Below are 114,009 nucleotides of genomic sequence, written 5' to 3'. Positions count from 1 at the left end.
TGTGAATAGCGGGACTGACTGCCACTGAGTAATAGCGAGCGGTACAGATAACAGCGCGGAAATACTGAAGTAGTAGAACAGAATTCTATTGGTCGGTTCTGTTTTGGTTAACACCCGGGTCGTGACAATAGAAGCTGCCAATGCGATAGCAGAGGTAAAGGCTATCAGGTGTCCGAGGCTAAGGCTGCTTCCGTCAGGCTTCAGCACCAGCGCAATCCCTATAAAACCCAACAGAACCGGCAACCAATTACGCCAGGGCATGCGGTATTTTAACCATATCAGTACAACGACCGGCACCACTAGAGGTGCTGAATTTCGCAGTAGAGATGCCTCAACCATAGGTATCTCATTCAGCGCCAGATAATAGCTATAGAAACAGAGCCAGCCTGCAGTGCCACGGAGCAGGTGGAGTAGGGGCCTTTCAGTTTTAAGTTGTTTCAGACCTTTAGCTGCCAGCCAGGGCAGCATAACAGCCACACAGATAAGATACTGGACCAGTACTATGAGCTCGACAGAGACAAATTCCGACGTGTATTTGATTACCGCTGCAGTCAGGCTCATCACTAGCGTTGTCGCTAATGCAAGTCCAGCACCGAGCAAAAGATCTGAAGAACGGCTTACCAAGATTGTCTATCCTGTCTCTTATTAAAGAATATAGTTAAAACTGAATTTCTTTATTGAAGGGGGAGATAATACAGCCTGTGTTGGTTGATGTAACTGTGATGCTACAAGTAATAGATAAGAGCGTAGGTTTTGAAAGAAGTTAACCTGATCAACAGGTAACCCCTGGGTTTATCTGTTGCCGCTTAATCTGGTTTTTTTCGACGGTGAGTATTTATGGAGCCATTTTCCTAGACCTTTATTGAATTATTTACTTAATGATAAGTAGCCCATTTGATCTGTCTGATAGCTCTACAAGCCTTGACCTTAAAAGCTCTGAGAATTCCAGCGCCAGCCTGGATATGGAGCGTGTGGCCGGATAGATGATGTTGTAATTAAACCGTATCGAAGGGGTAAAAGGCTTTATGATTAAACCTCTTTCGATATAGTTAATTGCGGTAACAGCGTCAACCAGTGAGACTCCGGAGCCCGCCAAAACGTATGAACAAGCCACATGGGAAACCTGGGTGTCGAACAGCATCTGCCTTTTAACATCCGCTTGCTCAAATACTTCATCAACTTTGTACCTGATGCTTTGTTCTGTGCCCAGTGAAACAAATAACTCACCTTCAAGATCTTTGGGAACAATTTCACTTTTATCCTGCAGAGGGTGGCCGGGAGGCAGGATACAAACGAGCTGAGTCTGGGCAAGCGACTCAACTTTAATGGCAGGGTCAGACACTTTTATTGCGGACAATCCGATATCGAAGTGTTGGGTCGCAATCCAGTCGGCTACCTGCTGCGAGCTTCTGACCTGAAGGGTCATCGAAACCCCTTTATTTTGTTGCTGAAAGTCATGGGCTACTTTAGGAAGAAATTCCTGAGCCATCGTTGGCATGCATGCTATCCGAAGTGTTCCCCGATGAAACTCTCTGAGTTCCTCCGCCGTTCTTGCCAGCTGTTCAACGCCAACGAATGATCTTTCAACCTCCTCGAAAAGTATTAAGGCTTCAGGTGTGGGTAGCAGGCGTTTCTTATGGCGCTCAAACAGAGTTACCTTCACTGATGCTTCGAAGTCACTTAACAGACGGCTTACAGCAGGTTGTGAAATAAATAACATTTCAGCCGCGCCGGTTGTGGTGCCTGCAATCATCACCGCACGAAATGCTTCTACCTGTCTAAAGCTCAATTTGGCCATATTAGATCTCCTTCAAGACAAAACTATATAACACTATGTTATCAAGTGCCAAAGATAAACGATTTGATGTTATTTGCTCGTTTTGTGACCATGGCATGACCTGCTGAGATGAACTTTATCTCAGCACTATCAACTTTTAATAGGCTCCAGCAAAGAGATAATAATTATGGAGAGGTTGTTCAGATACACTCTGGCGATATTAATCAGCACCGTGGCTGGTATGCAATTCGTTCAGGTTATTACGCGTTACGTCTTTGAAACTCCGATTATGGGATTAGAGGAAGTAGCCGTTATCCCGACCCTGTGGCTTTACATCCTTGGAGCAGTTAATGCTTCCCGTGAGGATACTCAAATCAGGGCTAACGTCCTTGAGATTTTTCTCGATACGGAAAGAGCCCGTCATATTCTGTTAGTGATATCAGAGTTCTTAAGTTTGATCATCTCTGCCTGGCTAACCTGGTGGGCATGGGACTACTTCAAATATGCCATGCGCGTTGGCAAAGAGACTCCGACCCTCTACCTGCCAACCATTATTTACGAATCGGCTCTGTTTATTGGTCTCCTGCTGATGAGCTGTTATGTCGCCTGGCATCTGTATAAGCATGTTCGCTTCCTGATCAAGGGAGGTCCTGAAGCAGATAAGCCGATAGATCATGAGCACCCTCACACCAGTGAACTCGATGAATTTCAGATGTTAGAACAGAAAGAGGTACGTGCAGATGATTGAAATCGCACTATTAGCGTTTGCTGTGCTCGTTATTTTGCTCAGCTTAGGGGTACCCCTGCCGTACTGTTTTGGTGCCGGTTTGATGGTAATGGCCTTAATCGGTGAAGCGACCTTTAAGGGGATGATGCTATGGGGATTCAGCCAGTTAACTAACCCCGTGCTTCTGGCTATTCCTTTATTTGTATTTGCCGGCACCATCATGAGTGTCAGCGGTATTGCAGCAAGTCTGTTGAAGTTTGTTAACGTCTTTGTCGGCCGTATTCGTGGCGGTCTGGGTGTTGTGGCTTCAATCAGCTGTGCAATTATCGGTGCAATTTCTGGTAGTGGCCTGACCGGTATTGCGGCCATTGGCCCGTTGCTGATTCCTGAGATGGAGCGTAAAGGTTATCCGCGTGCTTACGCCACAGCTCTGATCGCCAACTCTTCAATTCTGGGTCTGTTGATTCCACCCAGTGTCACCATGATCGTTTATGGCTGGGTCACCGAGACATCAATTCTGGCAAGTTTTCTGGCAACGCTGGGGCCTGGGCTTCTGATCATGCTGAATTTTGCCATCGTGAATCTGGTGATGGCGCGGAAGTTTCCACTGGTGTTGGATGAGCAAGTCTCAATGGGTGAAATGGTCAAACAGGCCGGCTCAAATACTGTACTTGCTACTCCCGCTTTGTTAATGCCGGTGATTATCCTGGGCGGTATCTATGGCGGCATTATGACGCCAACAGAGGCGGCTGCTGTTGCTGTGATTTATGCTCTGCCGGTAGGTTTCATGATCTATAAAGGGCTTACCTGGAAAGGTTTCCTTGAAGCGGGAAAAGAGTCTGCGACCGCCGTTGGCGCGATCCTGATCATGATCCTGTTTAGTCTGATGCTGAGTCAGATGTTTGTGATGGAAGATATTCCACAAGCGCTGGTGGAGTCCATTTTTGAGATTACTCAGGACAAAACGACGCTGCTGATTCTGGTCACACTGTTTCTGTTCGCTATCGGCATGGTTGTTAATGATATTACCGCGATCATTCTGACTGCACCACTGCTGATGCCTTTGATGGGCGCGCTTGGCGTAAGCCCAATCCAGTTTGCCGCCATTATGGGTGTTACCACTGCGATGGGCGGGGTGACACCTCCGTATGCCAGCATCCTCTATCTGGGTGCTCGAATAGGTAACGTTAAATTCACTGAAGTGATTAAACCGGCAATGATCCTGTTGCTGTTTGGTTATCTGCCAGTAGTGGTGCTGGTTCTGATCTGGCCCGAACTCTCTGAGTATATCCCGGCAATGTTGGGTTACTGAAAACGCTAAAGCATCGACCTAATAGATTGTCTTAAAAAATAGTCCAATGAAAACAAAAAGAGGAAAACCATGTTTACATCAATTACTAAAAAATTAGTTCTGGCGATGTCTTTGTCGCTGGCCACCGTTGGAATTGCCGAAGCGGCAACGCTTAAACTGTCCCATGTTCGTCCACAAGGGGCCGCTATTGATATAGATGCCAAGCAGTTCGCTGAAGACGTTTCTGCGGCAACAGAGGGTAAGTTGCGGGTTAAACTTTACGCGGCAAATGCACTGGGCGATTACACGGTGGTACAGGAACGTGTTGGTCTTGGTGCTGTCGATATGGCAGTGCAACCAATCGCCTCCAGCGTTGATAAGCGTTTTCAGATTGTATCGCTGCCATACATGGTTCAGGGATGGGAGGATGCCAAGGGTAAGTTTGGCCCCGGTTCTGTAATGCGTGACACGGTATCTTCTTTGTACCAGCAGCAGGGCATCAAAGTCTTAGGTGCGTGGCCAGTTTATTTCGGCGGTATTGCGCTGAATAAACAAGTTGATGGTGCTGCTGATTCAGCTATTAGCAAGTCTGCTAAAGTACGTGTTCCGCCGATTAAGGTGTTCCAGTTGTTGGCAGATAATGTTGGTTTTATCGGTTCACCGTTGCCATTCTCAGAAGCATTTACAGCTGTTCAGACCGGCGTGGTTGACGGCGTTATAGGCTCGGGTGCTGAGGGGTACTTCGCTTCATTCCGCGATGTTACAAAATACTATGTGCCACTGAATACACACTTTGAAGTGTGGTATCTGCTGATCAATGAAGAGCGCTTCAATGATCTGAAACCTGAGCAGCAAGCTGCCGTATCTAAGGCGGCTCTGAACTTTGAAAACCGTCGTTGGGCAACGGCTGAGAAAGATCAGGCGGCAAATGAGCAGCGCCTGGCTGATGCCGGTGCAACTATTGTTGAGGTAACCCCTGAGCAGATTGCAGCGACTGCTGAAAAAGTTAAACAGAATGTATGGCCTGAAATTGTCGATGATATCGGCAAGGAATGGGCTGAGAAAATTCTTAACGCCGCTCTGGCTCAATAAGTTCGATCCGCCGGTCAGGCTACATGCCTGGCCGGACCTACCTGATCAAGCTTTAACGTTTACCAGAATAAGATTTACCAAAACTATTGGAGAGAAGCAGATGGCGGCGGGTATCCGAACAAGCCGTAATGGTTCTGATGTGGCTGTTGTTGGCGGTGGCTTAGTTGGTTTGGCTGTCGCTTTGGGCATCCAGGAGAAGGGGCAGCAAGTCACCATCTATGATGAGGGTGATATCGCATTCCGGGCATCGCGGGGCAATTTTGGTCTGGTATGGGTGCAGGGAAAGGGCGATAGCTACCCGGCATATGCCAATCTATCCCGCTTATCCGCCCGATTGTGGGGGGATATGGCAGCCAGTCTTGAAGAGAGTACTGGCATAGATCTTCAACTGTCGCAGAAGGGCGGATTGTTTGTCTGCTTATCTGAAAGTGAACTATCACAACGGGCGAATATGCTCGATCAGATGGCAGCGAACCATAGCGAAGGCTACCCGTTTGAGGTGTTGGATCATCAGCAGCTTAAAGAGATGGTGCCTGAAATAGGCCCTGAAGTGGCTGGTGCTACCTGGGGGCCGGAAGATGGTCATGTTAATCCGTTGTATCTGATGCGCGCACTGTTGAAGAGGTTTACAAGTTTGGGCGGAAAGCTAATTAATTCCGCTGCAATCAACAGTGTTCAACCGATAAATGGTCAGTTTCATCTGCACAGTGCCGATGGCCGCTACGTCAGTGACAAAGTTGTTTTAGCGGCGGGTTTAGGGAATAAGAAGCTGGCTTCCATGGTCGGCATTGAAGCGCCCATTTTTCCTAATCGTGGGCAAGTGCTGATAGCTGAGCGAGTGAAGCATTTCCTGGATTATCCAACCGGACATGTAAGACAAACTGCTGAAGGTACGATTCAGTGCGGCGATTCCAAGGAGGATGTTGGCTTTGACAGTGGCACTACCACCGATGTCATTGCGGATATTGCTCGCCGGGCAGTGACTATGTTTCCACTTTTGAAAGATGTCAGGCTAATTCGTTCCTGGGGGGCTTTACGCATAATGACTCCGGACGGGCACCCTATTTACCAGCAGTCAGAAGAATTCCCGGGGGCATTTCTGGTGACCTGCCATAGTGGTGTCACTCTGGCAGCAGCGCATGCTGGCCCAATCGCTGATTGGATTGCCGAGGGTAATCCTGATCCGGTACTTAATTTGGAGAAATTTCATGCCAACCGATTCCAGGTTTAATCGTCTGCCTGTTAGTGAAAAAGGGCTGGTTTCTATCTGTATTGAAGGCCAGACGATAACTGCGTTAGAAGGTGAAAGTGTGGCTGCTGCAGTATTACAAGCAGGAGTCAGACCTTCTCGCACAACACCGGTTACTGATAGTGGGCGGGCTCCCTTCTGCATGATGGGCGTCTGTTTCGATTGCCTGATGGAGATAGACGGCAAGCCAAATACGCAGGCCTGTATGACTGAGGTCCGTGATGGAATGGTCGTGAATATTCAGCGTGGGGCGCGTCAGGTATTGGGAGATGATTTATGAACTCCAACCAGTTTGACTTAGCGATTATCGGGGCAGGCCCTGCTGGTATGTCGGCAGCCAGCACTGCAGCGAAGCAGGGGCTTAAGGTCTTGTTGCTTGATGAGCAGCCACGCCCGGGTGGGCAGATCTATCGCAATATTGGTAGCCCCGCATTAAAAGATAGACAGATACTTGGGCCAGACTATTACTATGGTGAAAAGCTATTAACGGCTTTTTCTGGTGCTGGTGTTACCTATCTGCATGGGGCAACTGTCTGGGAAGTGACTACCGATAATATCCTCTATGTATCGGTTAAGGGTGAAAGTCGGCGCTTTGAATTTAATAAGCTGCTTATTGCGACCGGCGCACAGGAAAGACCCTCTCCATTCCCAGGATGGACTTTGCCTGGAGTAATGACCTGTGGAGCTGCTCAGATATTGTTAAAGACATCCGGGCTTACGCCGCCGGGGCCAATTGTCATTGCTGGCAGTGGTCCGCTGCTGTTGCTGATTTCATGTCAGTTAATCAGGGCCGGTATTAAGATTGATGCGATTCTGGATACGACCCCCGGTAAAAATTATAGATCAGCTTTGCCTGAATTCCTGGGTGCTTTAAAGGGCTGGCGCTTTGTGCTGAAAGGCATGCGGATGCTGTCTGAAATAAGAAAAGCCGGGATACAGCAGTTGAGTGGTGTTACCGGTCTTAGTGCGGATCAGGACGAGTCAGGTAACCTTTCGGCGGTTACTTATTATGATAATAAAGGTCATCAGCAAACGCTTTCCTGTAGCAGTCTGTTAGTTCATCAGGGCGTTATACCTAATAGCCAGCTGACCCGATCGCTTGGTCTTGCCCATGTTTGGGATGAGGTTCAGAAGTGTTGGAAACCTGAGCTTAATAAATGGGGACAGAGTAGTCATCCGGATATCCTGGTCGCGGGTGACTCCGCCGGAATTGGTGGTGCACTAGCTGCTGAGCTGCAGGGGAAGCTGGCCGTATTTGAGATCGTCCGCCAAAGAGATGCGGGATCGGCTACTTCTGGGAATAATGAGATTGAACAGGAAAAGGCGATACAGGAATTGCAGCAGCAGTTAGTCATCAGGCCGTTTCTGGACCGTTTATATAGCCCTGCTGAAGAGTTTATGTCACCGCCGGATGAAACCATTGTCTGTCGCTGTGAAGAGGTGACTGCCGGGGAAATTCGTAGCCTGGCAAATGATGGATGTCGCGGCCCTAATCAGACCAAAGCTTTTTGTCGTGCAGGTATGGGGCCATGCCAGGGGCGCCAATGCGGAACAACCGTTTCATCATTATTGGCCAGTGAGCTGAAAGCATCGCCTGCACAGGTTGGTTATTACAACATTCGCGCACCTATTAAACCGTTAACACTGGGCGAACTGGCTACGATCGGTAATGCCGATTCAAACTGTTAGGGAAGATGCGAATAAGTCCAATATATTCTCTGCGGACTATAGAACGGCCAAATGCGCGAAAGGCAGTGCAGTGAAATGTCGGGACCTTTTCAAGCTGCCTGACAAAGCAGATGGTCGTTCTAGAGCCCGCCCTTCGGGGCCTTCAGAGAGACCGAATCTCGGCGTTAACAATTTTCGACGTACAACCAGTATGTCTGTAATTGTTGCCTTGATCTTCATTCTCTCTGAAAACCAGAGGCGTATGGGACTTGTTCGCAGCTTCCTTTAATTAAGAGAATTATTTGATATGACAATTGAACGTTATCAGACAGCAGCCCGCATGAGTAAGGTTGTTGTACATGAAAATACAATATATCTGTGTGGTCAGGTAGCTGAAGATCGCTCCGCCAATATTATGGATCAAACCCGCACGATGCTTGAGAAAGTTTCTGATCTTTTGTTTTCTGTTGGAAGCAGTCCGGAAAAAATGCTTTCAGCGACTATTTATCTTAAAAACATGGATCATTTTAAAGATATGAATACTGTTTGGGATAGCTGGGTACCCGAAGGTCATGCTCCAGCAAGGGCCTGTGTTCAAGCCGCGATGGCAAGTCCTGATCTGTTGGTAGAAATATCGGTAATTGCTGCTAAATAAAGTACTTCGATTTATCATTGTCGTAGTGATAAAACCTTGCCTTCATTCTTCGGAATGAGGGCTTTTTTGTTTATATATTGGTGAGTTAAATCAATGCTCAGTATTTTTGAATACTCTCTATACGGTTCGTGCACTGTTGGGTCATCGTTTTAGTTACTTTAAGTATCAAGAGTGCCCACATATGAGAGGTTTGAGCGAACCATGGTTGTCTGCCTGAGTTATTTAATTACAATGGCTTAACTAAGTTCAATAGCGGGAAAAACAATGCAGCAACTAACCGACTTTATAATGACCAACTGGATCAATCTGTTGGCAATGTTCTGGTTTCTCGCTTGCTTTAAGGGCTATAACGCATATACCCGCAAGCGGGCTAAAGATACTTACTGTCTGGCCAGCTTGATGCATCAGTACCGGTTACAATGGATGACCAACATGCTCAGTCGGGAGGTCCGAATTGCTGATACAACCGCGATAGCCAATCTGGAGCGTAGCGTATCATTTTTTGCCTCATCTACCATGCTTATTTTGGCGGGCCTGATGACTGTATTGGGTTCTACTGAAAAAGTGATTGATGTCATCGATGATATCCCTTTTGCCGGTCAGGCGACGAAAACAGAATGGGAGTTGAAGTTATTACTGTTAATCGGTTTGTTTGTGTATGCCTTCTTTAAATTTACCTGGAGCCTGCGTCAGTATGGTTTTACTTCGGTAATGATCGGCGGAGCGCCGATGCCTGATCAGGTCAATGGTGCTGAGTGTAAGGCGCATGCAAATAGACTGGCTGTCATGAGCTCGATGGCGGCGAATAATTTTAATCTGGGCTTGCGTACCTACTATTTCAGTTTAGCGGTACTGGGCTGGTTCGTTAATCCCTGGGTGTTTATGGGATTGACCGCAGGGGTAGTGTTTATTCTTTACCGACGGGAGTTCAAGTCGTCTACTTTACGTCAGTTGGTGATCAGTAATACCGACTAAATACTCTTTGACTATTACTCAGGCAAGCTCATTTTTTTTATCCGGCCCCTTGAAATGGAAGGGGCTGGCCCCATCTCTTTTGCAGGAAATAATTTGTATTTAGTTAGTTTGGGAATTGATAAATGAGCGCAGAAACTCAGCAAGAAACTCTTGGCTTTCAAACCGAAGTGAAGCAACTGCTTCACCTGATGATCCATTCTCTTTACTCCAATAAAGAGATCTTCCTGCGGGAACTGATCTCGAATGCCTCCGATGCCGCCGATAAGCTTCGTTTTGAAGCACTGGCCAATAATGACCTGTATGAAGGCAATGGCGAGCTTAATATCCGTATCGATTTTAATGCGGCGGCTAAAACCATCACTATCGCCGATAACGGTATCGGCATGGGTCGCCAGGATGTGATCGATCACCTGGGTACTATCGCTAAGTCTGGTACTTCACAATTTTTGTCTGAACTGAGCGGCGATCAGAAGAAAGATTCACAGCTGATTGGTCAGTTTGGTGTTGGTTTTTACTCAGCCTTTATTGTTGCTGATAAAGTTGAAGTCTTTACCCGTCGTGCGGGCGAGTCGGCTGCTGAAGGTGTGCACTGGACTTCTCAGGGCGAAGGCGAATTTACTATCGCTACCGTTGATAAACCACAACGTGGTACCACGATTGTTCTGCACCTGAAAGAGGGTGAGGAAGAGTTCGCTGATGGTTTCCGTCTGCGTAACCTGGTACGTAAGTACTCTGATCATATCTCGCTGCCAGTAATCATGCAGTCCGAGCCTGCACCGGCAGAAGAGGGTGAAGAGCCGGCTGCACCGGAAGATGAAACAGTCAACTCTGCTACTGCGTTATGGACCCGTTCCAAGAGCGAGTTGAGCGAAGATGATTACAAAGAGTTCTATAAGCATGTTTCCCACGACTTCCAGGAACCGATGAAATGGAGCCATAACCGGGTCGAAGGTAAACTGGAATACACCAGTCTGCTGTATACCCCGGCTCATGCTCCATACGATCTGTGGAATCGTGACACGCCGCGCGGCCTTAAGCTTTATGTACAGCGCGTATTCATTATGGACGAAGCTGATCAGTTCCTGCCGATGTACCTGCGCTTCATCAAGGGTGTAGTTGATACTAATGATCTGTCTCTGAACGTATCCCGTGAAATTCTGCAGAAAGACCCTGTGGTCGATAAGCTACGTGCACAGCTGACCAAGCGTGCCCTGGATATGTTAGGCAAGCTGGCTAAGAATGATCCGGAGCAGTACGCAAAATTCTGGACTGAATTCGGTGAAGTTCTGAAGGAAGGACCGGCGGAAGATCAGGCTAACCGTGAAACGGTTCTGAAGCTGCTACGATTTGCATCGACTCAGAATGATTCTGCTGAGCAGTCTGTATCACTGGAAGACTATGTTTCCCGTATGCAGGAAGGTCAGGAAAAGATCTACTATACCGTTGCTGAGAACTACAACACCGCTAAGCACAGCCCGCACCTGGAAATCTTCCGTAAGAAAGGTATCGAAGTGCTGCTGATGTCTGATCGCGTAGACGAGTGGATGATGAGTCAGCTGTTCGACTTTGACGGTAAGTCGTTCCAGGATGTCAGCAAAGGTGATCTGGACCTGGGCGAGACTGAAAACGAAGATGAGAAGAAAGCTCAGGAAGAGACTGCCAAAGAGATGGAAGGTCTGACTGAGCGTCTGAAGGCAAGCCTGGACGCGCAGGTTAGTGAGGTACGAGTAACTCACCGGCTGACTGACTCTCCGGCTTGTGTTGTGCTGGGTGCCTATGACATGGGTATGCAGATGCGCAAGATTATGGAAGCTGCGGGTCAGGCTGTACCTGATACTAAGCCGATCTTCGAAATTAATCCTGAGCACGCGCTGGTCAGCAAACTGGATCAGGAAGCTGATGAAGACCGCTTCAACGAATTAGCGCTGGTCGTGTTTGAACAGGCACAACTTGCAGCTGGTGGTCAGCTGGATGATCCTGCCGCTTATGTTAATCGTTTGAATAAGCTGCTGGTTAATCTGATCAGCTAATAAAGCTATAAGCTGATGACTACTAAGTATTAATACTTATTACTAAAGGCGACCACGGGTCGCCTTTTTTGTGTCAGCTACACTGTTATAATCCATCAATAGCATTGAATTAGTGTGCCAGAATAACAATAAAAAGGGTAAGGAAACCCGGAGCGGAAATCTGAATGAGTGATGAAATCGCGAATCTGCGAAAGTTTGTGTCCCCGGAAATCGTGTTTGGTGCCGGAGCCCGGAATACGGTGGGTAATTTTGCCCGGTCATTTGGTGCCAGAAAAATTCTGTTGGTATCAGATCCGGGAGTGGTGGCCGCCGGTTGGGTAGATGATGTTGCTCAGAGTCTGCGGATAGCGGGCTTTGACTATGTCACTTTTACGGATGTATCGCCTAACCCCCGTGCCGAAGAGGTGATGAAAGGGGCAGAAATTTATACCGCTGAAGGCTGCAACCTGATTGTCGCGGTGGGCGGTGGTAGTCCAATGGACTGTGCAAAAGGTATAGGCATAGTGGCGACCCATAATCGCCACATTCTTGAGTTTGAAGGGGTAGATACTATTGATGTAGCTATTCCGCCCCTGATTTTTATTCCGACTACGGCAGGCACCTCTGCCGATGTTTCTCAGTTTGCCATCATCTCTGATCAACAGGAGAAGATGAAAATATCCATCGTGAGTAAAGCGGTGGTTCCCGATGTATCGCTGATCGATCCTGAAACGACGGTGACAATGGATAGCTTTCTTACCGCCTGTACCGGTGTTGATGCTCTGGTACATGCTATTGAAGCTTTTGTCTCTACCGGCTCGGGTCCTTTGACCGATATGCATGCTCTGGATGCTATCAGGCTAGTTAACGATAATCTGGTCGCGTTGGTGAAGAATCCACTGGATCTCAAGCTGCGTGAACAGGTGATGCTTGGCAGCATGAAAGCCGGCCTGGCATTTTCAAATGCAATTCTCGGCGCTGTACATGCAATGTCACATAGCCTGGGAGGCTTTTTGGATCTGCCCCATGGTATGTGTAACGCGATGCTGCTTGAACATGTTATCGGATTTAACTTTAAATCCGCTGAAGATAAGTTCCGGGTTGTCGCTGAGACGATGGGCATTGATACCCGTGGTCTGAATAATCAGCAGGTACATAGAAAACTTCAGGATAGGGTGATTCAGCTGAAGCGGGAAGTAGGGCTGATCGAAGGCCTGGCAGCCAGTGGTGTGAATATCAGTGATATTCCTGTTTTGTCAGATAAGGCGATAAAGGACCCCTGTATCCTGACTAACCCGCGTAAGTCCAGTAAGCGGGATGTCGAGGTTGTCTATGAAGAAGCGCTCTGATTGGTCTGTTGAACAGTCTTCTGAGCAGTCTAAAGAGCAATCTTCTGGGCGCAATGACGAGCTGACCGTTGAAAGCCTGATGGGGTTGGGCGGGCAGTCTGCTCGCAAAAGCCACTATCCTGAGCTAACCGGCAAGATCGAAGAGTTAGAGCAGGAACGAAACCGTTATAAATCAATCTTTGAACATGCTCAGCATGGTATCTTTCAGGCGCGTATCGATAATGGTTTGATCGCGGTAAACCCTGCTATGGCCAGTATCTGCGGCTACAGTAACCCTGAACAGCTTTGTCAGCAGGTACACTCTTTCGATACTGACCTGCTGTTTGATACAGCCGAATATACTTTGTTGCTGGATAAACTCCGTTTATATGGCAAGCTGTTTGGTTATGAAACCCGCTTATTGCGTTCGGATAGCAGTGCGGTTGATATCTCGATGAATGTACTGTTAAAGAGTGATGAGCAGGGTGAGATAATTGAGGCGTTTGTGCAAGATATTACTGAGCGAAAAAAAGCTCAGGATAAGCTTAAAAAACTCAATGAGGAACTAGAGTCCCGGGTTAATGTGCGTACCCGTGAGCTGGTATCCCTGAATCAACAACTGGTACAGGAGATCACCGAGCGAAGCAGTATTGAAAAAGAGCTGAAAGTCGCCCGGGATGCGGCTCAGCAAGCTAACCGCAGTAAAGACAAATACCTGGCGGCGGCGAGTCATGATCTGTTACAGCCGCTTAATGCCGCCCGATTGTTGGTATCAACGCTACGAGAGCGGGAGCTGGAAGCGGATAATAATCATCTGGTTGATCGGGTGCATCTGGCGCTGGAAGGGGCGGAAGAGCTACTTAGCGATCTGCTTGATATATCACGGTTGGATCAGAATGCAGTAAAACCTGATCTGACCTGCATTCCACTGTCCTACATCTTTACAGCCTTGCAGGTTGAGTTTCAGCCGGTGGCTGAGCAGACGGATGTTGAGCTAAGACTGGTTGATTGTCAGTTAAATGTTGAAAGTGATACCCGGTTATTGATGCGTTTACTACGTAATTTTTTAAGTAATGCGTTTCGCTACACCCCGCAAGGTCGTGTGTTACTGGGTGCCCGTCGGCAGAAGAATAAAGTCTCCTTGCAGGTATGGGATACCGGGCCTGGTATTCCGGAAGATCGCTTGTCAGATATATTTCGGGAATTTCAGCAGCTTGATCATCGGCATCAGAGCGGCCGAAAGGGGGTAGGGCTAGGCTTAGCGATCGTTGAACGTATAGCAGGCATGCTGGATCATCCCATCGATGTGTTTTCTGTACCGGGTAAAGGGACGATGTTCAGTGTCACAGTGCCTCTTGCCAGTACTGCTGTGACGCCGGTTCTTGCGCCTCAGCTGGCGGTTCCGCAGCAAGACCTGAGTGGTCGGCGGATTCTGGTGATCGATAACGAAGAGAGTATTCTGGTCAGCATGAAAGCGCTGTTAGAGCAGTGGGACTGTAAAGTGTGCCTGGCTCAGAGTGCGGATCAGGCGATAGAGAACTGGCTTGCCAGTGGTGAAGCCCCTGAGTTAATTCTGGCCGATTATCATCTGGACCAGGGAACGACCGGTGTTGAAGCGATCGAGCAATTAAGGGCCTTCAGCGATACTGATATTCCGGCCGCCATCATTACCGCGGAACGTTCACAAGAGAGTAGAAACCAGTTTCGGGAGTTACAGCTGCCGGTACTGAATAAACCAGTGAAACCGGGTAAGTTACGGGCGCTGATTAGCCATCTGTTGCAGGCTTAATATTCTATTGGCTAAGCTCTGATAAAAAGCTCTTGTAAGAAGCCTTTACAATAAGCCCTCAAGAAAAGCTCTTAAGATAATCCTAAGACTGGAGATCTGATGAAAGCTGACCAGTTACAAATCTGCCATCAGGCGCTGCAGACGCTAAAGCGTGAATTAGTTCAGGAGATTGAGGACCTGCAAGAGAGCGCTCAGCCGGTTCAGCTAGATCAGCAAACCTTTGGTCGGGTTTCCCGTGGCGAAGCGTTACAACAGCAGGAGATGGCTCAGGCTGCGTTAGAGTTATGCCGTGCCCGACTAAGCGAAGTGCTACATGCGGAGCAGAAGTTTTCTGAAGACGAATACGGTTATTGTGAAAGCTGCGATGAACTGATTGCTCAACCGAGAATAGAGGCGCGTCCCGATAGCCGTTTCTGCCTTAAATGTCAGGCCGCGACAGAGTTGCGGGATTGATTTCAGTAAGCTGTTTTTTGCACTTCAGGGTGCTGCAGAGTAATCTAAGCAGATCAGTCAGTTAGTTTCTACAGCCCATGCCCGAAAAGAAGTTTACCGATCATAGTGAAGCCGATGCCATAGCCGATGAGGCCTGGGTTAGTGTTATCCAGAAAATGGATGAAACTTACGCCGATCTGGTGCATTACCAGGTTGAAATTGAGCAAAAAAACCTTGAGTTGGAACAGACTCAGGGGTTTCTCGACAGTGTTCAGAGTTCCATGAGCGATGTCTTGATCGTCTGTGATAAGCAGGGGCTCATACAGCAGGTTAATACTGCTTTGGAACAGCTGACCGGTAAAGCCTCAGAACAACTCCTGGATCAGCCTTTTGTAGAGCTGATTGCGCAGCCTTATCGCCAGAAAATAGCCGACTTTCAGAATCAGTTGCGTGTGCAGCCGGTCAGAGATTGTGAAGTTGAACTGGTCGGTCAGGACGGCCTGGTGCCATTGGCCATGAACTGTAGTCCGCGTAAAGATCAACGGGGACGAATGGCCGGAATGGTGATGATAGGCCGGCCTTTAGGTGAGCTTCAACGTGCTTATAAAGAGCTGAATCAGGCCCATGCGGAACTGAAACTGGCCCAGGAACGTCTGATCCAATCGGAAAAAATGGCATCTTTGGGGCGGCTGGTGGCTGGTGTCGCACACGAACTGAATAATCCGATCAGCTTTGTCTATGGCAACATGCATGCATTGCAGCGTTATACCGAAAAACTGGTGACTTACTTCAATGCGGTAAGTGAAAATCGGCCACGTTCTGAGCTGCGCGAGCTGAGAGAAGATCTGCGTTTGGATAAAGCGATTCGGGACCTTAATTCGCTGGTGGATGGCACTATGGAAGGAGCGGATCGGGTCAAAGACATCGTCCGTGATCTGCGCCAGTTCTCATCTTGTCAGGAAGCTGAAAAAACCCGTTTTGATTTTAATCATGTCGTCACTACGGCACTGCACTGGATCATCAAAGAGAGCAATCAGCCGATCGAAATCGATCTTCATCTGCCAAATAAACTTGAAGCGCTTGGCCATTCTGGTCAGATCCATCAGGTGATAGTCAATCTGATTCAGAATGCGGTTGATGCGATGCGTGATCAGCCTGCTGCCAAGCTGGATATTGGTGCCGGGGAGACCGCGAAGCTGGTGTGGTTTACATTGCGAGACAATGGTCCTGGTTTGCCTGACGAACATCTTTCCCGGGTGTTTGATCCGTTTTTTACTACTAAGCCGGTGGGTGAAGGTACCGGCTTAGGGTTATCAATAAGCTACGGTATTGTCACTGAACATGGAGGTAAATTGTCTATTCATAACCATCCTAACGGTGGTGTTGTGGTGACCTTAGAGCTGCCGAAACAGGATCCGGATAAAGTTGGAGAAGGCCGTTCAGGAGAAGAGAATGCTTAATCTGCTCTGGCTACAGTCCGGTGGTTGCGGTGGTTGTACTATGTCGCTATTGAATGCCGAGTCCCCGGATCTGATTACTACCCTGGAGGCTGCCGGTATTAACCTGTTGTGGCATCCTTCATTGAGTGAGGAGAGTGGTTCAGAGGTGATTGAGTTGCTACAGCAGGCTATTGACGGTCAGATTCCACTGGATATTCTCTGCATTGAAGGCTCAATGTTAATGGGGCCGTTAGGTAGCGGCCGGTTCCATTTGATGGGCGGTACCGGCATACCGATGATCGAGTGGGTGCGTAAATTAGCCCAGCAAGCTCGCTATACCGTTGCTGTAGGTAGCTGTGCCGCTTACGGAGGTATCAGCGCCGCAGGTGAAAATGTTACCGAAGCGACCGGATTACAGTATGACGGTGAATTAAGTGGAGGTTTACTGGGGGCAAATTATCGCTCGGCCAGTGGCCAGCAGGTAGTGAATATTGCCGGCTGTCCTACTCATCCCAACTGGATTACCGAAACCTTGTTACAAATTGCCCTGGGTGAGTTTGATGAGACTCAGGTGGATAACCTGGGGCGCCCCAGAACCTATGCAGATCATCTGGTACATCATGGTTGTGCCCGTAACGAATACTATGAATATAAAGCCAGTGCCGAACTGCCGGGGCAGCTGGGTTGCATGATGGAAAATATGGGATGTTTGGGTACCCAGGCTCACGCCGATTGTAATATCAGGCCCTGGAACGGGGAGGGCTCATGTACCCGGGGTGGTTATGCCTGTATCAATTGTACCGCTCCGGAGTTTGAAGAGCCTGCCTTTGCGTTTATGCAAACCCGCAAGATAGCCGGTATTCCGGTAGGGCTACCCACGGATATGCCGAAAGCCTGGTTTGTCGCTTTGGCATCACTATCCAAAGCCGCAACGCCTGAGCGACTGAAAAATAATGCGGTGTCTGAACGTATCATCTATCCGCCGAGTAAGCAGAAAGCTGATTCAAAATAGCCAAAGCTATTCAATCGAAGCTAATAAAAAGTGTAAGCAGAGACTATGAGCCGAATTCTGGTAGGCCCCTTTAACCGGGTAGAGGGTGATCTGGAGGTTACTCTGGATATCAATGAGAACCGGGTACAGAGTGCCAGTGTTAATTCGACGCTGTACCGTGGTTTTGAACAGATACTTCAGGGTAAGAAGCCTTACGATGCACTGGTTTATACCCCTCGCATTTGTGGTATCTGTTCGGTGAGTCAGTCGGTTGCCTGTGCCTATGCGTTGGCGGACAGTATGCAATTGGCGATGCCCAGAAATGGTGAGCTCTGTACCAACCTGGTGCTGGCTAATGAAAATATGGCCGATCTGCTAACACACTTCTATCTGTTTTTTATGCCGGATTTTGCGCGCCCGATCTATAAAGCGCAGCCCTGGTTTGACACCGTTCAACAGCGTTTTCAGTCGGTGAAAGGCGATGCCAGTCGGGAGATGCTGCCAGCCCGGGCTGAGTTTCTGCATCTGATGGGATTACTGGCGGGCAAGTGGCCCCATAGCCTGAGTATACAGCCGGGGGGAAGTGCGAAACCGGTAGAGTCTCAGGAACGGCTGAGAATCCTGACGATCCTGAGTGGCTTTCGGCGTTTTTTGGAAACACGATTGTTTGGTGATTCGCTGGAACAGATCGCTCAGCTAAAATCAGAGCTGGAGCTGCAACAGTGGGCAGCACAGCAGCCCTGGCAGAGTTCTGATCTGCGAATGTTTTTACATCTTTCAGAACGCTTGCAACTGGATACTTATGGTCGATCGGTCGATCAGTTTATGAGTTATGGTAATTATCTATTAGAGGGCGATCGATTCTTCAGTTCGGGTGTATCCGATAGTCAGGGGCAGAAACGGGCGCTGAACAGCGCATTGATTACCGAAGACATCTCCCATGGTTGGTTAACGGGTCAGGACCAGCCACGCCACCCTGCGCTGGGTGTTACTCAGCCATCGTTGGATAACAAAGAAGGCTATAGCTGGTGTAAAGCCCCCCGGTTAGATGGTCAGGTTATGGAAACCGGCGCACTGGCACGGCAACTGGTTAATGGTCATCCACTGATTCTGGACCTTGTCGCCCGTAGTGGTGGCAATGTTCGTAACCGGATGTTGGCGAGGTTGCTGGAGCTGGCAATCGTTATCCCTCAAATGGAGCGATGGGCACGACAGATCGATCCAAAAGAGCCGTTCTGTCTGCATGGGAAACTGCCCGACTCTGCCGATGGCGTAGGAATGGTCGAAGCAGCGCGGGGTAGTCTGGGCCACTGGCTAAGCATTCGTGATGGCAAAATAGCTAATTATCAGATCATAGCCCCGACCACCTGGAATTTTTCGCCACGTGATCAACAGGGGGTGCCAGGCGCTTTGGAACAGGCTTTAGTGAATGCCCCTGTACAGGACGGAGAGAAAGATCCGGTTGCCGTGCAACATATTGTGCGGTCTTTTGATCCCTGCATGGTTTGTACGGTGCATTAAGTGTAAATGGTTGATTTTTAGGGTGTAAAACCTTTCCCCCAAACTCCCGTTAATAAATTATGTATCAGTAGAGCGAAACTCCGTACTACTGTCCCGCCCCTGCACTGATTCCACTTCCGGTTGAGATGTAATGTTGACTGATCTAAAGGCTCTCAACAGGACGCTATCCATTGTGATCTGAAAACTGAGCGTCATCAGAGTTACTATTCTCGATAAATTAAGGGTAAACCCTTAGTTTTTGTTGATCTCCATTGATAGATACGACAGACTAACCCCAATCTTTTGCGGGCTATCCGGGATGAAACTGATGTTCGCCCGCCTGTAATTTTTCTATTTATTGCTCTACCTGCCCTGGCTCTTGATGCTGGAGGCTAGCTAAGAAAGGAAAGAGGAATTGTATGTTTATCAATGGTGAATGGATTAAAGCGGATAACAGCTTCGCTGTGTACAACCCGGCAACCGGTGAGGAGATCGCCCAGGTTGCGGATGGCACACGGGACGATACAAGGCAGGCGATTAATGCAGCGTCCGCGGCACTGCCGGGCTGGTCCGCGCTCACCAATTATCAGCGTTCTGATTACCTGCGTCGTGCCTACGAACTGATGATTGAACGAAAGAAAGCGTTAGCGTCTTTGATGACCAAAGAGCAAGGCAAGCCGTTCAAGGCGGCGATGGCCGAAGTGCAGTATGGTGCGGATTATCTGTTATGGTTCGCTGAAGAGGTGAAGCGTACCTATGGCGAAACAATTCCCTCTGCGCGTCCTGATCAGCGCTTTATCGTACAACAAATGCCAATCGGCGTGGTTGGTGCAGTCACGCCCTGGAATTATCCTGTCTCCATGATCACCCGTAAAGTGGCTCCGGCCATCGCCGCGGGTTGTACCATCGTGTTGAAACCGGCTGAAGCGACGCCGTTAAGTGCCATTGCGATCTTTGAAATTCTGGAAGAGGCGGGTATTCCGGCGGGAGTCATCAATCTGGTAACCACAAAGGATCCGGTTCCGGTTGGTGAAGAGCTTTGTACCAATCCTGTCGTACGTAAATTGACATTTACCGGCTCTACTGCGGTGGGAAAAAAGCTGGCGCAGGATGCCGCGCCGCAGCTTAAACGGGTTTCTATGGAGCTGGGTGGTCATGCGCCATTTATTGTGTTTGATGATGCGGATCCGGTACATGCGGCTAAAGGGGCATCGCTGGTGAAATTCCTTAATACCGGCCAGGCTTGTATCAGTCCGAACCGTATCTTTGTACAGCGTTCGATTCTGGAGCCGTTCCTGGCGGAGTTTGAAAACCGCGTGAACAGGATGAAAGCGGGTAACGGAATGGAACCGGGGGTCAATATCGGGCCACTGGTGAATGAAGCGGCAATAAACAAAGTGAACAATCAGGTTGTCGATGCTGTAGGCAAAGGCGCAAAGCTGCACACCGGTGGTGAGGTGCTACGTGATGACGGGTTGGCCCAGGGTAACTTCTATGCACCCACTCTGTTAAGCGGAGTTACAGAAGAGATGCTGATCTACCGTGAAGAAACCTTTGGTCCGGTGGCTGCGGTGATTCCGTTTGATACACAGGAGGAGGTGTTAGCGATGGCAAACGATACTAACTATGGGCTGGCAGCTTATATCTACACCCAGAATCTCTCCCGTGCGATGCGAGTTTTTGAAGGGTTACAGTTCGGTATGGTGGGGATCAACGATATTAACCCGACCAGTGCGGCGGCGCCGTTTGGTGGTATGAAGGAGAGTGGGCTGGGGCGTGAAGGTGCCCGTGAGGGGCTAATGGAGTACTACGAAACCAAACTGGCGGGTATCTCAATCTGAGTTTGAATCCTTTACTTTATAGCCACTTCTGAAAATCCGCTAGCCCGTTTCCGTAACATAACGGATACAGGCTAGCGGGTTTGTGCCTGATATCCCCTCTGTGCAATAGAGCACAAAAGCATCGTGCATGTCGGTGTGAAAACAGTCAACCGGCGTGCTGATGCTGGTATCCGATGCAGCGATCTGAAGCTGACCTTCCGTTGATAAAATAGTTAATAGCTCTCTAAACGAAAGCTCATCTCTTGCAGCCTGTTACCTTTCTGAGAACGAAATAGCACTGATGTTGATATGGTTTCCTGTTGGGGTTTTGAAACTACAGGAATCATTTCTACATAGTTCGTTGTTTGCCTGTTTTGGTCTTCAGGGTTTACTGAGAAACCTGTTCTTATTGCATTCTTTAACTACCATAAATGTTAAGGCTATAGCGGTATTGAAGGAGTAAGCTAGATTGCTCAAAATAAAAATTGAAATCATAGCCTTGGTTTTGACAATGTTGATTGGCTTGTTTGTCACTAACCTGGCTATCGCACAAGAGGACTCACATACAAAAAGGATTGAGATGACACCCTGGGATGAAGGCTGGGCTATTGGCGCTCATTGGGGTAAAGCCTTTGAACCGTCCAGTACCTGGGTAGAGTTTTTTACTCCGGCTGATTGGGAACTGATTGATTACCATATAATCAGTGTTGGCCTGAGAAAAAAGATTCTGGATTATGATAAATACTTTTCGATAAATTCTGAACTGAGTTTCGCCCATATCTATGGTGAGGAAAGCTATCAGGAAGTTTCAGTTACACCGACCATCAGTTGGAACCTGTTACCCTGGGATGATTATCTTGATACTTCAGTATCTTTAGGTTTTGGCTTGTCTTACAGCTCTATGGTAACTGAGCTTGATGAGACTGATACAAAGACATTGATCTCGATGATATTTGAGTTGGAATTTAAGCTACCTGAGAAAGATACCTGGTCAGTCTATACCCGTGTACATCACCGTAGCTCAGGAGCTGATTATATAGGGGATGTTATTTCGGATGGCGGAGGCAGTAATTTCCCATCGATAGGTTTGCGTTATCATTTTTAGATTGAAAATCCTTTGAGCCTTTTTGAGGTAACAGAATAAGGGCGTTAGCTAACGCCCAGTCCTTCCATAATAAATAGCACTGCGCTGCCGATGATCAACATTACCAAATTAAAAGGTAACTGATTACGTATGATTTCGCGGTCTTGGCCATTAAAGCGAGACTTCATAATGAAGTTAAGGCCGCTAAAGGTACTGCCAGACATGGCTAACGCTGTACCCAGCACATAACCGATCGCCATCAGGTTGGGTGTGGTGGTTATATCCGCCAGCAGGCCGGCAAATATGGCGACCAGGGCCAATTGATGAATACCCAGATAAGCCAGTGTGACTATGAGCACCATCACCAGTGAGGCGATGGCGGCATTGGTTTCGGTAAATGGCAGGCTGATCAGTCCAGCACTGATGCAGGCTTTAACGCCAGCTGCTAACACGCCTGCACTCAGGAACAGACTGATCTCAGCGCGGCTTTCCGCCAGCTTTTGTGTAATGTGACCAGCAACACTCCGTCCAGCATCAGGTAAACCTGACCGGAACATCATCAGAGCAACCGGCACGATAACCGCCAACAGGGAAACCAGAAAGATGGTCGGTAATTGCGGCTGCAGCCAACTCAGTGACAAAATCATACAGATCAAACTAATTGGCAATGCCAGAGTAGTTTGTTTAAGAGGATAGCCCGTATAGGCAGCCAGTTGAGAGGGGGTGCGAAAACGACTTTCAAGAATAGTCAGTAGCAGGCCGATGACTGCCAGCGTGATAGAAAAAGGGTAGATCTGCTGTAATTCGGTGCCGGGCACTTGTTCCAGTACCAGTGGCAGAATACTCAGGAAAGGTGACCAGAGCACCGCCATGCCAAAGCCCCGACTCAGAATAAACTGAGATAGCTGATCGATCCGCCCGTCACGTTTAACTTGTTCTCCAACGACAATCACAGCCGAAAAGTTGGCGACCGATGAAAACAGGTGCATACCGGTCAGGGTAGTAACAAAGCTACCAAGTCCCGCTTTGCTTTGATTACAGGACACTTTAATAGCCAGGCCAATAAAGCTGATAGCTGTTAGTAGCATGGCAAGTTTAAGGTGTTCAGCAAACAGTTGTTGCAAGCTGATATTGGCGCCTTGTGACCAGGCAAGCAGAGCTGCCGCAATGCCAATGCTAAACAGAACCAGAATCTGTTTGCGCTGCTTCGGCTTGAGACGGGGTAGCTCGATGGCAACATAGCCCCAGGCGAGTAGGGTGGCTATAGCGGTGACGTCACTGGAGACGAGCATCGGTACAGCTGTGTAAATCAGTGTCAGTAGCCACATCACAAATAGAAGCGGGCCTGATACGGCAGCGCCGGGCCAGTGTTCGCTGCGGTTTTGAATAAAACTTCTGATCGCCATCTACCTTACCCTGAGAACAAATTTGAAAAAAACAGTGGAAATTAGTTAATATATTAATTATATTGTGCTTAACATGTTAGCTATTTAGCTGCCTGGGGTAAATGGCAAGGTAAATAACAAGATAAATAGCCTGGCAGAACAGACAGTGTAATCAATGATTGCAACCGTAAAATGATGGAAGGACAGATATGTTAACTCCGGAACAGATTCAGAACGCAGCAGACCGTCTGTATAAGGCAGAGAAAGAGCGTCAGCAGATCCCTGCGATCACCCTGGAACATAGCGATATGACTATGGACGATGCTTACAAGATCCAGAAGAGCTGGGTTGACCGTAAGATCGAAAATGGCGCTAAGGTACGTGGCTACAAGATCGGCCTGACCTCTCGTGCGATGCAGATGGCGGTTAATATTGATCAGCCGGATTACGGTGTATTGCTGGATGATATGTTCTTTGCTGATGGTGCTGAGATTAAAGCATCTGATTTTCTGGATCCGCGGATTGAAGTTGAGTTGGCTTTTGTCCTGAAGGATCGTCTGGAAGGTGAAAACATCACAATCTTTGACGTACTGAATGCGACTGACTATGTTATTCCTTCATTAGAACTGATCGCTGCCCGTTGTCACCGTACAGATCCTGAAACCGGTTATCAGCGCAAAGTACTGGATACTATCTCTGATAACGCGGCGAATGCCGGTATCATATTGGGTGGTCGTCCTATTAAACCGATGGATATTGATCTGCGTTGGGCGGGTGCTTTGTTGTATCTTAACGGTCAGATTGAAGAAACCGGTGTTGCGGCTGGCGTACTGGGTCATCCGGCTAACGGTATCTGCTGGGTTTGTAAGCGATTCGCACCTCACGGTGTAGCGCTGGAGCCGGGTCAGGTTATTCTGGCGGGTTCTTTCACCCGTCCGGTGCCGGTAAAAGCAGGTGATACCATTCATGCGGATTACGGCCCACTGGGCGGTATCTCAGTTAAGTTCGTATAAGGCGGATTTAGTATGGAACTTCCTATCAATAAATTTAAGCAGGGCCTGCAGGGCGATAAGCCTATGTGGGGGCTGTGGCTGGGTCTGCCGGATTCAAGTTGTGCCGAGATTGTTGCCGGTTCCGGTTTCGACTGGTTGCTGATCGACAGTGAGCACGCGCCGTTCGAGCTGGACTCAACGATGCGCCATCTGCAGGCAATTGCGCCTTACGGTGTGCCAGCAATTGTACGTCCTGAAGAGGGGCGTACCGCACTACTGAAGCGTTTACTGGATATCGGTGCCCAGACCGTACTGGTGCCTATGTGCGATACAGCAGAGCAGGCTAAAGAGTTGGTTAAAGCAGTTAAGTATCCACCGCAGGGTGTACGTGGGCTGGGCAGCTCCCTGGCACGTGCGGCTAACTGGAATCGGATTCCGGGTTATCTGCAGAAAGCGAATGATGAGATCTGTCTTATTGTTCAGGCTGAAACAGTGACTGCAATGGCAAATCTGGAAGAGATTGCTGCGGTTGACGGGGTTGATGCGGTATTTATCGGCCCTTCTGATCTGTCCGCTTCGATGGGACACATTGGCAACCCGGACCATCCGGAAGTCGTTGCCGCGATCGAAAACGGTCTGAAGATTATTAATGATGCAGGTAAGGCCGGTGGTCTGCTCTGTATTAATCCGGCTAAAGCTCACGATTACGTGGCTAAAGGCGCTAAGTTTGTAGGTATTGGTGTTGATACCCTGCTGCTGAGTAATGCAGCGAAGCAACTGGCGGAAAGCTTTAAGTCTGGCGAGAACAAAACTGAGTCCACTGGCTCCAGCGGATATTAATTTTAGGTAGAGATAAATGACTAACAATCCAATCGTTAAAGGTAAATTGGTTTGTGTTGCGCTGAACGATTCTGATCAGTTCGAAGCGATGCAGGCAGAATTCAGTGAAGCACCTTACAAAAGTGCTCCAACTCAGCCAGTGCTGTACTTCAAGCCACATAATACCTGGAGTACTGAAGGTGCTGAAGTTGAGTGGGCTGTTACAGAAGGTCAGCCAGCTGAGGAAATGGTTGTCGGAGCATCTCTGGCGGTTGTCTTTGGTAAAGAGTGCTGCCGTGTAAGCCCGGAAGAAGCGCTGGATTACGTTGGTGGCTACACTCTGGTTCACGATTTCTCCCTGCCTGAGAAGAGCTACTACCGCCCAGATATCAAAGGTAAGTGCCTGGACGGTTCTGCACCAATCGGTGGTTCTGTCGTTCCGGCATCTGATATTGCTGATCCACAGGCGCTGACTGTAGTAACCAAAGTTAATGGTGAAGTGGTTAACGAAATGCCGATGACACGCTCAGTACGTGGTGTTGCTGAGTTAATTAGCACTATTTCCTACATTATGACTCTGCAGCCGGGCGAAGTGATTGCGGTTGCATTCCCGGGGCAGCGCGCAAGCGTAAGCAAAGGTGACAAGGTTACCTCTGAAATCGCCGGTGTCGTATCTCTGAACAACCAGTTGGGTCAATAACAGGAGCTTAAAGCATGAAACACGCACGCGTACTTTTTAACGGCTCCGAACTGGACGTTACTGTAGAAGAAAATGGCCAGCTGAAGTCTAAAACAGATGGTCAGCTGATCAACGAAGCCGAGGTAACCTGGCTGTCTCCGGTCAAAGAGCCGGGCACTATTTTTGCTCTGGGTCTGAACTATGCTGATCACGCCCGTGAGCTGGCATTTGAACCACCAAAAGAGCCATTGGTATTTTTGAAAGGTACCAACACTCTGACCGGTAACAAGCAGAATGCTTACCGTCCGGATAATATCGAATTCCAACACTACGAGTGTGAGCTGGTAGCGGTTATCGGTAAAGAAGGTAAAAATATCTCCCGTGAAGATGCGATGGATTACATTGCGGGTTATACCGTATGTAACGATTTTGCTATTCGTGATTATCTGGAAAATTACTACCGTCCTAACCTTCGGGTTAAGAGCCGTGATTCTCTGCTACCTATCGGCCCATGGTTGATCGATAAGGAAGATGTGGGTGATATCTCTGACCTGAAAGTGACCACCCATGTAAATGGTGAGCTGACTCAGGATGGTACGACTGCCGACATCATTTTCGATGTGCCTTTCCTGGTTGAATACCTGAGTAATATCATGACCCTGAAACCGGGCGATATGATTGCAACCGGTACCCCTGAAGGCCTGAAAGATATGCAGCCTGGTGATACCGTGGTTTGCGAAATCGAAAAGATCGGTGCCCTGACAACTTACATCGTGTCTGAACAAGAGTTCTACGGCGACAAGTATTGAGCACTTTGAGTAATCAGAGTACGAGGAGAATAGTAGATATGAGCGAACAACTGAAACAGAATCTTGAGAAAGCTGAAGGCTATCTGGCACGCTTTAAAGAAAATCCACAGGGCCTGTATATTAATGGCGAGTGGACTCAGGGTACCGAAGCTAACACTTTCGACAATACTTCACCGACCGACCAGAGCTACCTGGGTAAAGTTGTCGCTGCGACGACTGAAGATGTTAACGCTGCCTGTGAAGCTGCCGCTGCTGCAGCCGCTGATTGGGCTGCTACGCCGGGTGCTGAGCGTAAAAAGATTTTGCACCGTCTGGGTGACGAGCTGGAAAAGCGTGCTGAAGAGATCGCGATGGTTGAATCTATGGACTGTGGTCAGCCGCTGCGCTTTATGCGTCAGGCTGCTGTGCGCGGTGCTGCGAACTTCCGTTTCTTTGCTGATCAGGCTCCGGAAGCACGTAATGGTCTGTCTCTGCACCAGGCTGAGCACACTAACTACACCGTACGTAATCCAATCGGACCGGTAGCTGTTATCACACCATGGAATACGCCTTTCATGCTGTCGACCTGGAAGATAGCGCCAGCGCTGGCTGCAGGTTGTACTGTTGTTCATAAGCCTGCTGAACTGAGCCCACTGACCGGTGCTATTCTGGCTGAGTGTGCGGAAGCTGCTGGCCTGCCAAAGGGTGTTTGGAACATGGTTAACGGTTTCGGTACAGTGGCTGGTAAAGCACTGACTGAACATCCTGCGATTAAAGCGGTAGCGCTGGTTGGCGACTCTGCGACAGGCAAATTGATTCAGGCTCAGACTGCGCCGACATTGAAGCGTTTGCACCTGGAACTGGGCGGTAAGAATCCGGTTATCGTATTTGACGATGCCGATTTTGATCGCGCACTGGATGCTGTTGTATTCATGATATACAGCCTGAACGGCCAGCGTTGCACCAGTTCTAGTCGTCTGCTGGTTCAGAGTGGAATCAAGGATAAGTTCCTGGCCGCACTGAAAGAGCGTGTTGCTAACCTGAAGGTTGGTCACTCTCTGGATCCGGAAACGGAAGTAGGTCCTCTGGTACATACCGGTCACTACGATAAGGTTACCAGCTACTTTGATATCGCAAAGCAGGATGGTGCGACCATCGCTGTGGGTGGCAAGTCCCTGCGTGACGAGATGGGTCCGGGTAACTACGTAACCCCAACCTTGTTTGTTGAAGCGAAAAATCAGATGCGAATCGCTCAGGAAGAGATCTTTGGTCCGGTTCTGACTGCTATCGAATTCGATACTGAAGAGCAGGCGATCGAGCTGGCTAACGATACTATCTACGGCCTGGCGGGTTACATCTGGACTAGCAACACCGGTCGTGCGATGCGTATGGCGGATAAAGTTGAAGCCGGTATGCTGTGGGTTAACTCCGAGAACAACCGTAACCTTCCTTCACCTTTCGGTGGTGTGAAAATGTCAGGTATCGGTCGTGACGGCGGTGACTGGAGCTTTGACTTCTACATGGAAACGAAGAACGTGTGTATTGCACACGATCTGCACAAAGTTCCTGTACTGGGTCGCTAAACCCGGTAACTAAGTTCTGAGTTTGCTATCAAGCAAGATAGCTTTTTTAACCACAACAGGTACCTGTAATCCTGTTGTGGTTTTTTTATATATAACCTTTATGTGATTGTATTAATAACCGTTGTTACTAATATTGTCTGTTATTTTTATTTTAAAAACGTCCTCACATTAAATCAGCTACATTGTTTACCTCTGATGTAGACAAGTTCCTCAATAGATTACTTAGTTAACAATATCATTTGTTATTATTTTGATGCCTGTTGGTGAGATGAGTTGAGTCGTCGTCTGGGGCGGCGCTGCCTAAGAAGTGAATCCTGATACTCTGAAAAAATCACTTAATAACAGATAGTTAAATAAAATATTTCTGTGTCATGTTGGGTTGTCCTGACAGTATGTAAGGTTTGTATCCTGCTATGGTTAGCCCCTCTGATAGGGGGATTGAATGATATTTTCTATTTACTTAATATGTTAACTGTATATAATAACTATATCTTGCGGGGCGCTGTACTTGCCCCAGTATTGATGAAATGTAGTTAAGATTAAGTTCGATTGTTGTGTCAGGTAAAGCGACTAAATCAAAAATTAATGACTTTACCGGGGAAAGCTTAGCTTTCATTTCTACTACAAACGCCATTACTTAGCATATTAAGTATGAGCTGTTTGGTTTTTGAATTTGTTTTAGAGGGAAACAGATGTCTAATCTTACAAAAATTGCGTGCGCTGGTTTACTGATCGGTCTAAGCGGTCAGGCTTATTCTGAAACAACACTGCGTGTTGGCAGCTGGTTGCCACCAACCCATCCACAAAATGTTGATGTATGGCCGACCTGGGGAAAGTGGGTTGAAGAAGCCACCGAAGGTCGTGTGAAAGTTGTCGTTGAGTATGGTCTGGGTCACCCTAAAACTATGTTTGAGCTGGTTGAAGACGGTGTTATTGATGCATCTTTCAGCTACCACGGCTATGTACCAGGTCGCTTTAAGCTGACTCAGGCGGTTGAACAGCCTCTGCTGGGTGTTAGTGCTGAAGCTGCATCTGTTGCGCACTGGCGTGTATTCAACAAATACTTTGCTGAAGCAAATGAACACGATGGTCTGGAAGTTATTGGCCTGTTTACCCATGGTCCGGGTCAGGTTCAGATGGCTAAACCTGTATCTTCACTGGCTGATCTGAACGGTAAGAAAATCCGTTTGGGCGGTGGTGTTCAGGCTGAAATCGGTCATCGTATGGGCGTAACAGCGGTTGGTGCTCCTGCACCAAAAGTATACGAGATGATGCAGCAGGGTGTTATTGACGGTGTATTTATTCCAATGGTTGATCAGAAATCATTGCGTCTGAAAGAAGTAGCCAGAAACGTTATTGCGTTCCCTGGTGGTATGTATCTGGGTAGCTTTGGTATCTTTATGAACCAGGACTTCCTGGCAGATCTGGATGCTAAAGATCGCGATGCTATTCTGGCGGTTTCTGGTGAGAAACTGTCTGCAATGGCCGGTGCTGCATGGGATGCCGGTGATGCAGTAGGCCTGAAAGCGGCTCAGGAAGCTGGCGTAAATATCACTATGGTTCAAGAGGGCGATGCCTTGTCTGCGGAGTTTAAAGAGCTGACAAAAGGTATGGATGAAGCTTTCCTTGAGTCTGTTGCAGAGCGTGGCGTTGATGCCAAAGCTGCACTGGCTGAACTGCGTGAAATAGCACGTAGCTATAAGTAAGTTCTAAGTAAGCGCATTTAGAAAGTTTATTTAGAAAGCTTGTTTACTAAGGAGTCTTCTATGACTTTGAGTGCCTGGATTACAGCGCACTACGAAGAAAAAGGGTCAGTCGCATGGCTGGCCTTCTTCCTCGAGTTGATCGCTGCTATAACACTTTTCTTCCTGATGTTACTGACCTGTGCGGATGTATTTGGTCGTTACTTTCTGGATAACGCTGTCGACGGAACTACCGAGTTGACCGAGATGGGAATAGCAATTCTTGTGTTTGCTGAAATGCCGGTCATTACCTGGCGTGGCGGTCACGTTGTTGTTGATATTCTCGACAAAATGATGGGCAGTACGCTGATTAAAGTACTCGGACTGCTGTCAGCATTGCTGATGTCTACATCGTTGTATTTTCTTGCCGTGCGAATCTACGAGCTGGCAAGCCGCTCCTTAAGGCGTGGAGAAGTGACTGAATATTTGCAGATGCCGGTTGGTTACATTGTTGAATACATTGCGATCATGAGCTGGGCAACCGCTGCATTAATGATCAGCTACGGTATTTACCGTCTGCTGTTTCTGTCACGGGACTGATTCCTGAGTTGAATCAGGAACCGCTTAATTCCAATACGTAGATTAGGTTATAGGTATTTCATCATGATTACTGCATTAACCGGCTTTGCAATACTATTGCTGATTATCGTGGTTGTTCGCGTTCCTATCGCTTTTGCGATGGGTCTGGTGGGCTTCTTCGGTTTCGCATATATGCAGGGGCTGAACTTTGAAAACATAATGGACTTCCGCTGGACCGGCGCGTTGTCGATGGCGTCTAAGCGCGTAATCGATACGGCTCAGGAATACAGCCTGTCCGTCATTCCTCTGTTTATTCTGATGGGTAACCTGGTTACCAAATCAGGTTTGTCTCATGAACTCTATCGCGCTTCTAATGCCTTTTTGGGACATAAGAAGGGCGGTCTGTCGATGGCCACTGTTGTAGCCTGTGGCGGTTTCTCCGCTATCTGTGGTTCCAGTCTGGCAACTTCAGCGACTATGGCTAAAGTGGCTATGCCACCGATGCGTAAATATGGCTATGCTGATTCACTGGCAACCGCATCGATCGCCGCTGGTGGTACTTTGGGTATCCTGATCCCACCTTCAGTTATTCTGGTTATCTATGGTCTGTTGACTGAAACCAGTATTCGCGAACTTTTTGCGGCGGGCTTTATACCCGGCTTTATGGGTATTCTGTTATACCTGTTAGCGGTACGTTATGTGGTTTGGCGTGATCCTTCTGCCGGGCCTTGTGGTGAAAAACTGGGCTGGCCTGAGCGGTTTCAAGCGTTAAACGGTGTTTGGGGTGTATTGATCCTGTTTACCGTGGTGATGGGCGGTATCTACGGTGGTATCTTTACCCCGACAGAAGCGGCAGGTATTGGTGCCGGTGGTGCCTTTATTATTGCACTTAGCCGTCGCTCTCTGACCTGGGGTGGTCTGTTCGATATCCTTACCGACACAGCGCGTACCTCTGCGATGCTGTTTGCGGTATTGATCGGTGCACTGATCTTCTCCAACTTTATCAACCGTGCGGGTTTGCCTGCTGACTTGCTAGAGCTGGTTAATAATCTGGATGTCGCGCCGATGGTGGTGATTCTGGTTATTCTGGCAATCTACATCGTATTGGGTATGGTGTTTGAAAGCCTGTCCATGTTGTTACTAACAGTGCCGATCTTCTTCCCGTTAGTACAGAGCCTGGGCTTTGATCTTGTGTGGTTTGGTATTGTGGTGGTTGTGGTAACTGAGATCAGTCTGATAACACCGCCGGTGGGTATGAACGTGTTCGTACTGGCCGCGGTATTACGTGATGTTAAAGCCGGCACCATCTTTAAAGGTGTTACTCCATTCTGGTGTGCGGATATCGTTCGACTGGCGCTGGTTACGCTGTTTTCTTCGATCGCACTGTTCCTGCCGGAACTGTTGTATCGCTAAAAACATCGATACTTAAAGAGCCCGCCGGGCTCTTTTTTGTTTCTGTATCTGCAGAGACTATTCAGTAACTGAATTTATAGAGGTAAAACAATGCTGCCTGAAGTTAAAAAGATTCTGTACGCTTCTGATATCGATAAAGGTTCACGTCCGGCTTTCAGAACGGCGATGAGCTTATGTGCGCATTACAATTCTGAAGTTACCTATCTGCACGTTCTCGAGTCACAAAATGCATCGACTGATAATATTATGAAGTCGTTGTTAAAAGATGAGTCGATGCAGGCGCTGTATGATAAAGGTATTGAGAATCTTCGGGTTAAGCTGAGCGACCGTATTGATCGTTTCTGCGAAGCTGAGTTGGAAGCTGAAGATGGCGTCGAAGTCTCAAATATTTCTTCCCGAATTGAGGAAGGTACTGCCTGGAAAGTGATCCTTGAGGTAGCTGAGGATATGGATGCCGATCTGATTATCATGGGTACCCGCAGCCATACAGCTGTTGGTAGCTTTCTGATGGGCTCAACAGCGAATAAGGTAATGCAAAAGTCTACCCGTCCGGTTTTGGTCGTTCCTCTATTTAATGATGCTAAGTAACTGATAGTCGCTTCTTGGCGAAAGATTGTTTACGGTTTACAGGGCGGGGTGAAAGCCCTGTCCCGTTTTTTAGCATCTGTCCCAGATTTCAGTTAATAAGTAGATATGTTTTTTAATGTCATATTTAGCTGCATTCTTATAGCCATTTAGTCGCATCTCTTCCGGAACGGGTTTCTTAACAATATCAACTAACTCTTCTATTGAGTCATACAGTATTGCTCCTCCTCCCAGATAGTCTTTTAAATCTGGCCGAATATTACGCATACAAACACCAACTCCTGCAGCCTGAGCCTCAAGCAGCGTTAATGGCCATCCTACTGTCGCTGTAACAGGGTCTGCGGTGTAGACCATCCATTTATAATTTGTAATTCTCTTGGCAAAATCTTTATGTTCTATAGGGTCTATAACTGTCAGAGGGGTTCCTGCATCTATATTCATCTGCTTATATTTATTAGAGAGAAAACCTATGCTATATAGATGGAAATCTCTTTCAGGGACTTTTGTTGCAAGCTCAATAAAATCCTCAAATCGTTTCTTAGGAATAGAGGCACCGACATTGACAATTTTGTCGCCATTATTTGTCTGTTGATCAAAAAGATGGTGAGCAAAAACTGGACCGCAGGGGATTAATTTTTGCTCAGGTATACCAGCTTTTTTCATTTGTTCTACTAAAAAAGGAAATATCAGCATTCCTTTGCATAGTGGATGGTTAATTATCTTTATGAGTTTTCTCTTATTGGGTGGGATCCAGTGGTTGGTAAATTTTTTATACCAAGGGGCTTTTGGCCAGAGTAGGTCGAACGAGTGAGACCTTACAGTAAAAGGGGTATTCAGCTTTTTTGAGACCCGGAACACTTTTTTTAAATGATGATTCAGCCAGTGTGTGTGGATGACATCAGGATTGAACTCGCTGGCAATCGAAAGCAGTTCCTCAAATGTTTTAGCTGTTTTAAATGGGAAGTGGTCTTTGTAGAATGTCGATGGTTGTTTAAGAGAAATGATCTCTACCTCGTAATCTTCATAAATGGCATCTAGTTCCACTTTTATATAAGTTTGAGAAAGCTGTGGATACGAATTAACAATGTAAAGAACTTTTCTCTTTTGCATTTATAACGCCTGTTCGATCTAAATGTTTGATTTAGTAAAGCATTCTTTGATGATAGCTTTAAAAATATACAAGAGTGCCTGAATTGATGGGATTAAGCGAGTTTAATATTTCTAGTAACTACAGGTCTACTATTCTAGTTATAAACATGCCCGTCGGGAAGCTTCTTATAGGGACGGGATGTTTACGAAATGCTGGTTGATTCAGTAAGTAAGTACTGTTGATGCGGTTAAGTGTTGTGAGGGGGGGGATTGGTCCGTAATGTACTTTGGCGAGAGGCATATTCAGCCGTGACGAGTTATGGGTAGGGGTAAATTAATTAGGGTATTAAACTAGTGTGTTATTTTATCGAATTGTAACTAATTGTTATAGCATGTGCTCTATCGGCCCTAAGAGCAGAGACTCGATCATCAGAGAATATAGCAGGATAGGTAGCTTGCTTTAGATGCCCAGCCCAGGCCTTCGGGCCTGGACCGGCGTTAATATTAAAAAATAGTTGTTCTGTTAATTTTAAGGTTGTTCCACTTAATTGGTTTGCATGGCCTCACGAAGAAGTTTTTAGTATTAATTGTATAATTCTGCTCACTTATCGATCTCAGTAAAGCCCTGTTTCAATGCAGCTACTATCTTATCTACTTCTTCAGTACCGATAGTCAGCGGTGGAGACAAGATGATTTTAGTGCCTACCGGACGCACGATAACGCCTTCACGCAATGCGACTGCAGCCACCTGGTTGGCAAAACCGCTCATAGGATCGATAGGCTCACGGCTATTCTTATCGACTACCAAATCGATAGCAACCATCAGGCCTTTACCACGTAACTCGCCTACTGATGGGAAGTCCAGTAGGGCATCCTGTAGTTTAGCCAACAGATCCGCACCCTGGATTCCTGCGTTACCAGGTAGATCTTCATCCTGAACGATTTTGAGGGAAGCGAGGGCAGAGGCGCAGGCAACAGGATGGCCTGAGTAGGTGTAGCCGTGCATTACCGCTCCGCTGAAGTTTTCACAGGTTTCTATGCCTTGTGCCACACGCTGATTGACAACGGTAGCACCCAGAGGGATGTAACCCGAGTTAATACCTTTTGCGAAGCACTGAATATCTGCAGCTACGCCCCAGCCACGTACACCAAACATACTGCCTGAACGGCCGAAACCGGTTACCACTTCATCGGCGATCAGTAGTACTCCGTATTTGTCGCAGACTTCACGAATCAGAGGCCAGTAGTTAGCCGGTGGTACAATTACACCGCCAGCACCCTGGACTGGTTCAGCGATAAATGCAGCGACGGTATCAGGACCCTGGAACAGAATCTCAGCTTCAAGTTGTTTCGCACATAGCTGACCCAGCTCTTCAGGGTCCTCGCAGTTCCATGGATTACGGTATAGCCAGGGTGTATCAATATGGATGCAGCCCGGTAGCATCGGCTCATAGTTGGTACGGAAAACGGTATTACCGTTAACCGAAGCACCACCAAAATGAACACCGTGGTAACCCTGTTTTAGGGAGATGAATTTATAGCGCTGAGACTGGCCTACTGCTTTCCAATACTGACGAGCAATTTTCAGCGCAGTTTCTACAGCATCAGAGCCGCCTGAGCTGTACATCACTTTAGCCATGCCTTCGGGCTTGGTCATTTCGATGATCAGATCAGATAGTTCATGTACCTTCGGGTGTGCCAGACCGTCGAAGATCTGAAAGTATTCAAGTTCATCCAGTTGGTCTGTTATCGCTTGTTTTACTTCGGTACGGTTGTGGCCAACGTTTACATTCCACAGGCCGCCAACGCCATCAACTAACCAGTTACCTTCGCCATCCTGTACATAGTTGCCATCACCCTTAACTATCTCAATACGGTTACGGGAAGTTGGATCGCCAGGATGAACCATCGGATTCCAGAAGGTTTGCGTGTTATCACTCATTACTAACTCCGGATCTTTGTTGTTATTGAATCCGTAGCGATACTCAATATAAGACAAGGCAAAGAACTGTCGGTAAAGCTACGGTCATAGCTCCAGTATGAATCGATCAGTTTTTACCGGTATCAACCGGATGGTTGATATAGAGTTTGTTAAGAAGAAAAAATTCTTCTTTAGGGGGGCAGTGAGGTGTGAGCAATATGGACGATTTAATACGACAGACAAATAGCCTGTAAGCGCTCTATTTACCACAGAGGTCACAGAGGTGAGGGTAAGGAACGTAAAAGAGTTATCAGTCTTTACAGTAAATTATTTTTTTCTGTGCCCTCCGTGCTCTCCGTGGTGTAATCTTTTCTTCATCGGATAACTTTTCATACATTTGTCGTCCGTCATGGACTCATTTTATCTGTCTAGTGGGTCTGATATAGCAGGGAGGCGACTTCGGTTTTACTGTTTACTTCCAGTTTGGCGAAGATATGTTGTAGATGGGTTTTGATAGTTGCCAGACTGCAGTTCAGGTCGGTAGCAATGGTCTTATTAGGTAAGCCCTGCGCAACCAGTTGTACCACCATGCGTTCTTTTGGTGTGAGCTGAAATGCCGTACAGAAATGATCAAACTGGGCCTGCTTCGGTGATGAGTAGCTTTGCTCAAGGGAAAACTGCATAAAGCGGTGAATCTGCTCCGCTTTATTAATATCAGCGCTGCGTAGTTCAGATTGTTGCTTGGAGATAAACAAGGCGAAACCAGCCACGAGGCGATTATCAACCCGTAAGAACAGCTCAACAATGTCTTGTACGCCCCAGGGGGAGATAAAGTTGGTGTAATAGGGGTGATTGTAGCGGTTCTGGGTGGATACCAGATCATTCATCTTGACCACCGTAGCATCCTGTTCTGAGAACTGGGTTGGGTGGAGGGGATCAAGCTTATGATAGGTTTCCATATACTCGCGATGCATAGACGATTGCATATGGTAGGTTTTATAGCAGATTGGTCGGGCCTGCTCATCAACGATATAAGATACCGCCTTAGATACGCCCAATACGCTTGTCAGAAGGTTGAGTGATTCATTCTGGAATTCATACAATCCTGCGGGATTAATAACCTGATTTGTTTTCATATCCTGTTACTCACCTTGCATCTGTTGAACTGATTAAAAACCAGCCTACGATAACTTTTTATCCAAAACAAGTTAATGTATTAAGTAATTTTCATGTAGCTAGACGAATTAGTGAGTCTGGATAATACAGTTACACAGACTTACCGGGCGTTACACTTAGTTACAAATAATCACCCGGTAGGGTTCTGGGGTGATAGTTGTTAGCTATGTTTTTTATGTCTAAAAGTACTCCACAGATAGATCGCAATTGAAAGAATGATAAGCGATAGCAGGGTAAGGCTGATAGGGCGGCTGACAAAGATGCTCAGATCACCACTGGCAACCCCCATCGCTTGTTTAAAGCGGGTTAAGAATACCGGCCCTAAAACCAGCCCCAGAATGATGGGTACTGCCGGTATATCATTACGTCGCAGGATGTAGCCGAATACCGCAAAACCCAGAGCGATCAATGCATCTGAGAACTGGTAGTTCTGGCTGTAGCTACCGATAAAGCCGAGTACCAGAATAAAGGCACCGATGAAGCGCCCCCGGATACGGGTAAGATTAACGATCCACTTGGTGGCTACGCTGAGGTAGAGGAACACGACAATGTTCATCAGGAACAACGAAATATACAGGCCCGAGATAAATTCTGGACGCTCTGCAAACAGAGTTGGGCCTGGAATATAGTTGTGCACCATAAATACTGCTAACAGCATCGCCATCAGCGCATCGGCAGGAATACCGAATGCCAGTAGCGGAATCATTACCGAGGCGGTCACCGCGTTATTTGATGTTTCAGATGCGATCAGTCCTTCCGGGGCGCCATCTCCGAATTTTTCCGGTGTTTTAGAGAATTTTTGCGCCAGTGTGTACGAGAAAAACTGCGATCCGAATTCACCTACACCGGGTAATAGTCCCATCAGGACTCCTAGGGTAGCCGACCGAGCGACGGTCATTTTGTGTTTCAGCAGAATGAATAATCCGCTGAACATTCCATCGCCTTTTAGTTCGGTGCGTTTAGAGTCGTTACCTTTCATCGAGAGCAGCACAAATGCCTGTGACATAGCGAACAGGCCGATAACTGCGGGTACTAGAGGAATACCGTTGAGCAGCCATTCCTGACCAAATGTGAATACCTGGGTACTGAATGAGCGATCGATGCCGATAGTCCCTAAAAAGATACCCAGGCCCAGCATCATGGCAGCTTCAACCACATGCTTGCGGTGCGCCAGTACCACAAAGATCATTCCCAGTGCCGCCAGCATGGCGAATTCTGCCGAACCAAACAGGCGGGCAACTTGCGATAGCATCGGCGCCAATAATACCAGCGAGGAGACACTGATAATGCCGCCGACAAAGGATGAGGTGTAGGCGATTGAGAGTGCTTTTTTACCATCACCACGTTGCGTCATTGGATAGCCGTCATAAGTGGTGAGGACGGCTACCGGTGTTCCGGGTGTGTTCATTAAAATAGCGGGTATCGCACCGCCATACCAGGCACCACCGTATACGCCAAGTAGCAGTGATACTCCAGCTAAGGGTTCCATGGAGAAGCTGAGTGGGAGCAGTATGGCGATAACACCAGCAGGCTCAAGCCCGGGAATTGAACCGATAGTGACGCCGATAAGCGCACCAATAATAATGGCCAATAAGACGTTAAAGGTACCGACTTCGTTAAGACCTAAGAGCAAAGTTTCCATTGTCAGTTCACCTGCTTAAAGATATTGATTTGCAAAGTCTGCCCACTGATCAGGCAGCAGGCCGTAAAGCCAGACGTCCGGTAGCCAAACGCTGACTGCGACCCGGAAAATCAGCACCATAGCCAGCAGGGTAAAGACGCTTGCCAGTATCCAGGTACGGTTAAATAGCCGGCTAAGCCAGAGGAGAGTAAATACAAACATCAGGGTAGAGAGGATAAAACCAAGCACGGACAGCGTATTGATGTAGAGAAAAAACAGAGACGCAGAAAACAGTGCAGTACGGTAATTACTCAGGGCGCCTGACAGCTCTTCGATAAGGCTAAATTGTTTCAGGTAACCCTGCTGCAGCGATTGGATAACCCGAATTGCCGCAAAGGCCGCGACAATACTTATTCCCAGCCCGGCACCGAACATAGGTTGAATAAACCAGCCCCGTTTAGTATTAACCAATGAGGCTTCAGAGGGTAGCAAGACAAGTAATGTGCAGGCTCCCAGCAAAATGATCCAGTAGATACCGTAATGGCGTTCTTCTACTTTAATTTCGATTTCAGTACTGAGGGTATCTGCAGCAGATGATTTTGTATTCATAGCAATTCAAAACCGGTTTGTAGTTATAGTTATTATCAAAGCTCGTCTTAAAGGCGACTCTGAAAAGCTCTCTATGATCAGTTAAAAGCGCTTCAGGGCGGTCTCAGAGACTGCGGCCGAGCCCGACCGCAGTAACAGGTTGCTTGCTTACTTATTCTTTCATGAATGCCAGCAGCCCTTTGGCAGCGTCGTAGTCGTCAGCGACGACCTTTTCAGCAGCTGGGCCAGATACCCAGAAGATACCGGCACCGGTGGTTGCACCGATCTCTTTCGCGCGATCTGTAGCCAGGGCTTTCTGAGCAATCTCAGAAATGCGATCTTTTATCTCCTGAGAAGTGCCTTTCTTAACGAACAGGCCGTTCCAGGTAGTCTGGCTAATGCCGGTTTGCTCATTCAGGGTCGCGACATCAGGAGCAATGCTCAGACGGTCACGGGTCAGAGAGGCCAGCAGCTTAACTTCGCCGGAGTTGATGCATGCCAGGATCAGTTGAGTGGTGGTGTTGATCACGTCAGCATCGCCATTCGCCAGGGTGGAGCAATCGTTGGCATCAAAGGCGGCATCTGAGGAAAAGTTAATGTTTTCCTGTGCAGCAGCTTTAAAGGTGATAGCTGTAGGCAGCGCCTGATAGCCAAAGTGTCCCAGGCTTACTTTGTTGTTCTGCGAGTATTCAGCCAGCTCTTTAACGTTGTTGTATGGCGCATCGGCTTTCGCAGCAAGAACAAAAGGGTAGTCCAGGAAGATACCAACCGGTTCAAAGGTATCTTTCTCGTAAGGCGCGTTGCCTGCTAATAGGTGGGTAGTCAGGATATCGGCAACAAATGAGCCGATGGTCAGGCCATCAGCACGGGCGCGGGAAACATCAGCTGCACCGATAATGCCACCGCCGCCAGGTTTATTTACTACGGAAGCCGGCTTGCCTGTTTCATTCGCCATATCTTCTGCGATCATGCGGGTCAGGATATCTTCAAGGTCACCGGGAGGCCAGGGCACTACAAATTTAACCGGACGGTTAGGATAGTCTGCAGCAGCACTGACTGAGCTTACTAAAGGAGCAGCTACCAGAGCAGCAACAGCACATAATTTTATTATTTTTTTCATATTTTCCTCTCAGGGTTTTACATTAATATCTTAAGTATTATTCGGTCATTTTTTGAGCGGCACTATCAATACCGGTACGCTACTTTGATGGATAACTTTTTGAGCAGTAGAGCCGAGAAATACCCTTGAAATTGCAGAGCTCTCCCGGTCTCCCATTACGATCATGCTGGCTCTGAGGCCTATGGCTGCACGAAGGATTACCTTGTCCGGTTTGCCGGTGATAACTTTAACGACCGGAGGGTGGGGCAGTTGGCTGCCTACTTCCAGTTCACTTTCCAGAAAGCCCTGAATTCGGGATTCGATGCGGGCTTTATAGTTCGCCATCAATTGCGCTGTATGCTTACGGTTGGCATTGGCTGGCAGATAATCTTCCACCCGTTCAGCAGACATAGGTTCTATCGCATGAAGAAATATGATCCGGGCATTATTTTTTAATGCCTGCTTCACGGCCATACGGAATGCCGGACGGCTGCCTTCGCTTATATCTGAGGCATAAAGAATGGTGTCGATTTCAGGTAGCATAAACAGCTCTTCAGGCAGTTATTTATTATTAATCTTTATTACAGATGAATCGGGTCGATCTGAATATCAACCGTATGGTTGACGTTCGGTATTTCTTTAGTCGTAGCTTTCTGTCCTGTTGTGGTAGAAAAAACGGGCCTGTAGCCAGGCCCGAAACGTGCTCCGCCATGACAGAGGAGGGTGCACAACCAGCCTTCAACAACAGGCTAGAGGGGCCTGAAGTTGAAGAGATGAAATATCTGCCCAGATAGGTTCGCAGCAGATTTATCAATTAAATAGTGAACGGAGAATGTTATGTATCGACCAAAGGGTTGATCTTTATCTGTTTGTGGCAAGGCTTCTTTTGAATAGTGATTGGGAAGTAAGAAGCAGAGGTGAGGCTTCAGATATCGAAAAAAGAGCTCGCCGAAGCGAGCTATAAAAATCTTCAATGGAAGAAGTGTGAACTCAACCCAACCGATGAAGCTGAGTGCGGTACTCAGAAACCGGGTTGAAAACGATCTGCTGAGCCAGGAGTAGCAGACCTGATCATTAAACGTTGTTAGCACGGTTATGATAATCAGCCAAAAGGTTGATTAGTTGCTTATCAGGAACAGGTGGTAGTTTTTTCGCCCGCGACGCAGAAGCTGATAACGTTGCCAGATGGCATTCTCCGGGGTTAGTTGCTGCTCAGGATCGGAAGCAGGCTGATCGTTTAGTTGTACCGCGCCACTGCTGATAAATTCTCGGGCCTGACGTCGGGAGCGAGCCAGACCTGATTCAACCAGAGCATCTGTCAGACTGAATTCGGTACTGATGTTGGATGAGGGGATGCCATCCAATGCTAACTGACTGAATTCAGCTTCATTGAGTGTAGTGGTATGACCTCCGAACAGGGCTTCCGAGATGCTTCTTGCCTGCTGTAAAGCTGTTTCGCCATGCACCAGAAGGGTCATCTGTTCAGCCAGTATCTGCTGCGCCTTAGGTTTTTCTCCGCTGACTTTATCCTGCGCTTCGATGGATTCGATCTCAGTCAGGGGCAGAAAACTGTAGTAACGCAGAAAGCGATAAACATCGCTATCCGCAGTATTTATCCAGAACTGGTAAAAACTGTAGGGAGAGGTCTTCGCCGGATCAAGCCAGACGGCGCCGGATTCGGTTTTACCGAACTTAGTACCATCGGCTTTAGTGATAAGTGGCAGGGTAAGACCAAATACCTGATTGCTATTGAGTCGCCGGGTCAGGTCTATGCCAGCAGTAATATTACCCCACTGATCGTTACCGCCGATCTGAATAGAGCAGTTATGATCACGATTCAAGACTGCGAAGTCGTATGATTGAAGCAGACTGTATGAGAATTCAGTGAAAGAGATGCCCTGATCGGGGCGTTCGATACGCTGGCGCACCGACTCTTTGCCGATCATCGCGTTAACCGAAAAGTGCTTACCGATATCCCGCAGGAAGGACATGATATCCATCTGTCCCATCCAGTCCAGATTATTGGTAATTTGTGCGCTGTTATCAGAGCATTCAAAGTCGATAAATTTGGCTAGCTGCTTACCGATTTTTTCAATCCACTGATCAACCAGGTCAACAGAGTTTAACGAGCGCTCTGTTGCTTTGAAGCTGGGATCGCCGATCATACCGGTGGCACCGCCGATCAGTGCGACCGGGTTGTGGCCCGCCATTTGAAAGCGTTTCAGCATCAGTAGCGGTACCAGGTGGCCTATATGCAGACTATCGGCGGTGGGATCGAATCCGCAATACAGAGTGCGGGGCTCGCTTAGGTGTTTGTTAAGTGCATTGGCTTCACCGCTCTGTTGAGCGATAAGGCCTCGACCTTTTAGATCATCTATCAGGTTGTTATCTGTCATGGCATTATTTCTTTACTTATAGGTATAAAAAAGGGGCTTTAATGCCCCCTGTTTAAGCTGCGATGGGGCTACTTATTGATATTAAGTACCTGCATCAAGGTATATTCCAACATCCCCTCTTCACCGAATTCGACGCCGAAGCCGGACATTTTGCAACCGCCAAACGGCGCATGGGGCAGAACTTCAGCATGGCCATTGATCCAGGCGGTACCGCACTCCAGCTTACTGGCGATCTTTTGTGCCTGTTTGATATCAGCAGACCATACAGAACCACCTAAGCCAACACTGGCAGAGTTTGCCCGCGCCACAGCATCTTCAACATCGGTGAAACGGATCACCGGTAGTACCGGGCCAAACTGTTCCTCATCAACCAGGCGGGTTCCATCGCTGATATTGGTAACTATTGTGGGGGGGTAGAAGAAACCGTTGCCCGCCAGAGCTTCGCCACCGCAGAGAATGATGGCTCTCTGTTGTTTCGCGTCTTCCACCAGTTCGCTGACGATACGGAACTGGTTAGCATTCTGAACAGGGCCAAAGGTAGTACCTGCCAGCATGCCGTCACCTACCACCTGCGCCTGAGCAATCTCAGCAAGCTTAGTGGTCAACTGATCATAAATATCATCATGCACATACAATCGTTTCAGGCAGGCACAGGTCTGTCCCATATTTAGAAATGATGTTTGGAAAATGCCTTCTGCAATGGCGTCTACGTTAACGTCGGGCATAATGATTGCTGCATCGTTGCCGCCCAACTCAAGGGTTAAACGCTTCAGATTGCCGGCAGCGCTGCTCATAATGCGCTGACCGGTGGGAGTTGAACCGGTGAAAACGATCTTACTGATTCCTTCGTGTGCACTCATCGCACCACCGATTTCTCCATGGCCTGTTACTACGTTTACGACACCTGCCGGGAGTTCTTCATTGATGATTTCAACTAAGCGCAGGGTGTTCAGCGGAGTGTATTCGGAGGGCTTGCACACCACCGTGTTGCCGGTACGCAGGGCTGGCATAATATGCCAGATCGCAATCATCAATGGCCAGTTCCATGGGGTGATAGAACCAACTACACCTAAAGGCTTGTGATGTGCTTCGATGCGTTTGTGTTCACTGTCTTCAATGATTTTAACCGGGATTTCCAGGTCGGCATTGTAGCGGGTCCAGGCCACAGCACCGCCTACCTCTGCCTGTGCCAGGAACATAGGTTTGCCTTGTTCCATTACAATAATTTCTGCCAGCTCGTCAGCGTTTGCTTCTATGCGATCGGCAATACGGTGCATCGCTGTACTGCGTTCTTCATCGCTGCTGTGCTGCCAGGTTTTGAAGGCGGTGTTAGCTGAATCAACCGCGTTATCCAGTTGTTCAACTGATGCCAAAGGAGCGGTTGTAACGACTGCCTCTGTAGCAGGATTGATTACATCAAAACTACCAGCACTGCCGGCCACTTTTTCGCCATTAATAATCAGAGAAAATTCATTATTCATTATTCAACTCCTCGGACAATAGGGCCCTTTACAAGGGCCCTGTTTCGTTATTATTTATCTATGTTTTAGAACGGTACGATGGCCAGAACCTGAGCGTAAACATTGTCAGAGTTACTGCTGGTTTGAGCTGTGTTGTCGCTATCCGGAGAGTAGATACCGATCAATGGGCTGATAATCAGATGATCGTTGACTACCCACTCAGCGTAGATATCCAGTTCCTGACCTTCGGAGTTAGCGCCAAAAGTGGTGGAGTCGTTGAAATCAAACCACAGGGCGCCTACTGCCAGGGTTTCGCTCGGGAAAGCTTTCAGACTAACATGATGGATGTTGGCAGAAGAGCCAAATGGACCGCCGTAGTTGGCTGCAACTTCACCCTGGAACCAGGTGCCGTAGCCGCGGTTAAAGCCAAAGAACAGTGAGTCAAAGCCTTCATCGTAGTTGGTATAGCGGTAGGTCAGCTGCGGTGCCCAGGTTACATCGGCAAAGGTCCAGCCCGCTTCTGTGTACCAGGCGTTGGCATCGGCAGAGCTATCCCCCTGAGACTGATCAACATACTCTGCAGACAGGAACAGATTTTCGACACCGGCGCTGCCTTGATAACGAACGCTAACCGTTTTCTGGCCATTGCGGGCTGCGTTTCCGGTTGCATCAAGTCCCTTGATATAGGTACCTCCGAAGGTACCCTTATCGGTGACATACTCAATATTCAGGCCACCCAGTTCCATCTCTGCCTGAGCGGTATTGTCTGAATCGAGCCAGAACAGGTCTCCACGAAGGCCTTCTTCACCACCAATACGGACGATTGCCGTTTTATCGAATGCTTTACGGGCAGCCAGCCAATAAGCGCCACCACGGTCAGAGCCTGGAAATACTCCTTCACCCAGGTTAAGGGAGTCGCCATTAATCAGGAAACCATCACCGATGGTAAAGTTCTGGCTACCGAAAGAGATATCGATCATATCGGTACGATAACCAACATAAGCATCTTCAAGCGCTGTGCGGCGCTCGCTGCCATCGGTATTGCCACCAGCATCGCCGTCACCCCAGGTACCGGAGGAGACGAAGTTAATTCCACCGTAGATGGCGTTGTTATCAGTTACGGCTTTGCTGCCGCTGAAACCTGCTTTGAGATAAGCTTCCTGCCAGGTTGAACCCTTACCTGTTTTACCAAAGTAGTTCTCTTCAGAGCTGAACGTACCGACAATCGCTTCGATATCCAGGTTCAGTTCTGAGCCGTTTTCACTATACAGGTTATAGGCAGATGCTGAGCCAGAAGCCAGAGCTACGGCTGCGCCAAGGGTTACAGCAGAGAGCTTGCGTTTAAAGTTAAGTCGCATCGACTTGATCCTCCGGGGAATATGATTTTTTTTGTTATTGCATTAGTAAAGATCGAAGGGGCTGATCCCTACTTAGATGCATCAGGCATATTGCAGCGGGAATCAGTGAAAAAAGTAATCAACCATATGGTTGATCTGCAGCTGCGCGCTGTTGCAAAACTTTGTCGCCGGGGCTTGAATAGAAAAAAATAATTAGAGAATTGAAACTATGATCGCCGATAACAAGCTTCCAAATGAGTTTCAGCGTAAAGCGCTGGAATTGGTAAACAGCCTGTTGCAGTTGAGTGAGTCAGTATTCTTTCTGGTTGAACCGGATATGCAACATCGGGGTGCTGTTGTGTTCAACAGAAGGTCTAACATTGAGAAAGAGTACTCTGCGTCCTACGGCAAAATGGATCCGCTCAATCCAGAACGATTTCATAGCAGTGAGGAGCGGGTAGTAACACTGGACTCACAGATGGCGCCACATCTTCTTAAGCAGACGATCTATTTTCAGGAGTTTATGGTGCCCAATAATCATCGTTATGTGGCAGATATGTTTTTTCGTCATCAAGGTCAGATCATTGCAGTACTGACTATGTTGCGGAAGGAAGAGTTAGGTGATTTTTCAACAACTGAATTGACGTTACTAAATAACCTGCAACCTTTTCTCGAATATAGCCTGCAATCGGTCTATCTGCCTCAGCGGGGGCAGGAGCGTCAATCAGTATCAGATAAATATGGGCTGACTGAACGTGAAATTGATGTAGTCGAATTATTGCTTAGTGGCGTAACTAATAAAGAGATAGCTATTGAACTTAGTCTGGGCCTGGCAACTGTGAAAACACATCTGCATCATATATTTCAAAAAACTGAGGTGCAGTCCCGCAGTGAGTTGGTGGCAAAAGTATTGCGGGATCTGCAGGACTAACCCAAAACTATCTCCCCGAGCCCAAAGCCGGACGACAGGGAGATCGGTCAGTCAATCAAGAGGATGAACTGTCTCGTTCAGAATGGTTGCATAGGCACCAACAGGGAAGTTATTCAGGCTGTTGAAGTCAGTGCCGTCATATCCAAGAATATTACCGGTGGTTTTCATTCGCTCCAGATCGATCATGATAACTCCAAGAGTAGGAATTACTTTTTCGCGCCAGACAAAGAAATACAGGTTTTCAGCAATTTTGTAGTAGTGACAGAGGTCGGTTTCAGCCAGACCTTTTTCGACCCCTTGCAGGCACTGCCAGGTGTAATAATTATTGTTCAGATAAATATGCTCGTAACATTCGTGGGGGCTGTATCTGTATTGTACCCGCTTGCCTATCAGTTCATCGGTAGTTTGGTGGCCATCACCTGCTGAGTAGGGGGCATTAATCTTGGCTTGTATAAAGTCAGCATTGACCGGTGTTAGCAGATCACCTGCATTGACCCGTTGATATACCGGACGCATGGTGTCCTGTTCGTCTGGTAGCTTGCCAATCAACACCGTGGCATTAGCTGTTTCAAGATTCAGCACAATACTAATGCTGGTCGCATTTTCTTTAGATTTAATGAAATTAACCAGATAGATATCTTTACGCAGTGAAGTGGCTGTATATATCTCATTAGTTGGCGCAGTGTCAGGCTTATCTTTATATTGCCAGTTCAGAGAGCTTCCGCAGAGGAACCTGTGGCTGATCACAGAGCCATCTTCAAAGTGCAGATCTATGATTTTTCCTGCCAGGTCATCGGTGTATTCAAGGGTGTTAGCATCAGAGGCGAAACCCTCAGCCAGTTCGCCAACCTGAACCCACTCGGTAATGTTATTCATTCTATCTCCTATTATTGCTCTGTCTGGATGTTGGTTTATAGAGCTATGCTGGCATGTGACTCATAACAGGCATATCAATCAGAAGATTGAGTTGTAGAAATGTCTGGCTCAGATAGTACGGTTAAGTCTGAAGATCATTATGATGGCTCAGTAGATTAAACCGGTTATGGTGTCCGGCGAGTGATAAAATCGACCTACATCAATTACCTCTGGCTCGCCCTTCAAATGTCTGATGAGTGTGGGTACACCCTGAACACCCCTCTGTTTTGATATTGCTGAGGCTTTTTTTGCCATGACTGCAGTCAAAGTGATAGTCGTATCAGCATTCAGTTTTTGTAGTAACTGAATTTCGGTCCACCCGGGATAAAAATCTTGTAGTGCGGTCACTACCGGTTGCGGATCACTGGCCGAAATACCTTCAATAAAGCGTGCAACCTGGAGCCTGTATGCCAGAGACATTTCCGCCTTAGCTCCAAGCGGTCGCACCAGAGCCGCTGCCCGCGCAGTCATGCCGGAATCCAGTATCTCATCATCGTTCTGCAAGATGTTTTGCTTATAAGTTGGGCTGAACGGCATTCCGCTCAGTTTGGCGATACGCTGATCATATTGCTGGGCTGTCTGGCCAAAACCATCGCCCATTCGATGTGCATGTGGGCCCTGAAACAGGTTTCGATGCAGCGTCTGAACGGGTACGCCTGTGGCGCACAGTACTTCCACTATTTTCGATGCACCATAACACCAGCCGCAGCAAGTATCGTAAATCAGGGTTAATTCAGAGGCAGAGCGAATGTCTTAGTTCATATTGCATCTCTTGGTTTGAGCCGATGGGCAGGATAATGCCCATCGGATTATTAGCTGTTTAAAAGCGTACTGGCCGGGCTTATGGCCACTGCATCTCGCCTTTAATTACTTTTGCACTCAACTCCAGCGTGGCATTTTTAGCAAACTCTGGAAATTTTTTGTTCATCTCCTCAGCCAGCTCCATTGAGCTTTTAGCAGCAATGGCTGAATCCTCAAAAGTCCGGATATATTGTTGCGTGAATTCGATTGCTTCAGTGTTCATAGAACTGGTACCGGAATAATGGCCGGGAACGATTTTTTCTGGTTCTAAACTGAGCATTCTATCCAGACTATGCAGCCATTTATCGCGGGATTCAGCGGTCTGATTATCGGCCATCCAGACATGCATTTTTTCATAAACGATAACCCCTCCGGTAACCGTTTTTATGGATGGTATCCAGACGAAGGTATGCTTAGGGTCCTGACCGTTCAAGCCAATAATATTAAGTTCTTCACCATCAACGGTTAGTGTGTTGCTCTTCAGTAGTGAAGGAATGATGGTTTTCTGGGGTGCGTTTTTACCCAGGATTGGTCCCCAGTAGCCGATTTTACGATCGATGGTTGCGCGGATATGCTTCAAGGTTTCTGGCGATGAGACGATCGATGCATTGGGGTAGGCATCGGAAATCACATCAAGGCCGAAGTAAAAGTCCGGATCGCCATGGCTGATATAGATAGTTTTAAGCTCTTTACCGCTTTCCTGAATCATTTTCAGTACTGACTGGGCATCATCACGCTGGAACTGAGCATCGATTAGTACTGCCTCAGTAGGGCCTGTAATAAGTGTTGAAGTTACCGGGAACAGGCTTTTATCACCTGGATTAAATACCTTCAGTGTCAGATCAGCAGCCTGCACCGTTGATAGGACCGAGCAGGCAGTCAGTATTGCTGTCGCGCTAAGTTGTTTCAGTGAGAGAGTCATAAGGTTTACCTCATCGATGTTAAGTTGTTGAGCAAACTATATGTTGCAAAATTCGACCGATAAACCGACTATTAAGCAAAACACTGTTGCGTATATCGAGCATATTATGGATCGAATCACAGCCGCTAACGTCTATGTGGCTATAGTTGAGCGGGGTAGTCTGACTGCGGCAGCAGAGAGTCTGGATATGTCACGCTCGATGGTTACCCGCTATCTGGCTGAAATTGAAGACTGGGCCGGGGCCCGTTTATTACACCGCTCGACCCGTCGTTTGAGCTTAACCCCGGCCGGGGAGCAGGTGCAGAAATATTGTCGGCAATTACTGAGTATCGCTGAGCAACTGAGTAACAGTTTCGATATAGAAGAGGCCCCGCTACAAGGGCGCTTACGAATTAGTTGTCCACCCAGTCTGGGTCAGGATATCCTGATTCCGGTATTTAAGACTTATCTTGAGCGTTACCCCGGTGTTGATATCGACCTGCATGTAAGCAACCAGGCGGTCAATCTGATCGAAGAACGTATAGATCTTGCTATCCGAATTACCAATGAACTGGACCCGAATCTGATCGCACGTAAATTGGGTGAATGTGCTTCGGTTGTCTGTACTGCACCCGACTATCTGGACAGAGTCGGGACGCCTTCTCAGTTAGAGGATCTGACAGAACTGAACTGCATGACCTATTCCCGGTTTGGTAAGAGCCTGTGGTTGTTTGATCATCAAGAAGGGGTAAGCTCAATACCGGTCAGTGGTAACCTGACGGCTAATGACCCATCAGCTTTGTTACAGGCAGCACTGGACGGTATCGGTATTTCAATGCAGCCAGAGTACTCCGTTTTGGCGCATATCGAAGCCGGCAGGCTGGTAAGATTATTACCGGATTATCAGCCTCAGGTACTAGGGATTTACGGGCTCTATAGTTCCAGGCAGCATATGTCTAAAGCCCTGCGGGCGATGATTGATATGTTGGTTGAGTCACTGGCTTAGCATTATCAACTTATTGTATTTCACTATCTGTACGTTACCTTTTCATGATCAGGCTACTGTATTTGGTACCAGACACAAATAACAGGGTAGTCCAATGAAAGAAAGTACTTAACTTATTAACTAAATTCGATTATTGTATATAGCATAACTTTCACAGGGTCGGTATTGCCCGATAACGTTAGAAGAGATTGCTATGACATTTGAACTGAAAGATTCCTCTTTGTTAAAAGCTCAGGCTTTTATTAATGGCGAGTGGGTAGACGGTGATAAGGGTGAGACTTTTGCTGTAACAAATCCAGCGACCGGTGAGAAACTGGCGGATGTGGCAAGTGTTGGTGCTGCTGAAACTAAGCGTGCTATTGAAGCGGCTGATAAAGCCCAGGTTCTCTGGCAGGCGTTGGCACCAAAACAGCGCAGCGAGATTCTGGAAGAGTGGCATCGTCTGATCATTGTTAATACCGAAGATCTGGCTGTGATTATGACTGCAGAGCAGGGTAAGACAGTTGCTGAATCCCGCGGTGAGGTGGCTTACGGCGCCTCTTATATTAAGTGGTTTGCAGAAGAAGGTAAGCGGGTTTACGGTGATATGATCCCTTCAACTCCGGATCGTCGTGGCGTTGTAATTAAGCAGCCTGTAGGGGTTGTGGCGGCCATCACACCATGGAACTTTCCTAATGCGATGATTACCCGTAAAGCGGCGCCTGCATTGGCGGTTGGTTGTGCCATGGTGCTTAAACCTGCGGCAGAAACACCTCTTTCTGCACTGGCGCTGGCTGAGCTGGCTAAGCGCGCGGGCCTGCCTGCGGGTCTGCTGAGCGTACTTCCAGGTATGGATGCACCGGCTATTGGTGGTGAAATGACCTCCAATACAACGGTTAAGAAGTTAACGTTTACCGGTTCAACGCCAGTAGGCAAACTGCTGATGAAGCAATGTGCTGATACGGTTAAGCGTACATCAATGGAGCTGGGCGGTAATGCGCCGTTAATTATCTTTGATGATGCTGATCTGGATATGGCTGTTACCGGAGCACTGGCTGCTAAGTACCGTAACTCCGGTCAGACCTGTATCTGTGCTAACCGTTTGTTGGTTCAGGAAGGTATTTACGATGTCTTTGTTGAAAAATTAGCAGCGGCGGTCAGTGGCTTCCGTATCGGTAATGGCTTTGAAAGTGATACCACCCATGGTCCGGTTATTACTGAAAAAGCGGCTAAAGATATCCATGCCAAAGTTCAGCAAGCAGTAGAAGAAGGTGCCAATGTCGTGATCGGCGGTCAGCCTGGTGCGCAGGGTGCATGTTTCTACGAGCCGACCATCCTGACCAATGTAAATGATCAGATGCGGGTGTTCAGCGAAGAGATCTTTGGGCCTGTTGCTCCGGTATTTAAGTTCTCTTCTGAAGAAGAGGCGATCAGCATGGCCAATGATACTGAGTTTGGTCTGGCTGCTTATGTTTATACTGAGAATATGGGCCGTATCTGGCGCGTGTCAGAAGGTATCGACTACGGTATGGTTGGGGTTAACGAAACCGCAATCAGCTCAGAACTGATTCCGTTTGGTGGTGTAAAAGAGTCGGGTCAGGGACGCGAAGGTTCTAAGTATGGCCTGGATGATTACCTTGAGACTAAGTATATCTGTATCGGTGGCCTTAACCGATAAGCATATAATTCAGTGATTAAGCGCGTCGTTGCCTGAAAGGGTTGCGGCGCTTTTTTCGTATTTGTAAGTTAAGATTTTACATCTGTTATTAGGTGTACAGGAGTTAAAATGCCGCATTTTATTATGGAATATTCAGCCAACCTCGATGAAGATCTGGATATCCCGGCACTGTTTGAAAAACTGAATGAAACAGCGATAGGCACCGGAGTATTCCCAATTGGCGGAATTCGTACCCGCGCTGTACGTTGTGAGCACTTTCGCGTAGGTGAAGGTGATCCGGAAAATACTTTTGTACATCTGACCGCGAAAGTAGGCTCCGGGCGGGAACCTGAAGTACTGAAGGCCGCGTGTGATAAGATATTTGAAACATTTACGGAATGTCTGAAGCCCGCCTTTGAAAAGCGCTGGATGAGTATTGGTTTTGAGATGATCGAGTTGCACCCGGAGCGTAACTACCGGTTGAACAATATCCATAAGAAGCTGGCCGACAAGAAGTAAGTTCTATCATCGCTTTATTCAAGCAGGACCGGGCTTAGCGCTTCGTCCTGCTTTTTTATGTATCGGTGTTATGCCGATAAATTGCTAATATAAACAGTATTGAAGTGTTGATTGCTGCATGTAAAAGCCATCGTTGGATACTGTTTTATGCCTGAAATTACCTTAAATCATACTATCGTGTATTGCCGTGATAACCTGGCAGCGGCGCAGTTTTATGTTCGGGTATTCGGGTTTGAATTTGTTAAGGAGTGGGGGCACTTTGCTGTTGTTAAAGTGAACTCTAGTTTGACGCTGGACTTTATGGCCCGTCAGCATTTCACGCCTCAGCATTACGCATTTAAGGTCAGCGATACCGAGTTTGATACTATCATCGCTCATCTGCAGGCAAAGAGTGTTCCTTACGGTAGTAGCCCCTCAGACCTGAACAGCGGTGTTCATAATAATTTATATGGCGGTCGGGGGGCTTATTTTGCAGATCCGGATGGCCATGTGCTTGAGATTATTACCCACGACTACGAGTTAGACTGATCATTCAGTAGATAACCTGTCAGATAGTTGCTTTGAGCCACCTTTGACCATCAAATAGAACTACTAACTAGGTTGCTCAAGAGGCTTCCAGTGAGCTCTGTGCGCCCTTGTGATAGAAGTAGGCAGCCAGTACAACCATAGCGATCAGTACCAGCGGCAATACGGTAAGTCCCATCAGCATCAGTAGCGGGGTTAACTGAGCCATCATTGAACCTATCATCAGTTGAAAGAATCCCTGCATACCGGTCGCTGTTGCTTTTGCTCCGCTGGTGGAGGATATCGCAGCGGCCTGAGCATTCGGCTGACTTAATCCCCGGCCAAAAGTAAACAGCGCCATAGGAAGAAACAGGCTCAGATAGGCGGGTGGTGCGGTCATGAACATAATCAGCATGGCCAGGCTCGCTACGCCTGAAATACTGTTGCCCAGTTTGATCATCTGGTCGGTGCCAGTACGGGCTGATATTTTCCCCGCGGTAAGACTGCCTAGCCAGAATCCACCGGCAACTAGCAGGAACCAGTTACCGTAATCGACAGCGCTGCCTTGTAAGTGCTTAGCGACGACAAAAGGTGCGCTGGTAATAAAGATAAAGAAGCCACTGGCAATCATCGTGCTGGACAGGGCGTACCAGATATAGCTGGGTGACGACAGAACAGTGTTATAGCGCTTAAAACTATTCAGAAAGCCAGTGGCTGCAGAATGATTGTCTGATTCGGGCAGGCGAAATAGTGCGCCCAGCCATACCACAGAGCCTAGCGCCATCGACAGCCAGAAGACCGTCTGCCAGCCGCCAGCCAGGTTAAGATAGCCGCCAAGCGTAGGGGCTATCGCTTGTGCTGTGGCGATTCCCAGGGTGATATAGCCAAGCATACCTGCGGCCCGGTCTTTACCGTGTTGATCGAGAATGATGCTGCGTGCAAGCAACATTCCGGTGCAGCCACCAGCTGCCTGCAGCACCCTGGCAAGCAACAGTTGCCAGACTTCAGCGGCCATTATTCCCAGTACACAACCTGCTATATGCAGGGCAAAGCCCCATAGAAGTACCGGGCGGCGGCCATAGCGATCAGCCAGCGGTCCGCTAATCAACTGACCAACAGCCAGGGTAAAAAGGTAAAGCGTAAATCCCAGCTGAATAGTGAAGGGGCTGGTATTAAATCGGACAGCCAGTTCCGGCATGATCGGGGCGAATATGTTTAGAGCAACGGGACTGGCGATCGCCATACCGGCAAGTAATGAAACCGGTGTTGTTTTGTTTTTGCCAGTAATACCGTTCGCGGTCATCGGTTGTTTATCCTGTTCCCTCTGCCCTACAGATGAGGAGGGTTAAGGGGAATTGTTTTGTCTGGGTGGAAAACGCAGATAATCAGCTCAGAACTATAGTGTTCAGGGCGTGCTGTGCGCAATCCACATCCTGCTGCTCAGAAGCACCGGACACACCTATAGCACCGATAAGCTGATCGTTATGGAAGATCGGAAAACCACCACCAAACATGGCGATACCATCCTGGTTCATCAGATTATTTAGTAGGTGCGGCTGCTTTTTTAATCGTTGTTCCCATTGATCTGTTGGGATTTTAAAGCTGACCGCCGTCCATGCTTTTTTTCGAGCGATCTCAGTGGAAGCCAGGGCTGCCTGATTATGGCGCTGCATTGCTAGTGGATTACCATGGGGATCTAATACCCAGCAGCAGATTCTGAGATTATGATCAGAGGCGTACTGGTTAGCTGTTTTGCAAAGCGTTGCGGCATGCTCTGAATCTAGACTGTATTGTTCAATAATCATATATAAAAAAAGGAGCTCTTTTGGAGCTCCTTTACCTGTTCAGTTAATCAGTTACAGACTGAAAACAACGTTAACCTGGCCAGTACCAGAGCTTGGGAAGTATTCGCCGATCACTTCACCTTTACCTTCGTACTTGTCCCAACCCAGAGCGCCGAACAGCATCGCTGTATCGTGCATACCGCCTTCGCCACTGCACAGAGACGCATATTCTGGCAGCATCTTCAGGAAAGTAGCGTTTTCACCCTGTTGCCACAGGTCCAGCACGCGCAGGTCAACCTGACGGTTAAACTCTTTCGAAATAGTGAAAGTACCGTTATTGGCTTCGTAATCATCGTTAGCCCAGATAGCGTGGGACAGAGAGCCAGAAGCGATCAGCATAACTTTGCTGTCACTGGCTTCAATCGCTTCACGAATTGCTTCACCCAGAATGCGGGAAGATTCGATGCTATGAACAGTACACCAGCCAGCAACGGAAACTACTTTCAGGTCGCCTTCAGGGTTCATATAGCGCATTGGTACCAGAGTACCGTATTCCAGATCCAGAGATTCAACCTGGTGAGATAAAGTGTAAACACCTTTCTCAGTCGCTTTCTCAGCAATCAGATCACCCAGAGCGGTGTTGCCCTGGTATTCATATTCCATATTCTGGATGAAATGTGGGAATTCGTTACTGGTGTAAACCCCTTTGAAGTGATCACGGGAATTAACGTGGTAGCCGTTGTTTACCAGCCAGTGGGTATCCAGAACAACAACAGTATCAGCTCCTGCTTCACGGGCACGGCGGGCGATCTCTTTATGACCGTCAATTGCTTGCTGACGACAACCTTCAAGGCGGCCAGGCTGCTCGGACAGTAGCATGGTTGGTACGTGCGTAACTTTCGCAGCTAGTACAATCTCACCCATTGTGTAACCTCATCTCAATTTTTATCAGTAATTGTCAATCTGGTAGGGGGACGTATTGATCTACCAGGCTGACACCAGAATTTAATACTTAACATATTAATTATGTACCTGAGATTAGATAACATATTAAGTAATGTCAAGTATCTTTTTTACCTGTTGCCTCGGTGTTTGATCTGAAACTTAGGTTCGATGAATAGTCTGTATTTTAGAAGTAAGGGTAGCGTATGAATGCTGTTAACTGAAGCAGCTTGTAATCAGGGATATGTCACGCAGTCTCTGGCTTTAATCTGTGATTAAAGCCAGTTGTGAATCTGAGCCTGCAATAAACGGAACTTATGGCTTTAGTTCGGTCAGATCATGCAGCAACTCAGCCAGTTGTAGTAATTTCTCTTCGCCAAACTGGTCGGTAAACGCTTTGTAACGGGCATCTACGTCCGGGCTGATCCGTTCAAACAAGTCTAATGCTTGCTCTGTCAGGCTGATCAGGGTGCGACGCTGGTCTTCTTCAGACTTGCGGCGCTTGATATAGCCCTGTTGTTCCAGACGCTTAATAATTCCGGTCAGGCTAGGACTAAGAATGCAGCAGTGTTCTGCCAGCTGTTTGGATTCAAGTTCACCATAGGCTTTCAGAGCACGCAGTACACGCCATTGCTGCTCAGTGATACTGTTTTCCTGTAGCAGGGGACGGAAAAACTGCATTGAAGCTTCGCGGGCTTTTAGCAGTTGCAGGGGCAGGGAGTCATTAAATTTGCGCATTAGTTCTTTTCTCAGGTCAGATATGCCAATTGTTAACAGATTAAGAACATTCTGCAAGTACTGATATAAAACAAGGGGATATAGATTGTCTCCCATAATGGTTAATTGACCCAGGATTGATTGAGGTCAGCCTGCGGTTTGACTGACATAATGGGGGGGCTGAGTACTGTTGTTTTGTCATTTTTGTGTGAATTATCTGGTAGGTTTATGGCCCAGAATATAGTTAAAGACGGACGGAAAACCGAAGGTGTTTCCACCATTAATCGAACAGAGTCTTTGTTTCGAACCTTATTTGACGCATCTCCAGACGGTATTTTTATCGTCGATTCTCAGGGGTTCGTCGATTGTAATCCAGCCGTTTTAACCATGTTTCGTGTCGCCAATAAATCTGAGCTATTGGGCTTGATGCCCGATGCTATTTCACCAGAGTTTCAGCCCGACGGATCTTCTTCAAAATTAGTAGCAATGCAGAAAGTGCAGATGGCTTTAATGGAGGGAGAGTGCCCTACGTTTCTGTGGTGGCATCAGACTTTAGATGGTCGTTATGTTTTTCCTACTGAAGTAGTGTTACGCCGAATTGAATTTGATGATCAGGTTCTGTTACAGGGGATTGTGCGGGACATATCTGATCGTTATCGGGCTGAAAAACATCTGCAAAACTTCTTCTCTCAATCACTGCATCTGCATCTTATTGCTTCAATAGAAGGGGTAATGCTACAGCTCAACCCGGGTTGGCAGACATTATTGGGTTACTCGCCTGAAGAGTTGCAGGGACAAAGTTTTTTTAACCTTGTTCATTCTGACGATTTAACTGCAACCCTGACAGAAATGAAGCGTTTAGATCAGGGTTACAAAACTTTGTATTTTGTTAACCGTTATCGCCACAAAAACGGCAGTTATCGAACTATTGCCTGGTCAGCAACGGCGGACATAGATGATCACTCAATATTTGCTATTGGGACAGATATCACTGAGCAGAAAAAAATAGAAGAAGACCTGCGTAATAGTGAGGCAGAGTTTCATCAGATTTTTGATAATGTAACAGAAGCTATCTTTGTTCATGATGCCGCGACCGGGGATATTATCAAAACCAATAACGTGGTTGAGGAAATGTATGGCTATACCCCGGAAGAGGTCCGCTCTCTGGCGGTATCTGAGCTTAGCTCAAACGTGCCGCCTTATACTCAGGAGGAGGCCAATGCATTACTAGGCAGGGCGTTAGCCGGTGAAGAGGTAAAGTTTCAGTGGCACGCTAAACACAAAGATGGTCATCTGCTATGGACTGAGGCTCAGATGCGCTGTGCAGAAATTGCAGGGCGGGACTGTATCCTTGTTATCGCCCGGGATATCACTGCCCGTAAAGCGACTGAGAAGCAGATGAAAATATTACTACAGGCCGTTGAACAAAGCCCTGTCTCAGTTGTAATCACGGACCTTCATGCCCGCATTGAATATGTAAATAGCAATTTTGAGGAAATATCAGGTTATAGCGCTGATCAGGTTGTTGGCCGAAATGCCAGTCTCCTGAAATCCGGTCTGACGCCTGTTAGCTATTATCAGCAGCTGTGGCAACTCTTGTTATCCGGGCAAGCCTGGAAAGGTGAATTTCAGAACCGCAGACAAGACGGGAGTTTGTACTGGGAGCGGGTTCAAATAGCCCCGGTACAGGATGATCAGGGACAGGTTCATCACTATCTTGCCGTTAAAGAAGATATCACTGAACTGAAAGCCCAGCAGGATAAAATTCTCCATCAGGCGCACTATGATAGCTTAACTCAGCTGCCTAATCGCTTTCTCTGTCTGGACCGTTTAGGCCAGCAGATTAAAGAGGCTGAAAGAAATGACCATAGTATCGCGGTTCTTTTTTTAGACCTTGATGATTTTAAGCGGGTAAATGATTCTCTTGGCCATGATGCCGGCGATAGTCTGCTGATTAGCGCAGCAGCCCGATTGCAATCGGTGGTACGGGGAACCGATACCGTGGGCCGTTTAGGGGGTGATGAGTTTATTGTGCTATTGAGTGATCTGAGTGACATCAATATAGCCGCCCAGATTGCCGAACAGATCCTGTTGCTTTTTCAACAACCATTTACCATGGATAAACGTGAAATAGTTACAACAACCAGTATTGGGATTGCCTGCTTTCCGTCAGACGGTAAAGATTCAGCTGAACTGTTACGTAATGCTGATACCGCAATGTATGCGGCTAAGCAGGAAGGGCGCAATGTGTTTCAGTTTTACACTGAGGCGATGAATTTACAGGTTGCTCGCCAGTTGCAGCTTGAAGAGCTTTTATACAATGCGCTTGAACGCGATGAGTTCGAAGTACATTACCAACCGGTATTACATATTGGTAGCCGGGAAATTACTTCTGCCGAAGCCCTGCTGAGATGGCACCCTAGCGGTATTGGTCCGGTTTATCCTGATGAGTTTATACCGATACTCGAGAAAACGGGCGGTATTATTCAGGTCGGCAATTTTGTATTAGAGCAGTCACTTAAAATGGCCGCATCAATCAAGGCTGAATCGCTTCCGGGGTTTCATATAGCCGTTAATATATCGCCCAGGCAGTTACGCAATGCCGACTTTCCTGAATATCTGTTTAAATTACTTAAGCAATATAAATTTCCAGCCACTTCACTGACTCTGGAAATTACCGAAGGCGTGTTGATGACCGGTTATTCCATTATTGAGGCAGCGATTAAACAACTGATCAGTAAAGGTGTACATATCGCCATGGATGATTTTGGTACCGGTTATTCATCTCTCAGCTACCTACGAAATTATCCTTTTCATGCATTGAAAATTGATCGGAGCTTTATCAGGGATATTACCCACGACAAAGCTGATCTTGAATTGGTAAATGCAGCCATAGCAATGGCGCATAGCCTTGAGTTAGTGGTAGTGGCAGAAGGTGTTGAGACGGAGCAACAACTGGATTTATTGGCCCTTAAGGCCTGTGATTATGCTCAGGGCTTTCTGTTCAGTAAGGCTGTACCGAAGCAGGCGTTCTTTTCACTTATGTCTTCAAAGACCGAACGTTCTTAGCCCGTCGCCACTGTATAAGCCCATGCAATAACAGGGTGGTAATGACTACCGCGCCACCTTGTAACGCTGCCGTTCCCGGGGCTTCACTGAGAAATATCCATACCAGCAGGGGACCACAGGCGGTTTCCAGCAGCATGAGCATTCCGACTTCTGCAGCCGATATACGGGTAGGACCTAAAGTGATTAGAACAAAGGCGATGGGAATTACCACTACGCAGAGTAATAGCATCCAGCCCCAGTCGTTGCCGGTCAGTTCGCCGGGTGAGCCGTAAATTAGCCCGGTTAAGCTGATAAGCAGGCCTGCGCTTATCAGTGCGGGTGTCATATCCCGGTGGCTAACGGCCCGATCATTGACGAACTTGGCAGACAACGCCACAGCACAGCACAGCGCCATCAGGTCGCCTATAAGATGGGGGCTGGACCATGAATCTTTCATTACCCAGATGATGGCGAGCATACTTATGACGATAGAGATCCAGGTGACAGCGGCTGATTTTTCCCCGATAAACAGCCGTGCGATGAGTGCGGCAAATAAGGGTTGCGCACTGATGATAACCAACACATTAGCGACAGACGTTTGATTGATAGCGGACACGAACAGAATGGAGCTGATAGTAAACAGGACGACGGATCGGATGAAAGGCCAGTCGGTGCTGAATAGCGGTTGTTGAGGGTTTCGATAACGGCACCATAGAGCGACCATCAGCGCCATGAGTAACCCCCGCCAGAACAGTAGGCTGAAAGAGTGAACTTCTATTAACCGGATTAGCAGGGCATCAAAGCTCAGAATCAGAACGCCCAGGGCCGTCATCAAAAAGCCCTTCAGATATTCAGGGTGCATTAAATCTCCGATACATAGTAAAGTGGTACTGCCTAAAGCATTTACCCCAGACTGTAAAATAAAAAAAACGGAAGGGCATTGTATATGTTAAACCGACAAACAACAGCGTTATTGGTGATTGATGTTCAGGGCAGCCTGGCTCGTATAGTTGAGAATTCAGAGCAGGTGATTGCCAATGTGCAACGCTGTATCCGGGGTGCCCGGATTCTAGATATACCGGTTATCTGTATTGAACAATACCCCGAAGGACTAGGGCAGACGGTACCTGAGATCAGCGAACTACTGACGGAGTCTGCTCTGACCAAGACAACCTTTAGTTGTTGCGGTAGTCAGCAGGTGAAAGAGGCGCTTGCGCAGTTGAATGTAAGTCAGTTATTGGTATGTGGGATTGAAAGTCATGTCTGTGTGTATCAGTCAGTCGCCGGATTATTAACCCAGGGATTCGAGGTCGAGTTGATAACGGATGCCATTTCTTCAAGGACGGCAGCCAACCGTCAATTGGGTATTGATAAGATGTGTCATCTCGGTGCAACGCTGACCAGTTCAGAAATGTGTTTGTTTGAGCTGACTGAGGACTCAGCGTCGGAACATTTCAGACAGATCCTGCCTCTGGTCAGATAAGTGACTGAACAATCGTCTCAGTCTTTGATCAGTTCAGCTATTTTAATTAACTCAGTAATATTTGAGGCGCCCAGACGTTCCATCATTTTCGAGCGATGAACTTCAACGGTACGGACCGAGATACATAGCTGATCAGCAATTTGTTTATTAATCACTCCTTTGACAACCAGCTCAAATAACTGACGTTCTCGCTCCGTTAATGTATCAAAGCGCTTTTTACAACTTTGTTTTTGGCTCCTGACAGCAGAGTTGAGCTGGGCTTTTTCAATACTGGGGAGCAGATCAGCTGCCCGTACCGGCTTTTGATGAAAATCACAGGCACCCTCTCTGAATGCTTTGATCGCCATAGGCATATCACCATGACCTGTGAGAAAAATAACGTCCAGACAAGCATCGTTCTGGTTAAGCTTTTGATGAACGTCCTGACCACTGAGCCCCGGCATGCGGCTATCCAAAATCAGGCAGCCTGGTTGACTCAGGTTAATCTGATCTAAAAAGGCCTCTCCCGAGTCAAAATCTACAACTTTCAGGCCGTAGCCTTCCAGAACGTAGCGCAGGGCTTCGCGTACGGAGTGATCGTCATCGACTAGATAGACGGGTACTTCTGAATGGTTATCCATGACTAATCCTGTTATCAGTTCATTTATCCGCAGTGATCGGGAGTCTGCAGGTTACCACCGTGCCTCTGGCCAGACCTGGCATAATTGAAATATTGCCATTGTGGGCTTCGACTATCCGTTTACAGATAGACATGCCCAGACCCATGCCATCGGGTTTAGAGGAGTGAAACGCTTTAAACAGATTCTCTGTATCCTTCTCATCAATACCACACCCGGTATCAGCGATAGAAAGTATGACATGTTCAGCGTTCTGCTTTTTTAGACTAATAGTCAGCACAGAGTCAGCTTGCTGATTGTCCATCGCTTCAAGGCTGTTACGGATCAGGTTGACCAGCAGTTGCTGTATTTCAATAGGATCAATAAGAAGATTCTGTGGCTGCTCGGGTAAGTTGAGATTAAGACTTACGCTATATTTTCTAATCTCATAATCCAATAGGTTGAGCGTTTCCCGGATCAAGGAAATCAGATCGATATTCTTACGTTGAATTTTTTCCTGGCGGGCAAACCCCCGAATCCGTTTGATTATTTCAGCTCCCCGCTGTGCTTCATTGCTTATACGGTTAAGCAGGTTAGTCATCTGTTGGTCATCGTCTTGTCTACTCAGGCGTATAATGCCACCTTCAGCGTAATTATTTATGGCTGAGAGTGGCTGGTTCAATTCATGAGCCAGGTCTGACGAAAGCTCACCGAGAATAGCGACTCGTTGAGCATGTTCGAGTTGTTGTTGCTGATGTAAGAGCTCTTCGTTGACTCGATGAATCTCCCGGGTACGCTTTTGTACCATGAACTGTATCCATATGTGATGTACAAGTCCTGCGATGAGCAGCAGTAAAATCACCAGTGTCCAGTGCCAGTTTTGTAACAACCAGCGCCGGAGCTCCTGCCACCAGGGTTCCTGCCAGGGGTGGATGTCGAGGCGATCATAAAGGTTGTGGATGTCATGGCTGCTTACCGGTGTTGTCCACCCTAGTGATCCTGCATCTTTTGCTACCTGTGAATCTGAAGGCAGTAAGAGTAATGCCTGTGCGACCTGTTCAGTGATCTCTTCAGGGCTGTTTTTTAGCGCTGAAAAAGACCAGTTAGGATAAAGGTTCGTGCTGCTCTTACAGTTAAAATCAGGGTGTGATTTGCTATCGATAACCCGTATTTCATCCGCCTGTATCAAGCCTTCTTTGATCATTGTTTCTAGTGTGCAAGCCGGCAATACGGCGGCATCAGCCATGCCATCTCTGACCCAGAAAGCTAATACACCTACCGGAAAACCGGAGAACTTAATCTGGCTAAAAAAACGTTCAGGTTTATAACCCTGCTGTAACATTTCGCCCCAGTAAATTTGAAAGCCACCAAATGCCTGAGAATCGACAGCGCCAAGCCGGGCATCTTCCAGGTCAGCAAGTGTCTGGTATGGTGAATCGTTTTTTACAACGAGAGCAGAACCAATCACGGCTTTTTTTCCCGGATGCTTGCGGGATTTGAGGGTTGCGATCCAGCTCATTCCATATTTAGAACCAACCCGTACATACTGGCCTGAGTTAGTGATGGCAAAATCAATGTCATTTTTAATAACTGCTTCATCGAGTTGACTAAGATTCATAGGTATTGCTTTGAACCTGTAACCGGGTAGTTGTTGAGTAAGGTACTCCATGGTTGAATCCCAGCGCAACAACGCTTTTTCCCGGCCTCTGAAAGCTAATACCGCGACCTTAAGTTCAGGCTTAAGCTGCTTTTGGGGCAGGTCCGCTGCGGGTAATTCAAGGCTGCATAATGCCAGCCCTGTCATGAGAATTCCTATCAGCAGTTGTACCATTCAAATTTCCTTGTTGACATAAGTCAACGTTCTACAACCAAATGTGGTTGACCACAATATACCGCTTTGTCCAGTTTCACTATGCTGAGAATCAAAGGTAAGTCATCAGACATTAACAGTCTGATAACTCTTTGAAAAGCAGGTTAAAACGGTAAAAAAAACTGTGCCGTTCTCCTGACTTGAAAATTGGATCAGAGAAAAAAGGCGAACTGTCATGAACACTAAAAAAGCGTTGCTGTTTTCACTGGCCTGTTTGGTCAGTATGAATGGATTCTCAGCTGCGAATACAGAGATCCCTGATGCACCCACTGTTTATCCAGACGGCGAACTAGGCAGAATGGTAAAGCTGGGTGAGGATATTATTTTCAATACCAATACCCATGAGCTGACTAAAGGCATGGTTGGTAATGATCTGACTTGTAGTAATTGTCACTTGCAGGGCGGTAAAGGAAAAACTCTCGGGACTTTTATTGGGACCGCCACAGCCTTTCCTGCGTATTCACCCCGTGAGAAAACAGTACAGACCCTGCAAAATCGTATTAATAACTGCTTCATGCGCAGCATGAATGGTAAACGACCTATTATTGACACAGAAGCATCCGTTGCAATGGCGACTTATGTTACCTGGTTGTCTTCAGGCTTACCGGTCACTATGAATGCTAAAAAACCGGTAAACCCTTTCTATACCGCTGAGTGGTGGGGAAAAGGCTGGGTCTTACCAATGATCAAATCAGCGACCCATGACAATTATGTTAATGGTCAGAAGCTCTACACTGAAAAGTGCGCATCCTGTCACCAGGCCGATGGTCAGGGTCTGGCTGCAGCGAAGTTTCCGCCAGTTTGGGGTGAGCGTTCATACAATACTGGTGCTGGTCTGAGTAAACCTGAGAAGCTACCGACTTATCTGTTACATAACATGCCGCTAGGTAATGCCAATCTGACCCGGGAAGAAGCAGTAGATATCTCTATCTACGTGGATGCTCAGCCACGACCTGACTTTGATCTGCAAAAGTCTCTATATCCCCGGGAAGAGATGGGCCATTACAACTCAATAGTGATGGAAGAGAAGCACTCAGTCAGAAGTAATTTTGCTAAATGGGGCCTTGATATCGATCAGATTCGTGGTGATAAAGTGATTCCATAGAGTACTTAAAACAGGGCATTTAATATCGTTCCTCGGGCTCTGCAAAAGGCTTCCGGTTAAGTTATACGGAAGCCTTTTTTTATTAATTTTAAGATGTTTATTTAAAAGCACTTGTTTAAATGGCCTTTTGAAAAGGCACTTTAGCGGTAACAGAGGTATGAGTTGCCACTGCTTTAAAAAATAGGAGTAAATTAGTACTGAAGTACCATAGCGATGTTGCGGTTGTTCCTTACACTAATTTGGAAGGCTTAGTAACAGGCGAGAGACAGTTATGTTCAGGTACTTCTTAAGGTTGGTGATCTTTACTTTGATGCCGTTGACCGCGTCAATAGCTGCGCCACTGGATGGCAATAAATTGCTGTTGCTCAAAGACCGTCAGGGCAATGAAACTGAAATTGGTCGGATCGAGTTTCAGCTATTGAATGAGACTGAGTCTGAATATCAAATCCATCTTAACCACCACCAGTTTCAAGACTATTTCCTATCGATGAAGGAGATGAAGTGTCTGGAAGGGCCTGAACTCTGGTGCTTTATTCCTTATCCTTATCAGCAGCCGCGAATCGTCACAGAACAAAACTTAGCCTGGCTCGAACATGATCTGCTGTTTATGTTCAAGAAACTTGATAGTTTTGGGGCAAACTTCTGGAACGGTATCTATTACAAGATGCAGATTGAAGACGGAGTTATCAGAGGGACGGCTAATTCACTTGATCTGAACATGTTGGCCTCACCACCCGACGATCTCTCTTTTCCCCCCATAGGTAAATATGATATCGATGAAGCAGATCTTGAAAAGCGTTGGTTACCGGTGATTGAGATCCGTTAGATCAAATCGGTTTACAGGATTGATTTCGGTTTTCCGATCCGCTTCGGTTACAATGCCGGTTTTTCCGCACCGAGCAGCAGATGTCAGATCAACGTAACAAATCAAAAGGGAATAAGCTCAACAGGGCTAAGACGGCTGCAAAGCAGGGTTCGCTCCATCCCCGCAACCTTCATCAGGGTCGTTACGACCTGGAATTGCTGAGTCACCGTTGTGAGGAGCTGAAGCCCTTTATCAGGCTTAACGCTTATAACGATAAAAGCATCGACTTTCATAATCCTCTGGCGGTTAAAGCACTCAATAAAGCATTGTTAATGCACCACTATGGTATTGGGATCTGGGATATTCCCGAGGGCTATCTTTGCCCTCCGATTCCGGGGCGGGCCGATTATATTCATTATCTGGCTGATCTGTTAGCTGAAGATAATGCTGGTGTCATTCCCTGTGGGCGTCGGATTCGAGGCCTGGATATCGGTACAGGTGCTAACTGTATCTATCCAATTATCGGCTTGCGCAGTTATGGCTGGCAGTTTGTGGGCACCGATATTGATCCGGTTTCAGTGCAAACAGCAACCATGATTTCAGATGCTAATCCGGTATTGAAAGGGCAGATCGAATGTCGTCTGCAAAAAAAATCCGAGGATATATTTACAGGTCTTATCGCCAACGCGCTGAATGCCGGTGAACGGTTTGACTTTACCCTTTGCAATCCGCCTTTTCATGCATCTGCTGCTGAAGCTGCCGCCGGGAGCCAGCGTAAACAGAGAAACCTGGGACGGACAAAAGGGGCTGATCTTAACTTTGGCGGGCAGAGCAATGAGCTTTGGTGCCAGGGAGGCGAGCTGGCGTTTATCAGACGGATGATTAACCAGAGTCAAAAAGTCGCGCAACATTGTTATCTATTCAGTTGCCTGGTATCGAAACAGGAAAATATAAAGCCATTGTCGCAATTATTGAAAAAGGTTGGCGCGACAGGTATCCGCGTTGTACAGATGGCTCAGGGGCAGAAGGTAAGTCGTTTTATCACCTGGCGTTTTTTGACGGCGAGTCAGGCAGAGGAGTGGAGAAAGCAGCGTTGGGGCGGTCAGTAAATTTGCCCCTGCTGCTTTAATCGTTTTTGAGTTACTAATTGAGGGTGGGTGATTTGAGCAATTCAGCGGTGCTCTCCAGTTCATTCAGATAACTAAGAAGATCCTCTGTAAGAATATCAGGGTGAGCATTTAAAAGGCTTTTGAGTGTTTCCATCGGAGCGGGTACTCCGGTATGCATATTTTGTGTGATAGCCAGAAGTAAGGACGTAAGTACCTCCAGGCTTTTAACACGGGATTCTAGATTATATCCATCCACATCGATTCCCCTCAGGTTGTCATAGTAAAAACCACATCAGGTATTCAGTTCATGACATTTCCTGATGCATAGAGGAAGCTTAGTCAAAAACTCCAGAGTTTCTATATGGTTTTATGAGATGTTTTCACGAGAATCTCAGTTGACTGTGTGCTACAAGGCGCTTAATCAGGCAGCAGATTTTCGTTTAACATCCGGTTACAGATTTGAGCTAAGGTTTTAATCGCTTGTTTTATTTTGGGGTTGTCACTATTTACACAGCAAATACGCATAAAGTTTTTATATTTGCCTGATGCTGAGAAGAGTGTCCCCGGAGCGATACTTATACCTTCCCGCTTCGCCTGCTCATTAAGTTCGTTAGCATCCATATGAGCGGGCAACTCAACCCATAACAGGTAACCTCCCTGGGGGTAGCTGATACGAGTACCCGGTGGCATGTCATGCTTGAGCCAGCCGATTACTGCATCACGATCCCGTTGATAATTCTTTCGCATCCGCCGCAGGTGCTTTTCGTAATAGCCCTGTGCAATAAACTCTGCCACAGCCAATTGGCTCAAGGTTGATGTGCTCAGGCTGGCCAGATATTTGACCATCATTATATGTTCCCGGTAACGTCCGGGAGCTACCCAGCCAACCCGTAGCCCTGGAGCGATGGATTTAGAGAAAGATGAGCAGAGAATCACCCGACCTTCAGTATCAAATGATTTAATCGTGCGGGGACGGGGTAGGGTATAGCTCAGATCCCCATAAATATCATCCTCAATCAGAGGTATATCATAGCGATTGAGCAGGTCCAGCAGGCGCAGCTTATTTTCATCCGGCATGGAGTAACCCAACGGATTATTATTAGTGGGTGTCAGAAGGCAGGCTTTTATCGGCCATTGTTCCAGTGCCATTTCTAACGCTTCTAGAGAGATTCCGGTCTCCGGATTGGTGGGTATCTCCAGGGCTTTTACGCCATTTATTTTAATGGCCTGAACTGAACCGAAAAAACTGGGGGAATCAACCACCACAATATCGCCGGGTTCAGTTACCGCACGCAGGCTACAGGAAAGAGCTTCCTGGCAACCCGAAGTGATAATAATTTCATCCGGGTGTATTCGGCACCCCGAATCAATAGTAATCCGGGCGACCTGACGACAGAGTTCGGCAGCGCCATTGGCATGTTCATAATTTAAAATACGTAAGCTTTCGGTGCGACTTAATTCGGCGCTGATCCGTATCAGGGGTTTGAGGGTCGGGGTGTTCATATCGGGCATTGCCAGGCTCAGTTTGGTAGTCTCGCCAGAGCCATACTCACTGATCATGTGCTGTAACTTCTGCCATTGGGCAACGACAAGCGGTTGAGAAACCGGGCTACTGGTTTCTGGTAGCTCAGGAGGCGCCTGCTGTTGCAGTACGTAATAGCCTGATTTCGGACGTGCTTCGACGATGCCATCATCTATCAGTAAGCCATAGGCCTCCTGAACTGTAGAGATACTGACATTATGCTCCTGACTTAATCCTCTTACTGAAGGCAGTTTATCTCCCTCACGATAATAGCCCCGGTCGATCCGATCTTTAACGGTAGTGGCAACCTGTTCATACAGTTTCATCAGTAAGCTCCGGTACAGATTACAGATCAGTACAGTTAGTTCGTCTACAGGCAGTACAGATAGTGTAAATGAAATCTGTACTGGTTGGATCTGCTTTGTGTTGAATCTGTAATGGTATCAGATCTGCTCATAAACTGAAGTCCTACAACAGAAGGGGCTCTTAATAGAAGGGTGCTCTAAATAGGAGGGAATCAGAATGAATGGATCTGTACAGATCAGAAATACAGTATCGGTATTGTCTAAAACCATTAGCAGGTACCGGCATAATTATCGTACCCGCAGGCAGTTGTTGAAGTTGAATGATACGGCGTTAAAAGATATCGGAATAAGCCGGGCTGAAGCGCTGCAGGAGGCTAAGAAACCGTTCTGGAGGAATAATCAGGTGACAAGAATTTCATCCGTTCAGGTTCTGTCGAGACCTGTTAGCCTGACTCTGCTGCTTTGTTGTTTCGGGCTACTTATCTATGGCGGATAATAAAATATCGCTACCGCATCAATCAGAACTATGCTGTAGTGATATTTCTTCAGTTAAAGCGGAGGCTGCCGTGTTTCAGGAATTCTATTCCCTGCGATTGCAGGAAAACTGTGATGTAGATAATTTACTTACTCCCGAATTCAATGCAGAGCAAGTGAATCTGCGTAGTCCTGCCAGGGCGGTGGTGACTGATTTCAGCAATGTTGATCCTGTTACCGTGAACGAAACTATGGCGGTTGATGACGCCCTTGAGCGGATGAAAAATCAACATGTAAGGATGTTGTTTGTAACGACTGCCGCAGGGAAATTTACCGGTGTTATCACTGCACGGGATATTTCTGGTAGCAAAGTAATCCTGTATATGAACAATCATGGTGTCAGTCGTCCAGAGGTACAGGTCGGGCATATCATGATTAACAAAGAACAACTTCATTCCCTGACGTATGATCAGGTTCAGCACTGCCGCATAGGCGATATTATGCTGACGTTAAAGAATAGTGGCGATCAGCATCTGCTGGTGGTTGATGAAACTGAGTTAGGTATTAAGCGCGTCCGCGGCATAATTTCTGCCAGCGATATCTCGCGTAAGCTGAAGCTGAGCTTTGAAGTGATGTACGAAGCTAAATCCTTTGCCGAAATTGAGAAAATTGTTACCCAGGGCGCAAAAATTCCGCTCTGATTTTATTGTGACTGATGTAATAAAATTTGCTTTACAGTGGTCTGCGATACTCTATACTTCGCCGCTTTAATCGGGGCTACTTTCACCGGCTATATGCCCCGTTTTAATCAGCCTCTGTTGAGGCCATATTACTGAATTCTGATTCTGTTTAATCAGTACATCCAGACAGGTTAAAGCGATGAAACTTCCGGATCATATCTCCTCTGAAAAATGGGCTCGCCTGAAGCAGGCCGCAGATCAATATCAGACGCCATTTCTGCTAATTGATCTGCCAACGGTGGCAGAGAAATATCAGCAACTGCGCGAAGGCTTTGATTTCGCTTCAATCTACTACGCTGTCAAAGCAAATCCCGATGCTCAGGTGATCGGGTTACTTGCGGGGCTGGGATCTAGTTTTGATATTGCATCTATCTATGAACTGGACCAGGTATTAGCCCATGATGTTGAACCTGACCGGATTAGCTATGGCAATACAATAAAGAAACGCGCAGATATAAAGTATTTCTATGATAAGGGGGTAAGGCTGTTCGCAACCGATTCGGAAGCGGATCTGCGTAATATTGCTGAGTACGCTCCCGGTTCAAAGGTTTATATTCGTATACTGACAGAAGGGTCTGAAGGTGCTGACTGGCCGTTGTCCAGAAAGTTTGGTTGTAATCCTGAGATGGCGGTTGAGTTAGCGGTTCTGGCGAAGCGATTGGGGCTTGAGCCCTGGGGTATCTCTTTCCATGTGGGCTCGCAGCAGCGTCATATTGATGTCTGGGATGCGGCGATCGCTAAAGTTAAAGTGATATTCGACCGCTTGCGGGATGAGCAGGCTATTCATCTGCGCATGATCAATATGGGTGGTGGCTTTCCGGCTCAGTACCTGACAAAAGCCAATGAGTTTTCTGTGTATTGTCAGGAAATTATACGCTTCCTGCAGGAAGACTTTGGTGATAATCCACCTGATATTATCCTTGAACCGGGTCGTTCTCTGGTCGGTGATTCGGGTTTGTTGGTCAGCGAAGTGGTACTTATATCGCGTAAATCCAGCACCGCATTAGATCGTTGGGTATTTAGTGATGTAGGTCTGTTTAATGGCTTAATCGAAACCTTAGGCGAGGCGATTAAGTATCCGCTTCAGACGGAAAGAGAAGGTGAAACTGAAGAGGTCGTGTTGGCGGGGCCTACCTGTGATGGCATGGATATTATGTACGAAGACCACAAGTATGAGTTGCCTTTGTCATTGGAGATCGGTGACCGGCTGTATTGGTTTTCGACCGGCGCTTACACCACCAGCTATAGCTCCATCGAATTTAATGGTTTTCCGCCGCTTAAAGCATACTGCATTGGTTAGGGGCCGTTGAACAAACCCCGAACGTCTAACAACAAAGCCCGCTTATCGCGGGCTTTTTTAGGGCTAAAAGTGACAGGGTGATTACCCTAGGTTGAGTCTGATCTGTTTCTTATTAATTTTGCCAACGCTGGTTTTGGGAATCTCAGTAGTGATTTCAATTTGCTGTGGAATTGCCCAGCGATTAATACGTCCCTGTTCAACATATTGTTGCAGGTGTTGAGTGATTTGTTCGGCGGTGACTTCCTCGCCCGGGACCGGCACTACTAATGCGTAAGGTCGTTCATCCCAGCGCTCGTCGGGTATGCCTACTACGGCCACTTCAGCTATATGGCCCTGTTCACTGATCAGACTTTCCAGTTCCAGTGAGGAGATCCACTCTCCGCCGGTTTTAATAACATCCTTTATCCGGTCTTTGATCTGAACACTGTTATTTTGATCTATTGATGCGACATCGCCGGTATGGAGCCAGCCGCCCGCCCAGAGTTCATCCGATTTCTCTGATTCTTTATGGTAGCTCTGAGTTAACCAGGGAGCCCGAACAACAATTTCACCGACACTTTCGCCGTCATGCGGAACCACATTTCCCTGAGGGTCGACTATACGCAGATCTACCATGCTGACCGGCACACCTGTTTTGGTACGAGCCGGTACCTGTTCCTGCAGTGGCAACTCACGTTCGCTCTCATGCAGATGAACCAGCGTCAGCAGAGGACAGGTTTCAGACATGCCATAGGCGGTAAAGAACTGCACCCCTCTGTCAGCCATTTCACTGGCCAGTCCAGCGGTCGGGGCGCTACCTCCTGTGAGCATTTTCCAGCCATTCAGGTCGGTGTTTTTAGCTTCATCACAGCTAAGAATCATCTGTAATACTGCGGGCACGCCATGGGAGAATGTGACGCCTTCATCCCGGTATAGCTTAACCATTTTGTTGGGTTCATAGCGTCCCGGATAAACCTGTTTTACGCCGATCATTGTTGCAGCATAAGGTACGCCCCAGGCATGCACATGAAACATGGGGGTCATCGGCATATAAACATCTTCAGAGCGAAGCAGCGGCTGACCTTCGTAGACGCCCAGCATGCTTGCCATGTTCAGAGTGTGAAGAACTAGCTGCCGGTGACTGAAACAGACCCCTTTGGGGTTACCTGTCGTGCCTGTTGTATAGAAGGTGGTAGCGACTGAGTTTTCATCAAAATCAGGAAAGTCATACTGATCGGAAGCATTACTGAGTAGTGTTTCGTATTCGCCGATTAGATTCAGCGATGATGGTGTGGCCTGAGCTTCATCGGTGAGCTGTATAACGCCTTTGACAGTGGGCGTCCGCTCGCTGATCCCTTCCGCCAGGGCCAGAAAGTCATCATGCACCATCAGGTAATCATCTTCGGCGTGATTCATGGTGTAGGCGATCTGATCCGGGCTTAAACGTACATTTACATGGTGAATAATGGCGCCGATCATCGGAATAGCAAAATAAGCTTCAAGATAGCGGTGGCTATCCCAGTCCATTACCGCAACGGTGTCACCAGCCCCGACGCCGGCTTCAGTCAGCACGTTGGCAAGTTTACGGATACGCTGATTCAGGGTGACATAATCATAGCGAATCAGATCGCTATAGACGATCTCATGATCGGGTTCATAGCGTTCACCCGAGAGCAGAAGGCTTTTGATCAGTAGAGGGTACGAGTAAGCGTTTTGCGATGGTTCAATTATTCTTGTTTTCATGCGTCAGCCTGCTGATAGATTTATTATGTTATCGGAAAGTCAGTAATGTTATTTTTCAGTTATTGAAATTCAGTATATGAAACCTGTCACTATCCAGAGAATACTCTGCTTTATTTTATTCTCAGCGCACAAAGCAGCAATGATCAATACGTACCGCCTCTTAACATAATAGGACAAAGCTGATCTTTTATGAGGAGGGCCTGATTCTTGTTTTGCTACACAGAATGGGAACCGCGTTAAGTTTAAAACCGGTCTACTATGTTATAAATAACGTCTTAGGACCGCGATGAAAGGAGCATTTAGATGCACAAGGCTAATGTACTGAAAACACGAATAGATGCACTGCTAAATGTATTATCAGAGGATGTATTGGTGATCAGTCAGTCGGGCACTATTATCTTTTCATCGCATTCACATTCCACGTTACCCTGGGGTAGCGATGATGCATTGGGTGGTAAGAGGCTAAACGATATTTTCCCTGATGCGATTGCTGATCTGTTTCAGGGTATGGTCAACCAGGCGTTGAGTCTGAATCAGGTGATCATTAAAGAGGTGTTATTCGATCCTGATCAGATTACTTATCTCAGGGATCGGGGTATGTCAGCCCCTTGTTGGATCGAAGCCCGGCTGGCACCCTCCGCAGGGGATGAGCCGAGTGTAGTCTGTCGCATAGAGGATATTAGTCGCCGTAAAAAAGTTGAGCGGGAGCGTTCCCCCGTTCAGCGGGATCTGTTAACCGGAATGTATAATCGCCGGGCTCTGATGCCGGTATTGGCTCAGTCGATCGCTCAGGCGCTGCGTTATGACTGGATATGTAGCTTGATGATCATTGATGTAGACAGTTTACGGATTATAAATGAACAGCAAGGTTGGGATGAAGGTGATCAGATTCTTAAACGCCTGGCGGAGTCGCTCAATAGCCTGAAACGAACGGCGGATTTCCTTGCGCGGGTTGACGAGGATGACTTTGCCATTTTGCTGCCTGAGACGAATCAGGAACAAGGATTGTTAGCCGCCGAGCGGGTCAGAAATATGGTGGCTGATCTTTCCGCACCGCATTCAGGTAGCGATGTAATATTTACGGTTAGCATTGGGGTGGCGACACTCACCGGTGAGGGCGATACGTCTGAAGATATGTATGGTCGGGCAGAAAGCAGTTTGAAGCAGGCGCAACAACAGGGTGGCAACAGGATCTGTGGCGAGGCTGAATGATACTGAAGGTTGGCATTAACCCGATGTAAGCAATAAATAGTAGAAAAGGCAGCCTGGGCTGCCTTTTTTATGTCTGAAACAGGTGAGCCTAAAACAGATAGGACCTGAATCAGAGTAATTAGCTAGAAATGTCAGGGTGCTGCTTCAAAGTATTGATCAGCTCCTGCATCTCATCGTAGGTACCGATAGTAATACGCAGGAAGTTTTCGATACCCGGTTTACCAAAGTGTCTGACCAGTAGGTTGTTACTGCGCAGGTAGCTCATTAATTCAGCACCACTGAGACTGCGGTGACAGGTAAAGACAAAGTTTGTTGCCGAAGGCACAACATCGAAACCAAGGGCTTCTAGCTGATTAGTGGTCCATTCACGGCAATCGATAATTTTGCCGGTTGTTTCCCTGAAGTATTCATCATCCTCCAGCGCCGCAACTGCTCCGGCAATCGCCAGGCTATCCAGAGGGTAGGAGTTGAATGAATTTTTAACCCGCTCGAGTCCTTCAATCAGATTCTTGTGTCCCAGAGCATAACCGATACGCAGGCCTGCCAGGCTACGGGATTTAGAAAAAGTTTGAATAACCAGGACGTTGTCGTATTGACGGGTTAGTTCGACGGCTGATGCACCACCGAAGTCGATATAAGCTTCATCCACAATGACCAGCGATTCAGTATTGTTTTGTAACAGGCGCTCGATCTTACCGAGTTCCAGTAACCGCCCCGTGGGTGCATTCGGGTTAGCAAAGATAATGCCGCCGTTGGCCTGATTGTACTGCTCAAGATCGATCTCAAAAGCGTTGGTCAGAGGGATCTGGCGATACTCGATATCATACAGTTTGCAATACACATCGTAGAAGCTGTAAGTGGTTTCCGGCAATAACAGAGGCTGGTCCTGACGGAAAAACGCCATAAAGGCCAGCGCCAGTACTTCGTCTGAACCGTTTCCGACAAATATATTGTCATATTGCAGTTGGAAGTGATCAGCCAGGGCCTGCTTTAGCAGCGTGGCATCAGGGTCACAGTAAAGACGCAGGCGCTCTTTAGGGTAATTATTAATCGCTTCTTCCGCTCTCGGAGAGGGCGGATAAGGGTTTTCATTAGTGTTCAGTTTGATCAGGTTATCAACTTTTGGCTGTTCGCCCGGAACGTAGGGCGTTAGCTGGCTGATAGCCGGGCTCCAGTATTTACTCATAATGGATCGCAGGTCGCTGTATTCAGATGGTAGAGGAGGTTCTGTTTTAACAGTTCCGTAAAGTGCCTAGCATAGCAAATAGGTTTACCGGGCTCTAATAAAAAAACTGCCCGGTGGGAAGGGGGTTCCACCGGGCAGTTCAGGGTCTTGCAATAATGTGTTGATGTGAAGATTTAGAGGGGGCTGTTCATATAAAGTTCAGAAAAAAATGCATTTTTATTTAAAAAAATTGAATAAATTTATAACTGATTGATATTTATAGTGTTTAATTAATTTATACCGTTATCTATTTTTTCGAAGGCAGGTTGATATTATGACTATGTAGTGAACCGGGTTAACAAAATGGGGGGCTCAGGCAGGTTTATACGGTTACATTGATGCCTCTGGGTTGTCGTATCACCAGTGGCCTTGCCGCAACTGAATCTGTTGCTTCAGTTCGCCTGAGCCTGTTATTCCCCAGTTCTTTTCATTAAATCCGTACAGACCATTTTGATCATCTTTTAAGTTAATTGCCGAAAGGTTCAGCCCGTGCAGGGGTGGTAAGTTATTTACCGGTTTGCTGGTTAGTTGGTTAGCTAGTGCTTAAGAATCCTCATGCTTCATTTTAAAAGTTACCGTTATTACAGGCTTTCCCTTAGTTGGAACACTAATTGCTGCTAGCTGGAGGATAAATAATAAAAAGGAATCTGCGAGTGATTGAATCGCAGCATCCACAAGGCGAGCCTGCTGACGGAGTAACCCTAATGCCCCAATCGATAGAAACCTTTTACGAAGTGATGCGACGCCAGGGCATCACACGACGTAGTTTTCTGAAATACTGTAGCCTGACCGCTGCAGCACTGGGCCTGGGGCCCACGTTTGCACCGCGTATTGCGCATGCGATGGAGACGAAAGAACGCACCCCGGTCATCTGGGTGCATGGTCTGGAGTGTACCTGTTGTTCTGAGTCTTTTATTCGCTCTGCCCATCCCTTAGTTAAGGATGTAGTGCTGTCGATGATCTCTCTGGATTATGATGACACGCTGATGGCTGCCGCCGGACATCAGGCGGAAGCTGCGCTGGAAGAGACCATTCAGAAGTATAAAGGTAAATATATTCTGGCGGTGGAAGGTAACCCACCCCTGAATGAAGATGGGATGTTCTGCATTGTCGGGGGTAAGCCCTTCCTTGATCAACTAAAGCATGCGGCTAAAGATGCTGCGGCGGTTATCGCCTGGGGTTCATGTGCTTCATGGGGCTGTGTTCAGGCAGCCCGTCCGAATCCGACTCAGGCCGTACCTATTCATAAAGTAATTACTGATAAACCCATTATTAAAGTACCGGGCTGTCCGCCAATCGCTGAAGTGATGACCGGTGTTATCACCTATATGCTGACCTTTGGCAGGCTGCCGGAGCTGGACCGTCAGGGCAGGCCTAAGATGTTCTACAGTCAGCGTATTCATGATAAGTGCTACCGCCGTCCACATTTCGATGCGGGTCAGTTTGTTGAACAGTGGGACGATGAAAGCGCTCGTAAAGGTTACTGCCTGTATAAAGTGGGCTGCAAGGGGCCGACAACCTATAACGCTTGTTCAACGGTGCGCTGGAATGAAGGTACCTCATTTCCAATTCAGGCTGGGCATGGCTGTATCGGTTGCTCAGAAGATGGTTTCTGGGATAAGGGGTCATTCTATGATCGTCTGACCAATATTCCGCAGTTTGGTATTGAAAAGAATGCCGATGAAATTGGTATGGCTGTTGCCGGTGGTGTGGGTGCCGCCGTTGCTGCGCATGCCGCTGTTAGTGCGGTTAAGCGGGCTCAGCATAAAGGAGATCAGGAATAATGAATACCCCGATGAATGCAAAGGACCTTGATAATACCGGCCGTCGAATTGTGGTTGACCCGGTTACCCGTATCGAAGGTCATATGCGCTGTGAAGTGAATGTTGACGAAAATAATATCATCCGCAATGCCGTATCCACAGGTACCATGTGGCGTGGTCTGGAAGTGATACTGAAAGGGCGTGATCCCCGTGATGCCTGGGCTTTTGTTGAACGTATCTGTGGGGTTTGTACGGGTACTCATGCACTGACTTCGGTACGTGCCGTTGAAGATGCACTGGATATCCAGGTGCCGCTGAATGCTCACCTTATTCGTCATCTGATGGATAAGACGTTACAAGTTCACGATCACATCGTGCACTTTTATCATCTGCATGCATTGGATTGGGTTAACCCGGTTAACGCACTGAAGGCCGATCCGGTGGCAACCTCTGAGTTGCAGAAGATGGTATCCGCTCATCACCCTAAATCCAGCCCGGGCTATTTTAAAGATGTACAAACCCGCTTAAAGAAGTTTGTTGAGAGTGGGCAGCTGGGTCTGTTTTCCAACGGTTACTGGGATAATCCCGCCTATAAGTTACCGCCTGAAGCGGACTTGATGGCCGTCGCGCATTATCTGGAAGCGCTGGATCTGCAGAAAGATATCGTTAAGATTCATACCATCTTCGGCGGTAAGAACCCGCACCCTAACTATATGGTGGGTGGTGTCGCCTGTGCCATCAATATTGATGGTGTTGGTGCATCCGGTGCACCGGTCAATATGACCTCGTTAAACTTTGTCTTACAGCGTATTGAAGAAGCTAAGGCCTTTACTAAAAATGTATACCTGCCAGATGTGTTGGCGGTGGCCAGTCTGTATAAAGACTGGTTGTACGGTGGCGGGCTGGCATCTGAAAATGTGATGTCGTTTGGTACTTATGCCCAGGTACCTTACGATAAGTCGTCTGAACTGCTACCGGCAGGCGCCATTGTGAATGGTAACTGGAACGAAGTGCATGAGGTTGATGTACGCGATCCGGAACAGATTCAAGAATTTGTCGATCACTCCTGGTACACCTATGAAGGCGATAAAAAAGGACTGCATCCCTGGGAAGGCGAAACCGATCCTAAGTTCGAACTAGGCCCCAACACTGTGGGTAGCCGTACTAACATCAAAGAAATTGACGAGTCAGCTAAGTATTCCTGGATTAAAGCACCGCGCTGGCGTGGTCATGCAATGGAGGTGGGGCCTCTGGCGCGCTACATCATCGCCTATGTATCCGGTAAAGAATATGTACAGGAGCAGGTCGACAGTTCTCTGTCCGCTTTCAATCAGGCAACCGGACTCGATCTTGGGCTGAAGCAGTTCTTGCCATCAACCCTGGGCCGGACACTGGCACGGGCGCTGGAGTGTGAGCTTTGTGTCGATACTATGCTGGATGACTGGCACCAGTTAGTTGGCAACATCAAGAATGGTGATAGCTCAACGGCAAACGTTGAGAAGTGGGATCCGAGTAGTTGGCCAAAAGAGGCGATCGGTGTCGGTACCAATGAAGCCCCGAGGGGGGCATTAGGTCACTGGATCAAGATTAAGGATGGCAAGATTGAGAACTATCAGGCCATAGTACCGACTACCTGGAACGGTTCTCCACGGGATGGTGAAGGAAATATCGGTGCCTTCGAGGCGGCGCTGATGAATACACCGATGGAGCGCCCGGATGAGCCGGTTGAGATCCTGCGTACACTGCACAGCTTTGACCCTTGTCTTGCTTGTTCTACCCATGTGATGTCGGAAGACGGGCAGGAACTGACTAAGGTGAAAATCAGATAACACTGGCAGTGATGCCCGTCCTCTGCGGCGGGTATTCTGGAGGTATGCTATGGAAACTATAAAAAAACGTAAGCAGACCGCGGTGTATGTCTATGAGGCGCCGTTACGTTTGTGGCACTGGGTTACTGTTCTGTCGGTGATTGTGCTGTGTGTTACAGGTTATTTTATCGGCTCGCCCTTGCCGACTATGCCAGGGGAGGCGATCGATAATTACCTGATGGGGTATATTCGCTTTGCTCACTTTACTGCGGGCTACATCGCCGCTATAGGGTTTCTGGGGCGAATCTACTGGGCCTTTGCCGGTAACAGTCATGCCCGTGAACTGTTTATGCCAAAATTGTTCAGCCGTAAGTGGTGGGGAGAAGTCTGGCATGAAGTGCGCTGGTATCTGTTTCTGGAGAAAACACCTAAGAAATATATCGGCCATAACCCACTGGGTCAGATGGCGATGTTTTTCTTCTTTGTGCTTGGCATGATCTTCATGATTATTACCGGTTTCGCACTATACAGTGAAGGGCTGGGGCAGGGCAGTTGGGCCGATACGATGTTTGGCTGGGTTATCCCTATGATGGGGCAAAGCCAGGACGTACATACCTGGCATCACTTAGGCATGTGGTACCTGATCATCTTTATCATGTTGCATGTCTATGTGGCGATTCGGGAAGATATTATGTCTCGTCAGAGTCTGATATCGACCATGGTTGGCGGCTGGCGCATGTTTAAGGATGATCGGCCGGACTAATAGCCGGCGATCGAATTATTAAGCGATAGAAAACAGTATGCCGGAGCTTTGCTTCGGCATACTGTTTTTAACCGAGGTGACGATGCAAGGTTTGAGATTTCATGGCCGGCGCCCCGAGCATCCGGGAGGGTTTCTGGAGCGTTGTTATCTGACACCTCTGAAAATCAGCCAGTCGCAACTGGCTAAAGAGCTTAATATTTCACGTCGACGGGTTAACGAGATAGTTAATGGTCAGCGTGCTATCACCGCAGATACCGCTCTTAGGCTGGCAAATTTTTTTCATACAACACCGATGTTCTGGTTAGAAAAGCAGCAGTTATGGGAGCTGTATCAGGTAGGGCGGGGTAATAACCAGGGTTTGACTTAGTTATACGCTACCGTAGATTCTCTTACGCCTAATCCTGCCCCTCTGGCCTCTTTGAGCAGGGAAGCAGGATCAATTCGGGTTCTTTTATTAATAGCGGAGCTTATGAGTGGGGGAAAGGGCATCATTATGAGCTTTTAGAAATGCCAGAAACTGTTTCTCGGTTAGTGGATTGCTTTAATAGAAACCCTGGGCAAAGTCGCATCGGTGTACCTTTAAAAAATTCAGTTGTTTTTCTGTCTCTATCCCTTCCGCAATAACCTTTAATCCCAAAGCATGTGCTTAGCGATGGTTGCTGTGACCAGTGCTGGCGCTGATTTATCGCAATAAAGCTGTTGGATGAAACTTCGGTCAATTTTCAGACTATTAAATGCATAGTTCTGCAGATAACTTAAAGAAGAGTAGCCGGTACCGAAATCATCTATCGACAAATGAATACCTAAGCGGCGGAAGTTATCGAAAAAAGGGATACAGGTGATTGAATAGCAACGACGAGTGCCGTCGTAGCAATCAACTTCATACTTAAAATCACGAAAAGGCTGGTGCGCCTGACAACAAGCTTTGTGTTCTTCCATTGTGGGGGTGCCCACGGGGTGGACATTCAAATCCCAGCGATGTAAGCCGATCACCGAGCTGAGGTTTGAGGTCTCTTGGCGAGGGGCCGATTCTGAAAGCCGGATGAAGCGTAAATCGCTATCCTGTTCCCAGAACCAATAAGGTGACATATCTGTCAGCGCTTGGAATAATTCCAGCTTTTTACTTAAAGATGCCTGGCTTTGTGATCGACTGCCCTCCCTGATCTTGTATTTCATCCGTCCACACTCCCTGTGTCGATCCTTAACGGCAGTTTAGTTGAAGTGATTAGCCATAACCAGAAGTGGTAAAGAGGGATAGATGAATCTTTTTAATAGCATATTCACTCACAGCGCTATAGGGTGTTACTAGTAAATATTTACACTTATTCAAGGTAATCAATAGGGTAGTGTTGTTGATATCCGTGCTTTTTTTTCAGGTAGGCTATTACAATTGAAATTACTTAATGTACTAGGGAAGTGGGTATGCTGAATGCTGCAAAGCTAACCTTTATTATTTCTTTTGTTTTCTGCTTTATGCCGCTTTCTATCTTTGCCGGTGATAAGTCATCGGAGACAATCTTTTTTTTAGGATCGGGTAGTGCTGAAACACCATGGACTCAATTGGTAAGTCAGGGCTTTGTTGAGAAAATGGATCGATCAGGAGTGCCTTACTCCTTTCATATTGACCATCTGGAAGCCGCCCGGTTTGATGAGGTGCATCAATATGATCTTATGTTTCGCTATTTAAAAGAGAAGTTTGCTCAAAAAGAGCCGGATATTTTTGTCTCTGCAGGTCCGGCTGCTTCAAATTTCTCGCTTCGTTTCCCGGAGCTATTTGCTGGGGCGAGACGGATTTTAATCCAATCGGGGGATGATGGCTCTGCAAACGCGACGTTAATAGATGCTGAGATCGAGCATTTATTGATGATCAGAGAGATGATTCGCTTATCGGGTCCCAGCAAGGTTTTTATTATTGGCGACTCAGTACAACCCAGTGACAAGTTAAGGCTTGGTGGTATTACTTCCGCTTTAGAGCATGAAAACGTCAGCTATGAAATCCTTGTAAACAAAGCGTTACCGGAGCTGCTTGCCGCGGTATCAGAATTACCCGATGAAAGTACGATATTTTATGCGCCTATCTTTCGACGTTATGAAGGAAAGGATTTAGCGCCAGCCTATGTGCTTAAGGAGTTGCATCAGGCATCTCGCTCGCCAATTTTTTCCAGTTCAGATTCAACACTTGGTTTTGGGATGGTTGGGGGCTACCTCTATTCCCCTAAAAAGCTTGGTTATATGGCGGGAGAGGCAGCTCATAGTCTGATTAGGGGGGGACCGATAGAATTTACTCAAAACGGTTTTGGCTATACCTATGACTGGAATGAGGTGATCCGTTGGGGTTATGAGGATCTTATCAGTACGAAAGCGGAGGTACTGTTTAGGGCTCCATCCTTATGGCAACAGCATAAAGGAAAAATAATACTTACTCTCTTGTCATTATGTCTGCTGCTGCTTTTATCTACCGCGCTAATTTTTATTAACAGGCAACTAACTAAAACAAAGAATGTCCTCAATAAAGAGCGGTTGCTGTTGGAAGAAAGGGTACAGGAACGGACTCAGGAGCTTTCTTTACTCCACAAGCAGGCCGTAGAAATGGCCCGGATTGATGTGCTAACAGGTTTACCTAATCGTCGTGCTTTTTTTGAACAGGCTGAGATAGTTCATTATCAAACCGAAAGGTACCATAATCCCTACGTTGTGCTGATGCTTGATATTGATCTGTTTAAAAAGACAAATGATACCTATGGTCATCCTGCAGGAGATAAGGTGATTCAAAGTGTTGCGAAAACCATCAGGTCTTTAATCAGAAAATCAGATGTTGCAGCTCGAATTGGTGGTGAAGAGTTCGCAGTCATTTTAAGAGAAGCTGAGCACGATCACTTTTACTCTCTGGCTGAAAGAGTGCGGCATGAGATTTCAGAAATTCCTGTATGTTTTGAAGATGACCAGATCAGAACCAGCGTTAGCATTGGAATCGCAGAATATCAGGCGGGTGACAAAAGTATTGACGATATTCTGTGTAGAGCGGATAAAGCGCTATATCAGGCTAAGCAAACAGGAAGGAATAAGGTGGTTATTGACCCAGTTTGTGTTTAATAGGCCTGCGTGAATTACAGCGTTATAGCTTTGCTTTTTGCCACTACTTATGACTGTCATAGCTACGGTAATAGTTATTGTGGTTGATAAGCCTTATTCAGATCCCTTGATAAAATGATCCACTTCGGACCACCAGGCATTATCGGGGCTGGTGGGCCAGCTATTATGGTCAGCGCCATCAAAGGTCCAGAGCTTTTTTGTCGTATGAAGTGCATCATACAATTGCAGGGATTGTCGGTTCGGGATGATCTCATCCTCTGTGGCGATTAGTAACGCTGTACGTCCCTTAAAATTTGCCAGGCTATGCATGTTGTTATATTGCTCTCGAGTCAGCCTGCGGGCAGGTAGATACCAATAGAGTGCCTGAGCCAGTTCAGGAAGGCTGTACCAGGGGGTGATCATCACTACCGCTGTAATTGCGTTCTTTCTCGCATCATCAGGCTGAAATTCGGTACTGGCAGCAGCGACGGCTGCACCCAAAGACTCACCCCATAGGGTGACAGGGCCAGGGAATTGTTGTCTGGCCAGTTCTATAGTGTCGAGTGCATCGGCAATGATCGTAGTTTCACTTGGTTTACCTGAACGGCCACCATAGCCGGGGTATTCCACCAGAATGACACGGTAATTCAGTCGACTCAGTGCCAGGGCATAGAAACGCCGGTCCCAGGCGGTCCCCGCATTGCCATGGAAAACAATAGCCGTTGCTGAAGCCTGTTCTGGATTGATCAGCAAGCCCCGGTATTCATCATCTGAGCCGGGCCACAGTTGCAGATTCCTAACTTGAGCCTGCTCCGGTGAGGGCCTGAACTGATTAGGAAAGTAGAGCATTCCCTGCTGGTTGAAATAGATCCAAAGCAGTAGTGCTGAATAGCAGATTACCAGTAGTCCAGTTAAACGTAACATCAGATCCAAAGCTCTATCTCCGGCATCTTAAGGGGGATATGATCCTTGCCTAAGCGCGGATGTTAATGACTGTTATCAGTTTAGACCCAGGCAGCTCTGCTGCTATTTAATCTGAATGGTCTGGTAGGTATCTTTACAGATTAATGGAAACTAACTTTCCACTGTTGCGAAATTGCAATCTGTAACCTCTCCCGTAACACCCCGTAATCCGGTATTTCCGACAATGTCTACAAATTGGCATAAAGCTTGTAACCCTTACTGTAACAGTCAGATAGTTGGGATAGACGATGTCGCAAAACATTGAGAAACAGGTACTGATTCTGGGCATAGGTAATCTGCTCTGGGCCGATGAAGGCTTCGGTATCCGGGTGGTTGAAACCCTGCATGAACGTTACACATTTCCGGACAATGTTGAGGTGATGGACGGTGGTACCCAGGGGATCTATCTGGTGCAGCATGTGCAGGGTGTTGATGTGCTGGTGGTCTTCGATGCGATCGATTATGGCCTTGAGCCGGGCACAATGAAAGTGATCCATGGTGATGAGGTACCGAAGTTTATGGGCGCTAAAAAGATGAGTCTGCATCAGACCGGATTTCAGGAAGTATTGGCGATGGCAGAGTTTACCGGAGATTACCCTGAACACCTTATGTTGATTGGGGTTCAACCAGTTGAATTGGAAGATTTTGGTGGCAGTTTACGGCCTGAAGTTCAGGCGCAGGTTGAGCCCAGTATTGAGATTGCACTGCAGTATCTAGAGCAATTTAGTATCAGCGCTGAGCGACGAGAGTCGCCATTATCAGGTACTGAACAGTTAGCACCTTCCGAGCTGCAGCAGCGTCGTTATGAAGAAGGACGCCCCAGCGAACAGCAGGCCTGCCGTATTGGTGATGAACGTTTTTTAAATGAAGGTGAAGATTGATATGTGTATCGGTATCCCGATGCAGGTGATCTCATCTGATGGATATGTCGCCATTTGTGAAGCTGATGGTGAACGGCAGCAGGTCGATATGAGCCTGTTAGGCGAACAAGCTGTCGGTAGTTGGGTATTGGTTTTTTTAGGCGCTGCCAGGGAGTTGTTGAGTGAGCAACGAGCTTTTGAAACGGCGCAGGCTATAAAAGCATTGCGCAGTGTAATGGCGAATGACGGGGCAGATATTGATGAGCTTTTTGCTGACCTTACCGAACGCTCTCCACAGTTACCTGAGCATCTTCAGGCGCAGTATCAGAAGCAGTCCCAGACTAATAATCAGGAACAAAAGGATTAATGATGTTGATAAACCGCTTAACTGAGCAGCTGGGTTACAGCCTGCTGAACAATGAAAACTTTGATGAGTTTATTAACAGTCAGGAATATTCGGTGCTTTTTTTTACCGAAGACCCCAAACGTTTCCCTGAGTCATTTGATGTTGCGGTCATTCTGCCAGAGCTGCTGTCGCAGTTTCCTCAGCTGACGCCGGCAGTGATCAGCCGCGACAGCGAAAAGTCTTTACAGGGCCGTTATAACTTTACTGTCTGGCCTACGCTGGTGCTGCTTAAACAAGGCAAGTATCTGGGCTCTATCAGCAAAGTGCAGGACTGGGATATCTATTTGAAAGATGTTCAGTCGTTGCTACAGCGTGAGCCAAGTCGTAACCCGGGTATCGGTATTCCGGTTGTCGTTAACCCCTCGCAAGCTTCAGGTTGCGGCCAATAAACACTTCGCTAAACAGAAGGATGACAGATGATGCAACAGGGTGATATTCCACTGATCAATATGCCGGCAGGTCCCGGTACTCAGGATGAAAGCGACGATGGTTTGGTACTCGACTATATGCCGATGCCGAATGATATGAGCACCTACGATATTCCTGTCTTGCCGGAAGCTGAGCAGCTAGAGAACTGTCCTGAATCACTGGCCTTGCTGGATAGGTTACAGCAGACTTTGGATAACTATCAGTCAGACAGCGAGGCGCAGTGTCTTAGTCTGAGCAAACTGTCTTCACAGGGAATAGAGCTGATTAATCAGATTCTGGGCGAGGGTGAGGTAAGTCTTATCTGTAAAACGGATAAAGGTGGAATCGCAGAAATCAGAGCGCAGGAAACAGTGCTGGCCGGGGTATGGCGAATTAAGTATTTATCCGCTGAGGCTGAACAATTAGATGAGACGTTAGAAATTGCCGATGTGCCGTCGTTAGCCCGTCATCCGAACTATCTGGCAGCCGATGAATTAGCGGTAGAAGCAGCTCAGTGGCCTGAAGGTATTCTCAATGCTCCGCCGGTATTAATTGAGTTGCAACATAAGAGTAACGCGTATCAATATGGTGATGAGCCTCATGTGATCAATCTTTCGCTTCTGCCGTTTTCGCCGGGGGATCATCAGCTATTAGATCAGTATCTTGGGCAGGGTGCGCTGGTGTTTCTGTCCCGTGGTTATGGAAACTGTCGTATCAGCAGTACCGGTATTAAGCATACCTGGCGGGTCCAGTATTTTAACTCTACCGATCAGTTAATTCTGGATACGCTGGAAGTGGTCGACATTCCGGCGGTTGCCTGTGCAGCCCCTGAAGATCTGGCGGATAGTGCTGAACGATTAAAAGAGATTCGAGAGGTGCTTATCTGATGTCAGTTGAAACGGCGTTGCGCTTTGAAGGCAGTTATCTGGGTCAGGATGATCAGCTAACGGATTCAACTCAGTTAGAGTGCAAGATCTGTTGGTATGTATATAACCCGGAACAGGGGGATGATGTGTGGCAGATTGCCCCGGGTACGCCGTTCAGTCAGTTACCCGACCACTGGCGCTGTCCTGAGTGCGATGGTGAAAAATCACAGTTCATGGTGTTGGAGAACGGATGATTACCCCGGTGGCGATCGAACAGCGCTATGAGCAGATTTTGCACCAGAATATGGAAGGCGTGGCGGTTGTTAATCAACATCTACAGGTCCGGGCGCTGGGGTTTAACGCCCTGAATGACGAACAGCTGGGGATACTCATCACTCCCTGGTTTATGAATATGATGCTACTGCCTGCGGATGATAGTCACTGGGATGAATCTCTGGCCGGTACTAAAACGTTACGTCAGCTACCTTCAGGGCTATATGAATTTATTCATGGCTGGGATGCCGAGCTGGGGGGCTATGCAATCTGCGGATTGTTCTCACCTATGTTCGAGTTCAGTGATCAGGCTGCCGCGGAAAAAACTGCAGAGGAGGTGCTGCTCGCCCTGTTTGATAGTCAGAATTATGCCCCTACGGATCGTCAACAGGCGGTACAAGATCAACAGAACCAGGTAAGTTCCCAATTGGCGAAGGGTAGTTCAGCACAGCAAGGTAGTCGTGCTGATGATGTTGCCAAACCGACTCAGCAGGAAGTGGAACACCCTGCGAAGTTGAGTCGTCGCCAATTTTTTACCGGTGCCGTTAACCCGGTAAGAAACAGATCAGGTTCGGCAAAGTCAGGCACAAGTAAACCGGGCTTGGTCTGATATGGCTGAGATCAGTGTTACTGATGCTAAAGTAAGTACAAACACTGGTGGCGCAGCAACGGCCATAAATATTGCTGGCCAGATAAATCTGGCCTTTGACTGGCGTGAGGGACAGATACGACAGATAAAACTGACATCAAGTCGACCTTTGAATAGCAGCAGAATATTTGAAGGCCGCTCGCCTGCTCAGTCGCTGCAGTTGGTGCCTTTACTGTTTTCCGTCTGTACTACCGGGCAAACACTGGCGATGGTAGCTGCGATTGAAGCCGCCTCAGGGGTCAAGCCAAAGCCTTGTGTGGAGTCAGCCAGAGAGCTATTACTGCAGTTAGAAAACTGTCGTGAACTGCTGTTTCGTCTGATTAATGACTGGCTACCGGAAACGCAGCAATCTCTCTGTTGCATACGGGAGCTGCAAAAAATTATCACTGAGTATAAACAACGCTGGTCTGCTGTATTTCAGGTCGCTAATGGTATTGATGAGGCTGTTATTAGTGAAATTACTGCTGAAGTTATTGATGCCAGGGTCAGAGTCAAAGGTCTGCTAGAAAAGCTGCTAGAGCCGTTGTTAGGCAGGCCTGTCAGCGGTTTTGGCGAATGGTTGTGTAACCTGAGTCCAGACGCCGCTCCAGGTGATCTGCCGCCTTTGGTGCTGAATATATTTGAGCTACAGCGTATCTATAGTGGGATAGAGTTAGGGGCCGGGATTGCGGCACTGCCCCCCTTACATCAACCCGAACAGCAGCAGGTTCTGAATGCCTGTATGGGCACCCGTTGTCGGGCGTTCAATATCGCTCCTCAATGGCAGGGAGAGTGTGCCGAGACGGGCAGCTACGCGTTGCTAAGAGAGCGTTTAACGGCGCTGGCTAAGCATCACTGGCATCAACTGGTACTACGATATTCGGCCTTATTACTACGTTTAAGCGAGATACCTGCGAGTCTGACTGATCGTGCAACAGAAACTTTTGTGCAGGCCTGTCGTTTAACTCCGGGAACCGGCTATGGGGTGATTCAGACGGCGAGAGGCCAGTTGCTGCACCGGGTGGTATTAACCGATGGGGTGGTTAGTCAGTATGATATTGTTGCGCCTACTGAGTGGAATTTTCATCCTGAGGGATTGTTGCCTACAACGCTACAGGGGGTTCATATTGGCAGTCCCAGGCAGGCTAGAGAGTTGTGCAGAACAATGATGTTGCTGGCCGATCCCTGTGTTGGTTTTGAAATACAGGCGATATGATGGTGTAAGGGCTGAGTTTAGCAGCCCTGTCATCTGCCGAATCAATGTAAAGTCTGACGTGGCGTTATAGGTAACAACGGTTGTTATAAACAGATATATGAAGAGAGCGAAGCCCGATGCATGAGATGTCAGTCTGCGAAGGTATTATCCAGGTACTTGAAGATCAGGCAATCAGTCAGAATTACACCAAAATAAAAACGGTGTGGCTTGAGATCGGCCCTTTAGCGATGATTGAGAATGATTCGTTGCGCTTCTGTTTTGATGCGGTTACCCGTAACACTCTGGCTGAAGGGGCACAACTTGAGATCATTGAATTGGCGGGGCAAGCCTGGTGCCTGCAATGCGCGCAGACAGTAGAGATTAAAAAGCGTTATGATGCCTGTACCGCCTGTGGCAGTTATCAGCTGCAGGTAACTCAGGGCGAAGAGTTGAGAATTAAAGAGCTTGAGGTGGAATAAGATGTGTACTGTATGTGGTTGTAGCGAAGGCGAGGTGTCGATAGAAGGGCATCATCAGGGACATGGGAGTACTCATACACATGGTTCTCATTCACACAGTCATGAGCATGGTCATGGCCACTCCCATAACGGTAATCATAGCCACTCACATACGGGGACTTACAGTTCTGATACCGGTCATGATACAGGCCTCGAGGAGACAGAGTCTGTGATCGTTGCCGAAGGGGATAACCTGCACTTTGGTCATGGGCCCGCCCATGCGCATGCACCAGGGTTGAGTCAGACCCGTATGGTGCAGATCGAACAGGACATACTAGGTAAGAATGATCGTTATGCGGCGCAGAACCGGCAACGTTTTGATGCCATGAGCCTGTTTACTTTGAATCTTGTTTCCAGCCCTGGCTCGGGTAAAACAACGCTGTTAACCGCCTCAATTGAACAACTTAAGACGCGCTGCCCGGTTGCAGTGATCGAGGGAGATCAACAAACCGCTAATGATGCCGACAGGATTCGTGAGACCGGTGTACAGGCGGTGCAGGTGAATACGGGTAAAGGCTGCCATCTTGATGCCCATATGGTGGGTCATGCGATGGCGCATTTTGAGGATATTTCAGGTGGCCTCCTGTTTATTGAAAATGTCGGGAATCTGGTTTGCCCCGCTGCATTTGATCTGGGGGAAGCACACAAAGTAGCTATCCTGTCTGTGACTGAAGGTGAAGACAAACCCCTGAAGTACCCGGATATGTTTTATGCAGCAGATCTGATGCTGCTTAACAAAGTTGATCTGCTACCTTATCTGGATTTCGATGTAGAGCAATGTATTGCTGCGGCGAGACAGGTGAACCCGGATATTGAGGTGATTCAGATCTCAGCCCGTTCCGGTGAAGGAATGTCTGAGTGGCAAGGCTGGATTGAACAACGCCGTGTTGCGCGTATTCGTAAACGCATAGATCAGCTTACGGGGCAGATCCATCAGCTAGAGGCAATGGTGTAATTCATGCTAACTAAAAAACGTCCGCTGGTACTTTGTGTTGATGATGAGATTCGTTCACTGGAAACACTGGAACGTACCCTGGATGAAGAGTTTGATGTACTCACTGCATCCAGTGCAGCAGATGCGTTAGCTATTCTGGAGGATAACCAGGTTGAAGCAATCATCTGTGATCAACGCATGCCGGGGGCCACAGGGGTAGAGTTGTTGACGGAGGTAAGGCAACGTTGGCCTGAACCGGCTAGAATGATTCTGTCAGGTTATACCGATTCTGAGGATATTATCCGGGGCCTGAATGAAGCGGGTATCTATCAGTACATTACTAAACCCTGGCATCCCGAAAACCTTTTGATGGTAGTGCGTAACGCCTGTCAGTTGTGTCAGCTACAGAATGAAAATGAATTGCTGACAATGGAGATGCGTCTTACGGCAGATCAGGTTGAACGCAATGTCAGTGATAAAAAAGCCCTGCTTAAATCAGGCTTTCAGCTGAATGAGATTCGTCGCTCAGATAATAGCCCGTTAAACCAGTTGTGTGATCAGGCAGCCAGAGTCGCACCTTTTGATATTTCGGTTCTGATTACCGGTCCATCCGGTACCGGTAAAGAGCTGTTTGCCCGGGCACTTCATTACAATAGCTTGCGTGCTGATCAGTCTTTTGTCGTTGAAAACTGCGGAGCCATGCCTGATGAGCTTCTCTCCTCTGAACTGTTTGGGCATAAGAAAGGTTCTTTCACAGGCGCTATCAGTGATCATGTTGGACTGTTTGAACAGGCCAATGGCGGTACGATTTTTCTGGACGAGATAGGTGAAATCAGTCCATCCTTCCAGGTAAAACTCTTACGTGTGTTGCAGGAGCGAGAGGTTCGGCCTTTGGGTGATAATCGTCGTCGTAAAGTCGATGTCAGGGTCGTCGCTTCCACTAACCGTGATCTGGAAGAAGAGGTTCGGGCCGGCCGTTTCCGTCAGGATCTTTACTATCGACTGGCTGAAGTTACTTTAACACTGCCCGAGTTGTCTCAACGTAAGGTTGATATACCGATGCTGGCACAGGGCTTTCTGGAAAAGGCGATAGTTGAATTCGATAAACCGGTGCAGGGGTTCACTGATGAAGCGCTGGTCTGTATGCAGGCTTATTGTTGGCCAGGTAACGTGCGGGAACTGCAGAATGAGGTTCGGCGTATGCTGGTACTGGCTAATGGCGAGCAGTTGGGGGCTGATCTGTTATCGCCACGGGTATTAAGGGCTGCTCCTGCGGAAGAGGGGAGCGAGCTGGAGCTGTTAGCAGGTCTTGATGGTAGTCTTAAAGACCGGATAGAAGCATTAGAAAAACGGATTCTTAAAGAAGCCCTTATTCGTCATCGTTGGAATAAGAGTCAGGCTTCACGTGAGCTGGGTTTGTCCCGTGTGGGATTGCGTTCGAAGCTTGAGCGTTATCAGTTGGAACGGGTTACATCAGTCTTAGCGGATGAAAAGTCAGCAGCGTCTGACTGCGAGCACTAAGCCTTAAAAAATCATCTTTATATTTTAGTACGCCCGGCTTGCCGGGCGTTTTGCTTTCTGCGCTAAGGCTGACTAATTTTAGGGTAACAAGTATAGGATTTATGACACGCCTGTTGCCATAAACTCAGGGTGTTCTGATGTTGTCTCTGTCTGTAGTAACTCAATGTTTTCTACGAATGGCTAAAAAACAGCTCCGTTTAGTTGGGCAGTGGTTATTACTATCGCTGATATTGGTTTCTGTAAATATCGTTTCTGCCACCGAATATCAATATAGAAATAATGATTACCTGGTAGGTGCAGTGAGCTATACCTATGCCCGATATGAGGATACGTTACTGGATATAGCCCGGCAGAATAATGTTGGTTATAACGAGATTACCCGGGCTAATAGTCAGGTGAATCTCTGGTTACCCGGTGAGGGATCCCGGATCAGGATACCGCAGTTATTTATTCTACCAGCGACGCCCCGGCGGGGTATTACGCTGAATCTGGCTGAGCGCAGACTTTATTTTTTTCCAGAGCCGATATCGGAGGATACAAGAAGACTGGTCACTGTGCCGGTTGGTATAGGGCGGGAAGGCTGGCAAACACCGATAGGGCCTGCCAGAGTCATAAATAAAATAACAGCACCGTCCTGGACGCCGCCCCCCTCTATTGTTGAGGAGTATCGACAGCAGGGGATTGAGCTGCCAAATCAGGTACCGCCCGGGCCAGATAATCCTCTGGGTGAGTTTGCGATGCTGCTATCAATACCGGGATACCTGTTACATGGTACTAATCGTCCGGATGGTATTGGCATGCGAGTGAGTCACGGTTGCATTCGCCTGTTTCCTGAAGATATTAAAGCGCTGTTTAATCGCGTTGCCCTTGATACCCCTGTCTGGATAATTGATCAGCCGGATAAAGTGGGGTGGCGTGGTGATTTTCTCTATCTGGAAAGTCATCCTGCCAGTTATAGCCGTTATGTCATTAATGAAGAAAACTACAGGCAGGACATTCAACAGGTAGCGATGAGTGGTGGGTTCGAGGTCAACTGGTCTCTGGTCGAACAGGTTCATCGACGTGCTGATGGGGTACCCGCTATTATCGGGCGCAGGTTACCACCTGTTCGCCAGTAGGGCTCTTATTATTAGAAATAGGACCAGTCGTTCTTTTATTTCGCCATTGTACGTTCAAATGCACGATCAATTTTTTCGCTATTTTCCAGGCAGCACTGTTGTGCTTCATTTGCTGCTTTCATCGCTTGGTCAGCTTTCGCCTCAGCATTTGCAGCCTGAGCGCTGGCGCGTTCAGATTGAGCTATTGCTTGTTCGGCTAAACTTCGGATGGTGTCCATTTCAGATGTGTTTGTGGCACAGCCACTGGCCAGCATCGCCAGTATTGCTATCGCTGCCCAATGTGTAATGAGTTTCATATTTTTCACCATTTATAGCTAGGGTGTTGCCATTCAAGTATAGAAGTAATTAGCGCTATAAATGATATAAGCCAAGATAGCCGGTAGACGAGAAGGGATACTAAAGTGAAGAGGATAAAGCGGGTGATGCAAATTGAGGTAGTAAGCTTTGAGAATAAGGCAATAGAGAAAGACTGGAGAGTAAGGCTAGAGAATACGACAGGAAAGTGAAGTTGAGAGAGAAAGTTCAGAAACAAAAAAGCCCCACATAGTGGGGCTTTTTTACAACTTGCTAATTACTTAGCCAGTTTAGTTACTTCAGCCATAGCAGATTCACCAGCTTCTTTAGCCAGAGTAGTGAATGCTTCACCTTGTGCTTTCAGCAGCTCGAACAGAGCAGTGTTAGCGTCGATGTTGAACTTAACTACGTCTTCAGGAGTCTTCAGGCCTTTAGCTTTTTCAGCTTCAGTTTGGAAGAAAGAAGCCAGTTGCTCGCCAGACTGCTTCTGAAGTTCAACAGACTTGCTGATAGCAGCAGCTTGCATTTCCATCAGAGTCTTTACGGAATCAAAAGATTTTTGAAAATCGATGTTGTTAGACATGGTGTATCTCCATTAAGGTTCGTATGCTGCATCGCACAATGGAGTCTATTTTAGAGAACTCAGAATCGAAGTCAATCTTTATTTTGTTGCGGTGCACAAAAAAATGAGTTTTATGACCAATATGCTGATTTTACAGTACTTAGGGGGGGCTTAAGTTCTGGCTGTCATGTTGGAGACAGAGGCTTAAGGCCATCATTATAAAGATAATATGCACTAATAATTTCTCGCAGGCACAAAAAAACCGGCAGATCTCTCTGCCGGTTTTTTTAAAGACTCTGTTTAAAGAATTAAACAGCCATCTTCTGAATTTCAGCGATTGCTTGCTCGCCAGAAAGTTTAGCCAGGGAAGTAAAAGCTTCGCCTTGAACTTTCAGCAGCTCAAACAGTGCTTTGTTAGATTCAACGTTAAACTGTACGAACTCTTCAGGTGACTTCAGCTGCTGAGCTTTTTCAGCTTCAACTTTGAAGAAGTTAGCCAGTTGCTCACCGGACAGCTTCTGCAGTTCAACAGTCTTAGTGATAGCTGCAGTTTGCAGACCCATCAGGGCTTGGATTGAAGCGAAAGGCTTTTGAAAATCGATGTTAGCGTTGATCATGTTAATCTCCAGAAATTTATGTTGCAGTGCACAATTGCGTCTATTTTAACCAAAAAAAGCTTAAGGTCAACATTTTTGTGCGCCGCACAAAAAATGTTTCTCAGTTGCAGACTAGGGATAGAGTATGACGCTTGTGTGACGAGGAGATGAAGCCGATATGAATTATCACTGGAGCAGAGAGGCCCTTACTGCAGGGCCTGATTAAGCCTTGAGGAACTAGCTACCCTCTTCAAGCGCGCTTTTAAGTTGCTCAATTACTTTAGTGGATAATCGATTAATACGTAGTGAGTTTGTCTGCGCATCAAATTCAATTTCACTGTTGGTATGCAGGTGGCCCAATGAACGCTTGGAGAAATCCAGCTGCCAGTTATCCATCTTGGTTTTTACTTTAGTGTAGGCGTTGATGGTACTGGTATGAGGCTGAAACTCATGACTAACCTGATATTCTTCAGAGTTAGCAAATTTACCAAAGCGGGCTGATGGTTTTTCTGCCTGCTCAGGCGGAATATAGTTATCAAAGATCTGCTCAACATCTGGCAGGTAGGCCGATTGTTTTTCACCCCGCTGGCGTGACAGGTAACTGACCACATCTTCAACAATCTCTTCCTGCCTTTCATGCAGATTATTCTGGCGACAAAAATCCTCACTGGCGCGGATCAGGTCTGAAGTCGATTTTTTCGATGGCACGACATCGGTGCAACCTAATGCATTAGAGAAATAATGAGTAATATCGCCTTTACGTTTAGTGCCGATGAAACTCAGGTAGCTATCAGTGCCTTCTTTGTAGGTCGTGATATTGATTCTGGCGGCCTGATGCAGTTTTTCCAGGTCCACTTCAGTGACTTTGGTAGGGTTCAGCTCATCATCAAAGGCTACCCCTGTTTTATCTCTTACCAATGCGATCAGCAGAAAATCGAATACATCTGAGGAGTAGTACATAAAGATGGCATAGCCACCGGTAGCTGAGCGGGCGGAGGGCTGTTGCAGGGACGCCGCCAGTTGTGCCAAAGCCTGATCACAAAGGGTCAGGAACTTCTGCTCGTCAGCAGGACCCTGAATGAATTGTTCGAAATTGGAAATAAAAGGGTAGCCTTCACTGTTTTCTTCGTTGAAAGAACCGTGAGTCAGGGCAGAACGGCGACCATAAGCGGCGGCCAGCGCATTAAAAAGCTGTTGTGCCATGGGATGATCTATATCGATCGGTCCCCCTTTTTCGCTGATAGTAGCGACACTGTCGTCGGCTTCTTTAATCAGTTCTCGAATGGCAAGAAATTTCAGATCCATAGTCAGCGGTTTCCGGTAGCGATATATCAAAATAACAAGGCAGGCAGTTTAGCTTAATCGCCTTGACTGTTAAATATAGTGGAGTGTTAAAGATGGCAAGCAGTTATACATCAGGGGCGGTTTCAGCTTCCAGCAAGTTCAGAATATGCAGGGCTTGTACTCTGTTGTTGCCACAATGCTCCTGATCGGCGATAAAAGCCTGACACAGTGCAGGATAGGCAGGATCATTCCAGATTTTACAGTTAAGCTGAGCATCGAGGTTACTGCAGGGTACTCCGGCAGGCTTGCCTGCCGGCATATTCGGTATTGGGGTACTGATATGAGGAGCGATACAGCAAGCGGCACAACCGGAGCGACATTTCATAATTATCTGATTCGTTATCTGATGTTTTATATGCAGGGCTCTGAGTTGTTAAAGTTTGAAAACTCTAAGGATAAAGCAATGCTTTAGGGGGCAATCTGGCTATAATAGCGCCCCCTGTCCGAAAATATAAGGTAAGTTGTCATGGCCCTTAAGCCCACTATCTACAAAGTTGATCTGCAGCTCAGCGATACAGATCGACATTGTTATGAGTCATGTAACTTAGTTCTGGCTCAACATCCCTCTGAAACTCTTCAGCGTATGATGGTTCGTTTAATGGTATTTGCGTTGAATTATCATCAGGATCTTTCCTTTACCAAGGGACTGTCATCGACGGATGAACCTGAACTATGGCAAGTTGGCCCGGACGGTCAGGTTGAACACTGGATAGAGTTGGGACAGGCATCTCCAGAGCGTATACGAAAAGCGGTGAGCCGTGCGCCAAAAATATCACTCTATGCATATGGTCGGGAGGCTGATATCTGGTGGCAAAAGCATGGGTCTGTAATTAGCGCATTACCTAAAGTGAGTGTGTGGAGTTTTAATGATGAACAGGTCGAGCAGCTAGCGCAGTTTGTCAGCCGCTCTATGCAATTATCGATATCAATTAGTGATGGTGAGATATATTTGAGTGATGAAGGCCATCATCTGAATCTGACATTATCTGAGTTGAGTGTTCAGTAAGCTGTTGAAGAGATCCGGGCCCAACAACAAGGGGTTAGGTTCTGCTGGAAAGAACCAGTGTCGGTTGGAGATGGACCCGGATATTAGTCAGTCTATACGGTTTTGAGGCACGTGCAATTTAATAGATATCAATTCTATTCGGGTAATTACCCATTTTGGGTTTTATTTAGTTTAAAAAGTATCAGCCTTTAGCTACGTCAGACATTCCTTCCATCATCGCCAGTTCTTTCTGGGTAAAACCCGCTTTGAGTCTTATTTCATGATTGAAGGGGCCTTTTAGCGGGCCTTTCATATATTTCCAAAGTAGCTCAATAAAGGTTGAATCCGGGTCAACACCTTTTTCTGCGCAGCGATGATGGAACCATCGGGTACCAGAGCTGACATGACCGATCTCTTCGTTAGCGATCATGGTCAGAATTTTAACCATCTTCTGATCACCCAGGTTGTCAAACTTTTTGATGGTTTTAGGTACCACGTCCAGGGCGCGCGCTTCAAATACCCGATGGACTATTCCCATCCGATCTAGCATGTCATCGGCGGTATCGACGGCGGTATTCCACAATTCGTTGTGTGCGGTGAAGTAACCATAGTCGTAACCCATCTCGCGCAGCCTGCTACGTAGTGCTAAAAAATGGGTCGACTCCTCTTTGGCGCACTGCACCCAGTCAGCGTAATATTCTTTTGGCATATCCCGATATCGATAGACCGAATCCAACGCCAGATTGACGGCAGTGAGCTCGATATGTGCCAGGGCGTGAATCAGGGCTGCACGGCCTTCTTCCTTACCCATTTTACGTTTGTTGACATCCGCAGGCAGGACAAACTCTGGCTTGTCAGGCCGACCAGGGTCATTCAGCAGTTCTGGCGCTTCGCCTTCCTGCCATTCCAGTTCGCCGGCATCCCATTTGCCTGACAGTTGCATGGCAAATTCTAACTTTTCATCAGGGTCAGACAGCAGTAGGGCATGTTTTGTCTGGTCATAGATATTCAGCAAGGGAGAAGCTCCGGTTTATTTCCTGGCATTATTCTAGTGAAAAAGCTTGTGATTGTATGGCTGAGAAATCGTTATCTTGGGGCGATCAAAATGACCAGAGCGCAGAAGATAACCAGCGCAATAAAAAATTTAACGAAGACTGGTTTTTCATTGCTTTTCTTTTGTTCGACCGGCATTCCGCAGGATGGGCAAGAGATGCGGGCCTGAGGAAATTCAAAGTGGCATTTAGTGCACTGCTGAGTGTTATTGGTTTCGGTCATCTACTTACTTAGCCTTTGTGCCTTGTTTTTTCAGAGATAAGTTTTTCAGAGATAGGTTTTTCAGAGACAGGTTTTTCTGGCATCTGTTTAAGGTGCAGTTTATCTCTGTTTATTCGAATCTGACTTGATTAATGATATGCCGCTAATCAGGCTCTGAATGTTCCAGTGTTCATCACTTTACGTTAAACGCTTAAGTGAGGAGCGCTAGGTTAAAATTATGTGATATATCATTAAGTAGCGGAGTATAGCGGGAAAAGACATTGGGATCATCAGTCAATTAACGTTGCGCAGTGTAATGTTAATGATGAACCAGGTGCTGAAATGTCGGTCTAAACTGGATAATTGTTTTCAGGAGGCTGGATATGTGTGGCACCGCCCGAATCCGACATTGCCATCATCAGCGCAGAGAAATATCGAGTGAAAGCGGTTTGTTTGATGGTATCTCATCTTCGGTATTGCAGCGTTTTACCGAGCAGGCTAATGCCGCCGACATGAGGCGCAACGTTTTGCAGCAATTGGGTCGCTATCCTGCGGATCGAAATGCTGACGTTATCGATATTGATACGAGCGCTGATGGCGATAGCGTCGATAGTCATGCATTGCCGGATCCCGAATAAGTATCCGCTGGTATACAGGATAACGTTTCAGGTGGCCGTTATGGCGATAGTACTGATCCTGTCTATGTGGCTTATTGCGATAATGCCCCTTAGCTCTGCCTGGATGGTAGTAGCCATCTTTATATGAATGTCTGTGTTTATACGAATGCCTGTAACTGTCCCGGTATGAATGGTGATGTCTTGGTTTATAGGAGCGCTGGTATCTGTCTCTATATGAATAGCTTCGATAATTATGGTGTCGGTCAGTGATATAGATACGTAGATTTCCGGTTCCTATCGAAATCCCACCATGCAGACGTATATCTGTTTCGGCTAACGCTAAAGCTGGCGTACAGCAGAGTATAAAAATTAGAAATGCTCTTAAACTACACATGATATTTAACCTCGCTTACGGTTAAATTTTAGTGCAATAGTCGTGCTACAAAGCGGATGATTTTTCAGTCAGAAAAGCAGCAGAATTAAGCCTCTGTAAAGGAAGTGCAGAGGCTGTATAAGTGTTTATGGGGCTGGTTTCAAATTGGCGGAACAAAGCCAGCGACAGTGCTGTTACTGAAATGACCAAAGATTAAACGACGTAAACGGTACCAGTAGGTACCAAAGAAAACGATAAAAATACCGAAGCCGATAAATATAAGTAACGGCAGGTTGCTGCTATCCAGAAGGTTGTTGTTGACCACCTGGAAGATTGCATAGATGGCATAAGATAGGCTTGATACCAGCATTGCACGGCGATCTACAAACAAGGCTGTTAGCATGAAGAGCAGGAAAAACAGTAGCAGAGACAGTTCTCGGTTACTGCCTGTATCCAGTACAGCAAGGTCGCTGAACAGCAGTGTTGTCATCATGCCGTGCACTATCAGCGGTGATGCCAGCAGGTGGAGCCAGAAGCCACAATCACTGGCCCGTTGCTGGCGCCGACGATCCCGGGCATCGAAACTCATAGCAGCAAAAAAAACACAGAGACCAAAGAGCGTAAATAGTAATTGATGCTCCAGCATCTCCAGACCTATCAGACTTATGACAGCTGCAACAAGTCCGCCGGCGACGGGGAGCAGGCTGAAAGGCATTCGATAGCGTAGATAGAACAGCAATGAGCAGCCACTCAGGGTGAGAAATTGAAGTTCTGCTGTTTCAAATTCAGAGATGCCCAGTGCTTTACTGAGGAAGTACAAGGTCGATACCAGAATCGTAATTCCCGGCAGCGCAAGTCTGCGTATCCGAACCAGCCATTCTGCAGCCGCCAGATACACAATCACAGGTAGTAGCCATTGCAATTGAGACAGTTCCATAGCGCTTACTGAAAAGGTGACAAAAAGTACCCCGAGGGCAATGAATATATCGCCAAAATTACGCACAAAACGTAACTGTTCTTCACCTGATGTCTGGTCTTCATCAGGCTGTTCAGAGGCGGCAAAGCTGATTAATTGGCTTAACTGTTGCTGGCTGATAATGCCGCGATCAGCTGCCCGCTGCAAAGTCTCTCTATCCACGTAATTGTCCGGCTGGTGAAAACCCCAGCTTAGCGTTTTATACCTTGTTGGGTAAGGGGGATATGAGGTTCTTTAGCTTAATTTCAGATCATCAATCAGGTTCAGACAGGTCTGATCGTCAGTTGGAATGTAAAAGGCTCGCTTGTCATAAAAGTACCGGTCCAGAATGTGTGTCTGATGATCGGTTGACAGCTGCTCAAATTCAAAGCCTTGCATCGACCATTGTCCAAATTGACGATGTGATATCGGAGTGACCTCTAGCAACCGTAGATTGGTATGTCGGGAGTCATTGAGAATGCTCTGGTATAGCTCTTCAATAATCTGTTGTTCGCCTTCGAGGCGTTGCAAAAAGTTCATACCATGACTTAATAAAATTCCGCTAACGCCGAGTCGTTGGTTTTTAGGTTGTGCAACTTCAAGAATCTCTTTAACTAATGACCATTCAATCAGTTTATTGGAATCGCTAACGTAGGTAAGGCGGGCAAGGCTCATATAAAGGCACTCCGATAAAGAGGTAACAGGATTAGTGTTGCTCTGAATCGGAGTATTCTCCAGCGATGGATACCCGCTTTGGGGAATGAAAGGCTATTTTCGACGTATACCTATTACCCGGCCTGTATTTTCGGGGCGGGGCAACGTCGATTGTTGTTCAGCCATTGCGTTGATGTTAGCAGCAATATTATCCGGAAAGGTGCAGCTGCTACGGCTTTTCAGATCGACACACATTGCCATCTGTTCAAGGGTGGAGGCCAGGTACTGGGTGCCGTCGCCATTATCTGCATACATCTCAAAATACAGATGGATACGTTTGCTGTCATGATCAACTAATTGGCAACGTACCTCGACCGGCTGATCCAGAACAACTTCATTGTTATAGGTAATGTGATTCTCTAAAACCATCCAGGAGATATCTGTCGCTTTAGTAACTGCTTCGCTCAGACCAAGTTGACTAACCAGTTCGGTGCCCGCCAGATCAAAAATAAGAACGTAGTAGGCGACATTCATATGGTTATTGTAATCAAGCCATTCGGGTTTGATGTTGGTATTGAATACCACTGGGGCTGGGTTGCTCATGATTATTGTTATTCCCGGATTGATAGAGATCACAGAATCTTACTATTGGCCGTCGCTGCTGCCAATGGCTGAGTTATGATTGCTTCTTTTCTTCAGCCAGAGCAGATAAGTAGCAGATATGAGTGATATCAAATTAACCGCATACAGCCATGGTGCAGGCTGTGGCTGTAAAATTTCGCCGGCGGTACTGAAAACTATTTTACAGACCGATCAACCGGGTTTTGATGATCCAAAACTACTGGTTGGGAATCAAAGTAGTGATGATGCGGCGGTTTATGATATTGGCAATGGTCAGGCACTAATCAGTACCACCGATTTCTTTATGCCTATAGTTGATGATCCTTATGATTTCGGCCGGGTGGCTGCGGCTAATGCGATAAGTGATATCTATGCTATGGGCGGCAAGCCCGTTATGGCGATCGCGATACTGGCCTGGCCAGTAAACCTGTTAGCACCAGAGATTGCACAGCAGGTGTTGGAAGGGGGGCGAGCGGTATGTCGCGATGCGGGCATTGCGCTGGCCGGAGGGCATTCTATCGATGCTCCTGAACCTATTTTTGGCCTTGCGGTGACCGGTACTATTGCGACTCAGCAGGTGAAGCGGAACAACAGCGCTCGCGGTGGTGCAAAGCTTTATCTGACCAAGCCCATTGGCGTAGGTATTCTGACCACAGCAAAAAAACAGGATAAGTTAAGTCCGGAGCATGAACGGCAAGTTGTTGCGAATATGACAACCCTGAATAAAATCGGCAATCCGCTGTCTGAGATTGAGGGCGTTTCAGCCATTACCGATGTGACCGGTTTTGGTTTGATGGGGCATCTGCTGGAAATTTGTGAAGGCAGTGATCTGGCTGCGACTATCGATGCTGATGCTGTTCCGTTATTGGAGGGAGTCGATCATTACCTTGATCAGGGCTGTATCCCCGGGGGAAGCCTGCGTAACTTTGACAGTTATGGCAGCAAAATTGCGCCGATGACGGAGCGGCAGCAACGATTGTTCTGTGATCCTCAAACCAGCGGGGGGTTGCTGGTGGCCGTTGATTCCAATGCATCAATCGAGGTTGAGGCCTTAGGGGCTCGTTATGGTCTTGAGCTACAGCCCATTGGTGAACTGAAAGAATATAATGGCGATTACCGCATTGAATTGGTAGATAGTGCTGATCTATAAATTGGAAATATAAGCCTGGCTAAACAGGGTTTAGTCAGTTGATGATTCAGTATTTGTTTCAGGTTTATCTAAGGCCGCTTGTTCAGCGGCTTTGGCCGCTTTTTGAGCCGCATTCCAGGCGTTCATCTCTTCGAAATAGGTATCCCAAACGCAAGGAGAGCACTGGCCTTCACAACATTCAAAATCTGCAGGGCGGGTTGGCTTTTCTAAGGTCATGGTGTCGTTTCATCTGTTTCAATTCCTACCATTTTACTCTGCTTTTAGTTTAGCGCCCAGTAAACATCAGTTGTAGAGCGCTTTTTTACTACCTGTCCGAACGGCTTTCTGAGACAATACAGCTCCTCGTAATAAGTTGTTCGAATTATTTCCATGAAGAAAACCGCCCCTGATCTTTTTTCCTATCCCCGTTACTGGGCTGAATGCTTCGGTGTTGCGCCTTTTTTACCTACCAGTCGTGCCGAGATGGAACAGCTGGGATGGGATAGCTGCGATATCATTATCGTTACTGGAGATGCCTATGTTGATCATCCCAGTTTTGGCATGGCTGTTATGGGCCGTTTACTTGAAGCTCAGGGGTTTCGCGTCGGCATTATTGCTCAGCCAGACTGGCGTAGCGCAGACGCTTTTAAAGCCTTAGGCAAACCCAATCTGTATTACGGGGTAACCGCAGGCAATATGGATTCGATGATTAATCGATACACTGCTGATCTGCGCATGCGCCACGATGATGCTTATACCGCGGGTGGAAAAGGCGGAGAGAGACCTGATCGGGCAGTCATTGTATATAGCCAACGTTGTAAAGAAGCTTATACCGATGTCCCGGTTGTACTGGGTGGAATTGAGGCAAGTTTGCGGCGGATCGCCCAGTATGATTACTGGAGTGATAAGGTGCGTCGCTCTGTGCTGATGGATGCTACGGCTGATATTTTGTTATACGGTAACGCCGAGCGGGCCATTGTTGAAATCAGCCACTGCCTGGCTGCAGGTAAAAGTATCGATGAGATGTGGAACCTGCGGGGCACTGTACATATTCGACAACAGGCTCCCGCGGGCTTCACTGAGCTGGATTCAACCCGGATTGACTGGCCTGGTAATATTGATAAATTACCCAACCCTTACGATTTTGGTAATGACCAGAGTGGTGCCGATAAGCTGATTGACCCTACGACTAAACGTTGTGGTGCTGACAGCTCTGTAACCGATGGCTCAGTAACGAATAGCTCAGTAACAGGTAGTCAGGCCTCAGAAACTGAGGTAGCGCCCATCAGAATCATTCCGATGCCGTTGAAGCGTAAAGAGAAGTTGTGCGCTGAAACTACCTATATTCGTCTGCCGTCATTCGAAAAAGTCGCTAAAGATCCTGCTCTCTATGCTCACGCATCAAGGGTGCTACATCAGGAATCAAATCCTCATAACGCCAGAGCCCTGATGCAAAAGCATGGCAATAGAGAGATCTGGGTTAATCCACCGCCGATTCCCCTGGAAACACCGGAAATGGATGGCGTATTTGGTTTGCCTTATCAGCGGGTGCCACATCCTGAGTATGGAAAGAATAAGATTCCCGCCTATGACATGATCCGTTTTTCGATCAACATAATGCGTGGTTGTTTTGGTGGTTGTACTTTCTGCTCTATCACTGAGCACGAAGGACGTATTATTCAGAGTCGCTCGCATGAGTCGATTCTGAATGAAATGGAAGCGATGCGGGATAAGGTGCCTGGATTTACCGGATCGATTTCTGATCTGGGTGGTCCGACTTCAAATATGTATTTTCTGAATTGTAATGATGATGAAATACAGTCTAATTGCCGTAAATTATCCTGTGTTTATCCGACCATTTGTAAAAACCTGGATACCGATCACAGTCGTACTACAGAACTGTATCGTAAAGCCCGTAAAATGAAGGGTATCCACAATGTCGCCATCGCTTCCGGTCTGCGCTACGACCTGGCAGTAAAAGATCCTGAATATGTTCGTGAGCTGGTTACCTATCATGTCGGTGGCTATTTGAAGATCGCGCCGGAACATAGTGAAGAAAATACCCTGACTAAGATGATGAAACCGGGCATGGGCACTTACTATGATTTCAAAAAAATGTTTGATCGTTTCTCCCGCGAAGCGGGGAAAAAACAGTATCTGATTCCATACTTTATTGCCGCGCATCCGGGCTGTGAAGATGAAGATATGCTGAGTCTGGCACTATGGTTAAAGCAAAACGATATCAAGGTGGATCAGGTTCAGAATTTCTATCCTTCGCCGATGTCGTTGGCTACCGCGATGTATTATTCAGAGAAGAATCCGTTAAAGCAGGTAACCTATAAGAGTGAACAGCTTTATATTCCAAAAGATAAGGAGCAACGTAAAGCACACAAAACATTGTTGCGTTATCACGATCCTGAAAACTGGCCGACTCTCCGCTTAAAGCTTAAAGAGATGGGGCGAGAGGATCTGATTGGAAATCGCACGGGTCAGCTGGTGGTTGCAGAGGAAGAGCCGAAAGGGCGTAAGGCTCAGGCTAAAGCTAAAGCCCATAACAAAGCTGTTGCAGGTAAAGGCGCCGCTAACGATGCTCGTTCTAAGGGACGTGCCAGTAGTTCGTCTGATAACCGGACGAAAAGCCGGGCATCGAATACTAAAACCGGGTCAGGTGTGCCGGGGCGGGGCAAAAAATCATCTGCACCGAAAAAAGGTAAAAAATCAGCGGGTCGTACCAGTATTAAACGACAGCAGCGCTAAGCGATGCTGTCGCCTGAATACAGCCTCTAATCTTAATCATATTTCGGCAGTTCAGATCAGGTCATAGGATTCGCTGAGTCGCCTCTTCAGGGAGCGTTGCTCCATATAGTCCTCAATCATCTGGCGTTTACGGGGCTTTTTGTATTCCCGCTTTCTGGGCGCCATATCAGACTCACTGCATAAATGATTATCCAGTTCGTCCAGCGTACCGATTGGCAGGTCATCCAGGCGAATTTTGCTACTCATTGTTCCATACTCATTGTTCCATACTCTGAAGTTATTAACGTTCAGCTTATAAAACCTCTTTTGTATGAACAGCAGATGACTTCGGTGTTAAAGTTTTATAACAAAAATGGATAACCGTTGTTATATAGCAAAGGCATGTAACTACAGCGGTGAAAACGACAAGGGAGTCGTGGATATAATCGGATGCAGGTAAGGGGCGGCTATGGCACCGCTCTAATCATCATAGAATTCACGTAGTTCACGTTCCAACTCACGCGCTTCTCTGAGCTGCTCTATACGTTTTCGTTTTTCCGTATCACAGCAGAATTTTTTCTCTTTGGCATCGATCTTTATTTCTGGATCAACCCAGTTGTCAGCGACCTCGTCGAGATCGGAAGTCTGTTCGTGTTTGTCTGTCATGACTTCGCTCTTCACATGTAATGTGTGGGACAAATGCTGCAGGATAAAACTGCTGCGCCAGTGTTTCACATGATCAAACTGGCCTATCTGACCAATTCGCGCCTAATCAGATTATGGGACAATATGGGCTGGGGTAAAATGAATTTTTTTATCTTAAACCAAGCGGTTATATGAGAATTTTGCGATTAGATTTGTTGGCGTAAAAAAGAAAAAAATGCTACCTCTCTGAGCTAACTAAAAGCTAGACAATAAAAAACGCCCTTAAGGGCGTTTAATAGAACAGGACGTACTTATGTGTGAAACCTTGTTATGAGCGTTTCTGTAAAGCTGCGATACGATCGTCCAGTGGTGGGTGAGTCGCCATCAGAGCCATCAGGCCGGTCTTCATGTGGCTGCTGATACCAAAAGCAGTCATCGTGGATGGCATCTGATCAGGTACCTCGTATTCAGCTTTAAGTCGCTGCAGGGCGCCAATCATCGCGTGAGGAGATGCCAGTGAGGCACCTGCTTCATCTGCTTTAAACTCTCTCTTACGGCTAAACCAGGCAACGATGGTGGATGCCAGAATGCCCAGTACGATCTCAGCAACGATAGTGGTGATGAAATACCCTAATCCGTGCCCCTCTTCATTTTTGAGAATAACCCGGTCAACAAAGTGGCCAATGATACGGGCGAAGAACATAACAAAGGTATTAACAACACCCTGAATAAGCGTCAGGGTAATCATGTCACCATTGGCAACATGACCAATTTCGTGGGCCAGAACTGCGCGAATCTCTTCACGGCGAAAGCGCTGTAGCAGGCCAATACTGACTGCTACAAGAGCGCTGTTTCTGTTCCAGCCGGTAGCGAACGCGTTGGCTTGCTGAGCTGGGAAAACCCCGACTTCTGGCATACCGATACCCGCCTGATCAGACAGCTCTTTTACCGTATCCAGTAACCATTGCTCATCGGCGTTACGAGCCTGGGTAATGATCTCTGTACGGGTGGAGCGCTTGGCCATAAATTTAGACAGGAGCAGTGAAACAATAGATCCGGCAAAACCAAATACGGCACAAAATGCCAGCAGGTTACCAAGATCCAGATCGACACCGTTAGCCTGAAGAGTTGAGCCAACCCCCAGTATGCTTAAGGTGACACTGGCCAACGCAATAACTGCAAGGTTGGTAAGAAGAAAAAGACCGATTCGCATCATGATTTTTAGAAGCTCTTTATGGTTATGTTGATCATATAGATATAGGCGATCGGTTTAAGTTTCAAGATTCAGACTGAATGATATTAAAAAACTGGCTCGCACATAGCTGTATCACTATAATCGCATTTTTTTATCCGGATGAATCATCATGCAACAAATACTGGATTTGATTACCGGGCAGTTCAATGCTGCCGAAGGTGAAGTACGCCGTTTGTTTCATGGCCGGGGCAGGTCCTATCCCGGGTATGAACAGCTGATTATTGATTTGTTGCCGCCGGTCGTTATTATTCGCTTATTTGCTGAGCATGACCCTGCCGTCATCGATGGTTTAGACGAATATTTCCGTCAACTTGCTGGTGACTATAAGCCTCAGGTGCTGGTGGTGCAGCATCGATACCGTCAGGATGATGTTATTGAAGTGCGCTGGAATCACTCGGATCTGGATCTTGATGATGTACTTCAGGTACAGGAGCTGGGCCTGAGCTATAACGTACGGCCTCTGCGTAATCAGAACAGTGGTTTGTTTCTTGATATGCGTGAGGGACGCCGCTGGGTAAAGGATCATAGTACAAATAAGCGGGTACTTAACCTGTTTGCCTATACTTGTGGATTTTCAGTTGCAGCCATCGCCGGTGGGGCGGATAAAGTGGTCAATCTGGATATGAGTCGCGGGGCGCTGAATACAGGCCGTGATAATCACCGACTGAATCAGCACCCGATGCAGAAGGTTCAGTTCTTGGGGCATGATCTGTTCCGTTCCTGGGGTAAGCTGCGCCGTGAAGGGCCCTATGATCTGATTGTTATTGATCCACCCAGTTTTCAGCGCGGCAGCTTCGTTGCCAGTAATGATTATAAAAAAGTGTTGCGGCGCTTACCTGATTTAACTGAGGTTGGGTCTGAACTTTTACTCTGTCTGAACTCTCCGCAACTTGATAGCCAGTTTCTGCTACAACTGGTTGAGGAATTCTGTCCGGAATTCAGTTTTGTTGAGCGTATTGAGAACCCGGTTGATTTCCCTGATATTGATCCGGAGCAGGCATTAAAGGTTCTGTTGTTCAAAAAAAGTTAAGAAAGTAATAAAACCCTATAAAATTAAGGTGGCTGAATAAGCCTGGTTATCGGTTTCTCTATTTTAAGCAGGAGAATAAATGGATCTGATCTGTCTGGATATTGAAGCGAGCGGTCTGGGACCGCGTTCTTATCCAATAGAAGTCGCCTGGAAAAGCCTCGCTGGCGCGAGTGATAACTTTCTTATCGATCCCTGTTCAGCTGATGAATGGGACTACTGGGATGACTTTGCTGAAGAGATGCATGGTATCTGTCGCTCAGAGCTATTGCGTGATGGCGTCGATGTGCATACCGCATGTGACCGTATGAATGCGGCGCTTGCTGATAAGCTTGTTCTGAGTGATGCCTGGGAGTTTGATTATTTCTGGTTACAACGGTTGTTTCAGGCTACAGGCAAGGCAATGACGTTCAAGTTGCAAGGGCTTGAATCTGTTTTGCAGCGCGAAGAGTTAATTCAGTATCAGTTTATCTGTAAAGCGCAGTTGCGCCGGCACCGGGCGATGAGTGATGTAGACCATATACTGCAGGCCATTCGAAGTGTGAAATTTGATCTGTAATGATCAGATGGTTGTGCAAAGACAGTTAAAAACTAGTTATAAAAAGAAAGCAGTAAAAAGGCAGCCTCTGGCTGCCTTTTTAGTCTGGGGTTAGATCAGAGCAGACCGTCCAGGCCTGAATCGACCTGCATCGCTTCTTCAGATACCGATGCAATATCTTGAGGTAAACCTGCTACTTCTGCCTCAGAACGAGGGAAGTTGGCTATAACCTCTTCAAGAGAGCGCTCTTTACGAATACAGGCGTTAACATAGCAGGCAACGTTTACAACAGCGCTTAGTGCTGTTGGTTGTTCGGCTTCTAGTGGACGCTTGTGGTGGCGTACTGCATCGCCAAGCTCAGCAGGGAACTTCCAGTGTGCCAGTAATGCCTGACCTGCCGCAGGGGTGGTAAAGTTGAGACGCTCCATCTCTGCTTCAGAGCGACTGCATTGAGACTCTTCAACCCGCTTTTGGATCGCTTCAGCCAGTTTAGGCTTAGCAATATGCAGTAATAGGCGGCCGATGTTATGAATTAAGCCAACAGTAAAGGCAACGTCCGGATCTACATTACGGCTCTTTTCTGCATACCATTTTGCCAGAGAAGCAACTCTGAAGGACTCAGACCAGAACTGTTTAAGATCCAGTCCCTCAACCTCTTTAACTGAGCCGGCAATGCCTGATGCGATAACCATGGTTTTAAGTTGAACCATGCCTAGCATAACGACGGCTTCGTCAATTGATGATACCTTGCGGCTCAGGCCAAAGTGGGCAGAGTTGACCAGTCTGAGAATTTTAAGGGACAGAGTTTGATCTTTAGTGACTTTTGAAGCTATTTCGCCGTAATCGGCGTTAGGATTATTCAGTTGCTGAATGAGTTCACGAACAATATCAGGAACGTTCGGCAGTTTGTGGGTTTGTTGTAACAGTTCGCTGACTTCCATAGCCACTCCTTAGATGTGCAAGGCTAGATACCGCGCTTAAAACTGTTGTTTAGACAGTGCGGCGTTTGACTATAGATTCTTCTTTGCAAAGCAAGTTTGCAACAGGATTAAAACTCATTATGGGGATGTTGGTTGATCCGGCTTGAATAAGCCGGACCGGGATAGTTTTGGTGAGTGTGTATCAGAGATTCAAAACATGCTTTTCGATGTGAGCACGCAGCTCCTCATACTGGCCAGCCTCTTCAGGCATGAAATAAAACTTGTAGAAGTTTCGTTCAACGATGCTGCCCTTAGTGTCGCCAATCTTTTCTTTAGTGCTTGAGTAGCGGTATGCCATCTGTAAGTGAATGACGCGGGTATGAGGTGAAACGGTTATTTCATGGTTCTCAAGGTCATAGCGGGTTTTAGTCTCTTTAATTGTGTAAAAAGAGATTTCCGCCGCATGGCCGAGGTTGATTAAAAAGTTACTTGTTACCGGAAGGATATGGTTTTTCTCCATTCCGTTGTGTTCCATATAGATGCCGCAATTCTTCTTGATCTTTATAAACATACTGATTCCGCAAAGTAGGTTATGTAGTTGATCTGATGTTTGAGTCAGGCCAGAGTATATGTCTGTTTTGTAACTCTAATGTTACAGAGTATAGGCCCTGTTAGGGAAATAAAAAAAGCGATCTTAATATTGCATTATGAGACCGCTTTCAGGGCTCTTCTTTTGAGCATGATTTTAAGGACTTATTCCTGAGAGTATGTCCGTAAGAATGTTGCAATCCGATCTATCGCGTCACATAGCTCATCTTCACGGGGCAGGAAAACCAGTCTGAAGTGTTGAGTGTCTGGCATATTGAAACCGCTGCCCTGAACAATCAGTACTTTTTGTTGCTGTAAAAGATCCAGTGCCATCTTTTCATCATTTTTGATTGGATGAACTTCGGGATCAAGTTTGGCGAAGAGATACATCGCACCATCGGGTTTGGTGCAGGACACCCCCGGGATATCATTCATTTTCTGCCACGCCATATCCCGCTGATCGTAAAGCCTGCCGCCGGGAATAATCAGCTCATTAATACTCTGGTAGCCGCCCAGTGCCGTTTGGATTGCATGCTGTGCCGGTACATTGGCACACAGGCGCATGCTGGCCAGCATATCAAGACCTTCTATATAGTCCCTGGCGTGGTGCTTAGGGCCGCTGAGGACCATCCAGCCAGATCTGAAGCCTGCTGCGCGATAAGCTTTTGACAGACCATTGAAGGTGATGCAGAACACTTCGTCACTGAGCGAGGCGAGTGGTATATGTTTCGCTTCATCGTAGGTGATCTTGTCATAGATCTCATCAGCAAAGACGATAAGATTAAACTCTTCAGCCAGGGCGATCAGCTGGCGTAGGACGGGCTCGGGGTACACCGCACCGGTAGGGTTGTTAGGATTGATAACAACGATGCCGCGGGTGCGTTCCGTAATTTTACTACGAATGTCATCGATATCAGGCGCCCAGTCGCGCTCTTCATCGCAGTGGTAATGAACAGGATTACCGCCTGACAAACTTGCCGCCGCAGTCCAGAGCGGGTAGTCAGGTGCCGGAATAAGCAGCTCATCATTATCGTTTAGCAGGCCTTGAGTGGCCATTACAATAAGCTCACTGACACCATTGCCCAGGTATATATCTTCAATGCCGACATTGATAATGCCTTTCTTCTGGCACTCCTGCATGACGGCTTTACGGGCAGAGAACAGGCCTTTGGAATCACAATAGCCCTGGGCTGAGGGGAGGTTGTATATCACATCCTGCACAATCTCTTCCGGGGCTTCAAAACCGAACGGGGCAGGGTTGCCGATGTTAAGTTTGATTATTCTCTGGCCCTCTTCCTCCAGGCGTTTTGCTTCCTGGAGAACGGGACCACGGATGTCGTAGCAAACATTGATCAGCTTGTTAGATTTTCTGATAACTGACATGGATTAATCCTGTAGCGGTTCCCATTAATAAACTATTATCGGTAACATATATTAAAAAGTAAGTTTTTATAAGAATTACAACAGATTACCGAAGGGCGAAAATAATACGCTGTTTCGGCTGTGATGCACAGTTACAGATGGTTTATTTTGTTTTGGGTATCTGTATTGGAGTTTTATATGGCAAATTCAGAATATAAAGTGAAAAAGTCTGAATCAGAGTGGCGCGAACAGCTGACACCTGAGCAATATCATGTTTGTCGGGAAAAGGGTACCGAGCGACCGGGTACCGGGCAGTATGATCAGCACTTTGTTGATGGTGAGTATCACTGTATTGCCTGTGGTGAATCGCTGTTTCAGAGTAGTTCAAAATTTGATGCCGGATGTGGCTGGCCCAGTTTTGATGCGCCAGCTGTTGCAGACAACATAGATGAGCACCGGGATGTATCCCACGGTATGGTGCGTACAGAGGTGGTGTGTCATGGTTGTGGTGCTCATCTTGGCCATCTGTTTCCGGACGGGCCGACTGATACCGGGATGCGGTATTGTATTAACTCAGTGTCGCTAGGCTTTAGCCCAAAAGAGGAGTAACGGGTGAAATCATTCCAATGGATCTATGATCACGTAGCAGCGCATAAAGCCGGTGAGGATATTGAGGCGCTGCTGCCGCAGGTTAAGAGTTCGCAACAAATTGCAGAAATAAGCGACGATCGAATGCTGTCGGAGATGTCGTTAAGAATCTTTAGGGCAGGTTTAAAGCACTCGGTGGTGACAGCCAAATGGCCAGCATTCGAGCGCGCGTTTTTCGGTTTTGACCCTGAAAAAATTGTGCTTATGAGTGATGAGCAGCTGGAAAATCTGATGCAGAATGATCAGATTATCCGCCATTGGGGGAAAATAAAATCGGTGCGGATAAATGCTTTTATGGTGACGGAGCTGGCGGCTCAGCACGGCAGTTTTGCTCGCTTTATTGCCGACTGGCCAGAGCAGGATATCATCGGGCTTTGGGCGTTTTTAAAGAAACAGGGCCAGCAATTGGGTGGCAAGTCCGGGGCTTATTTTCTAAGGCAGATTGGCAAGGATACCTTCATACTGACTGATGATGTGGTGGCGGCGCTCAAAGCTCAGGGAATAGTTGAAAAAATGCCGACGGCAAAGCGAGATCTGCAAATAGTTCAGGATGCATTTAACCGCTGGCAGCAGGAGTCTGGTCGGCCTATGGCACAGATTAGCCGGTTATTGTCTCATACGGTGGGTTGGTAACCCTGCCCGAATAATCCGGGCAGGGCAGGTACCTGGTATCTGTATTCAATAGGCTTACTTAGCCAGCTTTGTACTAAAAACTTAAGGTTGCTGCAGAAAGTTGATTAGCTGAGGGTCGTTAAAGGCCCTGCTGATCGACATCAGTATCACTTCGTTAACTATTTCCTGGTTATCCTTCAGTGATGGGGTGGTAGCGAATTGATACTCTTTGTCGGTCTGGTAGTTGCCGCTGTATTGCTGATCGTATTTATCGGCAGTCACTTTTATCGATGCGCTGAGCTGCACGCTTTGTAAGGCTTTCTGTGTGGCAGCGTATTCCAGTTCTTCGAGAATAATGGTTAATTTAGTATCCGCAGAGAGTGTTGGTGTAGCACCGAGTTTAACCAATGCGACTTTAGCGCCATCGGTTAACGCCTGAGTTGCTGGCAATGGCAGGTTTACTTCGGCACGATCACTCAGGCGGCTGATACGGAAGCCGATCAGGGCAGAGCTACGCATATCTTTACTGATCACCTCGACTTCCAGTTCGGCCGGGAGGCTGATCTGCTGGTTAACGGATGGGTGAAGAGGCTCTATTGATAGTTGATGTGGATTAAAGGTACTACAACCACTCAGCATCAGTAGTGCTGTTGTCAGGGATACTATCAAGGAGCCTGCGAATAAGCCCCGAACTTTCTCTGTGGGCACTAAAACGGCTTGATGCGCGAAAGGTAGCGCAGAGGAATGACGAGTCCTTACCAAGCTGCCTGACAAAGCAGGAAGTCGATTTAGTGCCCACCCGGCGGGGCTTTTAGAGCGATCCAAATTCTTCGTTAACGATTTTCGACAGGCAACCAGCATGTCTGTAATCGTTGCCTTGAACTTGAACCGCTCTGAAAGCCAGAGGCGTTTGGGGCTTGTTCGTAGGTTCCTTTGCATTCTGCCCATCTGATGTTACTCCTGGTCAGGTATAAGTTCGGGTTTAAGTTGTGATAAAAATTCGCTTAGATTATCAGCCAGCTTCCTGATAGGTTTCTTACCGGGTTGCTCCAGCCAGATCTCACCGGTCTGGTTGTCGACGCTCAGAAACTGATCCCCATCCGGTTCGGTGCAGGCAAAGAACAGCGTAGCAGGCTGTTTTCGTTTTTGCTTAGTCAACAGATGTCCGATCAGGTTCCCCCGTAATCTTTCACAGTCAGCCTCATTCCAGAGAAATAGCAGGCTAAGATCGCCATCCTGACAGCTGGCTGGTATCGGGTCAGACCAGATGCAGCTGTACCATTCGCGTATATCAGGATGAATGCTGTATCCGATAGCGGTTTCCAGTCGATCAAACATTGCCTGGCAAGGGTTGTTCTGATCAGATTGATGAGCAGGCTGCCACTCAATACGTTGTTGCTGATCAGGCTCTCCCTGATAGCAGGGGGAGGGCCACTCATTGTCATAATGGGTCAGGGGTAGTCGCCCACTGTTCTGTTGCTGAAGCTGAACAGATAGTGCAATAAATTGCTTCAGTTGTTGTGTTAGCGTTTGGCTCATAACTGTCTAATTATCATGATGTTAAAAAAAATTGGCTGAGATTTGTGCTATCCGTGGATTAGTATTTACTTATTGATCAGCCTGCATATAAAGCCTAACTATACGCAGCTTGAGGTCAGTAGGGATAGTGGATCCGGAACAATGTAAATTATTTGAGATAAAGGTTTGACAAGCCAGGCAAAATCCTTACAATTCGGCACTCGATTTAAGGGCGTGTAGCTCAGTTGGGAGAGCGTCGCCCTTACAAGGCGAATGTCGGGAGTTCGAGCCTCTCCACGCCCACCAATCGATATTGAAGCGAAGGCTTCAATCGCTACGGAATATTTTATTTCGTGGTTTGAACCAATCACTGTTTAGGCAATGAAGGGTTGCGGGTTTTAGTCCCGTTCTATGAGGTGTAAATCTCAGCCACTGCGGAGTGGTAGTTCAGTTGGTTAGAATACCTGCCTGTCACGCAGGGGGTCGCGGGTTCGAGTCCCGTCCATTCCGCCACTATTTTAGATGAACGGTTAGATTATCTGCCTGTCATCTATTTAGGTAACGGCTCGCGGTGAAAGCCCGACCATACCGCCACTTTCTTTTCGAAGTGCTGAAAAGATCGTATACAAGCCATCTACTTAGTGGGCGTGTAGCTCAGTTGGGAGAGCGTCGCCCTTACAAGGCGAATGTCGGGAGTTCGAGCCTCTCCACGCCCACCACTAAGTATGAAGCGAAAGCTTCAGCCACTGCGAAGTGTTAAGTTTCGTGGTTGGGGCCTGTCACTGTTTCGGCAATGAGAGGTCGCGGGTTCGAGTCCCGTACTATGAGGTGAAAATCTCAGCCACTGCGGAGTGGTAGTTCAGTTGGTTAGAATACCTGCCTGTCACGCAGGGGGTCGCGGGTTCGAGTCCCGTCCATTCCGCCACTATTTTAGATGAACGGTTAGATTATCGGCCTGTCATCTATTAAGGTAACGGATCGCGGCGAAAGCCCGGTTATGCTGCCACTTCTTACGATCGAAAGTGCTAGATCGGAGAAGTAAAACAGAAAGCCATCTACTTAGTGGGCGTGTAGCTCAGTTGGGAGAGCGTCGCCCTTACAAGGCGAATGTCGGGAGTTCGAGCCTCTCCACGCCCACCACTAAGTATGAAGCGAAAGCTTCAGCCACTGCGGAGTGGTAGTTCAGTTGGTTAGAATACCTGCCTGTCACGCAGGGGGTCGCGGGTTCGAGTCCCGTCCATTCCGCCACTATTTTAGATGAACGGTTAGAATGCCTGCCTGTCATCTATTTAGGTAACGGCTCGCGGTGAAAGCCCGACCATAACGCCACTTTCTTTTCGAAGTGCTGAAAAGATCGTAACAAGCCATCTACTTAGTGGGCGTGTAGCTCAGTTGGGAGAGCGTCGCCCTTACAAGGCGAATGTCGGGAGTTCGAGCCTCTCCACGCCCACCACTAAGTATGAAGCGAAAGCTTCAGCCACTGCGGAGTG

113 protein-coding genes and 7 tRNA genes (1 of these 120 only partly in view) are annotated in these 114,009 nt (G+C 47.4%); 72 read left to right on the top strand and 48 right to left on the bottom strand.

Annotated features, from left to right (window positions below):
* Together EHS89_RS00600 and EHS89_RS00595 are read right to left on the bottom strand one after the other, a co-directional pair.
* Positions 1–624, bottom strand: partial view of a DMT family transporter gene (locus EHS89_RS00600; RefSeq protein WP_229753525.1) — the 5' portion only. It extends 240 nt beyond the left edge of the window; the window shows 624 of its 864 coding nt (coding positions 1–624); its start codon is at positions 622–624; its stop codon lies beyond the left edge, outside the window.
* A 247-nt stretch (positions 625–871) separates the two neighbouring features.
* Positions 872–1,798: a LysR family transcriptional regulator gene (locus tag EHS89_RS00595; protein WP_124924171.1), complete on the bottom strand. Its 927-nt coding sequence runs from the start codon at positions 1,796–1,798 to the stop codon at positions 872–874.
* 166 nt (positions 1,799–1,964) lie between these two features.
* On the opposite strand from EHS89_RS00595, the gene EHS89_RS00590 reads away from it, so the two are divergent.
* The 17 genes from EHS89_RS00590 to EHS89_RS00510 all read left to right on the top strand — a co-directional run bounded on the left by EHS89_RS00590 (position 1,965) and on the right by EHS89_RS00510 (position 21,847).
* Positions 1,965–2,525 (top strand): TRAP transporter small permease, encoded by a 561-nt coding sequence (locus EHS89_RS00590; protein ID WP_124924170.1) that lies wholly within the window; start codon positions 1,965–1,967, stop codon positions 2,523–2,525.
* Positions 2,518–3,816: a TRAP transporter large permease gene (locus EHS89_RS00585; RefSeq protein WP_124924169.1), complete on the top strand. Its 1,299-nt coding sequence runs from the start codon at positions 2,518–2,520 to the stop codon at positions 3,814–3,816. Before EHS89_RS00590 ends, EHS89_RS00585 begins: the two co-directional genes overlap by 8 nt.
* A gap of 69 nt (positions 3,817–3,885) precedes the next feature.
* Positions 3,886–4,887, top strand: coding sequence for a TRAP transporter substrate-binding protein DctP (dctP, locus tag EHS89_RS00580; RefSeq protein WP_124924168.1), 1,002 nt, complete (start codon positions 3,886–3,888; stop codon positions 4,885–4,887).
* A 100-nt stretch (positions 4,888–4,987) separates the two neighbouring features.
* Positions 4,988–6,118: an NAD(P)/FAD-dependent oxidoreductase gene (locus EHS89_RS00575; RefSeq protein WP_124924167.1), complete on the top strand. Its 1,131-nt coding sequence runs from the start codon at positions 4,988–4,990 to the stop codon at positions 6,116–6,118.
* Complete coding sequence (locus EHS89_RS00570) at positions 6,096–6,416, top strand: (2Fe-2S)-binding protein (RefSeq protein ID WP_124924166.1); 321 nt, start codon at positions 6,096–6,098, stop codon at positions 6,414–6,416. Before EHS89_RS00575 ends, EHS89_RS00570 begins: the two co-directional genes overlap by 23 nt.
* The gene (locus EHS89_RS00565; RefSeq protein ID WP_124924165.1) at positions 6,413–7,825 is read left to right on the top strand and encodes an NAD(P)/FAD-dependent oxidoreductase; all 1,413 of its coding nucleotides are present in this window, start codon (positions 6,413–6,415) and stop codon (positions 7,823–7,825) included. Before EHS89_RS00570 ends, EHS89_RS00565 begins: the two co-directional genes overlap by 4 nt.
* 286 nt (positions 7,826–8,111) lie before the next feature.
* The gene (locus EHS89_RS00560) at positions 8,112–8,459 is read left to right on the top strand and encodes a RidA family protein (RefSeq protein ID WP_124924164.1); all 348 of its coding nucleotides are present in this window, start codon (positions 8,112–8,114) and stop codon (positions 8,457–8,459) included.
* A gap of 264 nt (positions 8,460–8,723) precedes the next feature.
* Positions 8,724–9,434, top strand: coding sequence for a DUF599 domain-containing protein (locus EHS89_RS00555; RefSeq protein ID WP_124924163.1), 711 nt, complete (start codon positions 8,724–8,726; stop codon positions 9,432–9,434).
* A gap of 122 nt (positions 9,435–9,556) precedes the next feature.
* Complete coding sequence (htpG, locus tag EHS89_RS00550) at positions 9,557–11,464, top strand: molecular chaperone HtpG (protein ID WP_124924162.1); 1,908 nt, start codon at positions 9,557–9,559, stop codon at positions 11,462–11,464.
* A gap of 164 nt (positions 11,465–11,628) precedes the next feature.
* Entirely contained in the window at positions 11,629–12,792 is a 1,164-nt protein-coding gene (gene ercA / locus EHS89_RS00545) for an alcohol dehydrogenase-like regulatory protein ErcA (protein ID WP_124924161.1), read from the top strand.
* Entirely contained in the window at positions 12,776–14,560 is a 1,785-nt protein-coding gene (locus EHS89_RS00540) for a PAS domain-containing hybrid sensor histidine kinase/response regulator (protein WP_124924160.1), read from the top strand. Before ercA ends, EHS89_RS00540 begins: the two co-directional genes overlap by 17 nt.
* 99 nt (positions 14,561–14,659) lie before the next feature.
* Positions 14,660–15,013, top strand: coding sequence for a TraR/DksA family transcriptional regulator (locus tag EHS89_RS00535; protein WP_124924159.1), 354 nt, complete (start codon positions 14,660–14,662; stop codon positions 15,011–15,013).
* Positions 15,014–15,090: 77 nt separating this feature from the next.
* Positions 15,091–16,452, top strand: coding sequence for a PAS domain-containing sensor histidine kinase (locus tag EHS89_RS00530; protein ID WP_124924158.1), 1,362 nt, complete (start codon positions 15,091–15,093; stop codon positions 16,450–16,452).
* Positions 16,445–17,443 carry an NADH-quinone oxidoreductase subunit B family protein gene (locus EHS89_RS00525; protein ID WP_124924157.1) on the top strand — a complete coding sequence of 333 codons (999 nt, stop codon included), beginning with the start codon at positions 16,445–16,447 and terminating at the stop codon, positions 17,441–17,443. Before EHS89_RS00530 ends, EHS89_RS00525 begins: the two co-directional genes overlap by 8 nt.
* A 45-nt stretch (positions 17,444–17,488) precedes the next feature.
* Positions 17,489–18,943 (top strand): nickel-dependent hydrogenase large subunit, encoded by a 1,455-nt coding sequence (locus EHS89_RS00520; RefSeq protein WP_124924156.1) that lies wholly within the window; start codon positions 17,489–17,491, stop codon positions 18,941–18,943.
* 398 nt (positions 18,944–19,341) lie between these two features.
* Positions 19,342–20,763: an NAD-dependent succinate-semialdehyde dehydrogenase gene (locus EHS89_RS00515; protein ID WP_124924155.1), complete on the top strand. Its 1,422-nt coding sequence runs from the start codon at positions 19,342–19,344 to the stop codon at positions 20,761–20,763.
* 490 nt (positions 20,764–21,253) lie between these two features.
* Positions 21,254–21,847 carry a hypothetical protein gene (locus EHS89_RS00510; RefSeq protein ID WP_124924154.1) on the top strand — a complete coding sequence of 198 codons (594 nt, stop codon included), beginning with the start codon at positions 21,254–21,256 and terminating at the stop codon, positions 21,845–21,847.
* Between the two features lie 44 nt (positions 21,848–21,891).
* On the opposite strand, the gene EHS89_RS00505 is transcribed toward EHS89_RS00510, so the two are convergent.
* Positions 21,892–23,232: a hypothetical protein gene (locus EHS89_RS00505; RefSeq protein WP_124924153.1), complete on the bottom strand. Its 1,341-nt coding sequence runs from the start codon at positions 23,230–23,232 to the stop codon at positions 21,892–21,894.
* 188 nt (positions 23,233–23,420) lie between these two features.
* Here EHS89_RS00505 and hpaH point away from each other — a divergent pair, with 188 nt between their 5' ends.
* From hpaH to EHS89_RS00460, 9 genes are all read left to right on the top strand, one after another.
* The gene (gene hpaH, locus EHS89_RS00500; RefSeq protein WP_124924152.1) at positions 23,421–24,224 is read left to right on the top strand and encodes a 2-oxo-hept-4-ene-1,7-dioate hydratase; all 804 of its coding nucleotides are present in this window, start codon (positions 23,421–23,423) and stop codon (positions 24,222–24,224) included.
* Positions 24,225–24,236: 12 nt separating this feature from the next.
* Positions 24,237–25,043 (top strand): 4-hydroxy-2-oxoheptanedioate aldolase, encoded by an 807-nt coding sequence (gene hpaI / locus EHS89_RS00495; protein WP_124924151.1) that lies wholly within the window; start codon positions 24,237–24,239, stop codon positions 25,041–25,043.
* Between the two features lie 16 nt (positions 25,044–25,059).
* Positions 25,060–25,722, top strand: coding sequence for a fumarylacetoacetate hydrolase family protein (locus EHS89_RS00490; protein ID WP_124924150.1), 663 nt, complete (start codon positions 25,060–25,062; stop codon positions 25,720–25,722).
* A 14-nt stretch (positions 25,723–25,736) separates the two neighbouring features.
* Positions 25,737–26,510 carry a fumarylacetoacetate hydrolase family protein gene (locus EHS89_RS00485; RefSeq protein WP_124924149.1) on the top strand — a complete coding sequence of 258 codons (774 nt, stop codon included), beginning with the start codon at positions 25,737–25,739 and terminating at the stop codon, positions 26,508–26,510.
* A 38-nt stretch (positions 26,511–26,548) separates the two neighbouring features.
* The gene (gene hpaE / locus EHS89_RS00480; protein WP_124924148.1) at positions 26,549–28,072 is read left to right on the top strand and encodes a 5-carboxymethyl-2-hydroxymuconate semialdehyde dehydrogenase; all 1,524 of its coding nucleotides are present in this window, start codon (positions 26,549–26,551) and stop codon (positions 28,070–28,072) included.
* 692 nt (positions 28,073–28,764) lie between these two features.
* Complete coding sequence (locus EHS89_RS00475; protein WP_124924147.1) at positions 28,765–29,778, top strand: TRAP transporter substrate-binding protein; 1,014 nt, start codon at positions 28,765–28,767, stop codon at positions 29,776–29,778.
* Positions 29,779–29,838: 60 nt separating this feature from the next.
* Entirely contained in the window at positions 29,839–30,354 is a 516-nt protein-coding gene (locus EHS89_RS00470) for a TRAP transporter small permease (protein ID WP_124924146.1), read from the top strand.
* A gap of 63 nt (positions 30,355–30,417) precedes the next feature.
* Positions 30,418–31,746 carry a TRAP transporter large permease gene (locus EHS89_RS00465; protein WP_124924145.1) on the top strand — a complete coding sequence of 443 codons (1,329 nt, stop codon included), beginning with the start codon at positions 30,418–30,420 and terminating at the stop codon, positions 31,744–31,746.
* 90 nt (positions 31,747–31,836) lie between these two features.
* Complete coding sequence (locus EHS89_RS00460; protein WP_124924144.1) at positions 31,837–32,334, top strand: universal stress protein; 498 nt, start codon at positions 31,837–31,839, stop codon at positions 32,332–32,334.
* A 69-nt stretch (positions 32,335–32,403) separates the two neighbouring features.
* Here the strand turns inward: EHS89_RS00460 and EHS89_RS00455 are convergent, their stop codons facing one another.
* The 10 genes from EHS89_RS00455 to EHS89_RS00410 form a co-directional block, all read right to left on the bottom strand.
* Entirely contained in the window at positions 32,404–33,441 is a 1,038-nt protein-coding gene (locus tag EHS89_RS00455; RefSeq protein WP_124924143.1) for a glycosyltransferase family protein, read from the bottom strand.
* 580 nt (positions 33,442–34,021) lie between these two features.
* Positions 34,022–35,362: an aspartate aminotransferase family protein gene (locus tag EHS89_RS00450; RefSeq protein ID WP_124924142.1), complete on the bottom strand. Its 1,341-nt coding sequence runs from the start codon at positions 35,360–35,362 to the stop codon at positions 34,022–34,024.
* Positions 35,363–35,769: 407 nt separating this feature from the next.
* Entirely contained in the window at positions 35,770–36,477 is a 708-nt protein-coding gene (locus EHS89_RS00445; protein ID WP_124924141.1) for a helix-turn-helix transcriptional regulator, read from the bottom strand.
* A 200-nt stretch (positions 36,478–36,677) separates the two neighbouring features.
* Positions 36,678–38,159, bottom strand: a complete 1,482-nt coding sequence (locus EHS89_RS00440) for a tripartite tricarboxylate transporter permease (protein ID WP_124924140.1) — start codon at positions 38,157–38,159, stop codon at positions 36,678–36,680.
* A gap of 15 nt (positions 38,160–38,174) precedes the next feature.
* Positions 38,175–38,747 carry a hypothetical protein gene (locus EHS89_RS00435; RefSeq protein ID WP_229753527.1) on the bottom strand — a complete coding sequence of 191 codons (573 nt, stop codon included), beginning with the start codon at positions 38,745–38,747 and terminating at the stop codon, positions 38,175–38,177.
* A gap of 151 nt (positions 38,748–38,898) precedes the next feature.
* The gene (locus tag EHS89_RS00430) at positions 38,899–39,846 is read right to left on the bottom strand and encodes a tripartite tricarboxylate transporter substrate binding protein (protein ID WP_124924139.1); all 948 of its coding nucleotides are present in this window, start codon (positions 39,844–39,846) and stop codon (positions 38,899–38,901) included.
* A gap of 45 nt (positions 39,847–39,891) precedes the next feature.
* Positions 39,892–40,368: a universal stress protein gene (locus tag EHS89_RS00425; RefSeq protein WP_124924138.1), complete on the bottom strand. Its 477-nt coding sequence runs from the start codon at positions 40,366–40,368 to the stop codon at positions 39,892–39,894.
* Between the two features lie 575 nt (positions 40,369–40,943).
* Complete coding sequence (tyrS, locus tag EHS89_RS00420) at positions 40,944–42,221, bottom strand: tyrosine--tRNA ligase (protein ID WP_124924137.1); 1,278 nt, start codon at positions 42,219–42,221, stop codon at positions 40,944–40,946.
* A 68-nt stretch (positions 42,222–42,289) separates the two neighbouring features.
* Complete coding sequence (locus EHS89_RS00415; RefSeq protein WP_124924136.1) at positions 42,290–43,702, bottom strand: aldehyde dehydrogenase family protein; 1,413 nt, start codon at positions 43,700–43,702, stop codon at positions 42,290–42,292.
* Positions 43,703–43,767: 65 nt separating this feature from the next.
* A complete protein-coding gene (locus tag EHS89_RS00410; RefSeq protein ID WP_124924135.1) occupies positions 43,768–45,039 on the bottom strand; it encodes an alginate export family protein in 1,272 nt (423 codons plus the stop codon).
* A gap of 208 nt (positions 45,040–45,247) precedes the next feature.
* Between EHS89_RS00410 and EHS89_RS00405 the strand changes: the two genes are divergently transcribed.
* On the top strand, positions 45,248–45,949 hold the full coding sequence (locus EHS89_RS00405) for a helix-turn-helix transcriptional regulator (RefSeq protein WP_124924134.1): 702 nt from the start codon (positions 45,248–45,250) through the stop codon (positions 45,947–45,949).
* 51 nt (positions 45,950–46,000) lie between these two features.
* Here the strand turns inward: EHS89_RS00405 and EHS89_RS00400 are convergent, their stop codons facing one another.
* From EHS89_RS00400 to EHS89_RS00390, 3 genes are all read right to left on the bottom strand, one after another.
* Positions 46,001–46,825, bottom strand: a complete 825-nt coding sequence (locus tag EHS89_RS00400) for a molybdenum cofactor biosynthesis F family protein (protein ID WP_124924133.1) — start codon at positions 46,823–46,825, stop codon at positions 46,001–46,003.
* A 147-nt stretch (positions 46,826–46,972) separates the two neighbouring features.
* Positions 46,973–47,542 carry a hypothetical protein gene (locus EHS89_RS00395; protein WP_124924132.1) on the bottom strand — a complete coding sequence of 190 codons (570 nt, stop codon included), beginning with the start codon at positions 47,540–47,542 and terminating at the stop codon, positions 46,973–46,975.
* Positions 47,543–47,705: 163 nt separating this feature from the next.
* Positions 47,706–48,587 carry an MBL fold metallo-hydrolase gene (locus EHS89_RS00390; protein WP_124924131.1) on the bottom strand — a complete coding sequence of 294 codons (882 nt, stop codon included), beginning with the start codon at positions 48,585–48,587 and terminating at the stop codon, positions 47,706–47,708.
* A gap of 40 nt (positions 48,588–48,627) precedes the next feature.
* On the opposite strand from EHS89_RS00390, the gene EHS89_RS00385 reads away from it, so the two are divergent.
* The 4 genes from EHS89_RS00385 to EHS89_RS00370 all read left to right on the top strand — a co-directional run bounded on the left by EHS89_RS00385 (position 48,628) and on the right by EHS89_RS00370 (position 52,255).
* Positions 48,628–49,572, top strand: a complete 945-nt coding sequence (locus EHS89_RS00385) for a LysR family transcriptional regulator (RefSeq protein WP_229753528.1) — start codon at positions 48,628–48,630, stop codon at positions 49,570–49,572.
* Positions 49,573–49,765: 193 nt separating this feature from the next.
* A complete protein-coding gene (locus EHS89_RS00380) occupies positions 49,766–51,229 on the top strand; it encodes an NAD-dependent succinate-semialdehyde dehydrogenase (protein WP_124924130.1) in 1,464 nt (487 codons plus the stop codon).
* A gap of 108 nt (positions 51,230–51,337) precedes the next feature.
* Positions 51,338–51,727: a 5-carboxymethyl-2-hydroxymuconate Delta-isomerase gene (locus tag EHS89_RS00375; RefSeq protein WP_124924129.1), complete on the top strand. Its 390-nt coding sequence runs from the start codon at positions 51,338–51,340 to the stop codon at positions 51,725–51,727.
* 147 nt (positions 51,728–51,874) lie between these two features.
* Entirely contained in the window at positions 51,875–52,255 is a 381-nt protein-coding gene (locus tag EHS89_RS00370) for a VOC family protein (RefSeq protein ID WP_124924128.1), read from the top strand.
* Between the two features lie 76 nt (positions 52,256–52,331).
* On the opposite strand, the gene EHS89_RS00365 is transcribed toward EHS89_RS00370, so the two are convergent.
* The 4 genes from EHS89_RS00365 to hpaR form a co-directional block, all read right to left on the bottom strand.
* Positions 52,332–53,534: a multidrug effflux MFS transporter gene (locus EHS89_RS00365; protein ID WP_124924127.1), complete on the bottom strand. Its 1,203-nt coding sequence runs from the start codon at positions 53,532–53,534 to the stop codon at positions 52,332–52,334.
* Positions 53,535–53,616: 82 nt separating this feature from the next.
* Positions 53,617–54,036 (bottom strand): GlcG/HbpS family heme-binding protein, encoded by a 420-nt coding sequence (locus tag EHS89_RS00360; protein WP_124924126.1) that lies wholly within the window; start codon positions 54,034–54,036, stop codon positions 53,617–53,619.
* A 51-nt stretch (positions 54,037–54,087) separates the two neighbouring features.
* Complete coding sequence (gene hpaD / locus EHS89_RS00355) at positions 54,088–54,939, bottom strand: 3,4-dihydroxyphenylacetate 2,3-dioxygenase (RefSeq protein ID WP_124924125.1); 852 nt, start codon at positions 54,937–54,939, stop codon at positions 54,088–54,090.
* 333 nt (positions 54,940–55,272) lie between these two features.
* Positions 55,273–55,695 carry a homoprotocatechuate degradation operon regulator HpaR gene (gene hpaR / locus EHS89_RS00350; RefSeq protein ID WP_124924124.1) on the bottom strand — a complete coding sequence of 141 codons (423 nt, stop codon included), beginning with the start codon at positions 55,693–55,695 and terminating at the stop codon, positions 55,273–55,275.
* Between the two features lie 207 nt (positions 55,696–55,902).
* Here hpaR and EHS89_RS00345 point away from each other — a divergent pair, with 207 nt between their 5' ends.
* Complete coding sequence (locus tag EHS89_RS00345) at positions 55,903–58,743, top strand: sensor domain-containing protein (protein ID WP_170167370.1); 2,841 nt, start codon at positions 55,903–55,905, stop codon at positions 58,741–58,743.
* On the opposite strand, the gene EHS89_RS00340 is transcribed toward EHS89_RS00345, so the two are convergent.
* The gene (locus EHS89_RS00340) at positions 58,715–59,584 is read right to left on the bottom strand and encodes a DMT family transporter (RefSeq protein WP_124924122.1); all 870 of its coding nucleotides are present in this window, start codon (positions 59,582–59,584) and stop codon (positions 58,715–58,717) included. The genes EHS89_RS00345 and EHS89_RS00340 overlap by 29 nt on opposite strands.
* An 84-nt stretch (positions 59,585–59,668) precedes the next feature.
* Here EHS89_RS00340 and EHS89_RS00335 point away from each other — a divergent pair, with 84 nt between their 5' ends.
* Positions 59,669–60,205, top strand: coding sequence for a hydrolase (locus EHS89_RS00335; RefSeq protein ID WP_124924121.1), 537 nt, complete (start codon positions 59,669–59,671; stop codon positions 60,203–60,205).
* Positions 60,206–60,222: 17 nt separating this feature from the next.
* On the opposite strand, the gene EHS89_RS21435 is transcribed toward EHS89_RS00335, so the two are convergent.
* On the bottom strand, positions 60,223–60,825 hold the full coding sequence (locus EHS89_RS21435; RefSeq protein ID WP_124924120.1) for a response regulator transcription factor: 603 nt from the start codon (positions 60,823–60,825) through the stop codon (positions 60,223–60,225).
* Between the two features lie 19 nt (positions 60,826–60,844).
* Positions 60,845–62,632 (bottom strand): sensor histidine kinase, encoded by a 1,788-nt coding sequence (locus EHS89_RS00325; protein ID WP_124924119.1) that lies wholly within the window; start codon positions 62,630–62,632, stop codon positions 60,845–60,847.
* Positions 62,633–62,846: 214 nt separating this feature from the next.
* On the opposite strand from EHS89_RS00325, the gene EHS89_RS00320 reads away from it, so the two are divergent.
* From EHS89_RS00320 to rlmF, 3 genes are all read left to right on the top strand, one after another.
* Positions 62,847–63,776 (top strand): c-type cytochrome, encoded by a 930-nt coding sequence (locus EHS89_RS00320; RefSeq protein ID WP_211340265.1) that lies wholly within the window; start codon positions 62,847–62,849, stop codon positions 63,774–63,776.
* A gap of 271 nt (positions 63,777–64,047) precedes the next feature.
* Complete coding sequence (locus EHS89_RS00315) at positions 64,048–64,602, top strand: hypothetical protein (RefSeq protein ID WP_124924118.1); 555 nt, start codon at positions 64,048–64,050, stop codon at positions 64,600–64,602.
* Between the two features lie 80 nt (positions 64,603–64,682).
* Positions 64,683–65,690, top strand: coding sequence for a 23S rRNA (adenine(1618)-N(6))-methyltransferase RlmF (gene rlmF / locus EHS89_RS00310; RefSeq protein ID WP_124924117.1), 1,008 nt, complete (start codon positions 64,683–64,685; stop codon positions 65,688–65,690).
* Positions 65,691–65,724: 34 nt separating this feature from the next.
* Here rlmF and EHS89_RS00305 read toward each other — a convergent pair whose 3' ends face one another.
* Both EHS89_RS00305 and EHS89_RS00300 read right to left on the bottom strand, forming a co-directional pair.
* The gene (locus tag EHS89_RS00305; protein ID WP_124924116.1) at positions 65,725–65,946 is read right to left on the bottom strand and encodes a hypothetical protein; all 222 of its coding nucleotides are present in this window, start codon (positions 65,944–65,946) and stop codon (positions 65,725–65,727) included.
* A gap of 161 nt (positions 65,947–66,107) precedes the next feature.
* Positions 66,108–67,538 carry an aminotransferase-like domain-containing protein gene (locus EHS89_RS00300; protein WP_124924115.1) on the bottom strand — a complete coding sequence of 477 codons (1,431 nt, stop codon included), beginning with the start codon at positions 67,536–67,538 and terminating at the stop codon, positions 66,108–66,110.
* Positions 67,539–67,734: 196 nt separating this feature from the next.
* Here EHS89_RS00300 and EHS89_RS00295 point away from each other — a divergent pair, with 196 nt between their 5' ends.
* From EHS89_RS00295 to EHS89_RS00285, 3 genes are all read left to right on the top strand, one after another.
* The gene (locus EHS89_RS00295; protein ID WP_124924114.1) at positions 67,735–68,013 is read left to right on the top strand and encodes a DUF1127 domain-containing protein; all 279 of its coding nucleotides are present in this window, start codon (positions 67,735–67,737) and stop codon (positions 68,011–68,013) included.
* Positions 68,003–68,692 carry a CBS domain-containing protein gene (locus EHS89_RS00290; RefSeq protein WP_229753530.1) on the top strand — a complete coding sequence of 230 codons (690 nt, stop codon included), beginning with the start codon at positions 68,003–68,005 and terminating at the stop codon, positions 68,690–68,692. The genes EHS89_RS00295 and EHS89_RS00290 overlap by 11 nt, the downstream gene beginning before the upstream one ends.
* Positions 68,693–68,870: 178 nt before the next feature.
* On the top strand, positions 68,871–70,031 hold the full coding sequence (locus tag EHS89_RS00285; protein WP_124924113.1) for a type III PLP-dependent enzyme: 1,161 nt from the start codon (positions 68,871–68,873) through the stop codon (positions 70,029–70,031).
* Between the two features lie 81 nt (positions 70,032–70,112).
* Here the strand turns inward: EHS89_RS00285 and EHS89_RS00280 are convergent, their stop codons facing one another.
* Positions 70,113–71,753, bottom strand: a complete 1,641-nt coding sequence (locus EHS89_RS00280; protein WP_124924112.1) for a fatty acid--CoA ligase — start codon at positions 71,751–71,753, stop codon at positions 70,113–70,115.
* A 303-nt stretch (positions 71,754–72,056) separates the two neighbouring features.
* On the opposite strand from EHS89_RS00280, the gene EHS89_RS00275 reads away from it, so the two are divergent.
* A complete protein-coding gene (locus tag EHS89_RS00275) occupies positions 72,057–72,965 on the top strand; it encodes a sensor domain-containing diguanylate cyclase (RefSeq protein WP_124924111.1) in 909 nt (302 codons plus the stop codon).
* A gap of 118 nt (positions 72,966–73,083) precedes the next feature.
* Here the strand turns inward: EHS89_RS00275 and hisC are convergent, their stop codons facing one another.
* A complete protein-coding gene (hisC, locus tag EHS89_RS00270; protein WP_124924110.1) occupies positions 73,084–74,151 on the bottom strand; it encodes a histidinol-phosphate transaminase in 1,068 nt (355 codons plus the stop codon).
* Between the two features lie 692 nt (positions 74,152–74,843).
* Between hisC and EHS89_RS00265 the strand changes: the two genes are divergently transcribed.
* From EHS89_RS00265 to EHS89_RS00250, 4 genes are all read left to right on the top strand, one after another.
* Positions 74,844–75,974, top strand: coding sequence for a hydrogenase small subunit (locus EHS89_RS00265; protein WP_276330357.1), 1,131 nt, complete (start codon positions 74,844–74,846; stop codon positions 75,972–75,974).
* The gene (locus EHS89_RS00260) at positions 75,974–77,782 is read left to right on the top strand and encodes a nickel-dependent hydrogenase large subunit (protein ID WP_124924109.1); all 1,809 of its coding nucleotides are present in this window, start codon (positions 75,974–75,976) and stop codon (positions 77,780–77,782) included. The genes EHS89_RS00265 and EHS89_RS00260 overlap by 1 nt, the downstream gene beginning before the upstream one ends.
* Positions 77,783–77,831: 49 nt before the next feature.
* Complete coding sequence (cybH, locus tag EHS89_RS00255) at positions 77,832–78,524, top strand: Ni/Fe-hydrogenase, b-type cytochrome subunit (RefSeq protein WP_124924108.1); 693 nt, start codon at positions 77,832–77,834, stop codon at positions 78,522–78,524.
* An 82-nt stretch (positions 78,525–78,606) separates the two neighbouring features.
* On the top strand, positions 78,607–78,891 hold the full coding sequence (locus tag EHS89_RS00250) for a HigA family addiction module antitoxin (protein WP_211340264.1): 285 nt from the start codon (positions 78,607–78,609) through the stop codon (positions 78,889–78,891).
* 174 nt (positions 78,892–79,065) lie between these two features.
* Here the strand turns inward: EHS89_RS00250 and EHS89_RS21430 are convergent, their stop codons facing one another.
* Both EHS89_RS21430 and EHS89_RS21425 read right to left on the bottom strand, forming a co-directional pair.
* Positions 79,066–79,161, bottom strand: a complete 96-nt coding sequence (locus EHS89_RS21430) for an EAL domain-containing protein (RefSeq protein ID WP_124924106.1) — start codon at positions 79,159–79,161, stop codon at positions 79,066–79,068.
* Positions 79,152–79,700: an EAL domain-containing protein gene (locus tag EHS89_RS21425; protein WP_124924105.1), complete on the bottom strand. Its 549-nt coding sequence runs from the start codon at positions 79,698–79,700 to the stop codon at positions 79,152–79,154. Before EHS89_RS21425 ends, EHS89_RS21430 begins: the two co-directional genes overlap by 10 nt.
* Before the next feature lie 246 nt (positions 79,701–79,946).
* Here EHS89_RS21425 and EHS89_RS00235 point away from each other — a divergent pair, with 246 nt between their 5' ends.
* Entirely contained in the window at positions 79,947–81,617 is a 1,671-nt protein-coding gene (locus EHS89_RS00235) for a GGDEF domain-containing protein (protein WP_124924104.1), read from the top strand.
* 93 nt (positions 81,618–81,710) lie between these two features.
* On the opposite strand, the gene EHS89_RS00230 is transcribed toward EHS89_RS00235, so the two are convergent.
* On the bottom strand, positions 81,711–82,520 hold the full coding sequence (locus EHS89_RS00230) for an alpha/beta hydrolase (protein WP_124924103.1): 810 nt from the start codon (positions 82,518–82,520) through the stop codon (positions 81,711–81,713).
* Between the two features lie 287 nt (positions 82,521–82,807).
* Between EHS89_RS00230 and EHS89_RS00225 the strand changes: the two genes are divergently transcribed.
* The 11 genes from EHS89_RS00225 to EHS89_RS00175 all read left to right on the top strand — a co-directional run bounded on the left by EHS89_RS00225 (position 82,808) and on the right by EHS89_RS00175 (position 91,286).
* Positions 82,808–83,440 carry a HyaD/HybD family hydrogenase maturation endopeptidase gene (locus tag EHS89_RS00225; RefSeq protein ID WP_124924102.1) on the top strand — a complete coding sequence of 211 codons (633 nt, stop codon included), beginning with the start codon at positions 82,808–82,810 and terminating at the stop codon, positions 83,438–83,440.
* A 1-nt stretch (position 83,441) separates the two neighbouring features.
* Positions 83,442–83,786 carry a HypC/HybG/HupF family hydrogenase formation chaperone gene (locus tag EHS89_RS00220; RefSeq protein WP_124924101.1) on the top strand — a complete coding sequence of 115 codons (345 nt, stop codon included), beginning with the start codon at positions 83,442–83,444 and terminating at the stop codon, positions 83,784–83,786.
* Positions 83,786–84,214, top strand: a complete 429-nt coding sequence (locus EHS89_RS00215) for a thioredoxin domain-containing protein (protein ID WP_124924100.1) — start codon at positions 83,786–83,788, stop codon at positions 84,212–84,214. Before EHS89_RS00220 ends, EHS89_RS00215 begins: the two co-directional genes overlap by 1 nt.
* Positions 84,215–84,241: 27 nt before the next feature.
* Positions 84,242–85,120, top strand: a complete 879-nt coding sequence (locus EHS89_RS00210) for a hydrogenase expression/formation protein (protein WP_229753532.1) — start codon at positions 84,242–84,244, stop codon at positions 85,118–85,120.
* Positions 85,120–85,353, top strand: coding sequence for a rubredoxin (locus EHS89_RS21535; RefSeq protein ID WP_124924099.1), 234 nt, complete (start codon positions 85,120–85,122; stop codon positions 85,351–85,353). The genes EHS89_RS00210 and EHS89_RS21535 overlap by 1 nt, the downstream gene beginning before the upstream one ends.
* Positions 85,350–85,982 (top strand): [NiFe]-hydrogenase assembly chaperone HybE, encoded by a 633-nt coding sequence (gene hybE / locus EHS89_RS00200; protein WP_124924098.1) that lies wholly within the window; start codon positions 85,350–85,352, stop codon positions 85,980–85,982. Before EHS89_RS21535 ends, hybE begins: the two co-directional genes overlap by 4 nt.
* 1 nt (position 85,983) lies before the next feature.
* Entirely contained in the window at positions 85,984–87,216 is a 1,233-nt protein-coding gene (locus EHS89_RS00195; RefSeq protein ID WP_124924097.1) for a nickel-dependent hydrogenase large subunit, read from the top strand.
* Positions 87,217–87,332: 116 nt separating this feature from the next.
* A complete protein-coding gene (gene hypA / locus EHS89_RS00190; protein WP_211340263.1) occupies positions 87,333–87,674 on the top strand; it encodes a hydrogenase maturation nickel metallochaperone HypA in 342 nt (113 codons plus the stop codon).
* Position 87,675: 1 nt separating this feature from the next.
* The gene (gene hypB, locus EHS89_RS00185; RefSeq protein WP_124924096.1) at positions 87,676–88,668 is read left to right on the top strand and encodes a hydrogenase nickel incorporation protein HypB; all 993 of its coding nucleotides are present in this window, start codon (positions 87,676–87,678) and stop codon (positions 88,666–88,668) included.
* Between the two features lie 3 nt (positions 88,669–88,671).
* The gene (locus tag EHS89_RS00180; RefSeq protein ID WP_124924095.1) at positions 88,672–90,168 is read left to right on the top strand and encodes a sigma-54-dependent transcriptional regulator; all 1,497 of its coding nucleotides are present in this window, start codon (positions 88,672–88,674) and stop codon (positions 90,166–90,168) included.
* 137 nt (positions 90,169–90,305) lie between these two features.
* Positions 90,306–91,286 (top strand): L,D-transpeptidase family protein, encoded by a 981-nt coding sequence (locus EHS89_RS00175; protein ID WP_124924094.1) that lies wholly within the window; start codon positions 90,306–90,308, stop codon positions 91,284–91,286.
* Positions 91,287–91,321: 35 nt separating this feature from the next.
* On the opposite strand, the gene EHS89_RS00170 is transcribed toward EHS89_RS00175, so the two are convergent.
* From EHS89_RS00170 to EHS89_RS00150, 5 genes are all read right to left on the bottom strand, one after another.
* Complete coding sequence (locus EHS89_RS00170; protein ID WP_170167369.1) at positions 91,322–91,582, bottom strand: Lpp/OprI family alanine-zipper lipoprotein; 261 nt, start codon at positions 91,580–91,582, stop codon at positions 91,322–91,324.
* 275 nt (positions 91,583–91,857) lie between these two features.
* Positions 91,858–92,163, bottom strand: coding sequence for a hypothetical protein (locus tag EHS89_RS00165; protein ID WP_124924092.1), 306 nt, complete (start codon positions 92,161–92,163; stop codon positions 91,858–91,860).
* A gap of 287 nt (positions 92,164–92,450) precedes the next feature.
* Entirely contained in the window at positions 92,451–92,759 is a 309-nt protein-coding gene (locus EHS89_RS00160) for a hypothetical protein (RefSeq protein WP_124924091.1), read from the bottom strand.
* 216 nt (positions 92,760–92,975) lie between these two features.
* A complete protein-coding gene (locus tag EHS89_RS00155) occupies positions 92,976–94,043 on the bottom strand; it encodes a nucleoid-associated protein (RefSeq protein ID WP_124924090.1) in 1,068 nt (355 codons plus the stop codon).
* Between the two features lie 103 nt (positions 94,044–94,146).
* Entirely contained in the window at positions 94,147–94,407 is a 261-nt protein-coding gene (locus tag EHS89_RS00150; protein ID WP_124924089.1) for a YkgJ family cysteine cluster protein, read from the bottom strand.
* A 141-nt stretch (positions 94,408–94,548) separates the two neighbouring features.
* Here EHS89_RS00150 and EHS89_RS00145 point away from each other — a divergent pair, with 141 nt between their 5' ends.
* A complete protein-coding gene (locus EHS89_RS00145) occupies positions 94,549–95,088 on the top strand; it encodes a YaeQ family protein (RefSeq protein WP_124924088.1) in 540 nt (179 codons plus the stop codon).
* A gap of 181 nt (positions 95,089–95,269) precedes the next feature.
* Here EHS89_RS00145 and EHS89_RS00140 read toward each other — a convergent pair whose 3' ends face one another.
* Positions 95,270–96,082 (bottom strand): ferritin-like domain-containing protein, encoded by an 813-nt coding sequence (locus EHS89_RS00140; protein ID WP_229753534.1) that lies wholly within the window; start codon positions 96,080–96,082, stop codon positions 95,270–95,272.
* Between the two features lie 56 nt (positions 96,083–96,138).
* Between EHS89_RS00140 and EHS89_RS00135 the strand changes: the two genes are divergently transcribed.
* Both EHS89_RS00135 and EHS89_RS00130 read left to right on the top strand, forming a co-directional pair.
* Positions 96,139–96,354 (top strand): hypothetical protein, encoded by a 216-nt coding sequence (locus EHS89_RS00135; RefSeq protein ID WP_124924087.1) that lies wholly within the window; start codon positions 96,139–96,141, stop codon positions 96,352–96,354.
* Between the two features lie 350 nt (positions 96,355–96,704).
* The gene (locus EHS89_RS00130; protein ID WP_124924086.1) at positions 96,705–96,959 is read left to right on the top strand and encodes a hypothetical protein; all 255 of its coding nucleotides are present in this window, start codon (positions 96,705–96,707) and stop codon (positions 96,957–96,959) included.
* 512 nt (positions 96,960–97,471) lie between these two features.
* Here the strand turns inward: EHS89_RS00130 and EHS89_RS00125 are convergent.
* From EHS89_RS00125 to EHS89_RS00115, 3 genes are all read right to left on the bottom strand, one after another.
* Complete coding sequence (locus EHS89_RS00125; RefSeq protein ID WP_124924085.1) at positions 97,472–98,449, bottom strand: hypothetical protein; 978 nt, start codon at positions 98,447–98,449, stop codon at positions 97,472–97,474.
* 72 nt (positions 98,450–98,521) lie between these two features.
* The gene (locus tag EHS89_RS00120) at positions 98,522–98,941 is read right to left on the bottom strand and encodes a BLUF domain-containing protein (RefSeq protein WP_124924084.1); all 420 of its coding nucleotides are present in this window, start codon (positions 98,939–98,941) and stop codon (positions 98,522–98,524) included.
* A 93-nt stretch (positions 98,942–99,034) separates the two neighbouring features.
* Positions 99,035–99,523, bottom strand: coding sequence for a thioesterase family protein (locus EHS89_RS00115; protein WP_124924083.1), 489 nt, complete (start codon positions 99,521–99,523; stop codon positions 99,035–99,037).
* 118 nt (positions 99,524–99,641) lie between these two features.
* On the opposite strand from EHS89_RS00115, the gene selD reads away from it, so the two are divergent.
* Complete coding sequence (gene selD / locus EHS89_RS00110) at positions 99,642–100,691, top strand: selenide, water dikinase SelD (protein ID WP_124924082.1); 1,050 nt, start codon at positions 99,642–99,644, stop codon at positions 100,689–100,691.
* A 30-nt stretch (positions 100,692–100,721) separates the two neighbouring features.
* On the opposite strand, the gene EHS89_RS00105 is transcribed toward selD, so the two are convergent.
* Entirely contained in the window at positions 100,722–100,907 is a 186-nt protein-coding gene (locus tag EHS89_RS00105; protein ID WP_124924081.1) for an oxidoreductase-like domain-containing protein, read from the bottom strand.
* Positions 100,908–101,060: 153 nt separating this feature from the next.
* On the opposite strand from EHS89_RS00105, the gene EHS89_RS00100 reads away from it, so the two are divergent.
* Positions 101,061–103,427, top strand: a complete 2,367-nt coding sequence (locus EHS89_RS00100; RefSeq protein ID WP_124924080.1) for a YgiQ family radical SAM protein — start codon at positions 101,061–101,063, stop codon at positions 103,425–103,427.
* Between the two features lie 51 nt (positions 103,428–103,478).
* On the opposite strand, the gene EHS89_RS00095 is transcribed toward EHS89_RS00100, so the two are convergent.
* The 3 genes from EHS89_RS00095 to htpX form a co-directional block, all read right to left on the bottom strand.
* The gene (locus tag EHS89_RS00095) at positions 103,479–103,673 is read right to left on the bottom strand and encodes a PA3496 family putative envelope integrity protein (RefSeq protein WP_124924079.1); all 195 of its coding nucleotides are present in this window, start codon (positions 103,671–103,673) and stop codon (positions 103,479–103,481) included.
* A gap of 213 nt (positions 103,674–103,886) precedes the next feature.
* Complete coding sequence (locus EHS89_RS00090) at positions 103,887–104,072, bottom strand: hypothetical protein (protein ID WP_124924078.1); 186 nt, start codon at positions 104,070–104,072, stop codon at positions 103,887–103,889.
* 307 nt (positions 104,073–104,379) lie between these two features.
* Positions 104,380–105,267: a protease HtpX gene (gene htpX, locus EHS89_RS00085; RefSeq protein WP_124924077.1), complete on the bottom strand. Its 888-nt coding sequence runs from the start codon at positions 105,265–105,267 to the stop codon at positions 104,380–104,382.
* Between the two features lie 148 nt (positions 105,268–105,415).
* On the opposite strand from htpX, the gene EHS89_RS00080 reads away from it, so the two are divergent.
* Together EHS89_RS00080 and EHS89_RS00075 are read left to right on the top strand one after the other, a co-directional pair.
* Complete coding sequence (locus tag EHS89_RS00080) at positions 105,416–106,336, top strand: class I SAM-dependent methyltransferase (protein ID WP_124924076.1); 921 nt, start codon at positions 105,416–105,418, stop codon at positions 106,334–106,336.
* 79 nt (positions 106,337–106,415) lie between these two features.
* A complete protein-coding gene (locus EHS89_RS00075; protein WP_124924075.1) occupies positions 106,416–106,892 on the top strand; it encodes a 3'-5' exonuclease family protein in 477 nt (158 codons plus the stop codon).
* 95 nt (positions 106,893–106,987) lie between these two features.
* Here EHS89_RS00075 and EHS89_RS00070 read toward each other — a convergent pair whose 3' ends face one another.
* From EHS89_RS00070 to EHS89_RS00060, 3 genes are all read right to left on the bottom strand, one after another.
* Positions 106,988–107,812 carry an HDOD domain-containing protein gene (locus tag EHS89_RS00070; RefSeq protein WP_124924074.1) on the bottom strand — a complete coding sequence of 275 codons (825 nt, stop codon included), beginning with the start codon at positions 107,810–107,812 and terminating at the stop codon, positions 106,988–106,990.
* A 181-nt stretch (positions 107,813–107,993) separates the two neighbouring features.
* Positions 107,994–108,362 (bottom strand): hypothetical protein, encoded by a 369-nt coding sequence (locus EHS89_RS00065; RefSeq protein WP_124924073.1) that lies wholly within the window; start codon positions 108,360–108,362, stop codon positions 107,994–107,996.
* A gap of 182 nt (positions 108,363–108,544) precedes the next feature.
* Entirely contained in the window at positions 108,545–109,762 is a 1,218-nt protein-coding gene (locus EHS89_RS00060; RefSeq protein ID WP_124924072.1) for a pyridoxal phosphate-dependent aminotransferase, read from the bottom strand.
* 177 nt (positions 109,763–109,939) lie between these two features.
* On the opposite strand from EHS89_RS00060, the gene msrB reads away from it, so the two are divergent.
* Together msrB and EHS89_RS00050 are read left to right on the top strand one after the other, a co-directional pair.
* Positions 109,940–110,350 carry a peptide-methionine (R)-S-oxide reductase MsrB gene (gene msrB, locus EHS89_RS00055; RefSeq protein WP_124924071.1) on the top strand — a complete coding sequence of 137 codons (411 nt, stop codon included), beginning with the start codon at positions 109,940–109,942 and terminating at the stop codon, positions 110,348–110,350.
* A 3-nt stretch (positions 110,351–110,353) separates the two neighbouring features.
* Positions 110,354–111,022, top strand: a complete 669-nt coding sequence (locus tag EHS89_RS00050; protein ID WP_124924070.1) for a DNA-3-methyladenine glycosylase I — start codon at positions 110,354–110,356, stop codon at positions 111,020–111,022.
* 81 nt (positions 111,023–111,103) lie between these two features.
* Here the strand turns inward: EHS89_RS00050 and EHS89_RS00045 are convergent, their stop codons facing one another.
* Complete coding sequence (locus tag EHS89_RS00045) at positions 111,104–111,709, bottom strand: YajG family lipoprotein (RefSeq protein ID WP_170167368.1); 606 nt, start codon at positions 111,707–111,709, stop codon at positions 111,104–111,106.
* Positions 111,710–111,955: 246 nt separating this feature from the next.
* On the bottom strand, positions 111,956–112,540 hold the full coding sequence (syd, locus tag EHS89_RS00040) for a SecY-interacting protein (protein WP_124924068.1): 585 nt from the start codon (positions 112,538–112,540) through the stop codon (positions 111,956–111,958).
* A 209-nt stretch (positions 112,541–112,749) separates the two neighbouring features.
* On the opposite strand from syd, the gene EHS89_RS00035 reads away from it, so the two are divergent.
* The 7 genes from EHS89_RS00035 (at position 112,750) to EHS89_RS00005 (ending at position 113,972) form a co-directional block, all read left to right on the top strand.
* Positions 112,750–112,825 (top strand) — tRNA-Val (locus EHS89_RS00035).
* A gap of 130 nt (positions 112,826–112,955) precedes the next feature.
* Positions 112,956–113,032, top strand: a tRNA-Asp gene (locus tag EHS89_RS00030).
* 130 nt (positions 113,033–113,162) lie between these two features.
* Positions 113,163–113,238, top strand: a tRNA-Val gene (locus tag EHS89_RS00025).
* A gap of 129 nt (positions 113,239–113,367) precedes the next feature.
* A tRNA-Asp gene (locus EHS89_RS00020) sits at positions 113,368–113,444 on the top strand.
* Positions 113,445–113,583: 139 nt separating this feature from the next.
* Positions 113,584–113,659, top strand: a tRNA-Val gene (locus tag EHS89_RS00015).
* Positions 113,660–113,690: 31 nt separating this feature from the next.
* Positions 113,691–113,767 (top strand) — tRNA-Asp (locus EHS89_RS00010).
* Between the two features lie 129 nt (positions 113,768–113,896).
* Positions 113,897–113,972: transfer RNA gene (locus tag EHS89_RS00005), tRNA-Val, on the top strand.
* The last annotated feature ends 37 nt before the right edge of the window (positions 113,973–114,009 follow it).

The sequence above is a fragment of the Amphritea balenae genome (assembly GCF_003858655.1).
GTDB lineage: Bacteria > Pseudomonadota > Gammaproteobacteria > Pseudomonadales > Balneatricaceae > Amphritea > Amphritea balenae.
The sequence above is the reverse complement of the archived record's forward strand: the minus strand, read 5'-3'. Positions and strand labels throughout refer to the sequence as shown.

Excerpts from the sequence above, each read along its gene's own strand:
- EHS89_RS00595 (WP_124924171.1), bottom strand. The coding sequence starts at position 1,798 with ATGGCCAAATTGAGCTTTAGACAGGTAGAAGCATTTCGTGCGGTGATG.
- EHS89_RS00590 (WP_124924170.1), top strand. The coding sequence starts at position 1,965 with ATGGAGAGGTTGTTCAGATACACTCTGGCGATATTAATCAGCACCGTG.
- EHS89_RS00585 (WP_124924169.1), top strand. The coding sequence starts at position 2,518 with ATGATTGAAATCGCACTATTAGCGTTTGCTGTGCTCGTTATTTTGCTC.
- dctP (WP_124924168.1), top strand. The coding sequence starts at position 3,886 with ATGTTTACATCAATTACTAAAAAATTAGTTCTGGCGATGTCTTTGTCG.
- EHS89_RS00575 (WP_124924167.1), top strand. The coding sequence starts at position 4,988 with ATGGCGGCGGGTATCCGAACAAGCCGTAATGGTTCTGATGTGGCTGTT.
- EHS89_RS00570 (WP_124924166.1), top strand. The coding sequence starts at position 6,096 with ATGCCAACCGATTCCAGGTTTAATCGTCTGCCTGTTAGTGAAAAAGGG.
- EHS89_RS00565 (WP_124924165.1), top strand. The coding sequence starts at position 6,413 with ATGAACTCCAACCAGTTTGACTTAGCGATTATCGGGGCAGGCCCTGCT.
- EHS89_RS00560 (WP_124924164.1), top strand. The coding sequence starts at position 8,112 with ATGACAATTGAACGTTATCAGACAGCAGCCCGCATGAGTAAGGTTGTT.
- EHS89_RS00555 (WP_124924163.1), top strand. The coding sequence starts at position 8,724 with ATGCAGCAACTAACCGACTTTATAATGACCAACTGGATCAATCTGTTG.
- htpG (WP_124924162.1), top strand. The coding sequence starts at position 9,557 with ATGAGCGCAGAAACTCAGCAAGAAACTCTTGGCTTTCAAACCGAAGTG.
- ercA (WP_124924161.1), top strand. The coding sequence starts at position 11,629 with ATGAGTGATGAAATCGCGAATCTGCGAAAGTTTGTGTCCCCGGAAATC.
- EHS89_RS00540 (WP_124924160.1), top strand. The coding sequence starts at position 12,776 with ATGAAGAAGCGCTCTGATTGGTCTGTTGAACAGTCTTCTGAGCAGTCT.
- EHS89_RS00535 (WP_124924159.1), top strand. The coding sequence starts at position 14,660 with ATGAAAGCTGACCAGTTACAAATCTGCCATCAGGCGCTGCAGACGCTA.
- EHS89_RS00530 (WP_124924158.1), top strand. The coding sequence starts at position 15,091 with ATGCCCGAAAAGAAGTTTACCGATCATAGTGAAGCCGATGCCATAGCC.
- EHS89_RS00525 (WP_124924157.1), top strand. The coding sequence starts at position 16,445 with ATGCTTAATCTGCTCTGGCTACAGTCCGGTGGTTGCGGTGGTTGTACT.
- EHS89_RS00520 (WP_124924156.1), top strand. The coding sequence starts at position 17,489 with ATGAGCCGAATTCTGGTAGGCCCCTTTAACCGGGTAGAGGGTGATCTG.
- EHS89_RS00515 (WP_124924155.1), top strand. The coding sequence starts at position 19,342 with ATGTTTATCAATGGTGAATGGATTAAAGCGGATAACAGCTTCGCTGTG.
- EHS89_RS00510 (WP_124924154.1), top strand. The coding sequence starts at position 21,254 with ATGTTGATTGGCTTGTTTGTCACTAACCTGGCTATCGCACAAGAGGAC.
- EHS89_RS00505 (WP_124924153.1), bottom strand. The coding sequence starts at position 23,232 with ATGGCGATCAGAAGTTTTATTCAAAACCGCAGCGAACACTGGCCCGGC.
- hpaH (WP_124924152.1), top strand. The coding sequence starts at position 23,421 with ATGTTAACTCCGGAACAGATTCAGAACGCAGCAGACCGTCTGTATAAG.
- hpaI (WP_124924151.1), top strand. The coding sequence starts at position 24,237 with ATGGAACTTCCTATCAATAAATTTAAGCAGGGCCTGCAGGGCGATAAG.
- EHS89_RS00490 (WP_124924150.1), top strand. The coding sequence starts at position 25,060 with ATGACTAACAATCCAATCGTTAAAGGTAAATTGGTTTGTGTTGCGCTG.
- EHS89_RS00485 (WP_124924149.1), top strand. The coding sequence starts at position 25,737 with ATGAAACACGCACGCGTACTTTTTAACGGCTCCGAACTGGACGTTACT.
- hpaE (WP_124924148.1), top strand. The coding sequence starts at position 26,549 with ATGAGCGAACAACTGAAACAGAATCTTGAGAAAGCTGAAGGCTATCTG.
- EHS89_RS00475 (WP_124924147.1), top strand. The coding sequence starts at position 28,765 with ATGTCTAATCTTACAAAAATTGCGTGCGCTGGTTTACTGATCGGTCTA.
- EHS89_RS00470 (WP_124924146.1), top strand. The coding sequence starts at position 29,839 with ATGACTTTGAGTGCCTGGATTACAGCGCACTACGAAGAAAAAGGGTCA.
- EHS89_RS00465 (WP_124924145.1), top strand. The coding sequence starts at position 30,418 with ATGATTACTGCATTAACCGGCTTTGCAATACTATTGCTGATTATCGTG.
- EHS89_RS00460 (WP_124924144.1), top strand. The coding sequence starts at position 31,837 with ATGCTGCCTGAAGTTAAAAAGATTCTGTACGCTTCTGATATCGATAAA.
- EHS89_RS00455 (WP_124924143.1), bottom strand. The coding sequence starts at position 33,441 with ATGCAAAAGAGAAAAGTTCTTTACATTGTTAATTCGTATCCACAGCTT.
- EHS89_RS00450 (WP_124924142.1), bottom strand. The coding sequence starts at position 35,362 with ATGAGTGATAACACGCAAACCTTCTGGAATCCGATGGTTCATCCTGGC.
- EHS89_RS00445 (WP_124924141.1), bottom strand. The coding sequence starts at position 36,477 with ATGAAAACAAATCAGGTTATTAATCCCGCAGGATTGTATGAATTCCAG.
- EHS89_RS00440 (WP_124924140.1), bottom strand. The coding sequence starts at position 38,159 with ATGGAAACTTTGCTCTTAGGTCTTAACGAAGTCGGTACCTTTAACGTC.
- EHS89_RS00435 (WP_229753527.1), bottom strand. The coding sequence starts at position 38,747 with ATGAATACAAAATCATCTGCTGCAGATACCCTCAGTACTGAAATCGAA.
- EHS89_RS00430 (WP_124924139.1), bottom strand. The coding sequence starts at position 39,846 with ATGAAAAAAATAATAAAATTATGTGCTGTTGCTGCTCTGGTAGCTGCT.
- EHS89_RS00425 (WP_124924138.1), bottom strand. The coding sequence starts at position 40,368 with ATGCTACCTGAAATCGACACCATTCTTTATGCCTCAGATATAAGCGAA.
- tyrS (WP_124924137.1), bottom strand. The coding sequence starts at position 42,221 with ATGACAGATAACAACCTGATAGATGATCTAAAAGGTCGAGGCCTTATC.
- EHS89_RS00415 (WP_124924136.1), bottom strand. The coding sequence starts at position 43,702 with ATGAATAATGAATTTTCTCTGATTATTAATGGCGAAAAAGTGGCCGGC.
- EHS89_RS00410 (WP_124924135.1), bottom strand. The coding sequence starts at position 45,039 with ATGCGACTTAACTTTAAACGCAAGCTCTCTGCTGTAACCCTTGGCGCA.
- EHS89_RS00405 (WP_124924134.1), top strand. The coding sequence starts at position 45,248 with ATGATCGCCGATAACAAGCTTCCAAATGAGTTTCAGCGTAAAGCGCTG.
- EHS89_RS00400 (WP_124924133.1), bottom strand. The coding sequence starts at position 46,825 with ATGAATAACATTACCGAGTGGGTTCAGGTTGGCGAACTGGCTGAGGGT.
- EHS89_RS00390 (WP_124924131.1), bottom strand. The coding sequence starts at position 48,587 with ATGACTCTCTCACTGAAACAACTTAGCGCGACAGCAATACTGACTGCC.
- EHS89_RS00385 (WP_229753528.1), top strand. The coding sequence starts at position 48,628 with ATGTTGCAAAATTCGACCGATAAACCGACTATTAAGCAAAACACTGTT.
- EHS89_RS00380 (WP_124924130.1), top strand. The coding sequence starts at position 49,766 with ATGACATTTGAACTGAAAGATTCCTCTTTGTTAAAAGCTCAGGCTTTT.
- EHS89_RS00375 (WP_124924129.1), top strand. The coding sequence starts at position 51,338 with ATGCCGCATTTTATTATGGAATATTCAGCCAACCTCGATGAAGATCTG.
- EHS89_RS00370 (WP_124924128.1), top strand. The coding sequence starts at position 51,875 with ATGCCTGAAATTACCTTAAATCATACTATCGTGTATTGCCGTGATAAC.
- EHS89_RS00365 (WP_124924127.1), bottom strand. The coding sequence starts at position 53,534 with ATGACCGCGAACGGTATTACTGGCAAAAACAAAACAACACCGGTTTCA.
- EHS89_RS00360 (WP_124924126.1), bottom strand. The coding sequence starts at position 54,036 with ATGATTATTGAACAATACAGTCTAGATTCAGAGCATGCCGCAACGCTT.
- hpaD (WP_124924125.1), bottom strand. The coding sequence starts at position 54,939 with ATGGGTGAGATTGTACTAGCTGCGAAAGTTACGCACGTACCAACCATG.
- hpaR (WP_124924124.1), bottom strand. The coding sequence starts at position 55,695 with ATGCGCAAATTTAATGACTCCCTGCCCCTGCAACTGCTAAAAGCCCGC.
- EHS89_RS00345 (WP_170167370.1), top strand. The coding sequence starts at position 55,903 with ATGGCCCAGAATATAGTTAAAGACGGACGGAAAACCGAAGGTGTTTCC.
- EHS89_RS00340 (WP_124924122.1), bottom strand. The coding sequence starts at position 59,584 with ATGCACCCTGAATATCTGAAGGGCTTTTTGATGACGGCCCTGGGCGTT.
- EHS89_RS00335 (WP_124924121.1), top strand. The coding sequence starts at position 59,669 with ATGTTAAACCGACAAACAACAGCGTTATTGGTGATTGATGTTCAGGGC.
- EHS89_RS21435 (WP_124924120.1), bottom strand. The coding sequence starts at position 60,825 with ATGGATAACCATTCAGAAGTACCCGTCTATCTAGTCGATGACGATCAC.
- EHS89_RS00325 (WP_124924119.1), bottom strand. The coding sequence starts at position 62,632 with ATGGTACAACTGCTGATAGGAATTCTCATGACAGGGCTGGCATTATGC.
- EHS89_RS00320 (WP_211340265.1), top strand. The coding sequence starts at position 62,847 with ATGAACACTAAAAAAGCGTTGCTGTTTTCACTGGCCTGTTTGGTCAGT.
- EHS89_RS00315 (WP_124924118.1), top strand. The coding sequence starts at position 64,048 with ATGTTCAGGTACTTCTTAAGGTTGGTGATCTTTACTTTGATGCCGTTG.
- rlmF (WP_124924117.1), top strand. The coding sequence starts at position 64,683 with ATGTCAGATCAACGTAACAAATCAAAAGGGAATAAGCTCAACAGGGCT.
- EHS89_RS00300 (WP_124924115.1), bottom strand. The coding sequence starts at position 67,538 with ATGAAACTGTATGAACAGGTTGCCACTACCGTTAAAGATCGGATCGAC.
- EHS89_RS00295 (WP_124924114.1), top strand. The coding sequence starts at position 67,735 with ATGAATGGATCTGTACAGATCAGAAATACAGTATCGGTATTGTCTAAA.
- EHS89_RS00290 (WP_229753530.1), top strand. The coding sequence starts at position 68,003 with ATGGCGGATAATAAAATATCGCTACCGCATCAATCAGAACTATGCTGT.
- EHS89_RS00285 (WP_124924113.1), top strand. The coding sequence starts at position 68,871 with ATGAAACTTCCGGATCATATCTCCTCTGAAAAATGGGCTCGCCTGAAG.
- EHS89_RS00280 (WP_124924112.1), bottom strand. The coding sequence starts at position 71,753 with ATGAAAACAAGAATAATTGAACCATCGCAAAACGCTTACTCGTACCCT.
- EHS89_RS00275 (WP_124924111.1), top strand. The coding sequence starts at position 72,057 with ATGCACAAGGCTAATGTACTGAAAACACGAATAGATGCACTGCTAAAT.
- hisC (WP_124924110.1), bottom strand. The coding sequence starts at position 74,151 with ATGAGTAAATACTGGAGCCCGGCTATCAGCCAGCTAACGCCCTACGTT.
- EHS89_RS00260 (WP_124924109.1), top strand. The coding sequence starts at position 75,974 with ATGAATACCCCGATGAATGCAAAGGACCTTGATAATACCGGCCGTCGA.
- cybH (WP_124924108.1), top strand. The coding sequence starts at position 77,832 with ATGGAAACTATAAAAAAACGTAAGCAGACCGCGGTGTATGTCTATGAG.
- EHS89_RS00250 (WP_211340264.1), top strand. The coding sequence starts at position 78,607 with ATGCAAGGTTTGAGATTTCATGGCCGGCGCCCCGAGCATCCGGGAGGG.
- EHS89_RS21425 (WP_124924105.1), bottom strand. The coding sequence starts at position 79,700 with ATGAAATACAAGATCAGGGAGGGCAGTCGATCACAAAGCCAGGCATCT.
- EHS89_RS00235 (WP_124924104.1), top strand. The coding sequence starts at position 79,947 with ATGCTGAATGCTGCAAAGCTAACCTTTATTATTTCTTTTGTTTTCTGC.
- EHS89_RS00230 (WP_124924103.1), bottom strand. The coding sequence starts at position 82,520 with ATGTTACGTTTAACTGGACTACTGGTAATCTGCTATTCAGCACTACTG.
- EHS89_RS00225 (WP_124924102.1), top strand. The coding sequence starts at position 82,808 with ATGTCGCAAAACATTGAGAAACAGGTACTGATTCTGGGCATAGGTAAT.
- EHS89_RS00220 (WP_124924101.1), top strand. The coding sequence starts at position 83,442 with ATGTGTATCGGTATCCCGATGCAGGTGATCTCATCTGATGGATATGTC.
- EHS89_RS00215 (WP_124924100.1), top strand. The coding sequence starts at position 83,786 with ATGATGTTGATAAACCGCTTAACTGAGCAGCTGGGTTACAGCCTGCTG.
- EHS89_RS00210 (WP_229753532.1), top strand. The coding sequence starts at position 84,242 with ATGATGCAACAGGGTGATATTCCACTGATCAATATGCCGGCAGGTCCC.
- EHS89_RS21535 (WP_124924099.1), top strand. The coding sequence starts at position 85,120 with ATGTCAGTTGAAACGGCGTTGCGCTTTGAAGGCAGTTATCTGGGTCAG.
- hybE (WP_124924098.1), top strand. The coding sequence starts at position 85,350 with ATGATTACCCCGGTGGCGATCGAACAGCGCTATGAGCAGATTTTGCAC.
- EHS89_RS00195 (WP_124924097.1), top strand. The coding sequence starts at position 85,984 with ATGGCTGAGATCAGTGTTACTGATGCTAAAGTAAGTACAAACACTGGT.
- hypA (WP_211340263.1), top strand. The coding sequence starts at position 87,333 with ATGCATGAGATGTCAGTCTGCGAAGGTATTATCCAGGTACTTGAAGAT.
- hypB (WP_124924096.1), top strand. The coding sequence starts at position 87,676 with ATGTGTACTGTATGTGGTTGTAGCGAAGGCGAGGTGTCGATAGAAGGG.
- EHS89_RS00180 (WP_124924095.1), top strand. The coding sequence starts at position 88,672 with ATGCTAACTAAAAAACGTCCGCTGGTACTTTGTGTTGATGATGAGATT.
- EHS89_RS00175 (WP_124924094.1), top strand. The coding sequence starts at position 90,306 with ATGTTGTCTCTGTCTGTAGTAACTCAATGTTTTCTACGAATGGCTAAA.
- EHS89_RS00170 (WP_170167369.1), bottom strand. The coding sequence starts at position 91,582 with ATGAAACTCATTACACATTGGGCAGCGATAGCAATACTGGCGATGCTG.
- EHS89_RS00165 (WP_124924092.1), bottom strand. The coding sequence starts at position 92,163 with ATGTCTAACAACATCGATTTTCAAAAATCTTTTGATTCCGTAAAGACT.
- EHS89_RS00160 (WP_124924091.1), bottom strand. The coding sequence starts at position 92,759 with ATGATCAACGCTAACATCGATTTTCAAAAGCCTTTCGCTTCAATCCAA.
- EHS89_RS00155 (WP_124924090.1), bottom strand. The coding sequence starts at position 94,043 with ATGGATCTGAAATTTCTTGCCATTCGAGAACTGATTAAAGAAGCCGAC.
- EHS89_RS00150 (WP_124924089.1), bottom strand. The coding sequence starts at position 94,407 with ATGAAATGTCGCTCCGGTTGTGCCGCTTGCTGTATCGCTCCTCATATC.
- EHS89_RS00145 (WP_124924088.1), top strand. The coding sequence starts at position 94,549 with ATGGCCCTTAAGCCCACTATCTACAAAGTTGATCTGCAGCTCAGCGAT.
- EHS89_RS00135 (WP_124924087.1), top strand. The coding sequence starts at position 96,139 with ATGGCTGAGAAATCGTTATCTTGGGGCGATCAAAATGACCAGAGCGCA.
- EHS89_RS00130 (WP_124924086.1), top strand. The coding sequence starts at position 96,705 with ATGTGTGGCACCGCCCGAATCCGACATTGCCATCATCAGCGCAGAGAA.
- EHS89_RS00120 (WP_124924084.1), bottom strand. The coding sequence starts at position 98,941 with ATGAGCCTTGCCCGCCTTACCTACGTTAGCGATTCCAATAAACTGATT.
- EHS89_RS00115 (WP_124924083.1), bottom strand. The coding sequence starts at position 99,523 with ATGAGCAACCCAGCCCCAGTGGTATTCAATACCAACATCAAACCCGAA.
- selD (WP_124924082.1), top strand. The coding sequence starts at position 99,642 with ATGAGTGATATCAAATTAACCGCATACAGCCATGGTGCAGGCTGTGGC.
- EHS89_RS00105 (WP_124924081.1), bottom strand. The coding sequence starts at position 100,907 with ATGACCTTAGAAAAGCCAACCCGCCCTGCAGATTTTGAATGTTGTGAA.
- EHS89_RS00100 (WP_124924080.1), top strand. The coding sequence starts at position 101,061 with ATGAAGAAAACCGCCCCTGATCTTTTTTCCTATCCCCGTTACTGGGCT.
- EHS89_RS00095 (WP_124924079.1), bottom strand. The coding sequence starts at position 103,673 with ATGAGTAGCAAAATTCGCCTGGATGACCTGCCAATCGGTACGCTGGAC.
- EHS89_RS00090 (WP_124924078.1), bottom strand. The coding sequence starts at position 104,072 with ATGACAGACAAACACGAACAGACTTCCGATCTCGACGAGGTCGCTGAC.
- htpX (WP_124924077.1), bottom strand. The coding sequence starts at position 105,267 with ATGATGCGAATCGGTCTTTTTCTTCTTACCAACCTTGCAGTTATTGCG.
- EHS89_RS00080 (WP_124924076.1), top strand. The coding sequence starts at position 105,416 with ATGCAACAAATACTGGATTTGATTACCGGGCAGTTCAATGCTGCCGAA.
- EHS89_RS00075 (WP_124924075.1), top strand. The coding sequence starts at position 106,416 with ATGGATCTGATCTGTCTGGATATTGAAGCGAGCGGTCTGGGACCGCGT.
- EHS89_RS00070 (WP_124924074.1), bottom strand. The coding sequence starts at position 107,812 with ATGGAAGTCAGCGAACTGTTACAACAAACCCACAAACTGCCGAACGTT.
- EHS89_RS00065 (WP_124924073.1), bottom strand. The coding sequence starts at position 108,362 with ATGTTTATAAAGATCAAGAAGAATTGCGGCATCTATATGGAACACAAC.
- EHS89_RS00060 (WP_124924072.1), bottom strand. The coding sequence starts at position 109,762 with ATGTCAGTTATCAGAAAATCTAACAAGCTGATCAATGTTTGCTACGAC.
- msrB (WP_124924071.1), top strand. The coding sequence starts at position 109,940 with ATGGCAAATTCAGAATATAAAGTGAAAAAGTCTGAATCAGAGTGGCGC.
- syd (WP_124924068.1), bottom strand. The coding sequence starts at position 112,540 with ATGAGCCAAACGCTAACACAACAACTGAAGCAATTTATTGCACTATCT.